A 105758-nucleotide genomic window follows, 5' to 3' on the forward strand; every position below is an offset into this window, starting at 1 on the left:
ACCTACTTCCACAAAAATGGTGGATATGCATCAAGGTCGCCTCTAATAAATCGAGCCAACAACAGGGCCTGGGCATGCGGAACAAGCCCCCAAGAAATTTTCTCCTTTAAAAATGGATGCGTAATATTTTCATCTTTTCTATCGTGCCACAATTTGAATATCTTCTTGCGTGCATCGTCAGTCATGAGTACTGCCCCACTTTCCTTTTTTAGAAAATCAGAAGCTTGTACTTGCTTTTTATTAATTAGTGATAAAACAAACCGATCTGCACAAACACTTCGAAGCTCTTCCATCATGTCGAGAGCTAATGACATTCGTCCAGGACGGTCTCGGTGTAAAAAACCAACATAGGCATCCAATCCAACCGTCTCTAAAGCCGCCCCGACATCGGTGGCTAACAAAGTATAAACCAATGATAACAGTGCGTTTACATTGTCCAGCGGTGGCCTTCGATTTCTTCCTTTAAAAAAGAAATCCTCTTTTTGTTGTAAAATCATATCATCCATTAAAGAAAAATAGGTACTTGCAGCATTCCCCTCTATACCCCTCAACACTTCCAAATTATCGATTGTCATTAGTTGTTTCATCGACTCTGTTAAGTGTGCAGAAGTATTTTTAAACTTTTCAACATTTATTCGTAATGCATGATCTCGTGTCATTCTTTCTAGGGTCCATTTCGAATTATAAAGCTTTCCAACAAGAAAATGTCTTGCAATCTCGGCGCTTTTTTTCTCATCATCAGAAATTCTATATTGGGTTTTCCGCAACACAACATTTCCGTTCGATGGCCCAATAACTCTTCCTCGAAGGCGACCGTTCGTTGTTAAAAATGTAATCGCTATATCCCGTTCTATACAAGCAGCCATTAAAGCCGGACTAGCTCCTTGACGTCCGAATGTACAAATACCTTCCAAGTTATGTAGAGGCACTCGACCAATCGATTCTTCATCTTTGATAATAGAGACATTTTCACCCTTCAAGGCCAGATAAGCATCTGGAATTGTGATGTATAGCGTAGTTAATAATTTTCTCATTCCACCATCATCCTCTTCATATAACTCGCGACAGATTCCTTTGTTAGCAACTCTGGTAAACAAATATGACGCAGTGAACAGCTCTTGCAATGCTTTCCCGTTTTCACACGAGGTGTATGACGTCTTTGATAATAGTCATGCATACGTTTTGCTGTTTCCCTCACTTTGTTTTTTAATTCTTCCGTGATTTCTACTTCGACCCGCCGACGAATCTCATGGTAAAAGAGGTCACCCCGTGGAACTGGGCAATATAACATATCTTCTAAACATATTGCTTGTGCCACCAGTTGCAAAATATCCGACTGATCCTTTTTTGGTTTTCCGCGCTTATACTCTACTGGAATTGGCAAATACGTACCTTTTTCATTTTGTAAAGGTACACCATTTTCATCTTGATGAAATTCTACTACATCACAAATACCAGTCAAACCTAAATTTGAAGAATGAACTGGCAATCCCCGTACATATAACACGTCTTTTCGTTTCTCCCTGATAAAAGGGTCATCTGCTTTCTCATGCAGATGACTCCCTTCTATTGTTAAAACATTTTCTTCCCATTCCTGTTCAATATGGATTAACGCCCATTGCCTTTCGCAGAATTGGAAATGTTGAATGCCTGACAGTAGCAGAAAATCTGATGCATCATAGCCCGTCATATTCTTTCACGGATAAGCCCTCAAGATTTTCTATTGTAATTGTATAATCATCTAACGAGTTTGGAAGTTTATTTTCATTATTCAATTCAATTTTAACTGAGCGATGTACTTTTGCTGAAGAGTATTGACCAAGCTTTGAATTATGCTCCCACCAAAATACTTTATTTACTTCCATACTGCCATCCGGTCTTGCTGATGAAGAATCATTGGCAAAGAGAGTAATCAATGCTTGCTTTAGTTTTTTAGCATCTTCTTTTGAAAAACCCGTTTTCTCCGCTAATTGAGGGTTGATACTGCCACAAAAGACATACACACCAAAGTCAACACGATGCTTCATCCCCATAGTATCGGATGTCTTTTTACTTGGGTCCTTTGTATTTGTAGTTGAGTTCACACTCTTCGTAATTTGCATACTGGTAATATCAACGGGATCTACGCTTGTTGCTGCGTGAATTGAAACGGGACCACGTACACCTACCGATACATCTTCCCCTTTAAATGCAAACACTTGCCCAAATGCTCTAACGTCATACCAAGCTTTACTCGCAGAAATCCCAACCAATTCTTCTTTATTCGGCTCTTTATTTTTCTTATCAAAATAAGGCGCGATAGCCTCATTTCCAAACACACGATCAGCAATACTACGATAACCATCTATACGATTTTCATCAGACTGAACCAAGATGGCTTCCCCTTCGTCTTGTAAGCGGTTACGAAGCTTCCTTTTAATAGCTACATCTGATACTTCTCCATACCCTTCATAATCTTGACGCGGACGGTTTCCATTTAGTGGATCACCGTTCGGATTTGCTTTATCGACAGTAAATATGACAGCGAAGTCAACTTTGTTATTAATTGGTACCATTTTCATTCTCCTCTTTCTGTTCTTGTTTTGTATATAAACTTCTGATTTGGCTGCTATAGCCTAGTAAAAACTGTGGACCTAGTGCATTGTTATTCATATCATTAAATTTAATATTATCTTCTATTTCCTGAAACAAATTAATATAGCGTTGACTAAATTTTGATGGTCGTATCTTATAGGGGTGAAGTTGTTTTTGAATTGTCATCCAGACACGTGCGGGATGTTGAGTAAAAGCATTGAAATAACGCATTGCATTTGTCGCTCTCGGATCATTTTTCCTCTTTAATTCATTGGTCTCAAACACTTCTGCTACACCTAACAAACGTCCAAATAAATAGTCACGAGATTGGTTTTCTAGATCTAATGCCATATCAATCTCCTCCTTTTCATATTGTTTTTTTATCAGCGCACAGGCGATGTTTAGTGTGCGTTGCCATTCCCCTGTCGGATTGGATAAATCTTTGTTAAAACCCATTGGATTTTTTACCCGGCTAAATATTGTCATGACAATATCTTTTGGAATTACCGCACGGTCAACAATGCAAGGTAGCAGGCGGGTATAGAGCTCTTTCTTCACTTTTTCATCTGCCCGTTCTCCGTAAACCGATTCAACAATATGATAGGTCGAAGGTGTTCCTACATAGCTCACCGTCTTCTTATTAACAGCATCATAATAACTTTGATGCCATTTACATGTATCATGCCAATGAGATAATCTGTCTAAAAAGAGCCGACTGTCCAACTCCTGGTAATAAACAATCGCCAATCTTCCTGTTGTTGCCGCATCAACAGCCATCACGATAATATGGTCAATACCTTCAATTTCAAAGTTATGTTTCTTTCCTTTAAACGCTTGTTGGACTTGTTCGGCGATCACAAGATTCGTATATTCTTTTTCATTCTCAACCATCCCTATTCCTGTCATTAAACCCATTGGGTCATTATATATATCCAACGTTCCTTTAAACGGTTGAACAACAGCAGGATTTTCAACACCGAACGTTATGAAATTTCGTGTGTCCGAACGATAACCTTGACGCTGAATGAGCCAACGCATTGCACTATGTGCTTTTTGTGAAATATCATAACCAATTTGTACGGCCTGGTTTGGTTTATCAAAACGACCACGATATGTAAATCCTGTATTGTCATTTGACGAAATTAGCTTTGACATATCGCCCGCATTTCTTAAACGTGAACCATGACGCTCTGTAAGAGGTATCGTTTGTCCAGTTACATAGCAAAGTCCAACTTCCGCTTCCTTATCCATTTTATTGGCGAGGTATTGCTGAAATGCCTTAAATAATTCCTTGTCTTCCCAGACGACAGGATCATTCGACGTTTCGCTTAAAATGGTGAAACGAACGAGTGCCTCACTGCTATCTCCGGTTACGACTTTATAAATCTCTGGTTTTTCAATTCCATACTTTTTATCATCTTGCTTCGTCCATTTTTCAACCAACTTGCCGTTTCCATCCACAAACAATATTTTTTCCGCGATGAGGTCCTCAATTACTGTGCCTTTTTTTACGTAGTTATAAATGTGCTCTACTTTCCGATGAGTAAATTCGCTCGTTGCCCACCCCTTCATTTGATCGATATATTGTGGAAAGTTGGCAGAACGCTTCTCCTCTCCGCCGTATTTTAAGTAGTCTCCCGCGACATAAAATAATTTATCGTGTAAGAAATAGGCAGCTACTTTGGAACCAGCACGGTTAGCAGAATCCAATGTTGCCGGTAAAATCGTTCGCGCTTCATCTTTTGATACTACCCTAGCTTTAAAGAAATTTCCTTCACGGTCTAATAGCACCTCAATTTGTGCACTTTGTGTAACATGGGATACTGGTAACAATGTAAAACGTTGACCTTCTCCACGTGATTCAAATTCACCAACTACATCGCTATTATTTTCATACACATCATACAATCGCTTCATCCAACTCATTTTTTCACCTCCACCGGAAATATTTCACTATACTCTTCTTCCACGGTTTTAAAGTTTTCACCAGCTATAAACACTTTTGGCTCTTTACTCTTAATTGGACGAACGAGTGTACAGTCCTCTGGACGAATAAATTGGATGATACCATTTTTCATGACAGGTGTTTTCCAAATTCTCGCTTCTAACTCATTTTCTCCAGTTTCATCTGGATAATTAAACCCGTGGAACATCGGCCCAAAGCCAATCTCTCCATATTCATCGTAAAAGCCTTCCCCACTGTTAAACTCACAAGCCTCAACATATCCCTGACATTCTCGACTTCCCAGATAAATATCACGTCGTCCTCCGCGGTTTACCGAACGCTTCGCAACATTATGGTGCTTGTGCTCGTTGCGGTCATATGCTAGATCCTCGCGATGCTCATTAAACTCGAAGTGAGCACGTACCTGATATGCTGGATTTCTCAAGTAAGTGTAATATGCCAATTCATTTGTAGAACTATGGTATTTCGTTGGACGCAAACCTTTCACTTCTGTTTGTATCGGGTTCATTATTCTAACCTCATCGATATACCAAATTAACGTTGGCTTCCAATACACCGATTCAACGATACCTTTTAGCGCTTGATAGGTTGGAATTTGATATGTGAACTTCTCTCCGCCAATTTTAGTAATTGGATCTGTAAAAAGACCATATTTAGCGTGAACAATAAATTCAATTTGATTTCTCACAATCTCTCACCTCCTTTAAAAAATTGAGTGATTTAACTTTCCTTCTCCTTCTACTTCCAAGCCATACTCCTTATGGTATCCTCCATCCCTTAAAGCGTATATGGAATCATTATAGAGCGATGTGATTAACCCTTCCGATGCCAAGTCTTGCAATGTATGGCGATATACATTCACACTATATTGCTGTGCTTTCTTCAAATATTCATTGAGCTTATCATAATCATGAATATCTTCATTTAAATTATTAATCAATTCTTTTCCTTCACCATATGGAACCAATATCGCTGTTGTTGGCGCCTCGATTACTTCGAAATGAGACTCTAGCGTCTTGTACATCGAACACATCAAAGTTTTGGGACTCTCTTTTGGAATTGCAACAACATATTTAGGACTACGATCTAACAATTCAATAAGCTCCACGTTAAGTTTCGAGTCTGTCATTTTAATCTTTCGGCCTGCCTTGTTTAAATAGAAATCAAAATACGTTTGGATTGCCGCTGGACTTAACAAATCCTTAGCTAGCTCACTACGACTAAGAATATCTTCTTCGGTCACTTCTTGCCCAAGTGCAATTTCCGGCAATTTTGATAGCGCTTCATCCTTGGCACGTATAATATAAACAATTCCCTTTTCTCTTTCGGCATTCCGATTGCATCGGCCAGCCGCCTGTGCAATCGAATCTAGTCCAGCAAGTGATCGAATGACGCATTCAAAACTGATGTCTACGCCGGCTTCAATCAATTGTGTACTTATACAAATCACTTTTTCTTTGGGCGATTTAAGCTTCTCTTTCACCATCTTTAATATATCCTTCCGATGCTGTGGACACATGGATGTGCTTAAATGATAAACTGAATAACCTTGTGTTTCCTTCAATTGCTGATATACATTTAACACTGCTTTTTTCGTGTTCAAAATAATGAGCAAAGACCGCTTCTCTTTTAGTTCATCAACTGCAAAACCGCTAATTTCCTCAGCTGTCCACCCTTCATCCTCTACCTTACTTTCGATATTTACCCGTTCAAACGCTTTCACAACATCTGGTAGATACTTCACCATTTCCGCATTTTTATCCATTAGAAGTGGATAAGACGTTTTTGTAAGCGATGGTTGCGTCGCCGTACAAAGGATGATGCTGCTCTTCCCAAAGTGATGTAAGAAATTCACCGCACTATTGAATAAAGGAATATGCTTAACCGGTACGGACTGGACCTCATCGAAAATCACAATCGCATTTGTGAGATTATGTAACCTTCGCGCCTTACGCGTACCTTTTGCATAAAATGTATCTAAAAATTGGACCATTGTCGTAAAAATAATTGGATGATCCCAGTTATCTCGGGCAAGCTGCATCTTTTTTTGAGCTGTTTGTCGATAATAATCAGACCCATCCTCACTTGCTGCATCATCGATCACATTTGAATGGTGTTCTAATACCAACTCTTCATTTTTAATAATCTTCCGGACCGCATCCGCATTTTGCTCTATTATCGTTGTGTATGGTACGACATAAATTATTCGGTCTTTCTTTTTCATTTGAGCATGCTTTAACGCATATCGTAAACTCGCATACGTTTTTCCCCCACCCGTTGGAATTGACAATTGATAAATCGATGAGGCTTCTCCCGCTAAGCGGTCACACTGTTCAGACATCTCAGCACGTAGTTTATTAATTGGCTTTGATGCATTCGGACCTGCCGCCCATTCTTCCAACTGATCTATCAAATGATCATAACTCTCTTTAAAAAAGGCTTGGTTTGATTGGTATAAATCTGTTGTATCCTCTTCATCAAATCTACGGGAATCTGTTCGGTCTGCATCAATAAGACAACTGAAAACATACTTCATTACTAAACTAAAAAAAATAAATTGGGAAGTCTTCTCTTTATTCTTCTCATTTGGGTAATTCTTCAAAAGTTGCTGTAAGCATAGGAAAAACGCTTTCATTTCTTCTAATGAAGCTTCAAAGAGCTTCTCTACTTTTTCTTTATTACCTGAGATACTAAAAAACTCTTTTTGTACTTCCCCGTAATAAGGCAGGTCTTCCCTACACACTCTTCTAAAAAAATCAGATTGACTTCCATCAGGCTGTATAAAGTTTTGTAGGCCGGAGTGATGGGATAAAATAACCATTCCTACAATTTCAACAACAAAGTTAGAAACTACATCGGGCTGAGTTTTTGGTACTTCAACATAATAAGTTTCGTATAAATATTTTGCTCCAGCAGTCGAATGATCGATTCTTTCTAATGACTCACCTGTCTCTTTTACCGCATTCTCAATATAAGTACTAAAGGCCTTCGTATTCTTACCCATATCATGTAAAAAACCGGAGAGTTCAGCCATCGACGAAAAACCTGCTTTTTCTCCAAATTTTTTCGCAAGTAATGAAACTGATATTAAATGATCTTGAACTTTTTGGATTTTAAAATCAGACTTTCTCATATGAGCAATCATAAGCACATCTCCTTTTTAGAGTGATCACAATACTATAGTACCAAATAGTTTCATTAAAAACATAATTTAGTCGAAATATTATAGATGATTTATTCTTCAATCTAATTGTCAATAACTGATACTGTACCAGGAATCCGAACAATTCAAATGGGGACTTTATCAATTTCCGATTGCAAAGCTACCTAAATTCGATTAACTTGAAAGGCCAAACGACCCTCAAAAACTGTCAGAACAAGTTCCCTCGTCATTTCAATCATTCCATAACCAACCAAGGATTCGACAGGAAACTTGTTACGGCGCTTTTCCATTTATTCATAAATCACTTCTGTTTTTTGGCGAAGATGCACATAGCCTTTTTTAGTATTGAGTTTTCTTCTTCAAGATTACGAATTCTTTTCTGTAGCCCTTGCACGGTTTTATCTTCAGGTGCTTTATGGCCGCTATCTATAAAGCTTCCATCATTCTGGTCTTCGTTGTATTTTTTCATCCAGTTATAAAGCGTTTGATTGCCAATATCCAACACTACCGCTATTTGAGCAACAGGCTTTCCAGTTACAATTACTAATTTGACTGCAAGCATTTTAAATTCTCCACCATACTTTTTCCCCATGATTCTACACTTCACTCAATTGACTTTTTTATTATGAACTCTTAAGCCAGCTAGCCTTATTTTATTATCATATTTCACTTCTAAGTTCTATTAAACTAATAACTTCATATTATCCATTGTAGTCTAAAAAGTCAATTCACTCGTCCAAACAAAAAAACAGACCCAATTACTTTAAAAGTAATTGGGCCTGTTCCCATCCACGTTAAATAGCACTTATTTTCAATCCACGCACCTAAACAAAGCGCGACAGAAAAATTATAGCATATTACATCACTTTAGACTAAGGCTATATAAATCGGGTTAAGCAGTTATTAACTCTTACACGGCATTAATTTCAGGGTACTAAGACTTTGATGATATAACATCACTCCATAACTTCCCGTTCCAATAAAAATAGCCATCTAAGTAAAAAGACCCAATAAGATTCCCCAACACATTTATAATTCCAACCGTTATCCCATAACCAACATCCGCCAAATACGCACCCGTCTAAATGGAATCCTTGCCGGGTTTATATATAAGGCACGCTAAAAGAAATAACAAGTCAGTATACATATAACACCTATTTGCTATAAAAAAGGAACAGTAGTAATTTTACTCTCACTACATAATATCCACTATTATACTAAAGTGGGGACCAATCAGAGAAAAAACCTTAAAAAGCACATAGCTTCCCCTTACCCCAAAATCAATTCCCTATACTTTTATTTCCATTTCAAACACCCCTTTACACCTTACCGGATCTATCGTAACGTACCATTTTTCTATCCCTAATTTGCGCTCGATAACTTCTTCATACGCTGCCATAATCTTTTTCCCTACTTTTACGCCTGTTTCATACACTTTATCTGTAAATGTTACACAAGGATTCTTTCCTTTCCAAGTCATACTCAGCGCATAACCTAGCACGGCTTCGTGTGTATCCAAAATAGCCCCGTTCCAATGTTGTTCCAGGCAACCCCAAACCCGCTCAATTGGGTTATATTTACTGTGATAAGGTGGATAATAAGCTAAAATGACTGTCACATGATAAGTTACCGAAAACTCGATAATTCTTTTCATACACTGCGTTCGCCGGCTACTATTTTCGGGTCCGTTATCTGCATTGATGATAAGCGTATCATGGGATTGATTCTTATTTTTAAGCCAATAAGCCTTTATACAATCAACCATAAAATCCGCCGTGGCTTTCGTTTTTGTAAATGTTAATTCAACATGACCCGTATTGACATCCAGTATTCCGAATGGAGTTACATAATCAGTCCCGAAATCATGATCGTTCGCTTTCACACAAAGCCGATTCTTCCCACCTCTTGAAAAGTTTCCAATCTTTACGCGGTCTTTCGTATCAATCGAGATGTGCATCACATTACTTTTTCCTTTATGTTCATCTTTGATATCATCAACGTTTAGAAAGATTACGTCCGTTTCATCTATCCTCTTTAAGGGTTTTGTTTTCATCACTTTCTTCAGCTGATAGCCAAGGTCATTTACGATTGTATTCAACGTTTGATTGGTTGGTAACTGATCGCACTGGTATCCCTTTTGTTCGATAAGCTGCTTTCGTATTTCTGTCACAGTTAGCCTTGTGAAAAGCCTTGTTGTTTTAAAATCTGGATCTGTTTGACTTTGGGAATCCACGATGGCTATTATATCCGTTGTTAAATTGGGGAGAAGTACTACTGTTTTTTTACGTCCTCTGGCACAAAAGGCATCCTCACAAGCGAATCCTGATTGTAATTCCTTTTGCCCTTTTCCAATGGTATCCCGACCAACATTAAATAATTTGGCAACCATGGACTGACCGCCGATACCATGAGCCTCAGCGATTTTAGCTAGCGTGATACGTTTTTCGGAGCCTTTCAGTTTAAGTATGCTTTCTATAAAAATATCTTTGTATTTACCTAAAATTGCGTGTATCATATAATCAGTACCCCTTGTTATGTTATTTTGTTTTGTTTGTCCTTAACAATTAAAACATAATCCAAGGGGTATTTCTGGTTTTTTCTCTAGAATTGACTAGTTATTTTTTTGCTTATGCCTAAAATAAGTGATAAGGTTTTTGGATGCTGCAAGACCCGGTTTTTCTCCAATAAGTGAGATTACCAAAGCGCAATCGACTAGGGAGGATACATAACCTTGTACCCATACCCAGATTATTTTAATGTACGCGAATTGCCTCATTCGGATTCCTTTTATAGTAGGCCCCTGTACAAGCGAGGCAAATAAGTCTGGATTGTTTTCTTCTATTCTTGTTTTCCCTTGTCACCATTTTCAACTGTGTGACCCACTTCAGTGAAAAATTCTTCGAAAGCTTTGTATCGCTAATTGTTGCTGTAAGTACAAGAAGCAAATTAGTTATAAAATGCAAGCGAAGAAAATACAGTTGCAAACGTATAATTGGGATTATCAGGTCCCTATTCTACGAAATCTAGTGTAAACGGATAACGATGACATGTACTTTTTCCCCATTTTCTCATTCTCGCTTTGTATACACCCCCATAGCCCCCTTCATAAACACCGCCAACCCCTCACCAAACTCATCAATACTCCTCGTAAACCGCTCATCCGCCACATACATTTCACCTAATCCTTTAAAAGCTTCCAACGAATAATTGCCTATCTTGTTCAAAAACACATACCATTCACCAATCGCTTCCTGTGCTTCATCCGATTCTGGTGATAGATGGCGTAGTTCTGCGAGTTTGAAATAAATACGATTCATTTCGTCCTGCATTCCCTCACCGAACCCCAACATTTTTTTATTGGACTGATTGACAGCTTTATCACCCCAGCGTTCTCTTGCTTCATTTTCATATGGATTCTTACTGAAGTCGAATCCTGTGAATTTCTCTTTGTTCGTCATTGTGTATTCCCCTTTTCCATGTTGGATTGTTTTTTCGATTGTGTTGATCATACTGTCCAGTTGCTTACGTTTTTCCAGTAACATAGTGCGCTGCATTTCGAACGCTTCCTGCCTGTTGAATGTTGGACTTGTGAGTAGTTCCTTTATTTTTGCTAAGGTGAATCCGAGTTCTCGGAAGAATAATATTTGCTGCAATGTCGCTAGGTTTTCATCAGAATAAATTCGGTATCCCGCTTCCGTCGAATCATCCGGTACGAGTAGACCGATTTCGTCATAATGATGCAGTGTGCGCACACTGACTCCCGTCAATTTGGATACTTCTTTCACTTTCATCGCTAAGGCCCCCTTCACTACTGACTATAAAGCATGACGTTGCGTTAGAGTCAACATGGAAAAGTAATTTTTTCGCGAAAAATAATGTGAAAGAAATGAGCCGGATTATTTGTGATTTAGGACGTCATCGTTGGCTTCCATAGTTATAGTTTAATTTGTATCGAATCGTGGTTGTCAGTGTCGTAATAACGAAGTTACAGGGGACCCCTCTAAAACGAACTGAATTGAAATAAGCTCAGAAATCAATGTGCTATAAATCGTGAAATATTCATGCTATGATAAGATACTTGACTTCGGAGGTGAAAAAGTTATGGACTCTCGTTTAACAACAAAAGAAAAATTACTGAATTTATTAAAAAAAGAGACCAAAATGACAGTGAATCAACTGGCTCAAGCTTTAAATGTCACAGAAATGGCCGTTAGAAAACATCTAAATATCCTCGAAAGAGATTCTTTTATCCATATCGTTGAAGTAAAACAACCTCTAGGTCGACCTGTGCAAGTTTTTTCATTAACACCGCAAGCCGATGTACTTTTCCCTAAAAGTTACGATAATCTTACTGTTGATTTTCTCAGTGACCTTCAGGCGATTCAAGGGAATGACATAATTCATCATCTATTTGAAAAGAGAAGTAAGCGACTAGCTAATAAATACTCTCCGTATATGAAAAATAAAATATCAAACGAAGAAATTGTTGAGACATTGAAAAATATTCAAATCGACAAAGGGTATATGGCCGATGTAATTAAAATAGATGACAATCAATTTGAATTAATTGAGCATAATTGCCCTATTTTTGAGGTAGCTAAAAATTTTAAACAAGCATGTAACTGCGAGACAAACATGTTTAAAGAAGTATTAAATACGAATAATGTACGGCGAACGAGTTGCAAAGCTGATGGAGAGGACCATTGCCATTTTCTTATCAATTTTAATGGGGATAGCCCATCCGTTTAAAAAAGGCCATCTATTTTGTGAAAGTACATGATAGCAGCCTTTTTTGCATTCAATCTAATTAGATGAATAGCTTCTTCAGGAAGATGTGAATGGGTATATTAAGTGCAACTCGGTTGACTTCAGATGATTACTTGTTCTATTATCATCATACACACTTGTTAAACTAAAAGGTTTACAAAGTATAAGAAGTGTATGAAACCTAGGGGGAAATTAAAATGAGTACATTTACGTTACCAGCACTAAATTATGGTTTCGATGCATTAGAACCAGTTATTAACCAACAAACAATGGAAATCCATTATGGAAAACATCATCAAACGTATGTGAATAATCTAAATGTCGCACTTGAAGGACATGGAGATTTAAACGGCAAAACTGTGGAAGAACTCCTTACAAATCTGGATGCTCTACCTGAGTCAATTAGAACGGCTGTTAGAAATAATGGAGGTGGTCATTTAAATCATTCGTTATTCTGGGAAGTGCTTACTTCTCCCTCGGAAAACAACCTACCAACGGGCAACTTAGCTACAGCGATTAACAATCGTTTTGGTAGTTTTGAAAAGTTCAAAGAAGAATTTACAAAGGCCGCAACAGGAAGATTCGGTTCCGGTTGGGCTTGGCTAGTCGTCAATAATGATAATAAAATTGATGTCACGAGTACGCCAAATCAAGACAATCCGATTATGGAAGGCACAATGCCTATCTTGGGGTTAGATGTCTGGGAACATGCTTATTACTTAGCTTATCAAAATAGAAGACCTGATTATATTTCAAACTTCTTTAAAATTATTAATTGGGATGCAGTTTCCAATAAATACGAACAAGCGATGAATAGATAATTGTTATCTACAAGATAAGATCCCTTTTAGGCTCTTATCTTGTTCACTAAAATGAAAGGAGGAAAAACATCATTGACGAAACGAGAAAACAAACAAAAGATGACCTTTACAATTTTAAGCGGTGATTCTACCGATGGGGATGGCGGATTTGGTATCGGTACGATTAGTCTTGATAATGTTACTCCTATCATCATAGACCCTGAAGAAAACGATATTTTTATAGACATGGATGCCTTGCATGGCAAAAGCAAGATAGAAAAAAAAGTCCGGTTCAAGCCTGATAAAGAACATGCTGGACCTAATCCCAAATGTTTTTGGATTGTATGGCTAACGCTTCGAAATGATAGTTTAGGACCTTATTATTCAGGCGCAGCAGCTTGCGAAGTATTAGTGTCGAGAGAAGACCGTCGAATTAAGTTGGGATACAAATCTTTGCCCGAACATGTAAATAATATGGATAAATCGCTTAAAAACCAATTCATTCTTTCTCATATGGATATGCAATCGTTGGGGTTATTAAGGGAATATTTAAAGGAATATGATGTGGGATACTGGCAGCGTTCAAGTGAAGATTTAAAAAATCAACTAGGGAAATCAATCTGATTACCAATTGGAGGTCCTGAAAATGGCTTTTGTTATAACTTCGCAGTGTATAACGGAACGGGCGGCGGACTGCGTAGAGGTTTGTCCAGTGGATTGTATTACATTAGGCGACGATCAATTTTTTATCGATCCAAATACATGCATCGATTGTGGTGCCTGTGAAGTTGTCTGTCCCGTTGAAGCAATCTATTTTGAAGAAGATGTACCCGAAGGTGAAGTGTCATCAATCTTTAAAGCAAAAAAATACTTTGGGATTGTTGAGTAGCCAGTAAATCCTTAATCATGGGTTGGTCATAACCAATCTTGCCATACAATGGTTAATAGAAGATGCTGGTTTGAAGAATGGATTGAAACAATTCAAAGTGTAAGATTTCAAAGCTGATTAGCCTAGTTGCTAAACAGTTTTCATGACTTTCCTTTACTAGTGATTATGAAGTAGGAAGTTACATTAGAGTTGACCAAGAAAATGTTTCTAACCACAAAAGATCAACTACTTAGCTGATTTTTCTTCATTATACTTCAACCATGAACACGTGAGGTGAACCATGACAAACCAAACAATCATCTGCAGAACTATAGGCGAGTACACTAATAACCTAACGAGAGGAAAATCATATCAAGTAATTGAGATAAATGGTGAGAAAGAATTGATTCGGATCATTTGCGATTTAGGACGCCATCGTTGGTTTCCCCAGTATTATTTTAATTTGGATGGAACCGGAGTTGTGAGTTTCATAAGTTGGACGTTTGATGATGAAGTTACAGTGGACCCCACTGTAACGAATTGGATTGAAATAAGCTTAGAAATGAGTGATGGTAGTAAGAGATGGTGCATGCTTTATACACCGGAACGATTGCTGAACGTGTTCAAACAACCGAACATTGACCCACCAGGGATGCACTTGAAACATATGATTATTGTTAGAAGTTACACGGTTGGGGATGTACAATGGACGCTCACTTCTCTTGAGCAGCAAGACGAGTTAATGAAGGCTACGTTGTCCTGTTAATCATTTACATCATTACGTTGCTCATTTCTTTCGGCTTATTTTCACGGATATCAGTCACTTTGGAGATTATATCCGTCACTTTTATAAACTTATCCCTGAATCAGGACCATTGACCCACACCTGAATAAAAACTACCCCCAATCCTTTTCCTAAGAACATAATTTCACAAAAAGAGTAGCAAGGAATCCATCTCCCTCCTACTCTTTTTCCCAATCAATACTTCCTCTGAAATTTATTTCGAATAACAATAGCGCTCGAGTTCAAAATCAGCAACGCCACAAGCAATACAATGATTGTTGCCGCCGCTAGATTTGCGTATTCTGCGACTAATGAAGAATCGAGTGTCCAATAATAAATTTGCATAGGCAAGACTGTGAATTTATCGAGTATACCGCCAGGAAAAGGCATGAGTAATGCGGGAATTCCGATGACTACTAACGGTGCTGTTTCCCCGATTGCACGTGATAGCGATAGAATTGCGCCTGTCATTATACCAGGAAGGGATACTGGCAGGATAACATTTTTAATGGTTTGCCATTTCGTTGCACCCATTCCGTAGGATGCTTCGCTTAAGTGTTGGGGAACTGCGCGAATAGCCTCTTGACTGGCCACTATGACAATCGGCAGAATAAGGAGAGACATCGTTAATCCGCCAGCTAAAATGACATTGCCGAAGTCCATCACCCTGACAAAAACGGTTAATCCCAGAATACCGTATACGATGGAAGGCACGCCTGCCAAGTTTGCGATATTCGTCTGAATGATCCCTTGTAGACGTCCTTTTTTCGCATATATTTCCAAGTAGATTGCTGTCCCCACACCGAAAAACATTGTAACAGGGGCCACAACGAGCATTAACCAAAACGTTCCCAAGATAGCTCCCATGATACCGGCTCGTTCAGGCTGCGTAGACAGTTTCCCAGTAATGAAATCTAGATCTATCCAAGCGATTCCCTGTGATACGACACGGTAAATTAAGATAGCTAGTACAACGAGACCAAATAGCGTAGCGAGCAGAAAAATATATTTAGATAAGCTGTTCTTGAATAGTCGGAAGTTCATTCGCCTCATAACTTTTGTTTGATTCACATGCTCCATTTTAATATTCCTCCCTAAATTTTCGAGAGACATATCTAGCAACTACATTCATGATGAGCGTGAAAACGAACAGCGTCATCGCAACCGCGTATAAGCTGTAATAGATTGTTGAACCTGCGGGGGCATCTCCACCCGTTACTTCAACAATATACGCAGTCATCGTCTGCATGGACTGCGTAATGTCGAATGAGAAGTTTTTTGTACTTCCGCTTGCGATGGTCACAATCATCGTTTCGCCGATTGCCCGGGAAATACCGAGTACGAATGATGCGATGATTCCTGACAAAGCAGCGGGAATGACGACCTTTTTTGTCACTTCCAGTTTCGTGGACCCAAGCGCGAAAGCCCCTTCCCGCATTGAATTCGGAACTGAACTCATCGCATCTTCAGACAGCGAGGCAATCATCGGGATAATCATGACACCCATCACGATTCCTGGACTTAGGATATTGGTAGCTTGTAGGCTGGGAATTACATCACGTAACAGCGGTGTGATGAACGTGAAGGCGAAAAATCCATAAACGATTGTCGGAATACCTGCGAGGATTTCCAATAACGGTTTCACAGTTTTTCTGACTTTATCAGAAGCGTATTCACTCAAATAGATTGCTGTCATTAAGCCGATTGGCGCCGCCACAAACATGGCGATAACAGATGACGTAACCGTGCCAATTACAAGCGGCAACACGCCAAATTGGGGATTTTGACTTAATGGTTTTAATACAGTTCCCGTGAAGAAATCTACAATCGGAACCCTTCTAAAAAACTCAATCGTTTCAGATAATAATGTATAGACGATTCCAACGGTTGTAAGAATCGATACACTAGCAATCAGAAAAAGAAATACAGGAATGCACTTTTCCACTATGTTTTTCAGACTAGACTTATTTCTTTTCTGATCAAGCAATTCCCTAACTTTCATAGTTTTATTTTTTGCTAGTTCACTATTTATGGACACGGTGTGGCGCACTCCTTCCAGCTCTTATAAGCACTAATAAGGTGGGAGCTTATTGAAAGCCCCCACCTTTTCAGGGTTTTATTTTTTAAGACCATTCAAGAATTCGATACTTTCATTAACTTCCGTTTCCGGAATCGGTGCGAAACCTGTTTCACCAGCGAACTTATTGATGTTGTTCATCACGTAAGTTGCGTAGTCCAGAACTTGCGGATTCTCTTTCGCTTTGTTGATATTCAAGTAAGTGAATACTGGTCGAGTGAAGTCAGCATAGGCACCGTCTTCCGCAATCGTATCGAGTGCTGGTTCAATTACCCCGTTTCCAAAATCAACGCCTACTGCTTGTAACTTATCTTCGTTATTGACAAAATAACCATAGCCGAAAAATGCGATTCCATTCTTATCTTCTGACACTAGATTAACGAGTGTTGAATAGTCTTGTTGAAGGTTCACATTGCTTACTAAATCTTGTTTATCAAGGATTTTTTCATAAAAGAATTCGTAAGTTCCGTGATTTTCATTTGGCCCCATCGGTTTGATTTCTTCAGCTGGCCAATCTGGATTGATGTCTGACCATTTTGTCACTCCACCATCTGCTTTGAAGATGCTGATTAGCTGTTCTGGCGTCATTTCACTGGCCCAATCATTGTCTTTATTAATAACGAAAGTCAGTCCATCCAACGCCACTTTCAATTCTTTCACTTCAATTCCATGTTTGTCTGCCTCTGCCGCCTCTTCGTCTTTGATTTGACGGGAAGCATCGTTAAAGTCTGTACCATTTTCCACTAGGAACTTCTTGAATCCTGCGCTCGTTCCTGCACGGCTCACTTCTACAGAAACATTCTCTTGTTCATTCAACATATATTCTTCCGCAAGTCGCGCCATTAGAGGATATACCGTACCCGATCCATCAATGACGACGCTGCCTTCTAATTTCTCTACTGTTTTGTCACTTTCATTGCTTTTTGTTTCTTCAGGGTTCGCTTTGTCTGCATCTTTTGATTCTGCTCCACACGCTGCTGCAAATACGGCTAGGGCAGCGATTACCATGAATAAAAGAAATTTATTGAGTTTCATTTGACGATTCCTCCCCATGATAGGTTCTTTTGTCTTTGCGAGAGATTTCCTCTCTCAACTACGACTATAAGGGACAAATGTAAAGCGGGTATGTGCAAATCGTAAAGGTTTTGTAAAAACCAATGTATCTATCATCGACATTGCAAAAAGTTTATTTTACGCATGAAAAAGCCATGCCCTTATTGCTCATGGCATGTCTTTTTTCGTATAGTGACCTATAGTTGGTTATTCCGATTCGGAAGTTAAGCGAATTACTTTGATCCGATGAGATAAGCATTGATGAAGTGAGGTCTTTGAATAATAAAACCACTTCTCATAATCCATCGCACCACCTGGGAAAATGGCGACAATCTGCAATTTGGCTTGTTAGCATAACTGACTGATCTCTTCTACCGTATAGCAACGGAAGGACTGAGTGACGACATCATCCGGATGATTCGAATCCCACCAGCTATCAAGCATCTGCTGGTTATCTTCATCATATCCGTACGCTCGAAAGTTAAATAAACCATCCCATAATCTCTCTCACAGTTCCAGCCTCCGTCAAATGGACACTTTCACCCGCCCATAGCGACATATACTCAGGTTTCCCTTGTTTCGCCGCCTCTGCACGGAGCTTTTTCGTCAAGTCATTCTGATACGGATAGGGTGCCATCGGTGCTGTTTTCATTTCATCCATGAAACGGTTTCGGATGCCACGTGCCGTTTTCCCTGAAAAAGCAGTCGTGAAAACGGTACTTCCTTCTTCGGCATTTAGGACTGCCTTTTTATAGAGGGAGTGTGCGCCGCTTTCATCCGTAGCGAGAAGTACAGTTCCAATTTGGACAGCTTCGGCACCCGCTTTAAGGGCCCCATCCATATGGGCTTTATTCGCAATGCCGCCCGCTGCTATAATCGGAAGTCGAACCGTTGCGCCCACATCAACGAGTAACTCATTCAGTGGGATGAATTTCAACTCCCCTAAAAACGATCCTCGATGACCGCCCGCTTCGCTTCCTTGCACAACAATCGCATCCATTCCCGCTTGTTCCACAAGAACTGCCTCTTCCACGGTTGTCGCCGTACCGATAAGGAATACACCATTGTCTTTCAGCAACCGCACCGCTTTGTCATCCGGAAGTCCAAATGTGAATGAACAAACTTTCACACCTTCTTCAATCACTACTTGAATTTGCTCATCAAATTCAGATTTCGACAAATCCACCTTCCAAAAAGGCATGCCAAATTTTTCACCAATTAGTTGAAGCCCCTCATAGGCTTCCCGCAATTGCTCCTGGTTCAGCTCACTATTTTCCGGAACAAACAAATTCACTGCAAACGGTTTATCCGTTAACCCTCTCACCTTGCGAATGAAATCTCTAGTCTCCTCTGCTGACAAATAGCCCGCACCAATCGATCCAAGCAAACCCACTTCCGCCGATGCCGCCACAAATTCAGGTGTTGTCACTCCTGCCATCGGCGCCTGAATCATTGGGTATTCCATCCCCAACTTCTTTATCCATGTCATTTCAATTCCCTCCCTTTAAGAGCGATTATTTTTTGCGATAATCATACACATCTTTCCGAACATCAAGCTCGATGCCATTGATGGTCACGGTATGGTCGCTTGTCCAGCTGATTTCTGCTTCCTGTTCCCTGTATTGCCAAAAAATATTTTTCTCTTTGTCGTTCTTCTTATGGTCGATTAATTCACCTCGAACTGCATTCGCCACCGTCGCATTGCCGTACGACACAGATGCCCGAACCGTATAATGTCCATCCGGCGATACCGCTTCTGTTATGAATTCACCCTCTGGCAGTCTGTACATACTAAAAAAGAAATAATCTAATGTCAGAATTAGAACGAGTACAATTCCTGCAAGTATACCAAATAGAATACCTGTTACTTTCAGCGCGTACTTCATCTACTCACTTCCATTCATGATGCCTTACATTTATGACCCACACCTCAGGATAATGTTTCCAAAAGGTCGCAACAATCAGATGAATAGGTTAGCAACGTCTACCTATCTGGAGCTAAACAAAAAAATAGACCCCTACAGGATCTATTTTTTCTTTACAGTATATCGCACACCCGTCCAACTTGTCCGTCTTCAAGACGTACTTTAATGCCATGCGGATGGAAGCTTGAGTTTGTCAATAAATCCTTGACGACCCCCTCCGTCTTAATGCCTGAACGCTGGTCTTTCTTTAGGATGACAGCCACTTTCGATCCCGGTTTTACATCTACGCGATTACGTCCGTCCATTCTTATTTCCCCTCCCTCTTTTGAAATTTGCTTTGAACGACATGTGCCGTTCCTGTATGAAGCTGTCCCTCTTCGCGATTCACTTCGCTGACATGGAAATGTTTCACAAAGTAGCCGTCAAAATGGCCAAGCAACTCCTTTGGATCAATGAGCATCGCTACCTCGCGCGGCCCACCCGTTCGGTATCGGGATTGCTCTTTCGTATAGAGTTCACTTATATAGAAGCCACCTGGTTTCAGCGCTTTTTTGATGCCCGTTAGGGTCCGATTTAGAATGTCTATGGGGAAATGGCCGAAAATGTGAATAATGGCATCCCACTGCTCTTCTTCCCATATGACATCCGCGAGATCATGGAGTTCAGTTTTTACGACAACGCCTTTTTCATCGGCTAGACGCTTTGTTTTGTCCAGCCCAGCTTGTGCGAAATCCCAAGCGGTCACTTCGTTGCCAAGTGATGCCAGGTAAACCGAGTTGCGTCCTTCTCCTTCCGCGATGCAAAGTACTTTACCTGTTGACAAATCTTGCGCCGCCTCCACGAGAAATCCGTTCGGCTCTTTTCCATATACATACTCTTCTGCTAAAAATCGTTCGTGCCAACTGTTCGTCATTCACCCATCAATCCCCTTCTTACTTGCTAATTTAATCTTATCATAGTGGTGCATAGAGGCGCTTAATCAGTCGCTCTATTGCTTTATCGGTCGCTTAGCCAGCACAATCAGTCACTTGTTTGCTTAATTGGTCGCTTCGCCAGCACAATCAGTCGCTTGATTTCTTAATTGGTCGCTTAACCAGCGCAATCAGTCGCTTGTTTACTTAATTGGTCGCTTCGCCAGCACAATCAGTCGCTTGATTTCTTAATTGGTCGCTTAACCAGCGCAATCAGTCGCTCCCCGCTCACCCACGATACATCACGTCTCCCGCAACGACCGTCATCACAACTTTTGCATCCAGCATTTCTTCATCCTCCACTTGGAATAAATCCTTATCGAGCACAGTAAAATCAGCATCAAATCCAACTGAAAGCTTGCCACGCACATCCGCTTTCCCAATTGTCGCAGCACTCCCAGTGGTAAATAGGCCAACTGCTTCGAAGCGGCTCAATTTTTCATGTGGCAAATAACCTTCATGTGTTTCACCCGGCTTACGTCTAGTTACCGCCGCATAGATGCCCAGTAGTGGGTCAACATCTTCAATCGGCGCATCCGATCCGCCGCCGCAAATGAATCCACGGTCGAGCAAACTCTTCCACGCATAAGCCCAATCCAATCGACCTGCCCCTAAACGGTCCATCACCCAAGGGAAATCCGATGACACAAAAACAGGTTGCAAATCAAGAATAACCGGCAACTTTTCCATCCGTTCAACGAGATCATCACGCAGTACATTGACATGGATAAGCCGATCCCGTTTCCCTTTTGGTACTGGATGTTTTTCGATTGCGTCGAGCGCCTTTTCAGCTGCCGCATCCCCAATAATATGGACCGCAATCGCTTCTCCATGTTTCCGTGCAAGTGCTACTAACGCATCAATTTCATCATCCGTATGGACTGCCATACCTGACGTTTCTGGTGTATCTGCGTACGGTTTACTCAATAATGCAGTCTTTCCACCAAGCGCCCCGTCGATAAAAAATTTCATCGCGCCCGGCTCAATCCATGGTTCATCATAAACAGCTTGGTCTTCCATCAATTGTTCGAATACAGGGGACCGCCGAAGTAAATGTGCACGAAATTTTTTCTCCCCACCGATGACATTTTTGAATGCCTGAAGCGGATTATAATAGTCCCCATAATAGCCAAGATCATCCGTCACTGCTCCTGTCAATCCAAGTGACAACAAATCATCAACCGACTTCTGCAACGCACGCGTCAACGATTCTTCTGTTGGTTCCGGAATCAAGGCTTTTACGATTTCCTGCGCACCTTCCAACAGAAAGCCCGTCGGTTCTCCATTTTCATCCCGCACAATGACACCATCTATCGGATCAGGTGTATCTTTCGTAATGCCCGCTAACGCTAGTGCCTTCGAATTCGCAAGCGCCGCATGTCTACATGTCCGTTTCAGCACCATTGGCGAGTCCGTCACCCTATCCAGTTCCTGGCGCGTAAGAATCTTTTTATCCGGGAAGTTGTTTTCATTCCACCCTTCTCCAATGAACCACTCGTCCTGCCCCAACCCTTTATGTGCCGCGAGCAACATGTCCATCATTTCATCAGCAGAAGATGCCTTCGATAAATCAAGGCTAAGCAATTTTTCACCGTGCCCAATCATATGCATATGACTGTCGATAAACCCTGGGTAAAGAATTGTCCCATGAAGATCAACCTCATCATCCGCCAGGCTTTTCAATTTTTCATAGGATCCCGCCGCTATTATTTTTCCATTCTCCGTAAGTAATGCTTCAACTTGGGCACCTTCCTGCACCATCGTATACAGTTTGCCGTTATACCAGACTGTCTTCATCCCAATTCCCCCTGTCTCTATCTATATTCTAAACTTTCGTGCAGGTATTGCTACAATTAATACCTTACACCTTTTTCATTTACAAAACCTTTACATCCCCTTCATACTCCCTCAACAATTCGTCAGTAGGATAAGAAGTATAGAGTTAGAAGTAGACCTGTAATCGATAGGAGGATATAAATGACTTTAACAATAGACCGTAAAGAAGACCTTCAATTCCGCGTGATGAAAAATGCCAACTGGAAAAAACCTGTCTATGAAACGAATGGATTGAACGTCTGGTACGGAACATCCCATGCATTAAAAAACATTGACCTTACCATTAATGACAAAGAGGTGACCGCTATCATCGGTCCTTCCGGCTGCGGAAAATCAACCTATCTAAAAACGTTAAATCGAATGGTCGAAATTGCAGGGGAAGTCACCATTTCCGGCCACATCACATTTATGGGCAATAATATTCTCGATAAAGCAATGCCCGTTGAACTGCTGCGTTCAAAAGTGGGCATGGTGTTCCAAAAACCGAATCCATTCCCGAAATCGATTTATGAGAATGTAGCATTCGGACCTAAAATCCACGGCATCCGTAACAAAGCAATGCTTGACACGATTGTCGAAGATAGCTTACGAAAAGCCGCTTTATGGGATGAAGTGAAAGATAGGCTTCATAAAAGTGCCTACGGGCTTTCTGGTGGTCAGCAACAGCGGTTATGCATTGCTCGTTGTCTCGCCATCGACCCGGAAGTAATTCTTATGGATGAACCAACATCTGCACTCGATCCAGCATCGACACATAAAGTTGAAGAACTAATCAGTTCCATCAAAAACGACGTCACCATTGCCATCGTCACACATAATATGCAACAAGCCGCCCGAATTTCAGACCGAACCGCCTTTTTCTTGAACGGAGAAATTGTCGAATGCAATCGGACTTCCATGTTGTTCGGCTCCCCCTCCGATCAACGGACAGACGATTACATCAACGGCCGCTTCGGTTAATCAAAAAAAGGTAATCTGCTAGTCAGTGTCTACCCCACTGTTTAGCAGATTACCTTTTTCATTTCTACATCCACACTATCAAAAAACAGAATCGGAAGGTGCCTTTCCTACAATCCATGTCTATTTTATAAAATCCTAGTCATCAACTGCTGGACGCGAAATAATATGTCTTTCAGCTGAAATGGTTTCATTATGTAGTCATCCGCTCCAAGCCATAGTGCCGCTTTAATATCGTAGTCTCCTGTACGAGCGGTCATCATGGATACTAAGACATTTTTTTCATCTTTTTCACGTTTCAAACGTTCTAGCACTTCTAGTCCATCCATTTTCGGCATGATTCCGTCTAGGAGGACGATATAATACTCTTCAGGGCAAAACCAGTTTGATTCAAGAAAAGAGGGTCCATCTGGAAAAGCATGTACGGTGATGTCAATATCCGGTAACGACCATTCCGATAGTGTCTCAAAAAGCATTGTACGAATCAGCATATCATCATCGACGATTATAAGGTGTAACTTTCGCCTCATTAAGGGCGTTTCTATATTATAGACAACAGTTCTGTCCCGTCCACTACGTTTAGCTTCATAAAGGGCCTGATCTGCGGAAGAAATTAGTTTCTCCACACCATCCTTATAGGATGCAATACCTACCGAAAATGTGACAGAGAACTGATAATCTCCCTGTTGAAAAACGACCGCGTTAAACCTTGTACGGACTCTGTCAATAAAGACTACAGATTCTTCCACTGTTGCTCCAGGCAATAAGAAAGCAAATTCTTCGCCCCCATATCTGAATGCATGGTCTGTTTCTCTTTTCTCCTCCATCATCACTTCGCCCAATTTTCTAAGCACATCATCTCCGGCCGGATGACCGTATAAATCGTTTATTTTCTTGAAATGATCAATATCTAACATGATGAGTGAAAAACCGTCCGACGATCTAGTGGATAGTTCCGCAAAGTAGTTCACCTTCTCATCAAAATACCGTCGATTCCCTACCCCAGTAAGACCATCCGTGACAACAGATTTCCCAATTATTTTCCTCATTTCATTGCGGTTAAATAGGTAAGAGATAAAAACTTCAGTATCAAGAGGTTTAGTTAGGAAATCCATGGCTCCTCTTTCATATGCCGTAATCTTGTTTACTCGCGATGCTTCGACACCTATAATCGCTACAATCACATGCCTAGCTCTAGCTGTTTCTGCTATTCTATCAAGAACTTCGAACCCCGTCATATCTGGTAAATATAAATCAATCAGCACAAAGTTAGGACGTAGCGAATAAAATTTTTCCGTGCCACGCTTGCCATTCAAAGCGATAATAACTTGCGCTCCCATTTTCTCCAGTAATTCTTTTATATAGGAAACGAACTCCAAATTATCGTCAATGATTAGCACCGTCGTCTCGTCATCTAAGTGGTTAATAGACATGTCCAAGGAGTCACTATCTTTCAATACATCCACATTTTCAATAATACGATGAATCCTACTTTTGAAATTATTAAGTGTATGTACTGGAATCCTATTCATGTTGTCGACTGACAACATGGCGAGCTGTGAGGAACAAAATTTAGCTAGTGAATCCATTCCAATCGTACCCGACATCCTTTTCAATGTATGTAGAAAACGATAAAGTTCACTTTCTGCTATAGACTCCCTATCCTGCCATTCCGAAAAAGCCATTTCAATTCGATCGAACAGCATCTTCTGATAGTTCCTTTGGTCCACTCCCATCTCCCCCTCCCCACTGTAAAATTACGTTACGTTGCAACCATTCTAGATATGTTGGATTTACTTTTTACACCTTTATTGATTCTACACATGCTTGTTTGACGCGTTTATTTCAACTATTCGAGTACAATGAATCGACAATCTTTCTTTCAATTTATATAGATATGAAAAATTTAGTGTGAATTAAAAGAGAGAGTATAATAAAACTGGAAACACCACTCATTAAGGCGTTTCCAGTCCATAACTCAATCCTTTATTCTGTCCCCATTTTCTCTCGTACAACATCAGCAATCCGTTCAACGTAACGTGCACAATCCTCTTGGTTTGGAGCTTCTACCATAACGCGGACAAGTGACTCTGTGCCTGACGGTCGGACAAGTACGCGACCATTGCTAGCCAATTCCTTTTCAACTTCTGCGATTACTTCCGCTACAGATGCATTTTCGGTCACTGCAGTCTTATCCGTCACACGGACATTGACAAGTTCCTGAGGATAGACTTTCATTTCTCCTGCCAGATCGGAAAGCTTCCGCCCTGTGAGTTTCATAATATTCACAAGCTGTAGTCCTGTTAAAAGGCCATCACCTGTTGTATTGTAATCCAGGAAGATAATATGCCCCGATTGCTCGCCACCCAGATTGTAATTGCCTTTCCTCATCTCTTCAACGACGTATCGGTCTCCAACTGCAGTCGGAATGCTTTTCATGCCGTGTTCCGATAGTGCTTTATAAAAACCTAGATTACTCATAATCGTGGATACGATAGTACCAGATTTCAAACGTCCTTCTGAGTGGAGATGTCTGCCGATGATGTACATAATCTGATCACCATCTACAACTTTTCCGTTTTCATCTACTGCGATGAGTCGATCGCCGTCCCCATCAAATGCTAACCCGATATGAGCGCCTTTTTCAATAACAAGTTTACTCAGTTCTTCAGGATGAGTGGAACCTACACCTTCATTGATATTCAAGCCATTTGGCGATGCTCCCATAGTCGATAGGTCCGCATCGAGATCAGCGAACACATGTGTTGCCGACGTCGAAGTTGCGCCATGTGCACAATCGAGTACAACATGAATGCCTGTAAACTCTTCGTCTACTGTCTGTTTTAAGTACTGGATATACTTTTGACCACCCTCAAAATATTCCGTAACAGAACCAACGGCCGCTCCAGTCGGGCGTGGTAACGTATCTTCCTTATCATTTAGCAGTTGCTCAATTTCCTCTTCCTGCTCATCTGTAAGTTTATAACCATCTCCACCAAAAAATTTGATGCCATTATCTTCGACAGGGTTGTGCGAAGCCGAAATCATCACGCCTGCTTGCGCATTCATAACCCGAGTTAAGTAAGCGACGGCTGGCGTACTGATAACCCCAAGCGTCATCACTTCAACTCCAGTCGATAAGAGACCTGCTATAAGGGCACTTTCAAGCATATGGCCTGAGATACGTGTATCCCGCCCAACGAGCACTTGCGACTTCCCTTGCGATTCTTTTGCTAACACATGGCCACCAATCCTACCTAGTTTAAAAGCAAGCTCTGGTGTCAATTCCTTATTTGCAACTCCACGGACACCATCGGTCCCAAAATACTTTGTCATTTCTATTCTCCCTTTCAATCCTGTACCTTCAGTCAAATCCTCAGGCAAGCTCAATTTGCATTGTCACTTCCCCAATCGAAAGCTTCCATTGGACACCTAGGGGGCCTTCTACTGATACAGGAAGAATTAGTTCTCCTTCATCAGTCACCCCTGACGCGTCGACGTATACAGTGATATCCGATTTCTCTAACATATCAATTATGTCCTGCTCGGCTGTGACAGTTAATACAACCAAACCATCTATCGGTTTACTGAACGAGCTCTTGAACTTTGCATCAAGTCCCTTTATCGTAACATTGACATCTTTAAATTCCTTCGTCGTAATTTTTTTCGCCTCAACTGGTTCAACTGGTTCAACTGGTTCAACTGGTTCATCTGGTTTAATCGCTCTAGCGTCAAGTTCTGTAACTGTTGCATCCACTTTAACTCTGAGTTTATCCAGGGACATCCTTGAAACTCCTTTAGGCCGCTTCAACTCGATATCCAACGTTTCTTGCCCATTTATTTTAGACACATCTACATCGACACTGAATTCCTTAATCTGATCTAATGCTTTACGTGACCCAGACAAGTTGATTATTTTCTCTTCAGTTGTAACAGCAGCGACAGTAACACCCTCGACGGGAACTCCCCGTGGTTTGAGAACGATTGGCACTTCTTTATTGTATTCAGCAATTTCAACTTGTACGTTTACCTGTTCAGGAACGATTGTCACATCCAGCTTGGTCAAATCCCGATCTAGCACACGAACTCTTGCTTGCTGTTCAAATGATTTATCAATCCCTTGTTCACCCGTTACAGAAGCCTTCACGAAACTGATTGAATCAATGACACTTTTCGCACCGGTCACTTCGATAGTCAACGGAACAACATCCATTTTTACAACATTGAAATCTGTAGCAAGCAACCGTTCATTCAATTCTGGATCTACTCGGAATGATTGCGTAATTTTTTCCTCTATGACGACATTAATGATTGCCGGTTCAATTCGCACTTGCAACTTATCAGATATGTTTTCATGTTGGATACGAACAGAATGCTGACCCAACGGTAAGCTACTCAAATCCACTCGTAGCGTGAAGTCTTTCAAAAGTTTCGTCGTCTGGACGAGGTTTGTTGGCCCATCGATTGTCATATTGACCGTTTCAGGTACTCCCGTCACAACAAGGTTCTCATTATCATAATACACCGTGACTGGAACATCATGGATGATGTCTAATGAATCTCCAATAGCTTTGCCATTTGTGTTTTCCTCTCCTGCTTTCACAGAGAAAAAAAGAACAATTGCCAGAAATAAGGCCGTGAAACGAAGAAACCATGGGCCATCCATCAGTTTATCCATTCTTTCTCCTCCTCCATTTCCAGATGGAGGTATTCGTCGGCCCGACTGTTGAACCAAACCAAACCCTACGCACTTTCGCTTCGAATTCCTCCATGTCTAGATTGCGATTAATATCGCCATCCACCGTAACACTTACCGCTCCGGTCTCTTCCGACACAATAATCGTAATCGCATCTGTCACTTCACTAATTCCAAGCGCTGCCCTATGCCGAGTACCAAGCTCTTTTGAAATGAAGGGACTCTCCGACAATGGTAAATAACACCCTGCCGCTGCAATTCTGTTCTTCTGGATAATGACCGCACCATCATGCAGCGGGGTATTCGGAATGAATATATTGATAAGAAGCTCAGATGTAATGTAGGAGTCCATTCCCGTACCGGTTTCAATATATTCACTAAGACCTGTTTCTTTCTCAATTGAAATAAGCGCACCAATCCGTCGCTTCGCCATATAACTAACCGATTTCGTGATCGCTTCCATGAGCCGATTCCTCTCTTCTTCTTCCTGCATCATCGTTCGCGCGAATAACCTTCCCCTACCTAGTTGTTCTAGTGCGCGTCGCAGTTCAGGTTGGAAAATGATAATGATAGCCAGGAATCCTACTGGGAGAACTTGGTCCATCATCCATCGGAGCGTATTTAGGCCGAATAGATCTGTTAGGATACGAGCAACGATAAGAACGAATATCCCTTTTAATAATTGAACTGCTTTTGTTCCTTTAATAATCGTAATAAGTTTATAAAAAACAAACCAGACAAGAAGCACATCCACTATATTCACAAGTGCTGCGACTGGACTAAAATCAATTAAATGTTCCCACTTGGGCATGTGCTTCGCCTACCTTCATACACAAATTCTTATGCATACAGTATATCATATCAGTATGCGACTATGCTCCTCGAAAGATAACAAAAAGCGACCAATGACCACTCATGGCGGTATACACCGATCGCTCTACAATCAATCTTCATCTTGTCCGTCTTCTTTTGAAGAAGAAAATATATCTTTGGCCGTATTTTTCATTTTATACCAAAGCCAGTCGAACAATTTGTCAATCTCCTCGCTTTCACCTGTCACTACTGCTGTTGAAGCCATGTATTTAGATCCGCGGATGACAGTTACATTTCCATCCACTTCCCCTTCAATCCGGAGTTCTCCATTTTCAACAACAATATCACCTTTCACTATTTCACCTTTTGGCACGAGTACCGTTTGGCCATCAATAATCAGATTTGGTTGTTTCGTCACTGAAAACTGCTGATCATTGCCATAGCTAGAAAAGAGCGTCGCGCTCATTAAAACGAAAAACATTGCTGCTGCAGCCAGAAACGGGTGACTACGTAGCCAGCGATGAGCACCTGCCCGAGATTTTTCTTTTGGAAGGCGTGCCATAACACCACCAACAAAACTCTCTGGGGCCTTTACTTGCGCAACACTTCCTAGTAATGTGATAGATTCACTTAAGCTATTCATGATTTCCTTACACTCCGTGCAGTTATCAAGATGTTCTTTTAACTCACGCTCTTCAGCACGACTTATCTCCCCGTCTAAATACGCGTGCATATAGTGAACAATTTGTTCCGGACACGTATTCATACTAATTCCCTCCTACATCTTACCCATTTGTTTCCGAAGTGCTTCCCGTCCACGATGGACTCGGGTTTTCACAGTTCCCAGTGGCAATTCTAAAATATCGCCGATTTCTTGTAACGGTAATTCCTCAATATACCGAAGAATAATGACAGTACGGTATCGATCCGGAAGTCTACCGATTTCATATTGTATCCGTTCCTGCAATTCCATTCTTTCGACTTCCTCTTCCGGTAACTCACCGGGTGCGGCAATTTGTGAGTACATGTTCAGACCTTCTGTACCCGGCACTTCCGCGTCGAGATAATAATCGGGTTTCTTTTTACGAATTCGATCGATACATAAGTTCGTCGCAATCCGAAACAGCCACGTTGAAAACTTCCGCTTTTGATCGAATGTATGGATATTGATATAGGCACGTACAAATGCTTCCTGAGCGATATCTTCTGCCTCTTGTGTGTTGCTAAGCATCCTGTAACACACTTGGTACAAGCGATGCTGAAATAAAGTTACAATTTCTTCGAATGCATCCTGGTTACCCTTCAATACTTCATTTATTCGTTTATTGACCAGATTATCCAATGAGTTTCATCCTCCGCTCTATGCGGCTGTCTCTTCTATACGTTCGTAGGTGTCGACAGGTTTCATTTTTTTCATTTATTTTATTTTACCAGAAAATGAGAAGCATTTCTCTTATTATCAACGAATGTGAATTGGCTATATAAGTTGAACGAAAGATCATCGGCCCATTTATACTTGAATAGTTGAAACAAACGCGTCAAACAAGCATATGTAGAATCAACAAAAGTGTAAAACTTAAATTCAACTTATATAGTTTCATAATCTATGTTTATTATCGTCACTTTAGATTTGAATATAAAAAAACCCATCTAAATAGTAGACAGGTAATTTGTTCATAGCAATTTATAGAAGTTTTTCACCGAATAATGAACCCATCAGTCTAACCGCGACATCCCCAGTCTTATTCTTCACATCAAGGGTCGGGTTTACTTCAACGAATTCAACTGACGTAATCATTCCGCAGTCTTCAAGCATTTCCATAGCAAGATGACTTTCCCTATAATTAATGCCACCAGGTACTGGCGTTCCAACTCCTGGCGCGTAGATTGGATCTAGTCCATCAAGATCGAGCGATAGATGAACGCCATCCACATCCCGTGAACGTAAATAAGCAATCACATTTTCTATTACAGTAGTCATACCATCCCGATCAATTTCATGCATTGTAAATACTTTAATTCCCTTTTCCTTGATCAATTCACGCTCCCCCGGATCGACAGAACGCGCTCCGATGATTACAACGTTTTCAGGCTTCACTTTCTGTCCATCTCGATATAAATTGACGAGACTTTCATGCCCAAGACCGATACTAACTGCTAGTGGCATTCCATGAATATTCCCGGATGGAGATGTCTCTGCGGTATTCAAATCTGCATGTGCATCGTACCAGATGACGCCAAGGTTTTTATATTTATCTGCAAGTCCTGCAAGCGTTCCAATTGCGATGCTATGGTCTCCACCTAGAACAAGTGGGAACCTACCTCTTTCCACAACTTCAGCAACTTTCTTTGCAAGGTCTGTATTCGCTTGAATGACTTCATCTAAATTCTTCAGGTTCGAATCGCCATGTTGCCCTCTCGACGACATATCTACTCGGATATCGCCCTCATCTATCACTTGATGACCGATTGCTTCAATCCTTTCTACTGCTCCCGCATAACGAATTGCACTTGGCCCCATATCCACGCCACGGCGACTTTGCCCGAGATCGAGCGGTACACCAATAATTGAAATGTTTAAATTGTCCATAGAATGCTGCCTCCCTTTACAATGCTTCTATTGTAAGTCTTCATAGGGGTTTGGCTCAACTCGACAACTATTCGAATATTTATTCATCATTCGCTAGTCCTCTTATAAAATACTTATAATCTGCAAGCCGCACTGGTTTATAATCGCTCACTATATTGCCACGGAATATTTCACTTTAAAATAGAAAAAATCCTTTTCATATTTTAGAAAAGGATTTAGTCGAAGTATTATAACTAACATGGATTGGTAAAGGTAAAACATAAAATGGCTGGGGTAGCTGGATTCGAACCAACGAGTAACGGAGTCAAAGTCCGTTGCCTTACCACTTGGCTATACCCCAAAGTTATTATATCAAGGTAATTTTAACGGGAATTGCGAATTACTATCCTAGTTTTAACGAATTTTGTGATTTAATACGCTTTGCGTAAATTTCCAAGTAATTTATTTTCATTACTATATATTGAATTTAAGGTAATCTATTTTCAATACTACGTATTGAATTAAGGTAATCTATTTTCAATACTACGTATTGAATTAAGGTAATCTATTTTCAATACTACGTATTGAAAAAGATTTATTGGTGACCCCTACGGGATTCGAACCCGTGATACCGCCGTGAAAGGGCGGTGTCTTAACCGCTTGACCAAGGGGCCTTGTTAGAATTTCGATAAGCAATACATTACTCTGCATTAGCTTTATTCAGCTGATTTAAATAAAAATAGCCATTAAGCTTAAAAATAATAATGGTGGTGGGGGACGGATTCGAACCGCCGAACCCGGAGGGAGCGGATTTACAGTCCGCCGCGTTTAGCCACTTCGCTACCCCACCATGTTAAAATAATGATAACCATTTTCTAAATGCTTCGCATGTCGAAAAATTTTTAATCAGCTATGCATCTCTTCATCAGCCACATTCGCTCAATCAGTTATGTACCTTAGTCGAAGTTCCGTTGCTTCCTCGACCTACTTTGTTTGCTTCCCCCCATTTCCAAAGGAGGTTGCATTAGTGATTTTCTGGAGCTTCCAACCGGATTCGAACCGGTGACCTCTTCCTTACCATGGAAGCACTCTACCTACTGAGCTATAGAAGCAGTATGGCTCCGCAGGTAGGACTCGAACCTACGACCGATCGGTTAACAGCCGATTGCTCTACCACTGAGCTACTGCGGAATAATAGTTATTTCTACGTCAATATCATTCATGACAAATTCCATTATAACAAGAATAAAATATTTTTCAACACATTTCAAAAATTTTGTTACCTGGCAACGACTTTTACATAATATCACATCGTCTGCATATCAGTCAATCCTCTTTCATAAAGTACAGTAGATAGGGTACGAGGAGGACATTAATTGCAAAAAAAACATTATATCATCGTCTTTATTTGCTGTGGGATCTTCTTACTCATTCCTCCGTTCCCCGGCCAAACGTCATTTATTTCCGTCTTCCGTGTGACTGAGGATCCGGCTGTGATTGTACGTGGTACAAGCGGATCGGCACTGACCGTCAATATTTCCTTTGGTGATGTCGAAGTGGAAGAATGGATAAACGAATTGAACATGCCTTATCCCCTTATTTTTGTGGACATGGATTGGGCAGAGCGCTTTCCGGATACGATAAAGCTTATTAATGAAAAGAATATTCCCGTCGGACTTCTTGGATATGAGGGAAAGGCCTATGAGCAAAATATGCCTTTATTCATGGACCAACTCAAGAGGTTCGAAAACTTATTTGGCATGAAACCGCTTTGGTTCCGTACAACGGATGAAGTATTCCCTCATTACTTGCAAATGATACTTTGGGATGCAGAAGTCAATGCACTTGGCTCTTCTGTCAGCTGGAAAGGGAGTGATCCACCACCCCTCAAGGAAGGTGAAATCATCTCTATCCCACAGCATCGTGGTAATCACATCGTCTTTGCCGAGTTAAAAAAACTGTATGATAGTCGAACATTTATAACCGTTGAAGATATGCTATTCGGAACAAAGGTGAAAACAAAAAAATTACCCAAGTAATCAAAAAACAGCACAGTCCGCCATCTCTGGCGGCTATGCTGTTTTTCTATTTTGCCTTCGAAGCTTTCAATGCTTTCTTACGTTGCTCCAACTTTTCCACATCTTCATCCGATTGCTTATTATACTTTGGAAGCAGTAAAATTTGGTAAGAATTCACTGCAAGAAGCGGGAATAATAGAATTGTCACCCATTCATCGATATTACCGGAACTTACCATCAACGCTGGCAACCATTCAAGCGTTGTAATGACAATCATGAAGAATAAAGCCGAAACAAGCGTATGCTTTTTCGTCCATTTGGCTTTTAAATAAGCTGTGAGGACGGAGACTATAATGAGCGACGCAAGCAATGTAAGGTAAAGCAAAGTCCGTCCAGTGTCATCTGACGTTAACCGGAATCTGAAGAAAATAAGGTCAAACAGGACAACGGTTATGATTAACAATTGGACCCAATTCCATAGAGTAAGCGTCTTGAAAAGATTCACACCAAACTGATGGACCGTTAAGTATGCGAAAAAACCCATTTGTGCCACAACACTCATTGTGAAGCCAAGAAAAACCATCCATAGTAGTGCAATTATAAACTGCCATACGTCACCATTCTCTAGGTATGGAGAGAAAAATTCCCAGCGAATAATCAATCCCATAACCGCTGTAACAATTCCTCCGATAAGTAGTGCATTCAAAAAAAATTTAACCCAATTTCGTATTGTCACAATCCTAATCCTCCGTTTTAGATTACTTCCAACAGTGTAACAACGTTTTAGTGAAAAATCTATTTCATTGGACGTTTAATGCATACTTTGCTCGATATTGTGAACAATAAATGAAAATACTGATGGAAGGGAATTTGATTCCATGAAAAAGAAATTCTTTCACTTACTGTTAATCTCCTTTCTTTTAACTGGATGCGGGTCACAGCAATCCGCACCAACATACGACGAAATGAAGAAAATGATGACCGATACACTACAGACGGAAGATGGAAAAAAGGCATTCCGTCAAATGCTAGCTGACCCCAGCTTTCGGGAATTACTCATTTTGGAAAAGCCCGAAGTAAAAAAATCGATTGAAGATACGCTATTATCCAAGGAAGGTGAAGCCTTTTGGAAGAAGACCTTCGATGACCCTAAGTTCACCGAAACAATCGCAAAAAGCATGAAGAAACAACAACAGGATGTAATGAAAGAGTTAATGAAGGATTCTTCATTCCAAAAAGAATTGGAGGACTTTTTCGGTCAACCCGATATGCACAAACAATTAGAAACGGTCATGCAGTCAGGGAACATGAAAAAACATCTTGAAAAAGTTGTAGAAGAAACCATCAATAGTCCTTTGCTACAAACAAAGTGGCAAAAACTTATTTTAACTGCCGGTGAACCGAAAGAGGCTACTGCGGGCGCAAAGAAAGAAAGTCAAAAGCCCCCGAAAGACAAGAATAGCGGAGGGGGCCAATAGCCTTCTCCGCTTTTCTTTATCAATCATTTCACTGTCTTTTTCACGATATTCTTTGCGATATCCATATATATTTGTCCGATCGGATGATCTACAGCATAGACAGACGGCGCAAAATCTTCCTCGTTCCAATCAGGTTGACCAAGTGGAATCTGTCCAAGTAATTCGGTTCGTAGTTCCTCAGCAAGCTTCACCCCGCCGCCTTGACCGAAAACAAATTCTCGTTCACCAGTCGCTTTCGATTCGAACCAAGACATGTTTTCAATAACGCCAAGTAACGCATGGTCCGTCTGTAATGCCATCGCCCCAGCACGAGCTGCAACAAAAGCAGCTGTCGGGTGTGGTGTTGTAACCACAATCTCTTTCGATGTAGGAATCATTTGATGGATATCAAGTGCGACATCACCAGTTCCCGGTGGTAAGTCAAGAAAAAGAAAATCGAGATCTCCCCACTCTACATCACGGAAAAACTGGTCTAACGCTTTTCCAAGCATTGGACCACGCCAAACGACAGGGGCATTATCTTCAACAAAGAAGCCCATTGAAATGACCTTTACACCCAAACGCTCAACCGGAATGATACGATCATTTCGGATTATCGGTAATTCCGTTACACCCATCATATCCGGCACACTAAAACCATAAATATCTGCATCAATTAGACCTACTTTTTTACCTAGACGCGCTAGTGCAACTGCCAAATTGACAGAAACTGTTGATTTACCGACACCGCCCTTACCAGATGCAATCGAAATAAATTCGACATCATTTAAAGGTGACAGAAGATCCTGTGCTTCAGACTCTGTCGCCTTTCCTCTGAATTGTTCAAGTGTTTCTTTCGACAACTCTTCAAAACGGATGCCAACAGACTCTGCGCCTGCCTGTTTCAATATTTCGACAACCTGTGTCTGAAGCGCCATCTGTTCCGCCGTATTAACTTTGGCGATTGCCACTTTCACGCTCACATGCTTTTTTTCTTCTTTAATCGAGACTTGAGTGATTCCACCCGTCTCTGCAAGCATTTTATGTAAAAATGGATCCTTCAACTGACCTACTAATTCACGTACTTTTTGCTCATTAATCAATGTAGACACTCCTTGGAGGTTTATTCATTCACCTCCAAGTATATCATAGTCCACACCCTTCAACGCTTGCAGGCACCTTCATTTTTCCTCCGCTTGATGAAAATCGATAATCCCCTCCAGAATCGCATCAGCAAGCTTATCTTGGTAGCTAGGATCAGTTAACAGGGCACGTTCCTCCGCATTGGATATAAAACCTGTTTCAACAAGAACAGCTGGCATCGGTACTTTCTTCAATAGATAAACGCCTTTAATCGCCATCGCCTCTCGCTCCGTATTTTTCAAGCTCCCCCGGAAAGACTCTTGTATTGCCTTTGCCAAAATTTCACCGTCAGGATGCCCCTCAGGATGATAAAACACTTGGGAGCCACGCCATCTCTGTTCCGGTATTGCGTTGACATGAACACTAATGAACATCTCCGGACTTTCATTGACCGCAATGCTTTCCCTTAATTTCAAGTCGGCAAGTTTTCGCTCGCGAGTCGTCAGAAACTTTTCCTCAGGGGCATGTTCCGCCAGAGCATCACCATCTTTCATCCGCGTCATGACAACAGTTGCCCCTTTCTTTTCGAGACGTTTCGCCAACTTGTGAGAAATACTTAGTGTAATATCACGTTCTACAACATCACCAAACGAAGCTCCTCCGTCGAGTCCTCCGTGACCAGGATCAATGACAATTTTAACTCCCCCCAGCACCTCAGGCATGAAAAAATTCCTTTCTGCTGCTTTCACACCATATAAGAAGACACCGAGCGAACAAACAAAAAGGATGCAGACCACTACCCAACGCTTCATATCGACACCGCCTTTTTACTTTACTATACGCAAGGAATAGGAGAGTTATGTCCCACATGAAATCGGAATAATAATCGAAAACGTCCCGGCGAAGCTAAACAACACTCACACACCTTCATCCCACTTCACAAATCAAAAAAGGAACCACCAAAGGTCCCTTTCTCGATCAATCATTCAGTTTCGCCTTCCCATTCAAGTATACCACCTACCATATTCGCAACGTCATATCCTTTCTCAGTTAGAAACGCCGTAGCGCGACCGCTACGGGCACCTGAGCGACAAATGAGTATATAGGACTTCGACACGTCAAGCTCACTTATTCGCGCCGGTATATCTCCAAGAGGGATATGGATTGCACCAGGAATCGTTCCTGCCGCTACTTCATCCGCCTCCCGCACATCAACCACGTGAAGTTGCTCACCTTTTTCTATTAAATTCTGTACTTCAATCGTTGTGATTTCCTTCATTACAAAATCCTCCTTACATTTTTCCTATTCTATAATTTAACACAAGAAAGCCCTCTTCCGATATGGAAAAGGGCTTTTCGAATCGTATACTTAACGTTTTGAGAACTGTGGTGCGCGACGTGCGCCTTTAAGTCCTGGTTTTTTACGTTCTTTCATTCTTGGGTCACGTGTAAGGAACCCAGCTGATTTAAGAGCCGGACGGAAATCAGGATCTACATGAAGTAGTGCACGTGCAACGCCGTGACGGATTGCGCCTGCTTGTCCTGTGAAACCTCCACCGTTAACGTTAACATGGATGTCGTAGCTTCCAAGAGTTTCTGTCGTAACGAGTGGTTGTTTAATAACTTCGCGAAGTGTTTCATATGGTACGTAGTCTTCTACGTCACGGTTGTTGATGACGATTGTGCCATCTCCAGGAACGAGACGTACACGAGCTACTGAACTTTTACGACGGCCAGTGCCGAGATATTGTACTTGTGCCAAAGGTGTTTCCTCCTCTAAAAATTATCCGCGAAGCTCGTATGCTTCCGGTTTTTGTGCTTCATGCGGATGTTCCGCACCAGCGTATACGTGAAGTTTCTTGAATGTTTGACGACCTAAAGGACCTTTTGGAAGCATTCCTTTGACTGCAAGCTCAAGCATTTTCGTTGGGAAATTTGTACGCATTTCAAGCGCTGTACGTTGCTTGATACCACCAGTATATCCCGAGTGGCGATAATAGATTTTGTCTTTCAATTTGTTACCTGTAAGTTCGATTTTCTCAGCGTTGATGATGATCACATGATCACCTGTGTCAACGTGTGGTGTGAATGTCGGTTTATGTTTGCCGCGCAGAAGTGATGCAACTTCAGTAGCAAGACGACCAAGCGTCTTCCCTTCAGCGTCGACAACAAACCATTCACGTTCTACTTCGTGACTTTTAGCCATGAATGTTGTACGCATGTTTGTATCCTCCTAAATTGAAATCAATCTATTCCGTTTTCTCTATCCCTAAACACAATTAACCTTCCGGGGCTTTTTTGTGGGGTTATTGAAATACCATTACCCATCTTATACTGAATCTCACAATAAGTCAAGCGGCCTTCGTAAAAACACCAGGAAAAGTTGCCTCAGTCATTATAGGTCACACTATCCAAGTACAAACCGTGTGACGGCGCAGTTTTACCCGCCTCTTTCCGATCGCATGATTCGAGTATGCGCTTGACGTCCGCAGGGGTGTTCCAACCTTTGCCAACTGCCAGCAGCGTGCCCGCAATGGTCCGGACCATATTATACAAGAATCCGTCTCCTTCGATTGTCATGATCAGTAAATCACCCTGTTCTTCAAGCGTCAGCTGCCTAATTGTCCGAACTTTATTGGACGTGGCGGTTTTGGATGAACAGAAACTTGTGAAATCATGTGTCCCTAAAAAATGGACAGTCGCTTCCTTCATTCTTTGCACATCCGGATGCCATTTACCAAGATGAACCGAATAATTACGCTCGAACGGACTATGAACTTCGCTATACGACCATTTATAGATATACGTTTTACCAGTAGCGGAATAACGCGCATGGAATTTTTCATCAATAAATTCTACTCCAACAATCCGGATGTCCATAGGCAATAAAACGTTCAATGCCGTTTGCCATCGATCTAAAGGTAATGTAAGTGGTGTATCGAAATGGATGACCTGTCCATTCGCATGAACCCCAGCATCCGTTCGTCCACTTGCGACCGAATGGATTTTCTTGTCCTTATGTATTTTCACGAGCGCTTTGTCAATCTCAGACTGCACTGTCCGCATGCTTGGTTGCGACTGATACCCCGCAAAATTCGTTCCATCATAAGCTACGACCGCTTTCACACGTGTCATTTGCATTTAGATCCACCTCCTATCCCCTCAGCAGCAAGAGAATGGCAACAAGGACAACGAACAACGCCATAACCATTGTATCGCGCCAGTGCCATTTCAACTGCCGATACCTCGTCCGCCCTTCGCCTCCGCGATAGCCACGGACTTCCATAGCGACTGCAAGGTCCTCAGCACGCTTAAAAGCACTAACGAACAGCGGAACAAGTAAAGGTATAACCGCACGGATCCGTTGCTTAATGGAGCCCGTACTAATGTCAGAACCCCTCGCCAATTGCGCCTTCACTATTTTATCTGTTTCATCCATCAATGTCGGGATAAATCGAAGGGAAATCGACATCATCAGCGCCAACTCATGAACCGGTAGTTTAAATCGTTTGAACGGACCCAGCAAATCCTCCATGCCATCCGTTATAGAAATTGGAGAAGTAGTCAATGTCAACACTGAAGTCATCAGGACAAGGACAAGAAAACGGATTGAAATGAATATCCCTTGCCTCAATCCCTCTTCATACACTTTGATAAATTTCCACTCAAACAGCAACACGCCTCCTTTCGTGAAAAAGAGGTGCATAAGCAAGGTGAAAATAATCAAGAAAAGGATTGGCTTTAGTCCATTGATTAGGAAATATAAGCGAATCCGCGAACTAAAAATCACCAGAAGTGTAAATCCTACTAATATCGCGTAAGTCATAGCAGTATTTGCAAGGAATACCGCAATAATGAAAAGGAAAACAAAAGATAACTTTGCACGAGGATCTAGCCTATGAACAAACGAATTACCCGGAATATAGCGACCAAATATCATCTTTTCTAACATTATCGGTCACCTACTTCTGTAGCAGCATGCGCAATCGCCTTCGCAAGCTGTTCTTCCGTCAATGCCAAACCTGGTAAAGCACGTCCAATCATCTTCTCAATATCACGTTGGAACTTTACTGAACGAGGCAGACCAAGTCTATAGGATGATAATTTCTCTTCATTCCCAAACACTTCCTCTGGTGTTCCAGACATGACCGAACTTCCATCATGCATCACAACAACATTATCCGCATAACGGGCAGCATCTTCCATACTATGTGTAACGAGGATAGTCGTCAGATTTTCTTCGATGTGGAGTTGGTGAAAAAGTTCCATAATCTCTTTCCGCCCACGCGGATCTAGACCTGCAGTTGGCTCGTCCAAAACAAGTACAGATGGTTTGAACGCAAGGACACCTGCTATGGCGACACGACGCATCTGGCCCCCAGACAAATCGAATGGTGACTTTAACGCGACATCCGCTGGCAACCCTAGCAATCCAATCAATTCATGCGCGCGCCTCCTTGACTCCTCTTCGGATACACCAAAGTTCATCGGACCGAACATAATGTCTTTTTCTACAGTTTCCTCGAAAAGTTGATGTTCAGGGAATTGAAAGACAATCCCAACATGTCGTCGAATAGCCTTCAACCCTTTTGTCTTCGTACCCGCAGAAATCTTTGCATCCCCAATTTGCACAACACCCTCTGAAGGCTTAAGTAGGCCGTTTAAATGCATAAGAAGTGTGGATTTACCTGAACCTGTATGACCAATGATTGCCGTATAAGAGCCGGAATGAATCGTCACATCCACAGCCTGTAATGCCCTTTTTTCAAAAGGAGTATCTTTTCCATACAAATAGCCTACTTGCTGAAGTGAGATGTCCATAACTCATTCACCAACTCTTCTTCCGTCATATGCTCACCTTCAAGCTCCATCCCAAACTTCCGCAACAATCCCGATACTCTCAAAGCGAATGGTAAATTCAATCCGATGGTCTTGAGTTCTACCCCACGTAAAAATATCTCTTTAGGTGTACCAACTGCCAACACCTGTCCTTTATTCATGACGATGATTCGATTCGCAAGTAATGCTTCTTCCAGGTCATGCGTAATCGAAATAACCGTTAGCCCTTTTTTACACCTTAAATTCTCGACCACACGAATAACTTCGTCACGCCCTTGGGGATCAAGCATAGAAGTCGCTTCATCCATTATTAGAAGCCTTGGATGAAGTGCCAAGGCCCCCGCTATCGCAACTCGTTGCTTCTGTCCGCCAGATAGATGATGTGGCTCATGATCAAGAAAGTCACTCATATTCACCTGAGCAAGTGAATCATAGACCCGATGTAGCATCTCTTCAAATGGAACTCCATTATTCTCCAATGCGAATGCAACATCATCCTGGACTGTCGAACCGACAAACTGGTTATCAGGATTTTGAAAAACGATCCCCATTTGAGATCGTTTTTCCCATAAATTATCTTCCGTCAGTTTTTCAATAAAGATATTGACATCGCCTTCATCAGGAAAAAGTAGTCCTATCATCAATTTCGCAAGGGTTGACTTACCTGAACCGTTATGACCAACAATCGCTATCCATTCACCATCGTGCAAAGTAAACGACACGCCATCGACAGCTCTCTTTGATTCCTCATCCCCGACACGATATGAATAACTCACATTATCCATCGAAAGAATTTCCTTCATCACCTATCACCTCCGGCTACATTAGCATTATGTATACTACTAAGGATCCCTTGCAAATTGACAAGGAATCCCGATTTTAAATAAAAAAAGCGCGCACCTCATTCGAAGAAATGCGCTGAAATCTATGACTGATACCGGATGCTCAATCCGGCACAGCGAATGAGGTACGTAGAGCTAGACCAGGCGATAAAGAAATACCGATGATCGTAACACTCTGCTTTTAAAGTTGTCGTATAAATCATAGTATAAAAAGGGTACGGCTAAGCGTATGCCAGACGCACCTCTCCTTTAAAGAATTAAACGAGTTCGATTACGACGACAGGTGCACCGTCACCGCGACGAGGTCCCATTTTCATAATGCGTGTATATCCACCTTGACGCTCTGTATAGCGTGGAGCTACATTATCAAAAAGTTTTTGAATAGCAAAGATTTTAGTCTCATTGCCTTCTTCGTCCGTTACCATAACAAGTTCACGACGGATAAATTGTGCAACTTGACGACGTGCATGCAAGTCTCCACGTTTACCAAGTGTAATCATTTTCTCGACAACAGAACGTAGTTCTTTTGCACGCGCTTCAGTTGTTTGAATACGCTCATGTACGATAAGGTCTGTCGCTAAGTCGCGAAGCATCGCTTTACGTTGTGAGCTTGTACGTCCAAGTTTTCTGTATCCCATAGAAGTTTACCTCCTTTAATCTATAAAATTGCTCAATCGTCAGTGCGTAACTCAAGGCTAAGCTCATCTAATTTCGCTTTTACTTCTTCAAGTGACTTACGTCCAAGATTTCGTACTTTCATCATTTCGTCCTCTGTTTTGCTAGCAAGTTCCAGGACTGTATTGATGCCTGCACGTTTTAGGCAGTTATAAGACCTAACAGAAAGATCAAGTTCCTCAATCGTCATCTCAAGAACTTTTTCTTTCTTGTCCTCTTCTTTTTCCACCATGATTTCTGCAGTTTGCGCTTCATCTGTCATTCCGACAAATATGTTCAGATGTTCCGTCAGGATTTTTGCCCCGAGAGAAACAGCTTCTTTAGGACCTATGCTGCCATCTGTCCAAATATCAAGTGTCAACTTATCAAAGTTCGTCATTTGACCAACCCGAGTATTCTCCACTTGGAAGTTAACCCGTGAAACCGGAGTGTAAATAGAATCGATCGGAATAACGCCAATTGCAAGATCATCACGTTTGTTCTGATCAGAAGGTGCATATCCTCGTCCACGTACAGCATACAAACGCATGCGTAAATGTCCGTTTTTACCAAGAGTCGCGATATGAAGTTTCGGATTCAACACTTCTACGTCACTATCATGTGTAATGTCCGCAGCTGTGATTGTACCCTCACCTTTCACATCTATCTCAATGACTTTCTCTTCATCCGAATAGATTTTAAGAGCTAGTTTCTTCACGTTCAAAATAATTGTCGCAACGTCTTCGACGACGCCTTCAATTGTTGAGAACTCATGAAGTACACCATCAATTTGTATAGATGTTACTGCAGCTCCAGGCAATGAGGAAAGAAGAATGCGACGTAAGGAATTACCTAAAGTATTTCCATAACCACGCTCAAGCGGTTCGATAATAAATTTACCAAACTTTAAATCTTCACTGATCATAACTGCTTCAATCTTTGGTTTCTCAATTTCGATCATATAATTACCCTCCTTCAAAACGTCAAATATATAGGCAGTTCCATATTGAAATCAATTTTCACAGACGAAAATTTGCAATCGCATAATTCATTATTGACATTAATTGTGATTCTCAATCAAATGGAGAACAAGCCATTATACACGACGACGTTTTGGCGGGCGGCATCCGTTATGCGGAACCGGTGTAACATCTCTGATTGCAGTAACCTCAAGACCAGTAGCCTGTAGTGAACGAATTGCTGCTTCACGTCCAGCACCTGGACCTTTAACAGTAACTTCCAATGTTTTCAAGCCATGCTCCATAGAAGTTTTTGCAGCTGCCTCAGCTGCCATTTGAGCAGCAAAAGGTGTTGATTTTTTAGAGCCTCTGAAGCCTAGTGCACCTGCACTTGACCAAGATAATGCGTTCCCTTGCATGTCAGTGATCGTTACGATTGTATTGTTGAACGTCGAACGGATATGTGCAATACCGGATTCAATATTCTTTTTTACACGACGTTTACGAGTTTGTTGTTTACGTGCCATGTTAAGAAGATACCTCCTTTACCTATTATTTTTTCTTGTTCGCAACTGTCCGTTTAGGACCCTTACGAGTACGCGCGTTGTTTTTCGTGTTTTGACCGCGAACAGGCAAACCACGACGGTGACGAATACCACGGAAGCTACCTATTTCCATCAAACGTTTGATGTTAAGAGAAGTTTCACGACGAAGGTCACCTTCAACTTTCAATCCGTCAATTTCTTCACGAATTTTATCAAGTTCAGCATCGGTTAAATCACGAACACGTGCTTCTTCAGATACTCCAGCTGCCGCCAATACTTTTTGAGCAGTTGTTTTTCCGATTCCAAAAATGTAAGTTAATGAAATTACAACGCGCTTATCGCGCGGAACGTCTACACCAGCAATACGTGCCATATAGATTGTGCACCTCCTTCTGAATTAGCCTTGTCTTTGTTTATGTTTTGGATTTTCACAAATTACCATTACTCGGCCGCGTCTGCGAATAATTTTACATTTTTCACAGATCGGTTTTACAGATGGCCTTACTTTCATCTTACCCAACCTCCTTCAATATTCCGGAGTGCAAAAGTTTATTTAAAACGGTATGTGATACGACCACGAGTCAAATCATAAGGCGAAAGTTCCATTGTCACTTTGTCGCCAGGTAGAATACGAATAAAGTGCATACGGATCTTGCCAGATACATGCGCAAGTATTGTATGACCGTTTTCCAACTCCACTTTGAACATCGCATTTGGCAACGTTTCAACTACGGTTCCTTCAACTTCAATTACATCGTCTTTCGCCATCAATCCTGTCTCCCTTCTATATCCAATAAAGGTTCTCACCATCGAGCAGCATCAGTCGCCTTTAAAGCTTCCTTCAACATATGTCCGGATTGCATGAGTGATGTTCGAAAGACGTCTGTCACATTCCGTTTCCCGCAAGCTAGTCTCCGACTTGTTGTTGTGGAAAATCGCATCAGAATGGACACGACCGTCCGGATTGCCGTGGATGAGTTCCTAGTAGCGTTATACAGTTCTTTCCACGAAGTCCATTATACCCGCCTAAGCGGAAAAATGCATTTAGTATGATTTAGAACTTTACACCCGTTTGAAACTCCGACCAGTTCTTATACCGGGCATCATATGCTTTTGCATCTCGTTAAAACAATCTTGCAATGCAGGACTTATTATCTGTGTTCGGAAAAAATTATTATTCGTTATTTTGTAGAATAACGTCTAACTCTTTGAAAACAACATCGATGTTCTGTTGCCCATTGATGTTTGATAGCGCACCCTTAACTTCGTAATATGCTAGAAGTGGTGCTGTTTGATTCATATTTACTTCCAGACGATTCGTAACAGTTTCCGGATTGTCATCCGCTCGTTGATAAAGTTCTCCGCCATCTTTATCACATTTGTCTTCAACCTTTGATGGGTTGAATTGAAGATGATAAGATGTACCGCATATTTTACATATTCGGCGGCCAGTTAGCCTTGCGATAAGCTCTTCCTTCTCAACTTGAATATTGAGTACACGCTCAATATTCCTTCCCATGTCAGACAATAGTTCATCAAGCGCTTCCGCTTGTGGTACTGTACGTGGGAAACCGTCAAGGAGAAAGCCTTTATCACAATCGGATTTGCTTAAACGTTCACGCACGATTCCGATTGTCACTTCATCAGGGACAAGAGCTCCCTGATCCATGAACGATTTTGCTTTGACTCCAAGTTCCGTGCCTTCTTGGATAGCAGCACGGAACATATCGCCTGTAGAAATATGAGGGATTTCGTATTTTTCGACAATTTTGTCCGCCTGTGTGCCTTTTCCAGCCCCAGGAAGACCCATTAATACGATGTTCATACGTATTGCCCTCCTTCATATTCACTTTATAAGGGAAGTTCCCCTCACAAAGTTTATTTCATAAACCCTTTGTAATGCCTTTTCACAAGTTGCGATTCTAGCTGTTTCATCGTTTCAAGGGCAACCCCGACCACGATGAGTAAGCTCGTTCCTCCGATTTGTGCAGCATCTGGAAGACTTGCAAAACTGATGAAAAATATTGGCATGACTGCAACGACAGCAAGGAATATCGAGCCGACAAATGTCAGTCTATACAAAGTGCTAGTAAGATAATTTTGCGTGTTTTGTCCTGGACGAATACCTGGAATATACGCGCCTTGTTTTTTCAAGTTGTCCGCCATGTTCTCCGGATTCACCTGAATGAATGCGTAGAAATAAGTGAACGCAATGATGAGTACTACATACAAGATCATACCTATGGGATTAGTTTGGTCGAAAATTGTTTGAATCCAATTCGTTACACTATTCGTCCCAAAAAGCGGAGCAATGTATTTTGGTGTCATAAAAAATGCTGAAGCAAAGATTACCGGGATAACCCCTGCAGCATTAAGTTTCAATGGTAAATGTGTCTGTTGACCAGAAGTAGTTTGACCACGTCCTGAGACACGTTTCGCATATTGGATCGGAATCTTTCGCAGTGCTTCTTGCACATAGATAACTCCGACAGTTATCGCAATAATCACAAGGAGTAAAAGAGCCATTATTGCCAGTCTAATAAACAATTCGCTGCCTGCACCTTGGATTTGAGTTGCGTAAAGTTGGTTGACTGCATTTGGGATCGCCGCGACAATTCCAGCGAAAATGATGATCGAAATACCATTTCCAACACCTTTTGCCGTAATCTGCTCACCGAGCCATAAGAGAAATGCAGTTCCTGCCGTCAATACGATCGCGATGACCACATATGTTGAAACACCTTCGCTAATTATCAGCTTACCATCATACATCCGGTTAAAACCGAAGGACATGGCAATAGCTTGAATAAACGCTAGGATTATTGTGAAATACCTTGTAAACTGTGCAAGCTTTCGTCTTCCGACTTCCCCTTGCTTCGCCCACTCCGTGAACTTTGGTACAACATCCATCTGCAATAATTGCACGATAATGGATGCAGTAATGTACGGCATTATCCCCATCGCCAAGATGGAGAAGTTGGCAAGAGCGCCTCCGCCAAAGACATTCATTAAACCGATTAAGTTATTATCAGATTGCTGTAAAGCAGTTGCATCAACGTTTGGAACTGGAATAAATGTTCCGAGTCGAAAAACGACGAGAATAACCAATGTATAAAATATTTTAGACCTTATATCCTTAACGCGCATAAAATTCGCGATTGTCTGAAACATTAAACCACCTCGGTCTGTCCGCCCGCTTTCTCGATAGCTTCTTTAGCCGAAGCAGAGAATTTGTGAGCTTTGACAGTGATCTTTTTCTCAAGAGTTCCATTACCAAGAATCTTAATTCCAGATTTTGCGTTGCTCACGATACCTGTTTCAATTAATAGTTCAGGTGATACTTCCGTGCCTTCATCAAAACGATTAAGTGTTTCAAGGTTCACAATTGCATAGTCTTTACGATTAATGTTCGTAAATCCACGTTTAGGTAAACGTTGGAATAATGGAATTTGTCCACCCTCAAAGCCTAGACGTACGCCTCCGCCTGAACGTGAATTTTGACCATTATGACCTCTACCTGAAGTTTTACCAGAACCTGAACCGGTTCCCCGTCCAACACGTTTGCGTTTTTTACGAGAACCTTCAGCTGGCTTCATATCGTGTAATTTCATCTCATTGGCACCTCCTTATTCAAAAAATCAAAATTATTGTTCCTTGACTGTAACTAGGTGGTCCACTTTATTAATCATGCCGCGAATTGCAACATTATCTTGGTGTTCGACCATTTGATTCAATTTACGTAATCCAAGTGCTTCAACTGTTTTGCGTTGTACCGGCTTTGCGCCGATTACACTTTTAGTAAGGGTAATTTCAAGTTTATTCGCCATTGTGATTCCCCCCTTAACCTAAGAGTTCTTCTACGGTTTTTCCACGCAATTTCGCAACATCTTCTGCGCGTTTCAATTGCTTCAATCCTTCGACTGTTGCACGAACCATGTTAATTGGCGTGCTTGAACCTAGGGATTTTGAAAGGATATCCGTGATGCCTGCAAGTTCAAGTACCGCACGGACAGGTCCTCCAGCGATAACTCCTGTACCAGGTGCTGCAGGTTTGATAAGAATTTGTCCTGCACCAAAGTGTCCAAGTACTTGGTGCGGAGTGGTTCCTTTGACCATTGGTACAACGATCAAATTTTTCTTCGCATCTTCGATGGCTTTACGAATCGCATCCGGAACTTCTTGTGCTTTACCAGTACCGAAACCGACACGTCCATTTTTGTCTCCGACAACGACGAGAGCAGTGAAACGGAAACGACGTCCGCCTTTCACAACTTTAGCAACGCGGTTAATCGTAACTACGCGTTCTTCGAATTCACTTTTATTCTGATCATTACGACGCATGAAATGTGTCCCTCCTTCTTAATTAAAATTCCAGACCGTTTTCACGTGCTGCGTCCGCAAGAGCTTTCACACGGCCGTGAAATAGGTAACCGCCACGGTCAAAAACAACCGCTTTAACGTCCTTTTCAACAGCTTTCTTTGCGATTAGCTCGCCAACTTTTGCCGCTGCTGCAGCATCTGCTTTTGATTCAGATCCGAACTCTTTGTCCATTGTAGAAGCACTTACAATCGTTACTGCGTTTACATCATCAATCAATTGTGCATAGATATGCTTGTTTGAACGGAAGACGTTTAGACGTGGACGTGCTGCAGTCCCGCTAATTTTTCTACGTACACGACCATGGCGCTTTTTGCGGACAACGTTCTTATCTTGTTTCGTAATCATCGTGGTCACTCCTTCCGGATGCCTTAAGCGGCATTATTTACCAGTTTTACCTTCTTTACGACGTACTTGTTCACCTTGATAGCGAATCCCTTTGCCTTTATACGGCTCTGGTGGACGTACTTGTCTAATGTTCGATGCAAGAGCGCCTACGCGTTCTTTATTGATACCGCGGACAATAATTTTCGTGTTCGCAGGAACTTCAACTTCAATTCCCTCTTCCGGTGTAAATTCAACCGGATGAGAATAACCTACGTTCAATACCAGTTTCTTACCTTGAAGTTGCGCACGGTAACCTACCCCAACAAGTTCAAGTGTACGTTCGAAACCTTGTGAAACGCCTGTCACCATATTATCGAGAAGTGAACGTGTCGTTCCGTGTATAGAACGATGTTGTTTGGATTCAGAAGGGCGGATCAATGTGATCACGTTGCCTTCTTGCTCGATTTTAATATCCGTGTTAAATGTGTTTGTAAGTTCGCCTTTTGGCCCTTTTACAGTGACGAAGTTATTATCAGATAATGTTACCGTCACGTTTGCAGGTACCTCAATCGGCTTTTTGCCAATACGGGACATTCAATTGCACCTCCATTCATTTGTTACGAATTACCAGACGTAAGCTACTACTTCTCCGCCTACTTGTTTTGCACGTGCTTCTTTGTCTGTAAGTACGCCATTTGATGTAGAAACGAGGGCGATACCAAGACCATTCAAAACTTTAGGAACTTCGCTTGTTTTAGCATAAACACGAAGACCTGGTTTTGAGATACGTTTAAGACCAGTAATAACACGTTCGTTATTTTGACCATATTTAAGGAAAATGCGGATGATACCTTGTTTGCTATCCTCAACATATTCAACATCGCGTACAAAACCTTCACGTTTCAAGATTTCTGCGATTTCTTTTTTCATGTTTGAAGCAGGTACTTCCAACTTTTCGTGACGAACCATATTGGCGTTACGAATGCGTGTAAGCATGTCTGCGATTGGATCACTCATTGTCATTACATTTACCTCCTTCCCAAATTTAGGGGTTTACCAGCTGGCTTTTTTGACGCCAGGAATTTGTCCCTTATATGCTAACTCGCGGAAACAAATACGGCAAAGCTTGAATTTACGGTATACAGAATGCGGACGACCACAACGCTCACAGCGTGTATATGCCTGCACTTGGAATTTTGGTGTACGCTTTTGTTTAGCGATCATTGATTTTTTAGCCACGTTTACGCCTCCCTCTTATTTACTTCTGGAACGGCATGCCGAACTGCGTTAATAACTCACGTGCTTCTTCATCGGAGTTTGCAGTCGTAACGATGACGATATCCATACCGCGTATTTTAGAAACTTTATCGTAGTCTATTTCAGGAAAAATAAGTTGCTCTTTTACGCCGAGCGTATAGTTTCCACGACCGTCGAATGCTTTCTTTGAAACACCACGGAAGTCACGTACACGAGGTAATGAAACCGAGATTAACTTATCAAGAAATTCATACATACGCTCACCGCGTAGTGTAACTTTCGTTCCGATAGGCATACCTTCACGTAGACGGAATCCCGCGATCGATTTCTTCGCTTTAGTGACGACTGGCTTTTGACCAGAAATGATTGTCAAGTCTTCCACTGCCGCATCAAGTGCCTTCGTGTTTTGAACAGCATCACCAACACCCATGTTAATGACGATTTTATCCACTTTTGGCACTTGCATTACTGATGTATATTCGAACTTGCTCATGAGAGCAGGCGTGACTTCGTTTTTAAATTTTTCTTTAAAACGGCTCATCTGTTGGACCTCCTTTCAATTGTTACTTATTTATCCAGTAGTTCACCGGATTTTTTAGCAACACGAACTTTTTTGCCATCTTCAATCTTGTATCCTACGCGAGTTGGCTCGCCTGTCTTAGGATCAATCATCATGACGTTTGATACATGGATAGCTGCCTCTAAGCTAATGATTCCACCTTGAGGATTTTCCTGATTAGGTTTCGTATGTTTCTTGACGATGTTAACACCTTCAACAAGCACACGATCTTTTTTAGGGAAAGCAGCTAGAATCACACCAGTTTTACCTTTATCTTTTCCTGTGATTATCTTAACTTTGTCACCTTTTTTTACATGCATTCTGTCGCACCTCCTTGATTGGCACTGTCATGTGAATTAAAGAACTTCTGGTGCGAGTGAAACGATTTTCATGAAGTTGCTGTCACGAAGCTCTCGAGCAACTGGTCCAAAAATACGTGTTCCACGTGGACTCTTATCGTCACGGATGATAACACATGCGTTTTCATCAAATGTAATATAAGAACCGTCTTTACGACGCATACCGCTTTTCGTACGAACGATAACAGCTTTCACTACTTCGCCCTTCTTAACAACGCCACCTGGTGTTGCTTTCTTCACTGTACAAACAACTACATCACCGATATTAGCAACCTTGCGGCCTGTACCGCCTAGTACTTTGATTGTAAGAACTTCACGAGCGCCTGAATTGTCGGCGACTTTCATACGACTTTCCTGTTGAATCATTGAGGCTACCTCCTCCCGGATATCTATCTCCGAACGTTATTAGATGATGACGGCTTTCTCGACGACTTCAAGTAGGCGGAAACGTTTTGTTGCTGATAATGGACGTGTTTCCATAATACGAACAACATCACCGATTTTCGCTTCATTCAATTCATCATGGGCCTTAAACTTTTTAGAGTACTTTACACGTTTACCGTATAAAGAGTGCTTCTTTTGTGTTTCTATCATTACAGTAACTGTTTTATCCATTTTGTCGGACACAACACGGCCTGTGTACACCTTGCGCTGATTACGCTCAGTCATGGCTGCAACCTCCTTCATCAGTTATTTGCACTGATTTCTCTTTGACGTATTACAGTTTTCATGCGCGCAATCGATTTACGTACTTCACGGATGCGTGCAGTGTTTTCTAATTGACCTGTCGCTAATTGGAAGCGAAGGTTGAAAAGCTCTTCTTTCAGTGATTTCACTTTTTGCTCAATCTCTGCAGTTGTCAAGTCACGGATTTCTTTAGCTTTCATTAGATTCACCACCAATTTCTTCACGTTTTACAAACTTACTTTTGATAGGAAGTTTGTGAGATGCGAGGCGAAGGGCTTCACGTGCAACCTCTTCCGACACACCTGCGATTTCAAACATAACTCTGCCAGGCTTAACAACTGCTACCCAGCCTTCTACAGCACCTTTACCGGAACCCATCCGTACTTCAAGAGGCTTTTTTGTATATGGTTTGTGTGGGAAAATGTTGATCCACACTTTGCCGCCACGTTTCATATAACGTGTCATTGCGATACGTGCAGATTCGATTTGACGGTTTGTAATCCAAGATGATTCAAGGGCCTGTAGACCGAATTCACCGAACTGAACTGTTGCTCCGCCTTTAGTAGCACCGCGCATTTTACCACGGAATACTCGACGATATTTAACGCGTTTAGGGATTAACATATTAGTTGCCTCCTTCCTCAGAGTTCTTCTTCTTCACTGGAAGGACTTCTCCACGGTAAATCCATACTTTAACGCCAAGCTTACCGAATGTGGTATCTGCTTCTGCGTGTGCATAATCAATATCTGCACGTAGTGTATGGAGAGGGACAGTACCTTCACTGTAATGTTCCGAACGAGCGATGTCTGCACCGCCAAGACGTCCTGAAACCTGTGTTTTGATTCCTTTTGCGCCAGAGCGAATCGTACGTTGAATTGCTTGCTTCTGTGCACGACGGTAAGAAACGCGGCTTTCAAGTTGACGCGCGATTGATTCTGCAACTAATTTCGCGTCAAGATCTGCACGTTTGATTTCGATAATGTTGATGTGAACCCGCTTGCCAGTGATGTCATTCAGTTGCTTCCGAAGTACTTCGACTTCAGTACCACCTTTACCGATCACCATACCTGGCTTCGCAGTGTGAATAGTAACGTTAACACGTTTTGCAGCGCGTTCGATTTCTACTTTAGAAACAGATGCTTCTACAAGACGTTTTTCGATGAATTCACGGATTTTTAGATCTTCGTGCAAGAGAGTCGCATAGTCTTTTTCTGCATACCATTTCGACTCCCAGTCACGGATGATACCGACCCGTAAACCGTTAGGATGTACTTTTTGACCCACGAATTATCCCTCCTTCTTTTCTGATACCACTACAGTGATGTGGCTTGTACGCTTGTTGATCGCACTCGCACGTCCCTGTGCACGTGGACGGAAACGTTTCATCGTCGGACCTTCGTCTACGAATACTTCGTTTACGATTAGATTCTCGATATCCATTTCGTAGTTATGTTCAGCATTTGCAATCGCTGAGTTCAAAACTTTTTCCACAACCGGAGATGCCGCTTTCGGCGTCAGGCGTAGAATCGCGACAGCTTCACCGATTTTCTTGCCTCGGATAAGATCAACGACCATACGGACTTTGCGAGGAGCAATACGGACTGTGCGGGCAGTAGCTTTTGCTTGTTGCATCAGATTAACCTCCTCTCAAATTAACGTCTTGTTTTCTTATCGTCGGCACCATGACCTCTGTACGTACGTGTCGGTGCAAATTCACCTAGTTTGTGTCCTACCATGTCTTCTGTTACGTAGACAGGTACGTGTTTACGTCCGTCGTAGACAGCAATTGTCATTCCGATGAATGACGGGAAAATTGTTGAACGGCGTGACCATGTCTTAATTACCATTTTCTTCTCAGAATCCTTTTGAGCTTCTACCTTTTTAATAAGGTGATCATCTACAAAAGGTCCTTTTTTCAAGCTGCGGCCCATGTTGGAACCTCCCTCCGTGTTAATACTACGGCCCAATCATTGAACCGCAGTGCACTCAGATTATTTTTTACGACGACGAACGATAAGTTTGTCGGATTTGTTGTTCTTCTTACGTGTTTTGTAACCAAGTGTTGGTTTACCCCAAGGAGTAACTGGAGATTTCATACCAATACCTGTACGTCCTTCACCACCACCATGTGGGTGATCGTTAGGGTTCATTACAGAACCACGTACTGTAGGGCGTTTACCCATCCAGCGTGAACGTCCTGCTTTACCAATGTTGATAAGTTCATGTTGTTCATTACCAACTTGACCAATTGTAGCACGGCAAGTTTCAAGAATCATGCGGACTTCTCCAGATTGAAGACGTACAAGAACGTACTTGCCTTCACGACCTAGTAATTGTGCAGATGTTCCTGCAGAACGTACAAGTTGGCCGCCTTTTCCTGGTTTCAATTCGATGTTGTGAATTGTTGTACCCATTGGAATATTTTCTAATGGTAGAGTGTTACCCACTTTAATATCTGCTTCTGGACCTGACATAATCGTCATTCCAACTTGCAAACTTTTCGGTGCGAGGATGTAACGCTTCTCCCCATCTACGTAATTAATTAGTGCGATGTTCGCTGAACGGTTTGGATCGTATTCGATCGTAGCAACGCGTCCTGGAATGTCATCTTTCCGGCGTTGGAAATCGATGACACGGTATTGGCGTTTATGACCTCCACCTTGGTGACGAACTGTAATCCTACCAGTGTTGTTACGGCCGCCTTTCCGCTTAAGCGGTGCAAGCAATGATTTTTCCGGCTTACTAGCTGTAATCTCGGCAAAATCAGATGTTGTCATGTTACGACGTCCGTTGGAGGTAGGTTTGTATTTCTTAATCGCCATTTGTGTTCCCTCCTTTGTGTAATTGACTAACTAAATTTGTTTTGATTATACTTCGAAAAGTTCGATGTCTTTTGAGTCAGCAGTCAATGTAACAATCGCTTTACGGCGTTTGTTTGTGTAGCCTGCATGTTTACCCATACGTTTGAACTTACCTTTGTAGTTCTGTACGTTGACTTTTTCGACTTTCACTCCGAAGACTTCTTCAATAGCTTGTTTAACATGCGTTTTGTTAGCGCGTGTGTCAACTTCGAAAGTATATTTCTTGAATTCCATTTGTTCAGAAGAACGCTCGGTAATGACCGGACGTTTTAAAATATCACGTGCTTCCATTAACCAAGCACCTCCTCTATTTTTTGAACTGCAGCTTTTGTCATGACCAATTTATCGTGACCGATAAGATCAAGAACATTGATGCCAGTTGCTGTAACTACGCTAATACCAGGTATGTTACGTGCGGACAATGCCACAGTTTCATCGAGGTCAGCAGTTACAATCAATGCTTTTTTGTTGATTGAAAGGTCTGAAAGAACTTTCATGAAATCTTTTGTTTTAGGCGCATCGAATGTAAGTCCTTCAAGAACGATTAAACTTTCTTCACGCACTTTCGTAGAAAGAGCTGAAAGAAGAGCCAATCTACGGACTTTTTTCGGAAGTTTGTAAGTATAGCTTCTTGGTGTTGGACCGAAGACTACACCACCTCCACGCCATTGTGGTGAACGGATTGACCCTTGACGAGCACGACCTGTTCCTTTTTGACGCCAAGGTTTACGTCCGCCACCTGCAACTTCTGAACGATTTTTGACTTTGTGATTACCTTGACGCAATGAAGCACGTTGTTGAACCAATGCTTCGAACAAGACAGCTTCATTTGGTACAATCCCGAAAATCGCATCGTTAAGTTCGATGTCGCCAACAGAAGTTCCTGTTTGGTTTAGTACGGATACTTTAGGCATTATTGTTTCCTCCTTCCTTTAGTGGTCAGTTCCCTTTGATAGCGCTTCTCACTTGAAGAAGTGATTTGCGAGATCCTGGAACGTTACCTTTTACAAGTAGCAAGTTGCGTTCTACGTCAACTCGTACAATTTCAAGGTTTTGTACTGTTACTGTTTTGCCACCCATACGTCCTGGCATTTTTTTACCTTTGAATACACGTTGTGCGTCCACCGAACCAATTGAACCTGGTGCGCGATGATGACGTGATCCGTGACTCATAGGTCCGCGTGAATATCCGTGACGCTTGATAACACCTTGGAACCCTTTACCTTTTGATGTACCTGTAATGTCGACAATATCGCCTTCAGCGAAAGTATCAACTTTGACTTCTTGACCAACTTCGTAGCCACTAACGTCTAATTCGCGGAATTCGCGAATGAAGCGCTTAGGTGCCGTATCAGCTTTTGCAACGTGCCCTTTTTCAGGTTTGTTAGCAAGCTTTTCGCGTTTATCTTCAAATCCGATTTGGATTGATTCATAGCCGTCCGTTTCTGTCGTCTTCTTTTGAAGAACAATATTTTGTCCAGCTTCAATCACAGTTACCGGGATAAGATCGCCGTTTTCAGCAAAAATTTGCGTCATCCCGACTTTTCTCCCTAAGATTCCTTTGGTCATTTGTCACACCTCCTGATTAATGTAAGTTTTATTCTCTATAGATTAAAGTTTGATTTCAATGTCTACGCCGGATGGTAAATCGAGTTTCATCAATGCATCAACAGTTTGTGGTGTTGGATTAACGATATCGATAAGACGTTTGTGTGTACGCATTTCGAACTGTTCGCGCGAATCTTTGTATTTATGTACCGCACGAAGAATCGTGTATACAGTTCTTTCAGTTGGAAGTGGTATCGGACCCGATACACTAGCACCCGAACGTTTTGCTGTTTCTACGATTTTTTCAGCTGACTGATCAAGAATTCTATGATCATATGCTTTTAAACGAATACGAATCTTTTGTTTTGCCATTATTTTCCCTCCCTCTCGCCTATTTTCTAGACATTCTCCACGGAAATTTCCCACACACATGCCATGGCAAAGCGGCCTGGTGTGTCGGCAACCTCCCGCTTCATAGCAGTCAAAGACCAACATTGAACATTATACATGATAAAAAAGAGTTCTGCAAGTCTTTTAGTGAAGTCTTTTTTCACGACTTTATTATTATAATTCTATTCATCATTTATTGCAACTCGCTATTAATTGTTGCAGTATTCAAGAAATAATAATTCGATTCCTATGCATCTGTGCGGGATTTTCTTCCCAAACAAAAAACCCGCCACAATGGACGGGTTTTTTAAAAAGCATTAAATTATTTAGTGATTGTTGCTACTACGCCAGCGCCTACAGTACGTCCACCCTCACGGATAGAGAACTTTGTACCTTCTTCAAGAGCGATTGGAGCAATTAGTTTTACTGTCATTTCGATGTTATCCCCAGGCATAACCATTTCTACGCCTTCTGGAAGTTCAATAACGCCAGTTACATCCGTTGTACGGAAGTAAAACTGTGGACGGTAGTTAGAGAAGAATGGAGTGTGACGTCCACCCTCTTCTTTTGATAGAACATAAACTTCAGAAGTAAATTCTGTATGAGGTATGATTGTACCTGGTTTAGCAAGAACTTGTCCACGTTGGATGTCTTCACGTGCTACACCACGAAGTAGTGCACCAATGTTATCGCCCGCTTCTGCATAATCAAGAAGTTTACGGAACATTTCTACACCTGTAACAGTTGTAGATTTTGGTTCTTCAATTATACCGATGATGTCAACAACATCTCCGACTTTAACTACTCCACGCTCAACGCGTCCAGTAGCAACTGTTCCACGACCCGTGATTGAGAAAACATCCTCAACTGGCATCATGAATGGTTTTTCTGTGTCACGTGGTGGTGTTGGGATATATTCATCAACAGCCTTCATAAGCTCCATGATTTTATCTTCCCATGCTTCTTCACCTTCAAGTGCTTTAAGAGCGGATCCTTTGATGACAGGAATATCGTCGCCAGGGAAGTCGTACTCCGAAAGAAGATCGCGAATTTCCATTTCAACTAGTTCAAGAAGCTCTTCATCATCAACCATGTCACATTTGTTCATGAAAACAACTAGATGAGGAACACCAACTTGACGTGAAAGAAGGATATGCTCGCGTGTTTGTGGCATTGGGCCGTCAGCTGCAGAAACAACTAGAATCCCGCCGTCCATTTGTGCTGCACCAGTAATCATGTTTTTTACATAGTCAGCGTGACCTGGGCAATCAACGTGTGCATAGTGACGTGTTTCAGTTTCGTACTCGACGTGAGACGTGTTGATTGTGATACCACGCTCTTTTTCTTCAGGTGCGTTATCAACGTCAGCGTAAGATGCTGCTGTTCCACCTAGTCTTTTTGCAAGAACTGTTGCGATTGCAGCAGTTAGTGTAGTTTTACCATGGTCAACGTGGCCGATTGTTCCAACGTTAGCATGTTGCTTGGAGCGGTCGAATTTTTCTTTTCCCATAATGGAAATCCTCCTTAAAATATCAAAGTTTTTTAGTTTATAGTGACAGATGTTGAAGAGGGCCCCCTTCAATCACCTATATCTTACAATTTTTTTACGTTAGAAACAAGGATGAATTACAGTTATTCACCTTTATTTTTCTTGATAATTTCTTCTGCAACAGATTTCGGCACTTCTTCATAGTGATCGAATGACATTGAGAAGACACCGCGTCCTTGTGTGTTAGAACGGAGTGAAGTTGCGTATCCAAACATCTGAGCAAGAGGAACCATAGAGCGAACAACTTGCGCGTTACCGCGCGCGTCCATTCCCTCAACGCGGCCGCGTCGGGAAGTGATGTCACCCATGATGTCTCCCATATACTCTTCAGGAATAATAACTTCTACTTTCATCATTGGCTCAAGTAGAACCGGGTTAACTTTTGATACAGCGTTTTTCAATGCCATTGATGCAGCAATTTTAAACGCCATCTCATTGGAGTCGACATCATGATAAGAACCGTCGAATAGACGCGCTTTAATGTCGATCAAAGGATAACCAGCAATTACACCATTATTAAGTGAATCACGGATACCCGCTTCTACTGCTGGAATGTATTCACGTGGAACTGATCCACCGACAACGTTGTTAATGAATTCGAATCCTTTTCCTTCTTCATTAGGAGAGAATTCGATCCAAACGTGACCAAACTGTCCACGTCCACCGGATTGACGCACAAACTTGCCTTCAACTTCCGCTGAAGCACGGAATGTTTCACGGTAAGATACTTGTGGTGCTCCGACGTTAGCTTCAACGTTGAATTCACGGCGCATACGGTCTACAAGAACATCAAGATGTAATTCACCCATACCAGCGATGATTACTTCTCCTGTTTCTTGGTCTGTATGTGCACGGAATGTCGGGTCTTCCTCTTGAAGCTTAGCAAGAGCCATACCCATCTTATCTTGGTCCGCTTTTGTTTTCGGTTCAACAGAAAGTGAAATTACTGGTTCCGGGAAGTCCATTGACTCAAGAACTATCAGTGAACCAGCCTCACAAAGTGTGTCACCAGTTCCTGTATCTTTAAGTCCGACCGCAGCAGCAATTTCCCCTGAATGTACTTCAGAAATTTCTTCACGAGAGTTCGCATGCATTTGTAGAATACGTCCTACGCGTTCACGCTTACCTTTTGAAGAGTTTTGTACGTATGATCCTGATTGAAGAACACCAGAATACACACGGAAGAATGTTAATTTACCTACATAAGGATCCGTCATAACTTTGAATGCAAGTGCCGAGAACGGCTCGCTGTCGTCAGAGTGACGCTCAATCTCCTCATCAGTATCAGGATCTGTCCCTTTCATAGCCGGGATATCAAGTGGTGATGGAAGGTAGTCGATAACAGCATCAAGAACAAGTTGTACACCTTTGTTCTTGAAAGCAGTTCCACATACAACCGGGTAGAATTCAACAGCCAATGTTGCATTACGAATAGCCTTTTTGATTTCTGCGTTTGTAATTTCTTCTTCATCTAAGAACTTATTCATAAGGGCTTCATCGAATTCAGCAACCGCTTCAATTAGCTTTTCACGGTATTCTTCAGCTTGCTCACGATATTCTTCTGGAATTTCTCTTATTTCAGCGTTTAAACCTGTATCATCTTCGTAGAAAACTGCATTCATTTCAACTAAATCAATAATAGCTGCAAAAGTATCTTCTGCGCCAATCGGTAATTGAATTGGATGTGCATTTGCTCCGAGACGCTCAACAAGTGTACCTACTGAATAAAGGAAATCCGCACCCGTTTTGTCCATTTTGTTAACGAACACTAGACGTGGAACGCCATAGTTTGTTGCTTGACGCCAAACCGTTTCTGTTTGTGGCTCAACGCCCGATTGAGCGTCAAGTACCGTTACAGCTCCATCAAGAACACGAAGTGAACGTTCAACTTCAACAGTGAAGTCTACGTGACCTGGAGTATCAATGATGTTGACACGGTGTTCTTTCCATTCAGCTGTTGTTGCAGCTGAAGTGATTGTAATCCCGCGTTCTTGCTCTTGTTCCATCCAGTCCATTTGAGATGCACCTTCGTGCGTTTCTCCGATTTTGTGGATTTTACCAGTGTAATAAAGAATCCGTTCAGTCGTTGTCGTTTTACCGGCATCGATGTGGGCCATGATTCCAATATTACGCGTATTCTCTAAGGAGAACTTTCTAGCCATTCTGTATATCTCCTTCCATTTCGGATTAGAGTCTTAGCGAATTGTTCAATCCTACCAGCGATAGTGAGCGAATGCTTTGTTGGCTTCAGCCATTTTATGCATTTCTTCGCGACGTTTCACAGATGCTCCAGTGTTGTTAGATGCATCAAGGATTTCATTCGCAAGACGTTCTTCCATTGTTTTCTCACCGCGTGTGCGTGAGTAGTTTACAAGGTAACGAAGTCCAAGAGTTGTACGACGATCTGGGCGTACTTCAACTGGAACTTGATAGTTTGCTCCACCTACACGACGTGCTTTAACTTCAAGTACTGGCATAACATTAGTAAGAGCAGCTTCAAATACTTCAACTGGATCCTTGCCAGAACGTTCTTTTACAAGTTCGAACGCACCATAGAGGATTTTTTGGGATGTACCTTTTTTGCCGTCAAGCATCATTTTATTGATGAGACGTGAGACGAGTTTCGAATTATAAATCGGATCCGGAAGTACGTCACGTTTTGCAACAGGGCCTTTACGTGGCATGTTGTTTTCCTCCTTTCGAGATTAAGTTTTTAAGCGGTCTGTGCTTAAATAACAGGTTTTTAGCATTAGTTTTTCTTAGCTTTAGGTTTTTTTGCTCCGTATTTTGAACGACTTTGCATACGGCCAGTAACACCAGCTGTATCAAGTGCTCCACGAACAACATGGTAACGCACACCAGGTAAATCTTTTACGCGTCCGCCGCGGATAAGAACGACACTATGCTCTTGAAGGTTGTGACCTTCACCAGGAATGTACGCATTGACTTCCATCGAGTTCGTCAAACGAACACGTGCATATTTACGTAGCGCCGAGTTTGGTTTCTTCGGTGTCATTGTTCCAACACGTGTACAAACACCCCGTTTTTGTGATGAATTCACGTTTGTCATTGACTTTTTGAAGCTGTTATAGCTTTTTCCGAGTGCTGGTGCTTTAGATCCTTCCACTTTAGGCTTACGTGGTTTACGGACCAATTGGTTAATTGTAGGCATCGGTTTGTCCTCCCTTCATACTTGTTTTGTAAGACCACACATCCAGGTGGTTCATTTTTGGGGTAAAAACAAAGTCTTTGTGTTTTTTCACACAAAAACCATTATCCAGTAATCGCAACCACGGTTGTACCGACTTGAATGCCACATGCATTTCCGAGTTTCTGCATCGAATCGACATGCGTCACTTGGGTACCACGAAGTTCGGCTTCCTCTAGTACTAGGGCAATAAGACGTTCTTCTGCATCTTGTGCGATAATAACTTCTGTTACTATCCCTGCACGTATCGCTTTCACTGTCTGCTTTGTACCGATGATCGTCTTCACTGCCTTCTCAACTTTTTCATAAGACATTTTCATATCCTCCAAAGTATAGACATTCAACTATCAACCTTTTGTATATTATCATCTGTCAAGAATTTTGTCAACAGATAAAGAAAAAAACGGGGAGATCCTTTTCGAGTCCCCCCGTAATTCAAACCGCTTATTCTGCTGGTACTTTTTTAGCTAAAGTTTTCTCGCTATCTTGTTCCATAACGATATGACGGTAACGTTGCATCCCCGTTCCAGCAGGTACAAGTTTCCCGATAATAACGTTTTCTTTCAGACCAAGCAATTCGTCGGTTTTCCCTTTAATAGCTGCATCCGTCAAGACACGTGTTGTCTCCTGGAAGGAAGCTGCTGACAAGAAGGATTCCGTTTCGAGTGATGCTTTCGTAATCCCTAGAATAACAGGGCGACAAGTTGCTGGAAGTTTTCCAACTTTAAGCACTTTTGCATTCGCATCTGAGAATTGGTGAATATCAAGCAGTGATCCCGGTAGCAGTTCCGTGTCACCCGCTTCGATGACACGCACTTTGCGAAGCATTTGGCGAACCATTACTTCAACGTGCTTGTCACCAATTTCAACACCCTGCATACGGTAAACTTTTTGAACTTCTTTCAGGAGATATTCCTGGACTGTGACAACGTCTTTTACGACAATAAGTTCTTTCGGATCGATAGAACCTTCTGTAATAACTTCGCCTCGGTCAATCTTATCACCGACTTCGACTTTTAGACGGGCGTTGTACGGAGCAAGGTATTTACGTGTTTCCACATCACCTTGAATTGTAATCTCTTTTTGACCTTCGCGAATTTCATCAATTTCAGTGATTTCACCATTAATTTCCGAAATAACCGCTTGACCTTTTGGAATACGTGCTTCGAAGATTTCTTGAATACGTGGTAGACCTTGGGTAATGTCACTCCCTGCAACTCCGCCGGTATGGAACGTACGCATCGTAAGCTGTGTACCCGGTTCACCAATAGACTGTGCAGCGATGATTCCAACCGCTTCACCGACTTCAACTGTTTCACCTGTCGCCAAGTTAATGCCGTAACATTTTTTACATACTCCGTGCTTCGTATTACATGTGAATGCAGATCTGATTGTCACCTTTTGGAGACCGGCATCAAGGATTTTGCGCGCAGCATCCGCTGTAATCAATCCATCTTTTTCAAGAATCACTTCACCTGTTTCAGGGTGATAAATCGTTTTCTTCGTATGACGACCTTCGATACGTTCATCTAGACCCTCGATAATTTCTGTACCTTCTGCAAGCGAACCAATTTCCAATCCGCGATCTGTACCACAGTCATCTTCACGAACGATAACATCCTGTGCTACGTCAACAAGTCGACGTGTCAAGTAACCAGAGTCGGCCGTCTTAAGTGCCGTATCCGCAAGACCTTTACGCGCACCGTGTGTGGAGATAAAGTACTCGAGTACCGTCAATCCTTCACGGAATGATGACTTGATTGGAAGCTCGATGATACGTCCAGCCGGGTTGGCCATCAATCCGCGCATACCCGCAAGTTGCGTGAAGTTTGATGCGTTACCCCGTGCGCCCGAGTCACTCATCATGTAAATCGGGTTCGAGTGATCTAGGGATTCCATTAGCTTGCCTTGGATAACATCCTTCGCATTACTCCAGTAGGAAATAACACGATCATATCGCTCTTCTTCCGTAATAAGACCACGACGGAATTGTTGCAATACCTTATCTACTTTATCCTGTGCTTCTTGTAAGATCTCACCTTTGTTATGAAGGACTACGATATCTGAAATCCCGATCGTAATACCCGCACGTGTTGAATATTTAAATCCTAGGTTCTTCATACGGTCAAGCATTCGTGACGTTTCTGTAATATGGAAACGTTTAAAGATTTCCGCGATGATATCTCCAAGAATTCCTTTTTTAAACGGCGATATAAGTTCAGAGCCTGCAACATGCTTTTTCACGTCAACAGTTCCTGAAACGAAATACTTGTCAGGCGTTTCAACTTGTAAATTGAACGCCGTCGGCTCGTTAATATATGGAAATGATTCTGGAAGGATTTCGTTAAATATTATTTTCCCAACTGTAGTCAGAAGTAATTTGCTATTCTGCTCATCAGTAAATGTCGGGTTGTTCAAAGAACCTGCCTGAATACCGACCCGTGAATGGAGATGGGCGTGACCATTGTGGTAAGCAATAAGTGCTTCATCCGCATCACGGAACACTGCTCCTTCTCCTGTCGCACCTTCACGTTCCATTGTAAGGTAATAGTTACCTAAAACCATATCCTGGGAAGGGGTTACAACCGGTTTTCCATCTTTCGGATTCAAGATGTTTTGTGCAGCAAGCATAAGAAGACGTGCTTCCGCTTGCGCTTCTGCTGACAGTGGAACGTGGACGGCCATCTGGTCACCATCGAAGTCAGCGTTATAGGCTGTACATACTAGTGGATGCAATGTGATTGCGCGTCCTTCTACAAGGATAGGTTCAAACGCCTGGATGCCTAAACGGTGAAGTGTCGGTGCTCGGTTCAAAAGGACCGGATGCTCCTTGATGACATCTTCAAGAACGTCCCATACTTCCGAATGAAGTCGTTCGATTTTACGTTTAGCGCTTTTAATATTATGTGCAAGGTTCCGTTCAACGAGTTCCTTCATCACAAATGGTTTAAACAATTCAATCGCCATTTCTTTCGGCAGACCACACTGATACATTTTCAAGTTAGGCCCTACAACGATAACAGATCGACCTGAGTAGTCTACCCGTTTTCCAAGTAAGTTTTGACGGAAACGGCCTTGCTTCCCTTTCAACATATGGGAAAGGGATTTCAACGGACGGTTTCCTGGTCCAGTAACCGGACGGCCACGACGGCCATTATCAACAAGTGCATCGACAGCTTCTTGTAACATACGCTTCTCGTTTTGGACGATAATGCCGGGTGCTCCAAGGTCAAGAAGACGTTTTAGCCTATTATTCCGGTTAATAACCCTCCGGTACAAATCATTCAAGTCGGAAGTCGCGAAACGTCCGCCATCAAGCTGTACCATCGGACGTAATTCTGGTGGGATAACCGGCAACACTTCAAGAACCATCCACTCAGGTTTATTACCCGAATTACGGAACGATTCGACAACTTCAAGACGACGAATCGCACGCGTACGACGTTGTCCCTGAACCGTTTTCAATTCTTCTTTCAGGAATTCGGTCTCTTTATCGAGATCGATTGCCATCAAAAGACGTTCGATTGCCTCTGCACCCATGAGCGCTTGAAACTTAGATCCATATTTTTCACGATAAATACGGTATTCTCTCTCAGAAAGCAATTGCTTTCTTTCAAGTGGCGTATCCGCGGGATCCACAACTACATAAGATGCGAAATAGATAATTTCCTCCAAAGCGCGTGGGGTCATATCAAGGATGAGACCCATTCGGCTTGGAATACCTTTGAAATACCAAATATGCGTCACTGGAGCAGCAAGCTCAATATGACCCATACGTTCGCGACGAACTTTTTGACGTGTTACTTCCACTCCACAGCGGTCACAAACGACGCCTTTATAACGCACACGTTTATACTTTCCGCAATGACATTCCCAGTCTTTAGTAGGGCCGAAAATACGTTCACAGAACAAACCGTCTTTTTCTGGTTTTAATGTACGGTAGTTGATTGTTTCAGGCTTCTTGACTTCACCATAGGACCATGAACGAATCTTATCCGGTGATGCTAGGCCGATTTTCATATACTCAAAATTGTTTACATCTAGCAAGGAGCCTACCTCCCTTTAGTCTTATCGCTGCAATTGCCTTTTCCGAGCAAGCGCACACTATAACTACATATAGATAGATGGAGGACCGTGCGACTTCCTCCATCTCCACTTAGCCAATCAAACATGCTTAACCTTCTTTTATAAGATTTAAAGCGTCTGTCGGTTGCATATCATCATCTTCATCAAGATCACGTAACTCGATTTCTTTAAAATCAATTGAAAGCATCTTCACGTCTAACCCAAGGCTTTGGAGTTCCTTAATAAGAACTTTAAACGATTCCGGAACACCCGGTTGAGGAACACTTTCGCCTTTAACAATCGATTCATACGTTTTCACACGCCCCACAACGTCATCTGATTTTACGGTCAGAATTTCCTGTAACGTGTAAGCTGCACCATACGCTTCAAGCGCCCACACTTCCATCTCTCCGAAACGCTGTCCACCGAATTGAGCTTTACCTCCAAGTGGTTGCTGCGTAACAAGTGAGTATGGTCCTGTCGAACGTGCATGTAGCTTATCGTCAACCATGTGGGCAAGTTTAATCAGGTACATGACACCCACGGATACACGGTTGTCGAACGCCTCACCTGAACGTCCATCATATAAAACCGTTTTTCCGTCGCGATTCATGCCCGACTCTTCCATTGTATCCCAAACGTCTTCTTCGTTGGCACCATCAAATACAGGAGAGGCCATATGGATTCCAAGATTTCTAGAAGCCATTCCAAGATGCATTTCAAGAACCTGTCCGATGTTCATACGCGATGGTACACCGAGCGGGTTAAGCATGACATCAATTGGTGTTCCGTCAGGTAAATATGGCATATCAGATTCAGGTAAAATACGAGAAATAACCCCTTTATTACCGTGTCGTCCAGCCATTTTATCTCCGACAGAAATTTTTCGTTTTTGAACGATGTATGCACGAACCAATTGGTTTACACCTGGTGGCAACTCATCGCCGTCTTCACGATTAAAGACTTTCACATCAAGAACGATACCGCCTGCGCCATGAGGTACACGGAGTGATGTATCACGAACCTCACGTGCTTTTTCACCGAAAATCGCATGTAGAAGTCGTTCTTCTGCAGTCAGTTCAGTTACACCCTTTGGAGTTACTTTACCGACAAGAATATCACCATCACGAACTTCCGCTCCAACACGGATAATTCCACGATCATCTAGATTGCGTAGCGCATCTTCACCGACGTTTGGAATATCTCGTGTAATTTCTTCAGGCCCAAGCTTTGTATCTCTCGCTTCAGATTCGTATTCTTCAATATGAACCGAGGTGTATACATCATCTTTCACAAGACGTTCACTCATGATGATGGCATCCTCATAATTGTAACCGTCCCACGTCATGAATGCCGTGAGTACGTTTCGACCAAGTGCAAGTTCTCCCTGTTCCATTGAAGGGCCATCCGCCAGAATATCAAGTGGCTTCACACGGTCTCCTACGTTAACAATTGGACGTTGGTTATAACAAGTTCCTTGGTTTGAACGGATGAAATTATTAAGACGGTAGATCGTTAGGTCGCCTTTTACTTCCTTCTCATCAACAGTTTCAATACGACGAACGCGGATTTCTCTCGCTTCAACATGCTCTATAATTCCGTCAAACTTAGCGAGTACTGCCGCTCCAGAGTCACGTGCTGAAACGTGTTCCATTCCCGTTCCGACAAACGGAGCCTCCGGATTAAGAAGTGGAACTGCTTGACGTTGCATGTTCGCTCCCATAAGGGCACGGTTCGAGTCATCATTCTCAAGGAAAGGAATACATGCTGTTGCCGCAGAAACGACTTGCTTAGGTGAAACATCCATATAGTCTATCTGATCACGTTTAAAGACGGTGTTGTCCCCTTGGAAACGACCGACTACTCCTTCATTAACGAAAGAACCATCTTCAGACAGAATTGCATTCGCTTGTGCGACGACGTAGTTATCTTCCACATCTGCTGTCAAATAATCAATTTGAGTAGTAACACGGCCAGATATAGGATCTACTTTTCGATAGGGTGTTTCGATAAATCCAAACTTGTTCACTTTCGCAAATGACGAGAGTGAATTGATAAGACCAATATTCGGTCCCTCTGGTGTTTCAATCGGACACATGCGGCCGTAATGGGAGTAGTGAACGTCACGCACTTCCATTCCTGCACGTTCTCGCGTCAATCCACCGGGCCCAAGCGCAGATAACCTACGTTTATGCGTAAGTTCAGCAAGCGGGTTTGTTTGGTCCATGAATTGAGAAAGTTGCGAACTACCGAAGAACTCTTTGATTGACGCAATAACTGGACGGATATTTATCAGCTGTTGCGGCACAATAGACTGTGTATCATTAATGGACATACGCTCTTTAACAACACGTTCCATCCGGGAAAGCCCGATACGGAACTGATTTTGCAGAAGCTCGCCTACTGAGCGAAGGCGCCGATTGCCAAGGTGATCGATATCATCAGTGTTTCCTACCCCGTGAAGAAGGTTAAAGAAGTAACTGATTGAGGCAACGATATCCGCTGGCGTCACATGCTTAATTGAATCATCTACATATGCGTTCGAAATTACGTTAATCACTTGTTTTTCTTCGCTTTTCGGTGAATATATTTTAATGCACTGAATTGTAATGCTTTCGTCTAGAACGCCACTTGCGTGTGTGATTTCTTGGAAACCGATTCCTTTTTCCAAATGCGGAAGAAGACGGTCTAGTGTACGACGATCGATAAGTTGGTCTTTCTCCAGGAGTATTTCGCCTGTTTCAGGGTCGACGAGTGTCTCGGCAACAGTTTGATTGAACAAACGGTTTTGTACATGGAGCTTTTTATTCATCTTATAGCGTCCAACATTCGCTAAATCATACCTTTTCGCATCGAAAAAGCGAGAGAACAAGAGATTCTTCGCACTATCAAGCGTAGGGGGTTCACCCGGACGAAGACGTTCATAAATTTCAAGTAACGCCTTTTCAGAGCCTTCTGTATTATCTTTTTCAAGTGAATTACGAAGATATTCGTTATCACCAATCAAATCAATGATTTCTTGGTCGGACGAGAATCCGAGTGCACGAAGGAGTACTGTAACCGGTAACTTCCGTGTACGGTCTATCCGAACATGCACGACATCTTTCGCATCTGTTTCATATTCGAGCCAAGCACCACGGTTTGGAATGACAGTTGCGCCAAAACCACGTTTTCCATTTTTGTCTGTCTTGTCGCTGTAGTACACACTTGGAGAACGGACTAGTTGAGAAACGATAACCCTCTCCGCGCCGTTAATGATAAACGTACCATTTTCCGTCATAAGTGGGAAATCACCCATGAAAACGTCCTGTTCCTTCACTTCTTCAGTCTCTTTGTTGTGTAGACGTACTTTCACACGCAATGGTGCTGCATACGTTACATCACGCTCTTTCGATTCATCTTCAGGGTATTTTGGATCCCCTAGTTGATAATCGATGAACTCCAACGCAAGGTTTCCAGTGAAATCTTGAATCGGAGAAATATCGCGGAACATTTCCCTTAAGCCCTCTTCTAAGAACCACTCGTAAGATGCCGTCTGAATTTCAATCAGATTCGGCAGATCGAGTACTTCGCTGATCCGTGCGAAACTTCTACGCTGACGGTGTTGACCATACTGTACTAAATGACCTGTCAACTCTTTCACCCCTCATAAAACAATAATAGTTCTTTGCGAAATCACAAAAATAGTGTATGATATCGAAAAAACAAAAAGAAAACGAGTTCCGGCAAGAGCTCATTTTCGGTTTGACAATCCTTTATACAACGTCAGTATACCTTTAGTTTCCATTATTCATGCAAAAGGGCATACGACCGCACTATAATAATTTATGCATTTTACAACATTACCACACTGTCTCTCTCACGTCAAGACTTTTTGGGCTCTCAATATATAATACCCCTTCTTCTTAACGACTATCTCAACGCTTCCGAAAAGTTCTGTCAAACGGTCCATCGTTGAAGGTGCCCCTTGTTTCTTCTGAATGACAACCCACAGTTCGCCACCCTCTTCAAGTTTCGAAAATGCTCCCTGATAAAAATTGAATACCGTCTCTTTTCCTGCACGGATTGGCGGATTCGTCAAAATTGCAGCAAACCTGTTCCCCGTGACATTAGATAATGCATCGCTTGAATAAACCGTCACATTCGTAATGCGATTTTGCTGTGCATTATGCGTCGCAAGTGTAAGCGCCCGTTCGTTCACATCAATCATATGAACGCTCCGTTCTGGAAAAGATGCGGCAATAGATAAACCAATCGGGCCATAGCCACAACCGATATCAAGAATAGCCCCTACCGATTCGGGTAAACTAAAGGCTTCAGCAAGAAGTTGAGAACCAAAATCCACTTCACCTTTACTGAATACACCAGCATCTGTTTTGAACCTCAGGGTAACCCCACGTAGTGTCGCAGACCATTCTTTCGGACTACTTTTCACCTTCGGATCTTTCGAGTAATAATGTTCAGACATGCAAGTCCTCCCCCCGTATATAAAACAAAGGTAATCTAAGGTTGTCATATAGACTCTAGACAAAAAAATGGAGAAAAGCCCGTCGATTTCTGACGAGCTTTTCTCCATTATTTGAAAATTACTTAACTTCGATTCCAGCGCCAACTTCTTCAAGTTTCGCTTTCATTTCTTCTGCTTCTTCTTTAGTTACGCCCTCTTTAATTGCTTTTGGTGCGTTATCAACAACTTCTTTAGCTTCTTTCAAGCCAAGACCTGTGATTTCACGAACAGCTTTGATAACTTTGATTTTTTGATCTCCTGCAGATGTAAGGATTACATCAAATTCAGTTTGTTCAGCAGCTGCTTCTCCAGCACCAGCGCCAGCCATTGCCATAGGTGCAGCAGCAGTTACGCCAAACTCGTCTTCGATTGCCTTTACAAGGTCGTTAAGTTCAAGAACTGTCATTTCTTTAATTGCTTCAAGGATTTGTTCTTTAGTCATTAGTAGTTCCTCCTAAAATAATTGTTTTTGTCGGGTCTTAGCCCGCATTTTTTCGCTCAAGCCGCTTTATTAAGCACCTTGTTCTTCTTTTTGCTCCGCAACAGCTTTTGTTGCAAGCGCGAAGTTGCGCATTGGAGCTTGTAGTACGCTGAGAAGCATAGAAAGTAGACCTTCGCGAGATGGAAGTTCTGCCAATGCTTTGACGTCTGCTTCTGTCGCAATCGTTCCTTCGATGACACCAGCTTTAATTTCAAGTTTGTCGTTTTTCTTTGCAAAATCGTTAAGGATTTTAGCAGGAGCAACAACATCTTCGTTTGAGAATGCAATTGCATTCGGTCCTGTTAGGTATTCATTCAACCCTTCAAGTCCGGCAGCTTCAGCAGCACGGCGTGACATTGAGTTTTTGTAAACTTTAAAGTCAATACCTGCTTCACGAAGCTGTTTACGAAGTTCTGTAACTTGGCCAACAGTTAAACCGCGGTAATCTACAACAACAACCGAAGCCGCTGATTTCAATTTATCCGAAATTTCACCGACAACCGCTTTTTTAGCTTCTAACACTTTGCTCATTTTGACACCTCCTAAAAAATTTGGGGTCATTTATACCGATACGAAAAAGCCCTCAGGTCTATATAAAATAGACTCGAGGGCAGAAAAGTCGTCATCTTTTAAATTTAAAAGAGCGTCTTGTCCTCGGCAGGAATTTTAAGCGGCAAGCCGCTCCTACTGTCTACGGTACAAATGGTGCTATTCACAACAGAAGTCATCATATCAGAAGACTTGCCGTCAGTCAATATTATCTTTTGATATCTACGCTTGAAGGATCAACTTTAACAGAAGGACCCATTGTAGTCGTCAAATTAACAGACTTCATATATGTGCCTTTTGCTGATGCAGGTTTCGCTTTTAGAACTGTTTCGAAAACAGTCGCGAAGTTCTCTGCAAGTTTGTCATTGTCGAATGAAACTTTTCCGATTGGCGCGTGGATGATTCCACCCTTTTCCGCACGGTATTCAACTTTACCTGCTTTAATTTCTTCAATAGCTTTCGCTACGTCAAATGTCACTGTACCTGTTTTAGGGTTCGGCATAAGTCCTTTTGGCCCAAGAACACGACCAATTTTACCTACTTCACCCATCATGTCAGGAGTAGCTACGATTACATCAAAATCAAACCAACCTTGTTGAATTTTCGCAATATATTCCGCATCCCCTGCAAAGTCTGCACCTGCAGCTTCTGCTTCTTTAAGTTTTTCGCCTTTAGCGAAAACAAGAACACGTTGTGTTTTACCAGTACCGTTTGGAAGTACTACTGCCCCACGGATTTGTTGATCATTTTTTTTCGTATCGATTCCTAGACGGAATGCGACTTCGACCGTTGCATCGAAATTGACTGTGCTAGTCTTTTTCGCGAGCTCGATTGCTTCTTTCATATCGTACGCTTTCATTGGTTCAACTAGCTTGCTAGCTTCTGCGAGCTTTTTACCTCTTTTAGCCATTATAAATTTCCTCCTCGTTTGTGGTTTTAACGGATTGAACCTCCCACGAATAAGGGTTGCGTGCTCCTGAGAACAAGCGCAACCCCCACTACAAAGAACTACTGCCTTACGAGATCAAAATCAATCTTCAATCGTGATTCCCATACTGCGGGCAGTACCTTCAACCATTGCCATCGCCGCTTCTACTGATGCTGCGTTTAGGTCTTCCATCTTTTGTTCTGCAATTTCGCGAACTTTATCACGCTTTACAGTAGCAACTTTCTTTTTATTCGGCTCACCTGAACCTTTTTGAAGATTAGCTGCAACCTTCAGCAATACTGCTGCCGGTGGAGTTTTTGTAATGAATGTGAATGAACGGTCCTCGAATACAGAAATCACAACAGGAATAATTAGACCTGCTTGATCCGCTGTACGCGCATTAAATTCTTTACAGAATCCCATGATGTTCACACCTGCTTGTCCTAACGCCGGTCCAACTGGCGGAGCCGGATTTGCTTTCCCAGCAGGAATTTGCAATTTAACAACTTTAATAACTTTTTTAGCCACGAGACACACCTCCTTAAGTCCGTGATGTGGTAATAGGGTTGCCCCTCCCACTCAATATGTGCCTGCCGGCTTACGCCGGTAGATTTGGTTGATACGTTCAAACTATTCGTTTGTAGTCTGACCTTTGAAATGATACCACTATTACACACTACACGCAAGTAGCAATCGATTATAATTTTTCGATTTGTTCGAAGTCGAGCTCCATTTTCGTTTCCCGGCCGAACATATCCACCGATACTTTAATTTTGCCTTTATCTTCATCAATTTCTTCTACTTTACCTTGGAAGTGCGCAAATGGCCCTTCAAGTACTTGAACCATCTCACCCAGCGCAAAGTCAACTTCCATCTTACGTTCTTTCACACCCATTTGTTTGAGAATGAATTCGACTTCCTCAGGTAGTAATGGGGTCGGTTTCGCCCCACCGCCTGACGAACCAATAAACCCAGTTACCCCAGGTGTATTCCGTACGACATACCACGAATCGTCTGTCATGATAATTTCCACAAGTACATAGCCCGGAAACGTCTTTTTCATAACTACACGTTTTTTACCTTCTTTGAAATCCGTTTCTTCCTCTTCCGGAATAATGACACGGAAAATCTTATCTTGCATACCCATCGTTTCTACACGTTTTTCTAGATTAGCTTTCACCTTATTCTCATAACCAGAGTACGTATGAACGACATACCAATTTTTCTCCATTTCCATAGTGACGAGGACTGTACGTCCGTCCCTCCTTTTTCGTACAAAATGAAAAAACCCGTTCAACCTGTCAGACGGGATATTTCTCAAGGTGATTATTCATATTACTTAATTAAAACGCAAGATACCATTCCATTACCCGCGAAATGCCAAGGTCGACAAGTCCGAAATATACCGCCATGAAAGCGACTGTAGAAAGAACGACAATTGTGTATCGTGTCAATTCTTTACGTTTCGGCCAGCTGACTTTCCTCATCTCTGATCCGACAGCTTTTAAAAATCCGATTAACTTGTTCATTCTATCGTAACCCTCCGAACATAAAAGTGATATTTACTATCAGACTGATGTTTTATGCCGTCTGCTTGTGCACTGTATGTGTATTACAATGACTGCAAAATTTCTTAAGTGACAAACGTTCCGTCGGCTTATTACTCCGTGCTGGCACGGAATAGTTTCGTGATCCACATGTATTACAACTTAAAATAATCTTTTTAGACATTTCCTCATCCTATACGACCTTATAGTCTTCATAAAGAGTACCATCTAAAATTCATGGTGTCAATACGATGAAAACTTGTTATAAACGTACCGCATCGACTTGCATATAACGCTCAAGTTTTCGTTTTATCCGCTGAAGTGCATTATCGACCGATTTTACTTGTCTGTTTAGTTCCTCCGAAATTTCCTGATAGGATTGTCCCTCCAAATAAAGTGCCAATACTTGTTTTTCAAGGCCACTCAATACTTTGTTCATCTCTTCTTCCATCTGGATGAAGTCTTCTTTGTGAATCATGAGGTCCTCAGGGTCGTCAAGAATCGGTCCTGCGATTACATCGAGCAGTGTACGATCGGATTCTTCGTCAAAAACTGGCTTATCTAGCGAGACTGATGTATTAAGCGGAATGTGTTTTTGTCTTGTCGCAGTTTTAATAGCCGTAATAATCTGCCGTGTGATGCAAAGTTCCGCAAATGCTTTGAATGAACTCAATCTGTCCGCTTTAAAATCGCGGATTGCCTTGTATAGACCCACCATTCCTTCTTGAATGATATCTTCCCGGTCCCCACCGATTAAAAAGTAAGATCTTGCTTTCAGTCGGACAAATGATTGGTACTTTGTAATAAGAAAATTAAGCGCATCCGTGTTCCCCCGGTGGATGATTGCAATGATTTCTCCATCAGATAGCACAGTGAAATCCGATATGTCGCCTTCAACGTATATTTTCTTCACCAACTGGATCACCCCGGTTCGTTATTGCTATTATTAACCTAGTATACCTTATGGAAATTTTTTACGTCAACTATTCATTTCATTCCACGTCGCCACTTTTCAAATATTTCCGCAACTTCATCAGTTAAAGGGATCTTCGAAGACGGTCGCTGCTCCTGAATATTCTTCACTTTAGCAGCGATCGACTTATCAATTTCATCCATCTCAATCTGAAGTTCCCGAGCTGATTTTCGAAGAGCACCCTGCGCAAAAATAACCCATTGCTCCGTTAAATCCGACGTCGCCACATGAATCTGCACTCGACGTCCACCTAGCTCTGAGACAAGCTTTTCGATTCGCTCATCTGCCGTTTCGTTTTTCCGAGTAAAGAAGATTTCAACATCGTGATGACGCTTTCTCTTTTCAATTCCCGGTACAAGGTGCGCATCGAAGACGATAATGACACGCCAACCTGTATGCGCTTTGTACTCAGCCATTTTTTCAATCAGACGGTCACGTGCATCGGCAAGTCGTTCTTTTTTCATTTGACGCAATTCTTCCCATGCACCGATGACGTTATAGCCATCGACAAGGAGGGTATCTGTTCTCATTTGCCAGACTTATGTGGTTGTCGTATGCGCAACACCTCGTACATAAGGAGCGAGGCCGCCACAGACGCATTTAAAGATGTAACATGCCCAACCATCGGCAAATGATAAAGGAAATCGCATTTCACTTTCAAAATACGCGACATTCCCTTCCCCTCGCTTCCGATAATGATCGCAAGCGGCAGTGTCACATCCATCAGTCGATAATCGGTGGATTCGGACGCATCAGTACCTGCAATCCAGACACCGCGTTTCTTCAATTCCTCCACCGTTTGCGAGAGATTGTTCACACGTACAACAGGGACATGTTCTATCGCGCCTGTCGATGCTTTTGCGACGACTCCCGTCAATCCAACAGCTCGTCGTTTCGGAATAATGACCCCGTGGACACCTGTTGCATCAGCTGTCCGTAGTATAGATCCCAGATTATGTGGGTCTTCAAGTTCATCGAGGATGATAAAAAATGGATCTTCCCCACGCTCCTTAGCAATAGCAAACAGATCTTCAAGTTCCGCGTACTTATAAGCAGCGACCGACGCGATAATCCCTTGATGATTCATATCAAGCATGCCATCCAGTTTCTGCTTGGGAACTGCCTGAACAATTACCCCCGCTTCTCTCGCAAGTGATAATATTTCCCCAATACTTTTCTTATTAAGCCCCTCGGCCATCCAGATCTTGTTTAATTCCCTACCGGAACGCAAAGCCTCAACGATAGGATTTTTTCCACCAATCAATTCAGATTCGATTTCGATTTCAACTTCTGTCATTGTGTTCCCTCCCCCTTCGGCATTTCGATGAACCTGATTGATTCACGAATTAATTCATTCACACGTTCCGTTCTCCCCAGCAAATACAGGTAACCAATTACTGCTTCGAATCCTGAACTATAATTATATGTCAATACATCAGTATTCTTAGGGACGGAACCGGATTTCGCATTGCGACCACGTCTCATGACCGCTTCTTCCTCCTCTGTTAGGAATCCAGATTGCTGCATCATTTTCACAATGGCCGCTTGCGCTTTCGCTGAAACGTAGCGTGTAGCTTCCCTGTGCAGAATATTTGGTTTTACACGGCCTGAGCGCAATAGATGCTCACGTATCGCCTGTTCATATACCGCATCTCCCATATAAGCAAGCGCAAGGGCTTTCACTTGCTTGACATCTATATCACGTAAAGTATACACCTAGTCAACCTCTTTTCCAGCGTGTGCCTTGCGCTGTATCTTCTAGGATGATGCCTTTTTCTTTCAATTCATCACGAATTTCATCTGAACGATTAAACGCACGATTTCGACGTGCTTCTAGGCGTTCCTCGATGAGCGCATCAACGGCGGCGTCCAATAAGCCGGTTACGTCATCGAATGGCAATCCAAGTACACCCATCAAGTCTCCGAATGTCTTAATGAAATAATCAAGTACATCAGATTGTGTATTCTTCTCTACTAGATAGACGTTTGCAAGCTTCGTAAGTTCGAATATAGCGGCTAGGGCATTGGCAGTGTTGAAGTCGTCGTCCATCGCTTGTTCAAATGCAGCTTTCTGTTCATCTACCTTATGAAGCCAACTATCTTTCTGACCTCCAAGATCTGCGGATGTAGCAAGTCTGTGCTTCAAGTTGTTGTACGCTGTACGAATGCGTTCCAATCCATTCGCTGCACTTTCAACAAGATTTTGGGAGAAATTGATTGGATGTCTGTAATGGACAGACATCACGAAGAAACGAAGCACTTTTGGATCAATCTGTTTTTGGATATCGTGAACAAGAACAAAGTTGCCAAGAGATTTTGACATTTTTTCATTGTCGATATTAATATAGCCATTATGCATCCAATAATTCGCAAATGTCTTGCCTGTCATTGCTTCAGATTGTGCGATTTCGTTTTCGTGGTGTGGAAATGTAAGATCTTGCCCACCCGCATGGATATCAATCGTATCACCAAGATGCTCTCTTGCCATGACCGAACATTCGATATGCCAACCCGGACGTCCCGCTCCCCACGGGCTTTCCCATGAGATTTCTCCTTCTTTAGCTGCTTTCCAAAGAGCGAAGTCGAGTGCATTTTCTTTTTTTATGCCCTCTTCGATTCGTGCTCCAATTTTCAGTTCATCCGTCGATTGGTGTGACAACTTACCATAGCCCTCGAAATTACGCGTGCGATAGTAGACATCCCCTTGCGATTCGTACGCAAAACCTTTATCAATTAATACGCTTACGAAATCGACGATGTCACCAATATGTTCCGTCACACGTGGATGGACATCAGCCTTGTTGCAACCAAGTGCACCAACATCTTCATGGAAGGCGTTTATGAAACGCTCGGTCAGCTCACCAACCTCTTCCCCAAGCTCATTGGCCGCCTTGATAATCTTGTCATCAACATCTGTGAAATTCGAGACATACGTCACGTCAAAACCACGATACTCAAGATAACGCCTTACTGTGTCAAAAGCAATGACAGGACGCGCATTCCCGATATGAATGTAGTTATAGACAGTCGGTCCGCAGACGTACATCTTTACTTTCCCTTCCTCCATTGGAATGAAAGGCTCCTTCTTTCGTGTAAGCGTATTATAAATCTGAATCGTCATTATGCTTCTCCTCTCCGTGCGTTTCCAATTTTTCAATACGGTTCTTTAGTCGTTGAATTTCATTTCCAAGCCGGTTGCATGTATCTGAGACCGGATCCGGGAGATCTTGGTGGTCATGCCTTCCTTTTACTTTCACGCCATTCCTGATGACGACAGTACCCGGAATTCCTACTACAGTTGAATCAGGTGGTACATCTTTCAATACAACAGATCCTGCGCCAACTTTACTACCTTCCCCGATTGTAATCGAGCCTAGCACTTTCGCACCCGTGGCGACGAGCACATTGTCATGCAAAGTTGGGTGCCGTTTGCCTTTTTCTTTCCCCGTACCTCCAAGTGTAACACCTTGATAGATAGTGACATCATTGCCGATTTCACATGTTTCTCCAATTACAATACCCATTCCGTGGTCAATGAAAAACCGTCGACCAATTTTTGCCCCTGGATGAATTTCAATACCCGTAAAAAACCGATTGATTTGCGATACGAGGCGTGCCAAGAACAATAGATTTTTATTATAAAATGCATGAGCTACTCGATGAGACCAAATTGCATGTAAGCCCGAATAAGTGAGTACAACTTCTATCGTGCTGCGTGCTGCAGGATCTTGTTCAAATATGCACTGGACATCTTCTTTCATTCTTCGAAACATCTTCCTTCCTCCTTTTCCCCATATAAAAATGCGCCTCTGCCAAAAATGACAGAGACGCATTGTATGCGCGGTTCCACTCCGCTTAGAAGGTTAAATATTACACCTTCCCGCTTGACGCCCATAACGCTGGCGATGCGTCCGGCCTACTTAAAAATTCGGCTCGGCACTCAAAGGGGCATTTCCACATTGCAGGGGCACGGATCATTTTCAGCCGATGATGATCCTCTCTAAAGAGCTTGCAATATGTACTTCTCCTTCTCAACGGTTTAGGCCTACAGGATGTAGGTTATGTAGCAGGGAGGGATTGAACTTCATCCCTCCCTGCTACAGGACGTGGCGTACTTAAGATTCTTTCCCATAGCTATTGTTTTTATTTTACATGTTCATTGACAAAAGTCAACGCCCTTTATTATTTTGCGTATTTCGCCACGCGCTCAACTGATTTCTCCTTACCAATTAAAGCAATTGCCGCCTGTAACTCAGGGCCATGCATCTGGCCTGTCGTAACAACGCGGATCGGCATGAACAAGTTTTTCCCTTTATGGCCCGTTGCTTTCTGAACCGCTTTAATCGCGTCTTTGATGGAAGCTGCATCGAATGTTTCTAATGTCTCCAATTGTTCTTTGAATGAAGCCATTACTTCTGGTACTTGTTCTCCAGCTAGCACAGCATGGGATTCTTCATCATATTCAATTGCATCCGTAAAGAATTGGGCAGATAACTCAACAATCTCCGCTCCATAACTAAGCTGATCCTGGTAAAGAGCGATTAAGTCATGAACCCACGCACTTTCCGACTCAGTCATCTCTTTATTGATAAGACCCGCTTTTTGAAGATGCGGCAGTGCGAAATCAATGACCTCATCGAGACTCATCTTTTTCACATATTGGTTATTCGTCCATGTCAATTTCTGTTTATCGAACATCGATGGCGATTTGGATAAACGGCTTACGTCGAATGATTTGACGAGTTCTTCATGTGTGAAGATTTCTTCTTCCCCACCTGGCGACCAGCCAAGAAGTGCGAAGAAATTGAACATCGCATCTGGTAAATAACCGAGGTCTTTATATTGTGAGATGAACTGGATAATCGATTCGTCCCGTTTTGAAAGCTTTTTCCGATCTTCATTGACAATAAGCGTCATATGACCGAATTTGGGATATTCCCAACTGAAGACATCGAAAATCATGAGTTGCTTCGGTGTATTCGTCAAATGTTCTTCCCCACGGAATACATGGGAAATCTTCATGGAGTGATCATCGATAACAACGGCAAAATTATAAGTAGGGATGCCATTCGCTTTGACAAGTACCCAGTCACCGATGTCTTTCGCTTCAAATGATACGGCGCCGCGAACAAGGTCTTCCACTTTATACGTAACGCCTTCTGGTACTCTCATGCGGATTGTATACGGCAGGCCCGTCGCCTCTTTTTCCGCAACATCTTCAGCCGTCAGATTACGGCAAGTTCCAACGTACATTGGCGCTGCAATCCCAGCTGCTTTTTGTTTTTCACGCTCAGCTTCAAGTTCTTCCGTTGAACAGAAACATTTATAGGCATGACCACTAGCTAGCATCTCTTCGGCGTATTTCGCATACATGTCTAAACGCTCTGTCTGACGATAAGGAGCGTATGGTCCACCGATATCAACTGACTCATCGTAATCGATACCTAACCATTTCAGATTATCAAGCTGTGATAATTCGCCGGCCTCGATATTCCGTTCTGTGTCTGTGTCCTCAATTCGTACGATGAATTTTCCGCCGTGGTTTCGAGCGTATAGATAATTGAAAAGCGCCGTCCGTGCTCCTCCGATATGTAAATGGCCAGTCGGACTTGGCGCATAGCGTACGCGTACTTCTGAAGTCATATAGATACATCTCCGTTCTGATTTGTTTACTGTGTCAGTTTACCACTGGATTGTATTGTTTGAAAGAGGTTAAGCCTTAACCAGTAAGATGGTCGCCATTGAAGCAATCCCCTCTTCCCGGCCAGTAAAGCCCAATTTCTCTGTCGTTGTCGCCTTAACATTCACTTGTGTCGCATCCGCTTTCAACAGTTCTGCCACACGCGCGCGGATTTCTTCAATGAAGGGGGCCATTTTCGGCTTTTGCGCAATAATTGTGCAGTCTATATTTCCAAGTTTAAAGCCTTTTTCTTCTACAAGCGCCCAAACTTTTTCCAATAAAATTGCAGAATCAGCATCCTTGAACGCGGCGTCCGTATCAGGAAAATGCAGACCAATATCCCCTTCACCAATTGCACCAAGCGCGGCATCGGTGACTGTATGTAGAAGTACGTCTGCATCGGAATGGCCTATCAACCCCTTTTCGTACGGAATCGTTACACCTCCGATAATAAGAGGACGCCCTTCCTCAAACTCGTGCACATCAAACCCTTGCCCAATTCGTATCATCCTAATGCTCCTATCGCCTTCTTCTTAGTAAAACCTCTCCAAAGACAAGATCTTCCTGTGTCGTAATCTTCACATTGTCATACGTACTTTCAACGATTCGTACCGGATGGCCAAGCCGTTCAACTAGCATCGATTCATCCGTACCTAGAAAGCCTTCCGCCTCCGCTTTGTCGGACGCCTTTTGCAACAAGTCAAATTGAAATGCTTGTGGCGTTTGGATAATCCATAACTTTTCTCGGTCCACTGTCCCCTCGACAATGCCTGCTTGGACGTATTTCATCGTATCTTTTGCCTTGACCCCAGCAATTGCTGCTCCGTGCTCCGCCGCCACTTCGACAAGTTCTCGGACAACTAGATGGTGGATGAAAGGTCTCGCCGCGTCATGGACGAGGACGATACCACTTGCTTCGTGCGCTTTGATACACATCTTAACACTATATTGTCGTTCCGTACCGCCATCGACCAAAGCCCTCACTTTTGTAATCGCAAACCGTTCAAGCATCGATTCAATCTGCACACGCTCTTCTGGTTTCACAGCGAGAATCATCCCCACACACGCTGGATCCTTTTCGAACATATCCAGTGTATGGATAAGGATCGGCTTCTCCTCAAGTTCCAAAAAAAGTTTATTGTAGCCGGCACCCATCCGCTTTCCGCTTCCAGCTGCCGGCATCATAACTGTATAATCCAAAATTATTCTTCCTCTTCTTTATAAGCGTTCATCATTCTCAGTTCGCTCTCGCAGATTTCCCATTTTTCGGTTTTGCAAAAATCATTCTTCCGGCAGATGTCTGTAATACACTCGTCACAACGACATCAATAGCATTCCCGATATGGAACTTTCCATCTTCTACAACAATCATCGTTCCATCGTCTAAATAAGCAACGCCTTGATTATGCTCTTTACCATCCTTAATGACAACGACGTACATATCTTCACCTGGGATAACAACTGGCTTCACTGCATTGGCAAGGTCGTTGATATTCAATACGAATACACCATGTAGATCTGCGACTTTGTTCAAATTAAAATCATTTGTAACAACGAGTCCCCCCATGCTTTTCGCAAGATGGACCAGCTTCATATCAACTTCCTGGACATCAGGAAAATCTTCATCTGTTATCAGGATATTTGGACCGACATCTGTTTGCATACGCTTTAGGACATCCAGCCCCCGCCTACCTTTTGTCCGCTTCAACGTATCCGCAGAGTCCGCTATATGTTGTAATTCCGTCAAGACGAACTGTGGCACAACAAGTATACCTTCGAGAAAACCAGTTGCTGAAATATCTGCAATTCGGCCATCAATGATGACACTTGTATCTAATATTTTGTAAAATCTATCATCCGTTTGGCTAGCAGAATCTTCTACTCCCTTCTTTTTTTGCCCCGTGCTTTTTGCGGAGTACACCGCGTTGATGAATTCTTCACGTTTTTTGAACCCAACTTGAAAACCAAGATAGCCAAGGAGAATCGACAGAAGAATCGGCAACACAGATACAATGGCAGCAATGCCAGGAATCTGGATACCACTTAAACCGTAACTGACAAGGAATGCCACACTTAACCCGACAATGAGACCGATTGTCCCAAACAGCAAATCGAAAATTGGTGCTTTCAGTAGACGCTCTTCCATCCATTTAATAAAATTGACAATCGGTTCAGTGAGAAAAAGGCTAAAAAGAAGAAGTATCACCGCCCCAAAAATCGCAGAGACGTAAGGATTATTAATCATCGGCTTATCAGTAAAAGAAAATAATGTGAATAAATGCGGTAAAAATAAAACACCGAGTGTCCCACCAGTGAGTAAAAATGAAACTTGAACGACCTTCTTCAACATACGAACCACCTCCTTTTAGTTGTGATTATACATGTTTCAACTGCAAACCATATTGATTAACGTAGATTAAACGTAACTTATTCCTACCTTATTAGGACTTTATAACATCTCATGAAGTTCCTTAAGCCAACACAAGATGCCCATAAGCAAGGCAGTCCTAACCCGCTCCTTAGTTTGAAAAAGCAATTTTCAAAGCATCACTTACTGTTTCTACACCTACAACCCGAATTCCTTCTGGATAATCCCATCCGCCAAGATTTGACGCCGGGACAATTGCACGTTCGAAACCAAGTTTCGCGGCTTCAATCACACGTTGTTCAATTCGCGAGACACGGCGTACTTCACCCGTTAGCCCCACTTCGCCGATGAAACAGTCAGACAACCCTACCGCAGTATCACGGTAGCTGGAGACAATGCTCATGAGTACAGCTAAATCGATAGCTGGCTCATCGAGCTTAACGCCACCTGCGACTTTAATATACGCATCCTGCGCTTGCAACAACATGCCCATCCGTTTCTCAAGCACAGCCATTAGAAGCGAGACACGATTTTGATCAAGCCCTGTCGCCATTCGCTTTGGATAGTTAAAACTCGATGGTGTGACAAGTGCTTGAATTTCAACAAGAATCGGACGTGTTCCTTCCATCGAAGCAACAACAGTCGAACCGGCCCCACCTTGAGATCTTTCCCGTAGAAAAAGCTCGGATGGATTGAGTACTTCTTTCAAGCCTGATTGCAACATTTCAAAAATAGCAATCTCGTTCGTTGAGCCAAATCTGTTTTTTACACTGCGTAATATCCGGTACGTATGATGTCGTTCCCCTTCAAAATAAAGAACAGTATCCACCATATGCTCAAGCAATCGCGGCCCAGCAATCTGTCCGTCCTTAGTTACATGACCGACAAGGAAGATTGCGATATTCTGCGTTTTTGCGATACGCATTAGTTCAGCTGTACACTCACGCACTTGCGTCACACTACCCGGTGCAGACGTCACTTCAGGATGATGGACTGTCTGTATAGAGTCAACGATGACAAATTTAGGCTTAACATCAGCAATCGTTTCATGGATTTGGCCCAGGTCTGTTTCAGCATAAATATATAGTTCGTCCGATGCGACGCCTAGTCTTTCCGCACGTAGTTTTGTTTGACGAATCGACTCCTCACCCGAAATATAGAGAACGCGTTGCCCTTTATTCGCAAGAAGTGAAGATACTTGAAGAAGGAGTGTTGACTTTCCGATTCCTGGGTCACCACCAATTAAAACAAGGGACCCCGGGACGATACCACCGCCCAGTACTCGGTTTAGCTCACCCATATCTGTACCAATCCTCGGCTCCTCCACTGTTTCAATGGCACTGATTGGCATCGCCTTCTGCCGGACATTATCCGTATGTTGGAATGCAGCTCGCGGACCTTTTCGGACGATTTCAACTTCCTCATCCATCGTGTTCCACTCTCCGCAACCTGGGCAACGCCCCATCCACTTAGGAGATTCGTAGCCACATGATTTACACATAAATTTCGTCTTTCTTTTTGCCATAGAGCCCTCCACGGGCGAAAAAGACAGTCCCCCTCCGTCGAAAAATTATCCAACGGAGCGACTATCTAATTCACATTTTATTTTTTTATTATTTCTTCTACTTCGGTTTCTTTGCTTGTTGTAACGGTGAATTCACCATCTTTCACATCGATAATTACAGTAACGCCTGTCAAAATAATCCCTTTCAGGATTTCTTCAGACAACCTGTCTTCGACATGTTTCTGAAGTGCACGGCGCAGTGGACGAGCACCGTATTCCGGATTATATCCTTCATCCACGATTTTCATCTTAGCTGCATCTGTTAATGTAAGGTCGATTTCTTGCTCTTTAAGCCGTTTTGCTAATTCATTCACCATAAGTGTAACAATTTCATTTAAATGTTCTTTTTCAAGTGAGTGGAACACAATCATTTCATCTACACGGTTCAAGAATTCTGGTCTAAACGCCTTTTTCAATTCCTCAAGCATCGACGATTTCATTGTTTCGTAATCGCGATCCGTATCTTGCAAATTGAAACCGACATAACGATTTTGTTTCAACGTTTGAGCCCCGACGTTTGATGTCATGATGATAACCGTATTCCGGAAATCTACCGTACGTCCTTTTGAATCCGTCAATCTTCCGTCTTCCAATACTTGAAGAAGTATATTAAATACATCTGGATGCGCTTTTTCTATTTCATCGAGAAGAACGACTGAATAGGGTTTACGACGTACTTTTTCCGTCAATTGCCCGCCTTCGTCATACCCTACATATCCTGGTGGGGATCCGACAAGTCGCGACGTCGAATGTTTTTCCATGTACTCGGACATATCGACGCGAATCATTGCATCTTCGTCTCCGAACATCACTTCCGCAAGTGCTCGCGCTAATTCCGTTTTCCCAACCCCTGTAGGACCAAGGAAAATAAATGAACCAATTGGACGTTTCGGATCTTTAAGACCTGCGCGCGCCCGACGTATTGCCCGGGAAATAGCCGTGACAGCTTCTCCTTGACCAATAACCCGTTCATGCAACATTTCTTCCATATTAAGCAGTTTTGCAGATTCTGTTTCAGCAATTTTAGATACAGGTATTCCTGTCCACATCGCCACGACTTCCGCAATATCATTGACCGTTACTTCGGACTCTGTTTGCCCCTGCTTTTCTTTCCATGCCGTTTTTGTTGTCTCAAGCTCCTCTTTCATCTTTTGTTCCTTGTCACGGAACGAGGCAGCTTTTTCGAATTCTTGACTCTGAACAGCAGCGTTTTTCTCGGAACGGATTGCTCCCAGTTTCGATTCGAGTTCTTTCAAATTCGGAGGAGTTGTGTATGAACGAAGTCGCACTTTCGACCCCGCTTCATCGATTAAGTCAATTGCTTTATCCGGAAGGAATCGATCAGAAATATACCGATCCGACATCTTCGCAGCTGCCACTATAGCTTCGTCAGTAATTTTCACACGATGATGCGCTTCATAACGGTCACGCAAACCTTGGATTATCTGGATTGTCTCATCAACAGTTGGCTCATCAACTTGAATCGGTTGGAACCTGCGTTCAAGTGCCGCATCTTTTTCAATGTATTTACGGTATTCGTCAAGCGTTGTTGCACCGATACATTGTAGTTCACCACGCGCAAGGGATGGCTTCAGGATGTTGGATGCATCGATTGCCCCTTCTGCTCCGCCTGCTCCGATTAACGTATGGAGTTCATCAATGAAAAGAATAATATTGCCCGCTTGACGGATCTCTTCCATTACTTTTTTCATGCGATCTTCAAATTCACCACGGTATTTCGTACCCGCGACGACCGTTCCCATATCGAGTGTCATGACTCGCTTGTCGCGAAGAATTTCCGGCACCTCATTGTTAACAACTTGTTGTGCGAGACCTTCAGCGATGGCTGTTTTACCAACACCAGGCTCTCCAATGAGGACTGGATTGTTTTTCGTCCGCCGTGCAAGCACTTCGATAACACGCGTGATTTCCTTGCTCCGTCCAATTACTGGATCCAAGGAGCCTTCGCGTGCGATTTCAGTCAAATCACGCGCTAAACTATCCAAAGTCGGAGTCGAGGCAGAAGCTGTGCCGCCTTGCCCCCCAACGGAACTGTCATTGCTACCTAGAAGCTGTAGTACTTGTTGACGGGCTTTGTTGAGGCTAACACCTGCGTTATTCAATACACGCGCTGCGACACCTTCACCTTCACGGATAAGCGCTAACAAGATATGCTCTGTACCGATATAAGAATGACCGAGTTTTCGTGACTCATCCACCGATAACTCAATCACCTTTTTGGCACGAGGCGTATAATGAACGATTGGACCGACTTCTTTTGTTCCCGCACCTACCAGCTTCTCGACACCTTGTTCAATTGTCTCAAAACTAACATCTATCGCTTCAAGCGCTTTTGCGGCGATACCTCCACCTTCACGTATAAGTCCCAGCAGGATATGCTCTGTACCAATTGACTCGTGTTTCATCCGAATCGCCTCTTCTTGGGCGAGTTGCAACACTTTTTGTGCACGCTGTGTAAATCGATTAAACATCATATTCAGTCCTCTCCCTCTATCTATATAATCAATTCCTGTAATGTGAAACTTGTTCAATACCTCGTTGGATTTCTCATTCTAAACATATGGAAAAGGTTACCTGTTCATATATATTCCACCAAAATGACAGGAACTCCTTTATTCAAAGAATTGACTTTGACCATCTTTGACTTAAGTATACTGAAAAGAAGGTTGACGTGCAAAATACATGCTCATTCCTCTGTTTCTTTTTCTGTTGAAGAAGATGCTGTCTCGACATCAAGTCGTTCACGGAACAGCTTTGCCCGGAAAATATCCCGCTCTTCCTCTGATAATTCTGTACCGGCAAATTGTTGCAAGAATCCTGGTTGCATGAAAATCATCAACTCATTTAAGATTGACATATCAATATCTTTGATGATCCCAAGGTCGATACCAAGGCGGACGTCTGATAGGCAACGTGCCGCCTCGCCTGATGGTAATAATCTGGCGTAGACAATCGTACCAAGCGACCGAAAAATTCGATTCTCAAGTACAATCCTGGACTTCGCAAGCAACACTTCACGCGATTTCCGTTCGTGGCCGATTAGACGGGCCGTAATATTCCCAAGATCGACGAGAATCTCTTTTTCCGTTTTACCGAGCGTTGTCTGATTTGACACTTGAAAAACATTACCTGATGCTTCACTTCCTTCACCATAACTTCCTCGGACAACCATACCGAGTCTTGAAATAGCGGGAATAATCCGATCGATTTGCTTTGTAATCGCAAGTGCTGGTAAATGCATCATGACCGATGCACGCATTCCGGTTCCTGTATTCGATGGGCAGCTTGTCAAATAACCAAAATCCTCATCGAATGCATAGGGAAGGCTTTTTTCAAGATAATCATCAACCAAATTGGCCTGTTTATAGGCCTCTTCGAACTGAAGACCCGGATAGATACATTGAATGCGAATATGGTCTTCCTCGTTTACCATAACGCTTACCATCTCATCTTCAGATAAGATGACTGCGCCATGACGATCCGGCTCCGTCAGTTGCGGACTAATTAGATGTTTTTCCACGAAGACTTGACGTTCAAGTACAGGCATGTCAGACATCTTTAGATAGGAATACCCGTTTTGACCTGAATCTAGTAGAACTCCTGAAACTGCACGATCGATTGCCATCGCCTCTTTTTCAGTGAAGACAATAGGAAAATGATAGCCTGTCAAGTTACGAGCCAGCCTGATGCGCGTCGACATAACAATGTCTGAATGTTCCCCGTGGGAAGCCATCCAGCCCGTCACTGCATTACGCATGAATTTTTCAATCGACATGACTCTCTTCACCTCCATGGGCAATGCTTTGCTTCAGTATATTCACTTCATCACGCAAAGCTGCCGCTTCCTCAAAACGTTCGGCTTCTACTGCATCTTTCATCTTTATGCGGATTTCTTCAATTTTCTTTTTGACTGCGTATAATTCATTGAACGACACAGGAATTTTTCCCACGTGAATAGAATGCCCATTGTGAAGCTTCCTTAAAACATGGGGTAGTTTATCGCGGAATGCTTCGTAACACGCAGCACAGCCAAACTTTCCAATATCAAGAAACTTTTGGAACGTCAACCCACATGATGGGCACTCAGGCCCTTGCAAGGGATTTTCCCGTGTTTGTTGTTGCGTAAAGAATGGATCGGCGCCACCGAACCAATGAGAAAGAAATTGCTGAATAGACAGCGGTTCCTGATTTAAGTCAAAATGAAATGTTTGCGTTTGAAAAGCGCATTTTTCACATAGATGACGTTCAGCAGTCTCACCCACACTTTCCTGTGTAATAATGACAGTAGCAGGCTGCTTGTTACAGTTTTCGCAATTCATCGTATGCCACCTCTTATCAATTGGATTGGATTTACTACATTTGCTCATAAATGAGCGTTAGCAGCATCGCTTGTAAAATACGCGCCCGAATTATATCTCGTTCCGGAAGCGGTTGATGGATCGTCGTTCGGTCGACTGCCGCAAGTATTAATTTTGATTCACGATCTGAAATAACTTCTTCTTCAATCAATCTGTAGACAACGTCCTCGGCCATTGTATAAGAAACCCCTTGTTGAATGCCTTCCAGAATATGTTCAATTAATTCTTTACATGAATTGGTTTGCACGCGAAATATACGGATGTAGCCTCCACCCCCACGTTTCGATTCAACTGCATAACCACGTTCTACTGTAAAGCGTGTCTTAATGACATAATTGATTTGAGACGGGACACATTGGAATTTTTCCGCGACTTCGTTCCGTTTGATTTCAATTGTGCCGTTCTGTTTCTTTTCAATTATCGCCTTCAAATAACCTTCTATTATGTCAGAAATGTTGCGCATACCCTCACCTCTTTCATACCAGGATAAGCCATTGACTTTGACTATCTTTGACTTAATTGTACATGACATTTTGCCCGTTCTGCAATCGATATGCACTATGCTCAATTAGTATCGGTCTAATTGAATGTTATTTAGTCATTTCAAGATAAGTAGAGACGATCTACTTCTGTCCCCATATATCAAGCAGTCCAAGTCTAGTCAGTTACGAAAACTTATAATTTCTTATCTCTTACAAAAACAGGGCCTAGGAAGATCCGCATCTCGTGTTCGTTAATTATGCAGGTGTCTACGCACCACACTATTGGTAATAAGTACTCCCACTTTTCACATGAGCTTAAATATTGGTTATTTAAGTGTTTTTTAAAAACCCTGAATTAACAGAATTCACAATCACTGTTGCGAGTTATCGTCTCTATAGGTATATTAGATTGGCAGGAAAGTAATCCATTCTTACAACTAAATAAAGGTAAAACCACTGAAAAGTGGTGACACAAAACTAAAGGGGCTAAGATGTATTGCTACATGATGCCAGCCAGTTGCCAACAAATCGAACTATTTTTAATTACATTTGGGCAACCTTGTCATTGGTTTGCCTTTTTTTGGTTAAAAGTGTATTAGAAGAAACATTAGGGGGACCAGCATGGAAAGAAGTAAGAAACAGAATTTATCGTTCAGTACGAAATTGACAGTTGTCATGGTAAGTATTTTATTGTTATTTGGATTGGTGACTATGGGTCTTTCATATTACATGGTGAAAGATAGTAATTTAAAGAGTATGAATCAATCGCTTCATGACACAGGGATGATTCTGTCACAAACAATTAATCAAGATATCTTAACATCGGTATTAAAACGACCGAGCGCTGATAATCCAGATGCACTTCAATTGACGAAAGAAATGGATATAATCAATGAACAATCACACGCAATTATCAATTTATACCTAATTACATTGGACGGGGACAGCATTCATGCACCTGTACTTTCATCAAGTATTTTGGATTCTGGTGTGGTATATAACCAGGATATGATTGGAATGGGCATTTCCCCAGACTACCTAGCAAGAATTAAAGAAGTGTTTGAAACGAAACAAGGAACTGCGACTGATATATATAACGATGAACATGGCAACTTTAAAACAGGATTATCCCCATTATTAGCCGATGACGGATCAATTCTTGCCGTTTATGCGATTGATTACGATGTATCGATGGTAACAGCAAAAGCGATGTCGGAAAGTATCTCGATCCTCGTGGTTACAGTTTTATTCTTAATTGGTTCTTCTATTGTGATTTTTTTATTATTAACGAAAAAGCTTACGCCAATACAGGAACTTTCTGAGCTGTCTAAAAAAGTAGCAGAAGGTGATCTGGAACTTGAGGCTTTGCCTATTAAATCAAATGATGAAATCGGCATTCTTACCAACAACTTCAACATAATGGTTGAGAACTTACGTTCAGTTATTAAGAGTGCAACAACCGTTTCTTCTCGTGTTTCAAATACAGCTCATGTTTTATCTGTCAATATGCAGAAAACGACGGATTCTACTAATCGCGTGGTTGCATCCATGCAGGAAATTGCCAGCGGTGCAGATTTACAAGCCGAAAAGGCAAATCAAAGCTCAAAAGTTATTGAAGAAATGAGTATTGGTATTCAGCGGATTGCGATGACGGCAAATCAGATTACAGAATTCTCGATAAGTGCCTCAGAAGAAGCGGAAAGAGGCAATGATTCTACCAATAAGTCTGTAGCACAGATGAATGCAATCAGTAAAGCAGTCCACCAATCGGCAACGCTAGTAAAATTGCTGGGTGATCGCTCAGGGAAAATTGAAGAAATTATCGGTATTATTACAGGGATTGCTACCCAAACGAATTTACTCGCACTAAATGCCGCCATTGAGGCTGCCCGTGCAGGAGAAGCAGGAAGTGGTTTTGCGGTAGTAGCGGACGAGGTTCGTAAGCTTGCTGAACAGTCTGAAAAGTCGGCAAGACAAATATCCACGCTTATTTCCCATATCCAGCATGATACACGTGAATCTGTAAAGGTACTCATTCACGCGGTAGAGGAAGCAGATAATGGATTATTAGTCATAAATGATTCAGAAAAATCCTTTGGCCAAATATTATCTTCGATCCATCAAGTTACTGTTCAGATTCAAGATTTGTCCGCAACAATTGAAGAGATGGCTGCTGGGTCTGAAGAAGTAACGGATTCTGTCAAACAAATGGAGGTATTTTCAAGAGATTCAAGAGATAATACGAGAGCGGTAGCAGAAGCTTCAGGTTTACATGTAAATGCCGTGAATCAAATTTCGGACGAAGCACAATTATTGAATGAGCTATCAGGTGAGTTATTGACAGTTGTAAATAAATTTAACGTGAAAGCCTAACATTCAAATATTCAATGAAAATGATTTGTTTCCATTGAATATTTATTCCTCAATAAAACAGGAGATGAAATGATTGTCCTTAAAAACAGAAGTAACTTCAGTTACACTACGTCATGAAAAAACAATAGAAACACTCATGTATGAAAATCTCCCACTACCTTTTGAGCGTATTCAACTATTAACGGATGAGGAAAAGATATTATATCAGGCATTAAATCAGACAAAGGCTCCTTATGAAACAGAGAAAACAATACCAGAAGTTTTTTACCAATCCGCAGCATTGTTTGCTGACAATATCGCTTTGTCTTCTGATGAAGGTCAGATGACTTATCGTCAACTAAATGAACGATCAAATCAAATTGCTCATATGTTGATTTCTAATGGAATGAAAAAAGGTGAGTATGTCGCGATTGTCATGGAGCGTAGCAAGGATACGGTCATAAGTGTACTAGGAATCCTCAAGGCGGGAGGCGTCTATGTACCAATCGATCCTAGCTATCCGAAAGAACGTTGCCGCTACTTATTGGATGATACAAATGCAATGTTCATATTGACAAAATATAAACATACTCATTTGCTTGCAGATTTGCTGAATAGCGATGACCATGCTCAAACAGTGTTTCAACTAGACCAAATAGACGAAGCGTTTTCGAAAGAGAATATGAACATGGATTTAAATCCTTCCGATATAGCGTATATTATTTATACTTCAGGCTCATCGGGAAAACCTAAAGGAACGCTGATTAGGCATAACTCTGTCATTAACTTAATTACGGATAATCAAAGAATCTATCAGTCAACTGAGCAAGATGTCTATTCTCAATTCATCTCGTATAGTTTCGATCCGTCTGTGACTGAAACGTTCACCGCTTTCTTTTCCGGCGCTAGGTTACATATGTTAACAAGCATCGAGCGATTATCAATTGAGGCGTTTGCCAATGCAATCAAACGGGAAAGAGTTACAGCTGCCACGGTGCCAAATGCTTTCTTTAATCAGCTTGCTATCCACCTTCCTGTAGATCAGCTTGATGGATTGACAACGCTTAGATACCTCTCTGTCGGCGGTGAAGCACTTATGTATTCCATGGTGAAAAAATGGCAAGAAAAGTTCGGAACGGGCACAGAAATTGTGAATGTGTATGGTCCGACAGAATGTACTGTCTTATCTTCGTATTACAAGGTGAAAGATTATGTAACAGAAAGTCAATCAAGTATTCCAATCGGGAAACCGATCGCAAATTATGAAATATATATTGTGAATAAGGATGATCAGCTTTGCCCAATAAATGTACCGGGAGAATTGTGTATTGCGGGTGCTGGATTAACTGCTGGTTATTTAAATCAGCCGGAACAAACGGCAGAAGCGTTTGTTCCTCATTTATTCTCAGTGACGCCTGGAAAGACGATGTACCGAACAGGCGATTTAGCCCGTTTATTGCCGAGCGGTGTGATTGAATTTGTCGGTCGTAAAGATTCGCAGGTAAAAGTAAGAGGGTTTCGGATTGAAATAGGGGAAATTGAAGCTGTGTTAAGTCACGCACCTGATGTTCTGGAAGCGGTGATTCTTGCAAAAAAGATGGAAGATAGCAATAACAGCTTATTTGCCTATTACACAGTGGGCAGAGATACCCAGGTAGAACAAGCGAAAATCAGAGAATATCTCGCCAGTAATCTCCCAGAATATATGGTGCCTGAACGCTTTATAGAAGTGGAAGAAATGCCATTGTCTCCAACAGGTAAAATTGATCGAAAACAATTAGCCTCTATTGATATTGGATTGTCTAAAACGACTCACTATGATGCTCCGGAAAATGAAATACAACAAGTGTTAGCTCACTCATGGAAAAAAACACTCGGGGTTGAGCGTGTTGGCATTCACGATAATTTCTTTCATATTGGCGGTCATTCATTAAAAGTACTTGAAATCCTTGTTCAAGTAAAAAAGCATTGGCCATTTTTAAAAATACAAGACTTTTTTCAGCATCAAACAATTGCAGAATTAGATATATGTATACGCAACCATAAACCGGAGAACCCAAAAACGACTAATCGAACAACTGATTTTGTACTTAAGAATTTAATGGAGCCGGGTGCTCTTCCTGTCATTCAACCAGTAAAGCCTTTACCGATGAATGCCGTTCTTTTAACTGGGGCTACAGGCTATTTAGGAAGTCATGTTTTATATGAACTTTTGATTCGAACAAATGCACATGTGTACTGTCTGATTAGGCAAAACTCTGATTCATCGATAGATGAAAAATTGATAGAGAGTATGCAATTTTATTTCGGAGAACATATTACTGAGATGATTAACGGGCGGGTAACTGCAGTTCAGGGTGATTTAAGTGGACCAGGACTTAATTTATCTCGTACCAATCGGAGCAAACTAACGGAGTATCTAGATGCAATTATTCATTGTGGTGCAGATGTTAGGCATTTTGGAGATGCTGATCATTTTCACAATGTAAACATCGAAGGAACTAGGCACTTACTTGAACTTGCCAAAAGTAAAGAAGGGATGCATTTTCACCATATCTCAACCATCGGCATCCCTGAGGAACTGGCCTCAAGTCAATGGGAGTATGACCAAGTCCATGGCGACTTTGATTATGATGTTACGCTAGAAAATGTCTATAACCAAAGTAAGCTCGAGGCTGAGAACATTGTAAGGAAAGCAGCCCAGGACCTCCCTGTTTCCATTTACCGGGTCGGTAATTTGACATGTCATTCCGAAACAGGCAAATTTCAGCGTAATATGGATGATAATGCTTTTTATCGGATGATTAAATCAATGCTTTGTTTAGGGAAAACACCGCAAGCAAATTGGCATATTGATTTTACGCCCATCAATTATGCAAGCGAGGCTCTTGTTGCATTAGCGTGCCAGCCAAAATCAAGTGGACATATATTTCATTTGTGTAACCCTGTACCACTGACGTATGCTGCTTTTATTGAAGAAGTGAAGGAACTCGGCTTTGAGTTGGAAACTGTAGAGGCGGATCAGTATGAAAACTGGTTGTTGAACGGAGACCATACAGAAGAAGCGCAGGAATTTTTATCATTAGCGATCGCCCAGCTTGAAGGGGATGGGGCGAGTGATTCAGCGTTTATATTCAATAGTAGTAAAACACAGGAGTTTCTAAAAGATACAGACGTCAAATGCGCAGAACCGAGCCCAACTTTTATCCGTACATTGATTGAATACGGAATGAAGACAGGGTATTTTCCGGAACCGAAGCTTGGGACAGTTAGATAATGGCAGGGGTTGTGATGTGTAAAAGTGGATTGCGCCTATTCGCACTTAAGATCGGGCAACAATTATCACAACTAGAATGGGATGCATTCATATTAAACCTTCCAGATGAGGATTGTATCAGGTTAATGAAGTATAAACATTGGAAAGATCGCCAGCGGCATTTGCTCGGAAACCTCGTTGTAAGATGGACGATTCGAAGATTTACGGATGAACAGCAGCCTGTCCAATTTGCTCGTAATAAGGCAGGGCGTCCCTATCTGATTGGAAGTGACAGTTGGAATGGGGATTTTAATCTTTCTCATTCCGGGGATTGGCTCGTTGTTGCGTTTGCTGAAAAGGGCTGTGTAGGCATTGATATTGAAAAGATTGGTGAGCTAAATGAAGAGGTCATGGCCTATATCATGTCACAAGCGGAAATAAAAATGATACATCAAAGGCCTGAAATAGATCGGAAATGTTTGTTTTATGAGCTGTGGACAAGGAAAGAGTCCATCTATAAAACGGGCCTCTTTCCAAATGCAACACCCAAATCGCTAGATACAGTCCAAGTAACAAACAAGTTCCAGAAAATCTATACGCATTCTTTTTATGTTGATCCAGAACATCCTGTTTCAATCAGTTGGAATGAGGGGATGCCTCCTGATGAATTGACAGTCTTGGATAGGTGCTTGCTCGTTTAGCAATAGGGTGGATTGTGCTATTTTTCAAATAGATAAAAAGCACATGCCGATTTGGACATGTGCTTTTTACTGTTTTCTATTCTATTGTGATATTTGTCAAGTCTTTCACTGGCAGGAACAGTTCCCCCGTTTCTAAATAGGTCATGGCCAATTTATCGCCTTCCTGTACATACACAGCAAGCGGCACAACTTCTGTTGAAACGATGTAGCTTCGCCCATCTTCGGCGAGAATTGAGACTAGTGTAAAGTCGCCCACGCGTTCTTTGAATACACGTTTGACAGTCACAGCCGCCTTCGCCTCTTCTGCACTCGAACTACCCTCAACTGTACTTCCGCCACGTTGCAATGCGGTTTTGTATAATTTCAGTGCATCATTCGGGGAGTTCCCGTATACCGATATTTCCGGATTCGCAGCGGATACAATGAAGTAATTTTGCAGGAATCCATTTGAATCGAGCACCGGTGTCAGCCAACTTGCTTCACCGTAGAAATTATAGAGTACCGGCATTTCTCCGGACCATTTCTTTTCGATGAATTTCTTTTCAATAATTTGAAGCGCCCCTTGCGAATCCATATAGGACTCTTCCAGATTGCCTGTGTAATACGTTGCTTCCCCTGTTCGACCATCCGTCAGTGCATAGCCGAGCATCGAGTCAACGCCTTCTTTCGGACTAGTGAAGTCAGTAAAGTAATACATATGTCCGTTTTCGTCGAAGATCGGACTGACATTCGATTCCGTTCCTTCATCGGATGGTAATTTCACATCTCTTTTCCCGACAACTGAATTCCAAAAACCGTGAATATAGTTACCGAAATAACTGTTTTGAAGGCTAACCGCTTCAGGAGAAACGGCTCCGTCGATGAATTCAGGCACATCCGCAAGTGCATATTTCTCCACTGCGCCTGTTTCTGGATTGACCATTACAATCCCTTTTACATCAAAACCGTTACGCGCGGTGATGAAGTTCCCGTATGACCGAATATAATGAGGTTTTCCCTCATCGTCGATTTCAAGTTGGACATCACCGTAGAAAATAAGGTTCGGCATTTCCATACGCATATGACGCTCCACTTGTTTATGGAAAAACGATGATGGCGTATAAGCCATTTCTGTCTTCACGAATTTGGGGTTATCCGACGAATCGGTTGCACTCATTGTGAAATAACCCGGTGTTGTTTTTCCGTTAAACCATTTGAAGAATCCAGAGAACTCAACCGGCGCGATATAAACGAATTTGCCGTCTACTTTTTGAATCTGTAAATTGCCAAGTTCGTAATAACTCGTATCTGGTACTTGTCCGAAAGCCTTCTTCATCTTATTGCGCACAAATTTCGGAGCTACACTTGCAGGTGTTTTTGTTTCATCAAACGCTTTGATTTCCACTTGCTGGTCCATTTCGACCACCTTGTATTTTTTGTTGGCGTTGAATAGCGGTGCACTAAGGACGTATGCCCCGATGATGAGTGCCCCCAGGAATAAAATCATCTTGACATTACGGTCTTTCCCTCCTGATACAAGCACGCCTAAAAGCGTAACAATAAGTAGGAGAACCCATAACGAAGTCCAGTTCCGGTCCATATTGGTTACATAATAAAATCCGAATATCATAATCGCGAACACGACTGCAGTAGTTGCTATCGCCGCCCATCGGTTAAACGACAATTTCGCTTCTTTATCCCCGGTTGTGAACGGGACAATAATCACACTGGCTACTAGCCCAACGATGATTGAAAAAATAATTAGGTTGATCATCCGAAACACTCTTTTCTGTTTTGAAGATTTTTTTGCTATCTTATTATACGGATATACCGTCAAATCGTTTCGTTTTTTTGAAAAATAAAAAATGGACTTCCCATTCTTGCTGGGTAGTCCCTTTTTTCATTCATACGGAAACGGGTTCTTTTTCTAAAGGTGCAAGGTCAATCTCGAAACCTAGATCTTCTAACATCTGACGGTCACGATCGGTTTCCTGGCCAGATGTCGTCAAATAATCTCCGATGAAAATCGAATTTGCGGGATATAAGCCGAACGGTTGGAGGCTACGCAAGTTCACTTCACGACCACCGGAAATCCTAATTTCCTTGGTCGGATTGATGAATCTGAACAAGCAAAGCACTTTCAAGCAATAACGCGGCGTCAATTCGTCCGTTCCGCCAAGCGGTGTCCCATCCACCGCATGCAGAAAGTTCACGGGAATCGAATCCGCATCCATCGCATAAAGACTTCTCGCCATTGCGACGACGTCTTCCATCGTTTCGCGCATCCCAATAATAACGCCCGAGCATGGTGAAATGCCTGCCTTTTTCGCAAGTTCAACCGTATTCACACGGTCATCGTATGTATGCGATGTCGTGATGCTTTCATGATGGGCAGCCGATGTGTTGATGTTGTGATTGTATCGATCGACGCCCGCTTCCTTCAATCGTTTCGCTTGGTCCGGCTTCAAAAGTCCAAGACAGGCACAAACAGTCATATGTTCATGCTTCGACTTGATGGCTTTTACAGAATCGATGACGATTTCGAGTTCACGATTCACAGGACCACGGCCACTTGCAACGATGCAATACGTTCCTGCATTCAACTCCACTGCCCGTTCTGCTCCTGCAACAATTTCTTCACGTTTCATCATAGAATACTTTTCGATTGGGGCTGTTGATATGATTGATTGTGCGCAGTACCCGCAATTTTCCGGACATAAACCCGATTTTGTGTTCATGATCATATTGAGTTTTACTTTATTTCCATAATAGTGTTTACGGATCGTGTACGACGCATGAAGTAATGGCAGTAAATCCTCATCAGGGCTGTCCAAAATGGAGAGCGCCTCGTCGTCCGTCAACGTATAGCCGGTCAGTACTTGTCCTGCCAAGTTGTCATACTTCGTCATATTTAGCGCCTCACTTTCAATACTTTATGCATTCGATGTCCAAAGATTCCCGCAAGTACGGCTAGGATGATGTCTTTTGGAAGTGGTGGTAACATCCAAATCCATGCAACTTTATAGCTGAATGCATCCGGAGCAGCTGCCCACATTTTATAAGCAAAGTACATCCAATTCGTACCAATCAAATAATTTGCTACCATCGCAACGAGTGCCGCAATAATATAACCATGTAACTTGCCATTTTTCTCTACAATTTTCCCGGCAATATATGCAGTTAAGATGAATGAAACGACAAATCCGAAATTCGGACTGATGATTGAGCCAAAACCACCGCTAAACTTTGCGAATACGGGCGCACCCACTAGCCCGATAAACATGTAAACGGTCATCGAAATTGCACCTAACCGGCTTCCTAGAAATAATCCCGCTAGAATCGCGAAAAACGTTTGTAGTGTAATCGGTACGCCACCAACGACCAGAAACGGTGCGAATGCTGTAATGTTTGCTCCAATCATCATGAGCGAGGCAAACATCGCGCTATAGACAAGACTTAATGGACTCATTCTACTTTTCGTTTTTACTATAGCTGTTGTCATGTCATGCCCTCCTGCTTTTACGTTATCTTCTTTAGATTAAAAGATAACCCATAATGTGTCAACCATTTTAAATTATTCGTTAACGTAAATTAAATAAGGAGTAAAAAAAGAGATCGATAGCATAATCGCCATCGATCTCTTTTTATTATTTTTTGCTTTCATTTTTCGGGAAAAGGAAAAATGAAATGATCCCACTCAAAATGACTGCACCAATCGTTATAAGGATACGAGATGTTTCTGGAACGTCTGAATAACTCTTCTCCAGTTTCATCCAACCGTATACACCAACGATGAGCATAACGGGAATTATTAATTTGAAAGCTCTCAATAAATTCACCCTTAAACTATACTTATGATAGTTTTATTCTACCATAAGTACGTTTTAGAACCTCGGTCTACGGCCTGGAGGTCCAAATCCAGGTCCGGATTGACCAAACTGCGGGCCGTATCCACCCATTTGCGGACCGAAACCTGGCTGCGCTGGAAGTGTTTGACCTGGTACATTCCGTGTCGTTTCCGTATAGAAATGGCGTGGTACAATCACCGTATTTTGACGATTCACGTTCACGATTGGATGAATAACAGGTACTTCACGAGGAATAAATTGGTCGTGACAACGATACTGCGTCGGGCAAACGATTGGCTGTATCATATTTGTTGGTTGCATCTGGTTCATCGGTTGCATTTGATTCATCGGTTGCATCATACTTCCATGACAATTTCCATGACATTGTCCATGATGTTGCATCATACTCTCACCTCCTCTTTCTAGTAAATGTGAAAAGGAGGTGGACAAACGGGCGAGCGACTATGGGTTGTGTATTAAGTGAAAGTCTTTTATAACTAAACCGTAGGCTACCAAAGTTAAGCGAATGATTCCCAATCTTATTTTAATCGCTTTTAGCAAATGAATTTCTTCTCATTCTAAGTGCATATTTTAACGTGCGAACCATGTTTACTATGTGAAATGAAAAAGTAACGATGAATGCTGCGAAAATGATTTTATTGAACAAACTCCAACTGCCAGTGCGATACATCGAGTAATTCAACGATAAAAAGAAGATGGCGACGGCTACCATTAACAAAAATATCCCCGTGGTCGACAATAACACTTTTTGAACTTGGGCTTTCCTCTCGGACGAATCATACGTGAATCGCGGTTTTCCTTCGTCTTCTTCATATTGTTTCATCCATAGTGAATATTTCATAATGGAATAAGGCGATGTGAATTTTAACTGCCAGCCAGCACTTTTATGCACGTCATAATAAGTTGGTGATGCTTTAAATTGAAAATCGTAAATAAACGAGGTACGTTTCGGTGCACCTTTTTCAAAAGTGAATCTCGTAACTGGTTTTCCAACACGGATAAGATGATTTCCCTCAGCGGCCATATCCGACAACCAGTTTTCAATTTGATCGGGTACATGCATCCAACCAAATTTCCATTTTACAAACGTCTTCCCTATTGGACTTAATTCATCAACTTCAGTGCTGAAAAACTTCCGTTCGAACGCACGTAGTTTCCGCGTTGCATGGATTGTAAGCCCAATGACAGTGATGCCTTGTAAAAAGTAAAGGATGGGTATAGACCAAAGGGGGCTTGATTTGACATTTCCTTCAGCAGGACCCAAAGAAAACATCACCATTAACATAATTAGCACTATTGATAATTGGAACCCGTAAAGAATTGAAATACCGGTAAGCACAGTGGAATGAAGTCGATTTCGCTTCAAGATGCCTTCGCGGGATGGATACGCATGAATTGCATCTGTCTCATTATTGATGAGTTGCCAGTTTCCCTCTGTCAATACCATTTCCCAACCAGACTCCTCCAGTTTTTGCGGCATTGTATGTTGATATTTATAGTAGACCCATTGATATTCGACTTCTGAACGAGCGCTTTCTTCGAATGAAAACATGCGTGTCAGCCGGTTCAAGCCCGTTACTCGTTTTCCTTCTGCTGCCATTTTCGATAGCCAACACTCCGTCTTCTCCACGTCATAACTCCAGAATGGTTTCCATCTTTTCATTGTCATTGAAATTCCCCCTCATGCTTCAACGCGTTGGTGTGCAACTCTTTTAGCCGTCCCATTTCATGCCGCATAAGCGCTTTCCCCGTATCCGTAATTTCATAGATTGTTTTCCGTTTCTCATCCGCATAGACGGTGATAATTCCATCACGTTGCATCTTCGTTAGCGTACCGTAAATCGTACCAGAGCCGAGTACAAGTCGCCCTTCTGTTAGTTCTTCAACGTGTTTAATGATGCCATAGCCATGACGTGGTTCTGTTAATGACAGCAAAATATAAAACGCCGTCTCCGTCATCGGGCTATAGGATTTAAGGACTTTCTCTATGTTCAATCGGAATCACATCCGTTCTTCATATCCACTATGTCGCATCTTGACTATATCGCAATGTGACATAGTTAGTCAATCCAGTTTTCAATTAAAAAAAGAGCGCCCGCTATGGACGACTCTGTAATGGGTATCTATAAAGGAGAAACCCCCCACTCTTTAGTAAGGGTTTGTTACTGGTAATATCGCGGCAGTTGTTCTTCATCGTAGCCTAGCGGTTCTTGACTGCTACTCTCCGGCTGGTCATAAATCGGACCCCCTTCGCCAATCATTTTCAATGCGGCGATGAAGTCTTTGTTTTGTCTACGTTCCATCTCAACTGGGTCAATAGGCAAGCGTTCCATAACAATCCTCCTCCTTACCATTTTTACCGTGGCAAAATGCAGTGGAAAACAGCAATCCTGAACGATGCAACATGTTTTTCTCACTACTAGTATACTATGTTTTCTGTCATTTGTACAGATTTGTGTCCCTTATCGTTTGATATTTTCCACGATAGGTTATACTAATGAAGAGACGTGCAAAATCCGATTATAGGAGGACGTGCTATGAAACGTATTGTTTTATTCGACGGCGAATGCAATTTCTGTAATTCGAGTGTACAATTCATCATTAAACGTGATCCAGTTGCTCATTTCCTTTTCGCTTCATTGCAAAGCGAGAAAGGGCAGGAGCTCACGAAGAAGTACAAGATTCCTGAAGATGTCGACAGCTTAGTCCTTATTGAAAACGGCAGAGCATATACAAAATCCTCTGCCGCGCTTCGTATAGCCAAAAAATTGGATGGACTATGGCATCTGTTGTTTCCATTCATACTCGTACCGCGTAAAATTCGCGATGCCGGTTATGATTATCTTGCTAAAAATAGATTTAAATGGTTTGGTAAGAAGGAAGTAGCTTGTATGTTGCCATCTCCTGATGAGAGAAAACGATTTATTTGATTCAAAAGTAAAGACCTTCCAGATTCTCCGGAAGATCTTTACTTTTATTCACACTTGTAATTGGCTGTTTTCATCCACTGTAAACGCGCGAGATCTTGTTAGGAAGCGCTTCCCTTCAACACCTTCAAGCGAAAACATACCGCCGCGTCCTTCGACGACGTCAATGATGAGCTGGGTGTGTTTCCAATAGTCGAACTGGTTTTTATGCATGTAGAACGGCGCTTCCCCGATAGTTCCGAGTAGAACGTCCTGATCACCTACAATCAAGTCTCCATCCGGATAACACATCGGCGAAGAGCCATCGCAACAACCACCAGACTGGTGAAACATGAGCGGGCCATGCTTGCCTTTTAGTAATTTAATGAGTTCAAGTGCAGCATTCGTTGCGATTACTCGTTCAACCATCTACACTCCCCCTCCTTTTTAAACTTCCTAATCAAAAGAATCCTAGTTTGTCTTCACTATAACTAACCAGCATATTTTTCGTCTGTTGGTAATGGCTCAACATCATTAGATGGTTTTCACGGCCGATACCTGACGCTTTATAACCGCCGAATGCAGAGTGTGCCGGATAAGCATGGTAACAGTTCGTCCAAACACGTCCTGCTTGGATACCGCGACCAAATCGATAAGCTGTATTCATATCACGTGTCCACACACCCGAACCTAGGCCATACAAAGTATCATTCGCAATTTCAAGTGCTTCTTCCTTCGTTTTAAACGTCGTAACGGAAAGAACAGGGCCAAAAATCTCTTCTTGGAAAATACGCATTTTATTGTTCCCTTTAAAGACAGTCGGTTGGACGTAGTAGCCACCTTCCAACTCACCCTCCAATTTGTTTTGCGCACCACCGGTTAAACATTCTGCGCCTTCCTGTTTCCCAATATCCAAGTACGACAGGATTTTCTCCATCTGTTCAGTAGAGGCTTGAGCACCCATCATAACCGTTGGATCCAGTGGGTTTCCGATTTTGATAGCCTTTACTCGCTCTAATGCCCGTTCCATGAATTTATCGTAAATGGATTCCTGAATCAATGCACGAGAAGGACATGTGCACACTTCACCCTGATTCAGCGCAAACATGACAAAACCTTCAATCGCTTTATCGAAAAATGCGTCGTCTTCATCCATGACATCCTCAAAGAAGATATTCGGCGATTTCCCGCCCAGTTCAAGCGTTACAGGAATTGCATTCTGAGAAGCATACTGCATGATAAGGCGCCCTGTCGTCGTTTCACCAGTGAATGCGATTTTTCCGATGCGGGAACTTGTTGCAAGCGGTTTTCCTGCTTCCAATCCGAAACCATTCACAACGTTCAATACGCCAGCTGGCAATAAATCCTCAATCAACTCAACAAGTACCATAATGGAAGTCGGTGTCTGTTCAGCCGGTTTCAACACGACACAGTTTCCAGCCGCAAGTGCCGGTGCAAGTTTCCAAACAGCCATTAGAAGAGGGAAATTCCACGGAATAATTTGCCCGACAACCCCAATTGGCTCGTGGAAATGGTACGCAACTGTATCGTTATCAATCTGGCTGACGCCACCCTCTTGCGCACGGATTGCCCCCGCGAAATAGCGGAAATGATCGATTGCGAGCGGCAAATCCGCGTTCAACGTTTCACGGATTGCCTTCCCATTCTCCCACGTTTCCGCAACTGCCAACATCTCGAGATTTTGTTCCATACGATCTGCAATTTTCAATAAAATATTTGAGCGTTCAGTAACGGACGATTTTCCCCACGCATCTTTTGCCGCATGGGCCGCATCAAGTGCTAATTCAATATCTTCTGCTGATGAGCGTGCCACCTCAGTAAAAGTTTTACCTGTCACTGGTGTCGGATTATCGAAATATTGACCATTAACCGGTGCTGTCCATTTCCCACCGATGAAATTCTCATAACGTTCCTTAAAATTCACTTTTGCGCCTTCTGTATTCGGAAATGCATAAACCAAACTTTCTACAGCTTGTACCATTGTCCATTCCTCCCGATTTGTCAGTTTCTTTGTGCATAGAAATTTCGCATGCAAGGATATAGTATGGCTCGGACTTCAAATGTATGCACAGGTGTATGCGCTTACATAATTATTGAACTAAAAACTGTCTTCAACTTTATTATTTCAGACTATGCTGAAAACTTCAACTTTATTTTTAAATAATTTTCTTACTCACCTACTTTTCATATTTTGTTTAACTTCATTCAGCAGAAATCCACCACTTCAATAAGTGGCAAGATGAATGCAAAATAGACATTCCATTCAGTGGGGATTCAAACCGCTGCTGAACAACAGATGTCATAGATTTTGAGAGGAGTTAATTGAGCCTGCTCAATTAACTTCGAAGCGTATTTTATTCTTCCGTAATAGTTTGTTCATATTTACCACGTAAGATGAAGTTAAATCATCTTACAAAGGAGTTTTACACTATGGAAAATTCAAAAGGTAAACGTTTTTTATCAACAGTTGGGGCAGGAGTTATCGGTTCAGTATTGACGTTGGCGCTCGTTACCAATACAGATTTATTGGCTGCAAATTCACAAGAAAAGTCACCTATCACAGAGAATACAGCATCCTATAAAGTGCAACAAACTTCAACAAAGCCAGCTACATCACTTCCTGATATGGTGGAGCAAGCATCCGGCGCAATTGTCGGTATCGTCAATTATAAAGAGGCGGGCAATCGTTTCATGCAGGACACACAAAGCGTAGTAAGCGGCTCAGGTTCAGGCGTTATCTATAAAATCGAGGGGAACAAAGCATTTATCGTAACTAATAATCATGTTATCGAGGATGCAAAAAAAATTGAAGTGGTTCTCCAAAGCGGTGAAAAAACAACAGCTGAACTTGTTGGGAAAGATGCGCTTAGTGATCTTGCGGTGCTGAAAATCGATGCAAAATATGCGGATACTGTCCTTGAATTTGACGATTCAGACAAGCTACGCGCTGGTGATCAGGTCGTAGCAATCGGCAACCCGCTCAGCATTGATTTCTCCGGAACCGTAACACAAGGAATTGTGAGTGCAGTCAATCGCTCTATCAATGTGAAGACATCTGCTGGCGAATGGAAGATGAACGTCATTCAAACGGACGCAGCCATCAACCCCGGAAATAGTGGAGGCGCACTACTTAATGCGGACGGTAAAGTGGTCGGTATCAACAGCCTAAAAATTTCAGAAAAAGGCGTTGAAGGACTCGGCTTCGCTATTCCGAGTAATGAAGTCCTGCCGCTCATCAAAGAAATGACAGATCACGGCCAAGTAGAACGGGCGTATATCGGCATTGGACTCGCAGATCTAGCGGAAGTTCCCTACATGTATGTTCAAGATCTTCCCAAATCCGTAACAGGTGGTGTCATGGTGACGACCGTTGACCCTTTATCCGCTGCTGGTAAAGCAGACTTGAAAGAACAAGACGTAGTTACTGCTATTAACGGAACTGACGTGAAGAATTCGATAGAGCTTCGCAAGTTCCTTTACACGAAACTTTCCGTTGGGGATAAAGCAACATTGACCGTTTACCGTGGAGCGGAAATGAAAACGATTGAAGTCACACTCACAAGCAATAAATCTACGAAAGAATAATGTTTGCAAGAGGGGCAGCTTCCGAAATCGGAAAAGCCCCTTTTTTTGAATAGAGATTTGGATGAGCGACTGTTTATGTTGTACAAGCGACTATTCTTTCATTCAACCGACCAATTCCACTGTACTAGCGACTATTCTTTCGTTCAACCGACCAATTCCACTGCACAAGCGACTATTCTTTCGTTCAACCGACCAATTCCACTATACAAGCGACTATTCTTTCATT

Annotated in this window: 117 protein-coding genes, 5 tRNA genes, 1 riboswitch and 2 other annotated features; of the genes, 13 read left to right on the top strand and 109 right to left on the bottom strand. The window is 42.2% G+C overall.

The features are described 5' to 3' along the window. Window positions 1-2: 2 nt before the first annotated feature. The 10 genes from cas1c to H4683_RS00635 all read right to left on the bottom strand — a co-directional run bounded on the left by cas1c (window position 3) and on the right by H4683_RS00635 (window position 11494). Window positions 3-1034, bottom strand: coding sequence for a type I-C CRISPR-associated endonuclease Cas1c (cas1c, locus tag H4683_RS00590; RefSeq protein WP_192596884.1), 1032 nt, complete (start codon window positions 1032-1034; stop codon window positions 3-5). Next, on the bottom strand, window positions 1031-1690 hold the full coding sequence (gene cas4, locus H4683_RS00595; RefSeq protein WP_192596885.1) for a CRISPR-associated protein Cas4: 660 nt from the start codon (window positions 1688-1690) through the stop codon (window positions 1031-1033). Before cas4 ends, cas1c begins: the two co-directional genes overlap by 4 nt. Continuing rightward, entirely contained in the window at window positions 1677-2555 is an 879-nt protein-coding gene (gene cas7c, locus H4683_RS00600) for a type I-C CRISPR-associated protein Cas7/Csd2 (RefSeq protein WP_192596886.1), read from the bottom strand. The genes cas4 and cas7c overlap by 14 nt, the downstream gene beginning before the upstream one ends. Further along, complete coding sequence (cas8c, locus tag H4683_RS00605; RefSeq protein WP_192596887.1) at window positions 2542-4500, bottom strand: type I-C CRISPR-associated protein Cas8c/Csd1; 1959 nt, start codon at window positions 4498-4500, stop codon at window positions 2542-2544. Before cas8c ends, cas7c begins: the two co-directional genes overlap by 14 nt. Then, window positions 4497-5228: a type I-C CRISPR-associated protein Cas5c gene (gene cas5c / locus H4683_RS00610; protein WP_192596888.1), complete on the bottom strand. Its 732-nt coding sequence runs from the start codon at window positions 5226-5228 to the stop codon at window positions 4497-4499. The genes cas8c and cas5c overlap by 4 nt, the downstream gene beginning before the upstream one ends. Window positions 5229-5243: 15 nt before the next feature. Beyond that, window positions 5244-7685, bottom strand: a complete 2442-nt coding sequence (gene cas3 / locus H4683_RS00615) for a CRISPR-associated helicase Cas3' (protein WP_192596889.1) — start codon at window positions 7683-7685, stop codon at window positions 5244-5246. A 319-nt stretch (window positions 7686-8004) separates the two neighbouring features. Beyond that, window positions 8005-8295, bottom strand: a complete 291-nt coding sequence (locus H4683_RS00620) for a transposase (protein WP_192596890.1) — start codon at window positions 8293-8295, stop codon at window positions 8005-8007. Window positions 8296-8991: 696 nt separating this feature from the next. Continuing rightward, window positions 8992-10218 (bottom strand): ISAzo13 family transposase, encoded by a 1227-nt coding sequence (locus H4683_RS00625; protein WP_192596891.1) that lies wholly within the window; start codon window positions 10216-10218, stop codon window positions 8992-8994. Between the two features lie 96 nt (window positions 10219-10314). Beyond that, complete coding sequence (locus H4683_RS22275; RefSeq protein WP_192597160.1) at window positions 10315-10545, bottom strand: ethanolamine ammonia-lyase light chain EutC; 231 nt, start codon at window positions 10543-10545, stop codon at window positions 10315-10317. Between the two features lie 226 nt (window positions 10546-10771). After that, on the bottom strand, window positions 10772-11494 hold the full coding sequence (locus tag H4683_RS00635; protein ID WP_192596892.1) for a MerR family transcriptional regulator: 723 nt from the start codon (window positions 11492-11494) through the stop codon (window positions 10772-10774). Between the two features lie 310 nt (window positions 11495-11804). Between H4683_RS00635 and H4683_RS00640 the strand changes: the two genes are divergently transcribed. From H4683_RS00640 to H4683_RS00660, 5 genes are all read left to right on the top strand, one after another. After that, window positions 11805-12452, top strand: a complete 648-nt coding sequence (locus H4683_RS00640; protein WP_192596893.1) for a helix-turn-helix transcriptional regulator — start codon at window positions 11805-11807, stop codon at window positions 12450-12452. Window positions 12453-12667: 215 nt separating this feature from the next. Further along, on the top strand, window positions 12668-13291 hold the full coding sequence (locus H4683_RS00645; protein WP_192596894.1) for a superoxide dismutase: 624 nt from the start codon (window positions 12668-12670) through the stop codon (window positions 13289-13291). Between the two features lie 72 nt (window positions 13292-13363). Further along, a complete protein-coding gene (locus H4683_RS00650; RefSeq protein WP_338062366.1) occupies window positions 13364-13894 on the top strand; it encodes a YwhD family protein in 531 nt (176 codons plus the stop codon). Between the two features lie 22 nt (window positions 13895-13916). Next, entirely contained in the window at window positions 13917-14159 is a 243-nt protein-coding gene (locus tag H4683_RS00655; protein ID WP_192596895.1) for an indolepyruvate ferredoxin oxidoreductase subunit alpha, read from the top strand. Window positions 14160-14439: 280 nt separating this feature from the next. Then, on the top strand, window positions 14440-14904 hold the full coding sequence (locus H4683_RS00660) for a hypothetical protein (RefSeq protein WP_192596896.1): 465 nt from the start codon (window positions 14440-14442) through the stop codon (window positions 14902-14904). Between the two features lie 213 nt (window positions 14905-15117). Here the strand turns inward: H4683_RS00660 and pstA are convergent, their stop codons facing one another. The 8 genes from pstA to H4683_RS00700 form a co-directional block, all read right to left on the bottom strand. Continuing rightward, window positions 15118-16002 (bottom strand): phosphate ABC transporter permease PstA, encoded by an 885-nt coding sequence (gene pstA / locus H4683_RS00665; protein ID WP_192596897.1) that lies wholly within the window; start codon window positions 16000-16002, stop codon window positions 15118-15120. Window position 16003: 1 nt separating this feature from the next. After that, window positions 16004-16924, bottom strand: a complete 921-nt coding sequence (pstC, locus tag H4683_RS00670; RefSeq protein WP_192597162.1) for a phosphate ABC transporter permease subunit PstC — start codon at window positions 16922-16924, stop codon at window positions 16004-16006. 114 nt (window positions 16925-17038) lie between these two features. Continuing rightward, window positions 17039-18034 carry a PstS family phosphate ABC transporter substrate-binding protein gene (locus tag H4683_RS00675; protein WP_192596898.1) on the bottom strand — a complete coding sequence of 332 codons (996 nt, stop codon included), beginning with the start codon at window positions 18032-18034 and terminating at the stop codon, window positions 17039-17041. Window positions 18035-18533: 499 nt separating this feature from the next. Continuing rightward, the gene (locus tag H4683_RS00680) at window positions 18534-19541 is read right to left on the bottom strand and encodes an NAD(P)H-dependent flavin oxidoreductase (RefSeq protein WP_192596899.1); all 1008 of its coding nucleotides are present in this window, start codon (window positions 19539-19541) and stop codon (window positions 18534-18536) included. Window positions 19542-19566: 25 nt separating this feature from the next. Next, window positions 19567-19938 (bottom strand): DUF5412 family protein, encoded by a 372-nt coding sequence (locus tag H4683_RS00685; RefSeq protein WP_192596900.1) that lies wholly within the window; start codon window positions 19936-19938, stop codon window positions 19567-19569. Window positions 19939-20090: 152 nt separating this feature from the next. Beyond that, window positions 20091-20282: a YwbE family protein gene (locus H4683_RS00690; RefSeq protein WP_192596901.1), complete on the bottom strand. Its 192-nt coding sequence runs from the start codon at window positions 20280-20282 to the stop codon at window positions 20091-20093. Window positions 20283-20284: 2 nt separating this feature from the next. Beyond that, on the bottom strand, window positions 20285-20890 hold the full coding sequence (locus H4683_RS00695; protein ID WP_192596902.1) for a class I SAM-dependent methyltransferase: 606 nt from the start codon (window positions 20888-20890) through the stop codon (window positions 20285-20287). 286 nt (window positions 20891-21176) lie between these two features. After that, complete coding sequence (locus H4683_RS00700; RefSeq protein ID WP_192596903.1) at window positions 21177-22745, bottom strand: amidohydrolase; 1569 nt, start codon at window positions 22743-22745, stop codon at window positions 21177-21179. A 180-nt stretch (window positions 22746-22925) separates the two neighbouring features. Between H4683_RS00700 and pstB the strand changes: the two genes are divergently transcribed. Next, entirely contained in the window at window positions 22926-23744 is an 819-nt protein-coding gene (gene pstB, locus H4683_RS00705) for a phosphate ABC transporter ATP-binding protein PstB (RefSeq protein ID WP_192596904.1), read from the top strand. Window positions 23745-23869: 125 nt separating this feature from the next. On the opposite strand, the gene H4683_RS00710 is transcribed toward pstB, so the two are convergent. The 12 genes from H4683_RS00710 to H4683_RS00765 form a co-directional block, all read right to left on the bottom strand. Next, on the bottom strand, window positions 23870-25471 hold the full coding sequence (locus H4683_RS00710) for a diguanylate cyclase (protein WP_192596905.1): 1602 nt from the start codon (window positions 25469-25471) through the stop codon (window positions 23870-23872). 256 nt (window positions 25472-25727) lie between these two features. Then, window positions 25728-27077, bottom strand: a complete 1350-nt coding sequence (gene glmM, locus H4683_RS00715) for a phosphoglucosamine mutase (protein WP_192596906.1) — start codon at window positions 27075-27077, stop codon at window positions 25728-25730. A gap of 40 nt (window positions 27078-27117) precedes the next feature. Then, window positions 27118-28419, bottom strand: a complete 1302-nt coding sequence (locus H4683_RS00720) for a CdaR family protein (RefSeq protein WP_192596907.1) — start codon at window positions 28417-28419, stop codon at window positions 27118-27120. Further along, a complete protein-coding gene (cdaA, locus tag H4683_RS00725; RefSeq protein WP_192596908.1) occupies window positions 28412-29248 on the bottom strand; it encodes a diadenylate cyclase CdaA in 837 nt (278 codons plus the stop codon). The genes H4683_RS00720 and cdaA overlap by 8 nt, the downstream gene beginning before the upstream one ends. A gap of 132 nt (window positions 29249-29380) precedes the next feature. Then, complete coding sequence (locus tag H4683_RS00730) at window positions 29381-30016, bottom strand: anti-sigma factor family protein (protein ID WP_192596909.1); 636 nt, start codon at window positions 30014-30016, stop codon at window positions 29381-29383. A gap of 12 nt (window positions 30017-30028) precedes the next feature. Further along, the gene (sigW, locus tag H4683_RS00735) at window positions 30029-30592 is read right to left on the bottom strand and encodes an RNA polymerase sigma factor SigW (RefSeq protein WP_192596910.1); all 564 of its coding nucleotides are present in this window, start codon (window positions 30590-30592) and stop codon (window positions 30029-30031) included. 342 nt (window positions 30593-30934) lie between these two features. Next, window positions 30935-31840, bottom strand: coding sequence for an arginase (rocF, locus tag H4683_RS00740; RefSeq protein WP_192596911.1), 906 nt, complete (start codon window positions 31838-31840; stop codon window positions 30935-30937). A gap of 265 nt (window positions 31841-32105) precedes the next feature. Then, window positions 32106-32180: transfer RNA gene (locus tag H4683_RS00745), tRNA-Gln, on the bottom strand. 238 nt (window positions 32181-32418) lie between these two features. Further along, window positions 32419-32493: transfer RNA gene (locus H4683_RS00750), tRNA-Glu, on the bottom strand. A gap of 91 nt (window positions 32494-32584) precedes the next feature. Further along, window positions 32585-32669 (bottom strand) — tRNA-Tyr (locus H4683_RS00755). A 186-nt stretch (window positions 32670-32855) separates the two neighbouring features. Further along, a tRNA-Thr gene (locus tag H4683_RS00760) sits at window positions 32856-32931 on the bottom strand. 4 nt (window positions 32932-32935) lie between these two features. Further along, a tRNA-Asn gene (locus H4683_RS00765) sits at window positions 32936-33010 on the bottom strand. 185 nt (window positions 33011-33195) lie between these two features. Between H4683_RS00765 and H4683_RS00770 the strand changes: the two genes are divergently transcribed. Next, window positions 33196-33858, top strand: a complete 663-nt coding sequence (locus H4683_RS00770; RefSeq protein WP_192596912.1) for a polysaccharide deacetylase family protein — start codon at window positions 33196-33198, stop codon at window positions 33856-33858. Window positions 33859-33904: 46 nt separating this feature from the next. Here H4683_RS00770 and H4683_RS00775 read toward each other — a convergent pair whose 3' ends face one another. Beyond that, on the bottom strand, window positions 33905-34573 hold the full coding sequence (locus H4683_RS00775) for a KinB-signaling pathway activation protein (RefSeq protein WP_192596913.1): 669 nt from the start codon (window positions 34571-34573) through the stop codon (window positions 33905-33907). A 142-nt stretch (window positions 34574-34715) separates the two neighbouring features. Between H4683_RS00775 and gerD the strand changes: the two genes are divergently transcribed. Beyond that, complete coding sequence (gerD, locus tag H4683_RS00780; protein WP_192596914.1) at window positions 34716-35315, top strand: spore germination lipoprotein GerD; 600 nt, start codon at window positions 34716-34718, stop codon at window positions 35313-35315. Between the two features lie 23 nt (window positions 35316-35338). Here gerD and H4683_RS00785 read toward each other — a convergent pair whose 3' ends face one another. From H4683_RS00785 to H4683_RS01120, 68 genes are all read right to left on the bottom strand, one after another. Next, window positions 35339-36397: an Mrp/NBP35 family ATP-binding protein gene (locus tag H4683_RS00785; RefSeq protein ID WP_192596915.1), complete on the bottom strand. Its 1059-nt coding sequence runs from the start codon at window positions 36395-36397 to the stop codon at window positions 35339-35341. Window positions 36398-36475: 78 nt separating this feature from the next. Further along, the gene (locus tag H4683_RS00790) at window positions 36476-37189 is read right to left on the bottom strand and encodes an N-acetylmuramoyl-L-alanine amidase (protein WP_192596916.1); all 714 of its coding nucleotides are present in this window, start codon (window positions 37187-37189) and stop codon (window positions 36476-36478) included. Window positions 37190-37359: 170 nt separating this feature from the next. After that, entirely contained in the window at window positions 37360-37656 is a 297-nt protein-coding gene (locus H4683_RS00795; protein WP_192596917.1) for a rhodanese-like domain-containing protein, read from the bottom strand. Between the two features lie 90 nt (window positions 37657-37746). Beyond that, on the bottom strand, window positions 37747-38139 hold the full coding sequence (gene rpsI, locus H4683_RS00800; protein ID WP_192596918.1) for a 30S ribosomal protein S9: 393 nt from the start codon (window positions 38137-38139) through the stop codon (window positions 37747-37749). Window positions 38140-38160: 21 nt separating this feature from the next. Next, complete coding sequence (rplM, locus tag H4683_RS00805; protein WP_192596919.1) at window positions 38161-38598, bottom strand: 50S ribosomal protein L13; 438 nt, start codon at window positions 38596-38598, stop codon at window positions 38161-38163. Between the two features lie 167 nt (window positions 38599-38765). Continuing rightward, complete coding sequence (gene truA / locus H4683_RS00810) at window positions 38766-39518, bottom strand: tRNA pseudouridine(38-40) synthase TruA (protein ID WP_338062369.1); 753 nt, start codon at window positions 39516-39518, stop codon at window positions 38766-38768. A gap of 13 nt (window positions 39519-39531) precedes the next feature. Then, window positions 39532-40329, bottom strand: coding sequence for an energy-coupling factor transporter transmembrane component T family protein (locus H4683_RS00815; protein ID WP_192596920.1), 798 nt, complete (start codon window positions 40327-40329; stop codon window positions 39532-39534). Further along, the gene (locus H4683_RS00820; RefSeq protein ID WP_192596921.1) at window positions 40329-41198 is read right to left on the bottom strand and encodes an energy-coupling factor ABC transporter ATP-binding protein; all 870 of its coding nucleotides are present in this window, start codon (window positions 41196-41198) and stop codon (window positions 40329-40331) included. Before H4683_RS00820 ends, H4683_RS00815 begins: the two co-directional genes overlap by 1 nt. Next, window positions 41174-42019: an energy-coupling factor ABC transporter ATP-binding protein gene (locus H4683_RS00825; protein ID WP_192596922.1), complete on the bottom strand. Its 846-nt coding sequence runs from the start codon at window positions 42017-42019 to the stop codon at window positions 41174-41176. The genes H4683_RS00820 and H4683_RS00825 overlap by 25 nt, the downstream gene beginning before the upstream one ends. Before the next feature lie 296 nt (window positions 42020-42315). After that, window positions 42316-42696 carry a 50S ribosomal protein L17 gene (rplQ, locus tag H4683_RS00830; protein WP_192596923.1) on the bottom strand — a complete coding sequence of 127 codons (381 nt, stop codon included), beginning with the start codon at window positions 42694-42696 and terminating at the stop codon, window positions 42316-42318. A 32-nt stretch (window positions 42697-42728) separates the two neighbouring features. Then, a complete protein-coding gene (locus tag H4683_RS00835; RefSeq protein WP_192596924.1) occupies window positions 42729-43673 on the bottom strand; it encodes a DNA-directed RNA polymerase subunit alpha in 945 nt (314 codons plus the stop codon). Between the two features lie 135 nt (window positions 43674-43808). After that, the gene (gene rpsK, locus H4683_RS00840) at window positions 43809-44198 is read right to left on the bottom strand and encodes a 30S ribosomal protein S11 (RefSeq protein WP_192596925.1); all 390 of its coding nucleotides are present in this window, start codon (window positions 44196-44198) and stop codon (window positions 43809-43811) included. A 25-nt stretch (window positions 44199-44223) separates the two neighbouring features. Then, window positions 44224-44589 (bottom strand): 30S ribosomal protein S13, encoded by a 366-nt coding sequence (gene rpsM / locus H4683_RS00845; RefSeq protein ID WP_192596926.1) that lies wholly within the window; start codon window positions 44587-44589, stop codon window positions 44224-44226. A 24-nt stretch (window positions 44590-44613) separates the two neighbouring features. Next, entirely contained in the window at window positions 44614-44727 is a 114-nt protein-coding gene (gene rpmJ, locus H4683_RS00850; protein WP_084212378.1) for a 50S ribosomal protein L36, read from the bottom strand. Window positions 44728-44765: 38 nt separating this feature from the next. Next, on the bottom strand, window positions 44766-44984 hold the full coding sequence (infA, locus tag H4683_RS00855; RefSeq protein ID WP_060203457.1) for a translation initiation factor IF-1: 219 nt from the start codon (window positions 44982-44984) through the stop codon (window positions 44766-44768). A gap of 406 nt (window positions 44985-45390) precedes the next feature. Continuing rightward, window positions 45391-46041, bottom strand: coding sequence for an adenylate kinase (locus H4683_RS00860; RefSeq protein ID WP_192596927.1), 651 nt, complete (start codon window positions 46039-46041; stop codon window positions 45391-45393). Window positions 46042-46094: 53 nt separating this feature from the next. After that, complete coding sequence (gene secY / locus H4683_RS00865) at window positions 46095-47387, bottom strand: preprotein translocase subunit SecY (protein WP_192596928.1); 1293 nt, start codon at window positions 47385-47387, stop codon at window positions 46095-46097. Then, entirely contained in the window at window positions 47387-47827 is a 441-nt protein-coding gene (gene rplO, locus H4683_RS00870) for a 50S ribosomal protein L15 (protein WP_192596929.1), read from the bottom strand. Before rplO ends, secY begins: the two co-directional genes overlap by 1 nt. A gap of 33 nt (window positions 47828-47860) precedes the next feature. Beyond that, a complete protein-coding gene (rpmD, locus tag H4683_RS00875; RefSeq protein WP_192596930.1) occupies window positions 47861-48043 on the bottom strand; it encodes a 50S ribosomal protein L30 in 183 nt (60 codons plus the stop codon). A gap of 13 nt (window positions 48044-48056) precedes the next feature. Next, on the bottom strand, window positions 48057-48557 hold the full coding sequence (rpsE, locus tag H4683_RS00880; protein ID WP_192596931.1) for a 30S ribosomal protein S5: 501 nt from the start codon (window positions 48555-48557) through the stop codon (window positions 48057-48059). A 22-nt stretch (window positions 48558-48579) separates the two neighbouring features. Continuing rightward, window positions 48580-48942 carry a 50S ribosomal protein L18 gene (gene rplR / locus H4683_RS00885; protein ID WP_192596932.1) on the bottom strand — a complete coding sequence of 121 codons (363 nt, stop codon included), beginning with the start codon at window positions 48940-48942 and terminating at the stop codon, window positions 48580-48582. Between the two features lie 33 nt (window positions 48943-48975). Beyond that, the gene (gene rplF, locus H4683_RS00890) at window positions 48976-49515 is read right to left on the bottom strand and encodes a 50S ribosomal protein L6 (protein WP_192596933.1); all 540 of its coding nucleotides are present in this window, start codon (window positions 49513-49515) and stop codon (window positions 48976-48978) included. A 30-nt stretch (window positions 49516-49545) separates the two neighbouring features. Continuing rightward, window positions 49546-49944 (bottom strand): 30S ribosomal protein S8, encoded by a 399-nt coding sequence (gene rpsH / locus H4683_RS00895; RefSeq protein ID WP_067204783.1) that lies wholly within the window; start codon window positions 49942-49944, stop codon window positions 49546-49548. 30 nt (window positions 49945-49974) lie between these two features. Then, window positions 49975-50160: a type Z 30S ribosomal protein S14 gene (locus H4683_RS00900; RefSeq protein ID WP_192596934.1), complete on the bottom strand. Its 186-nt coding sequence runs from the start codon at window positions 50158-50160 to the stop codon at window positions 49975-49977. 19 nt (window positions 50161-50179) lie between these two features. Then, the gene (gene rplE / locus H4683_RS00905; RefSeq protein WP_192596935.1) at window positions 50180-50719 is read right to left on the bottom strand and encodes a 50S ribosomal protein L5; all 540 of its coding nucleotides are present in this window, start codon (window positions 50717-50719) and stop codon (window positions 50180-50182) included. A 26-nt stretch (window positions 50720-50745) separates the two neighbouring features. Continuing rightward, entirely contained in the window at window positions 50746-51057 is a 312-nt protein-coding gene (gene rplX, locus H4683_RS00910; protein ID WP_192596936.1) for a 50S ribosomal protein L24, read from the bottom strand. Window positions 51058-51093: 36 nt separating this feature from the next. Beyond that, on the bottom strand, window positions 51094-51462 hold the full coding sequence (gene rplN / locus H4683_RS00915) for a 50S ribosomal protein L14 (protein WP_192596937.1): 369 nt from the start codon (window positions 51460-51462) through the stop codon (window positions 51094-51096). Window positions 51463-51501: 39 nt separating this feature from the next. Then, complete coding sequence (rpsQ, locus tag H4683_RS00920) at window positions 51502-51765, bottom strand: 30S ribosomal protein S17 (protein WP_192596938.1); 264 nt, start codon at window positions 51763-51765, stop codon at window positions 51502-51504. Window positions 51766-51782: 17 nt separating this feature from the next. Next, entirely contained in the window at window positions 51783-51983 is a 201-nt protein-coding gene (gene rpmC / locus H4683_RS00925) for a 50S ribosomal protein L29 (protein WP_009499049.1), read from the bottom strand. Next, window positions 51973-52407, bottom strand: coding sequence for a 50S ribosomal protein L16 (rplP, locus tag H4683_RS00930; protein ID WP_192596939.1), 435 nt, complete (start codon window positions 52405-52407; stop codon window positions 51973-51975). Before rplP ends, rpmC begins: the two co-directional genes overlap by 11 nt. 1 nt (window position 52408) lies before the next feature. Next, window positions 52409-53068: a 30S ribosomal protein S3 gene (gene rpsC, locus H4683_RS00935; protein ID WP_192596940.1), complete on the bottom strand. Its 660-nt coding sequence runs from the start codon at window positions 53066-53068 to the stop codon at window positions 52409-52411. 3 nt (window positions 53069-53071) lie between these two features. Then, on the bottom strand, window positions 53072-53416 hold the full coding sequence (gene rplV / locus H4683_RS00940; RefSeq protein WP_192596941.1) for a 50S ribosomal protein L22: 345 nt from the start codon (window positions 53414-53416) through the stop codon (window positions 53072-53074). Between the two features lie 20 nt (window positions 53417-53436). After that, window positions 53437-53715, bottom strand: a complete 279-nt coding sequence (rpsS, locus tag H4683_RS00945) for a 30S ribosomal protein S19 (RefSeq protein ID WP_192596942.1) — start codon at window positions 53713-53715, stop codon at window positions 53437-53439. A gap of 60 nt (window positions 53716-53775) precedes the next feature. Further along, window positions 53776-54606 (bottom strand): 50S ribosomal protein L2, encoded by an 831-nt coding sequence (gene rplB / locus H4683_RS00950; protein WP_192596943.1) that lies wholly within the window; start codon window positions 54604-54606, stop codon window positions 53776-53778. Between the two features lie 45 nt (window positions 54607-54651). Further along, on the bottom strand, window positions 54652-54936 hold the full coding sequence (gene rplW / locus H4683_RS00955) for a 50S ribosomal protein L23 (protein WP_192596944.1): 285 nt from the start codon (window positions 54934-54936) through the stop codon (window positions 54652-54654). Next, window positions 54936-55559, bottom strand: a complete 624-nt coding sequence (gene rplD / locus H4683_RS00960; RefSeq protein WP_192596945.1) for a 50S ribosomal protein L4 — start codon at window positions 55557-55559, stop codon at window positions 54936-54938. The genes rplW and rplD overlap by 1 nt, the downstream gene beginning before the upstream one ends. A 25-nt stretch (window positions 55560-55584) precedes the next feature. Then, a complete protein-coding gene (rplC, locus tag H4683_RS00965) occupies window positions 55585-56214 on the bottom strand; it encodes a 50S ribosomal protein L3 (protein ID WP_192596946.1) in 630 nt (209 codons plus the stop codon). A 42-nt stretch (window positions 56215-56256) separates the two neighbouring features. Further along, window positions 56257-56565, bottom strand: coding sequence for a 30S ribosomal protein S10 (gene rpsJ / locus H4683_RS00970; RefSeq protein ID WP_067204744.1), 309 nt, complete (start codon window positions 56563-56565; stop codon window positions 56257-56259). 340 nt (window positions 56566-56905) lie between these two features. Next, entirely contained in the window at window positions 56906-58093 is a 1188-nt protein-coding gene (tuf, locus tag H4683_RS00975; protein ID WP_192596947.1) for an elongation factor Tu, read from the bottom strand. A 122-nt stretch (window positions 58094-58215) separates the two neighbouring features. Beyond that, window positions 58216-60294 (bottom strand): elongation factor G, encoded by a 2079-nt coding sequence (gene fusA / locus H4683_RS00980; protein ID WP_192596948.1) that lies wholly within the window; start codon window positions 60292-60294, stop codon window positions 58216-58218. A gap of 51 nt (window positions 60295-60345) precedes the next feature. Then, window positions 60346-60816 carry a 30S ribosomal protein S7 gene (gene rpsG, locus H4683_RS00985; RefSeq protein ID WP_192596949.1) on the bottom strand — a complete coding sequence of 157 codons (471 nt, stop codon included), beginning with the start codon at window positions 60814-60816 and terminating at the stop codon, window positions 60346-60348. A gap of 65 nt (window positions 60817-60881) precedes the next feature. After that, the gene (gene rpsL, locus H4683_RS00990; RefSeq protein WP_192596950.1) at window positions 60882-61304 is read right to left on the bottom strand and encodes a 30S ribosomal protein S12; all 423 of its coding nucleotides are present in this window, start codon (window positions 61302-61304) and stop codon (window positions 60882-60884) included. A 101-nt stretch (window positions 61305-61405) separates the two neighbouring features. After that, window positions 61406-61654, bottom strand: coding sequence for a ribosomal L7Ae/L30e/S12e/Gadd45 family protein (locus H4683_RS00995; RefSeq protein ID WP_192596951.1), 249 nt, complete (start codon window positions 61652-61654; stop codon window positions 61406-61408). A gap of 130 nt (window positions 61655-61784) precedes the next feature. Then, window positions 61785-65387: a DNA-directed RNA polymerase subunit beta' gene (gene rpoC / locus H4683_RS01000; protein ID WP_192596952.1), complete on the bottom strand. Its 3603-nt coding sequence runs from the start codon at window positions 65385-65387 to the stop codon at window positions 61785-61787. Between the two features lie 127 nt (window positions 65388-65514). Further along, on the bottom strand, window positions 65515-69039 hold the full coding sequence (rpoB, locus tag H4683_RS01005) for a DNA-directed RNA polymerase subunit beta (RefSeq protein ID WP_192596953.1): 3525 nt from the start codon (window positions 69037-69039) through the stop codon (window positions 65515-65517). Window positions 69040-69264: 225 nt separating this feature from the next. After that, complete coding sequence (locus H4683_RS01010; RefSeq protein ID WP_192596954.1) at window positions 69265-69873, bottom strand: class I SAM-dependent methyltransferase; 609 nt, start codon at window positions 69871-69873, stop codon at window positions 69265-69267. 118 nt (window positions 69874-69991) lie between these two features. Then, on the bottom strand, window positions 69992-70354 hold the full coding sequence (rplL, locus tag H4683_RS01015; protein WP_192596955.1) for a 50S ribosomal protein L7/L12: 363 nt from the start codon (window positions 70352-70354) through the stop codon (window positions 69992-69994). Between the two features lie 69 nt (window positions 70355-70423). Further along, the gene (rplJ, locus tag H4683_RS01020; RefSeq protein ID WP_192596956.1) at window positions 70424-70924 is read right to left on the bottom strand and encodes a 50S ribosomal protein L10; all 501 of its coding nucleotides are present in this window, start codon (window positions 70922-70924) and stop codon (window positions 70424-70426) included. A gap of 34 nt (window positions 70925-70958) precedes the next feature. After that, window positions 70959-71108: a sequence feature (ribosomal protein L10 leader region), on the bottom strand. Window positions 71109-71150: 42 nt separating this feature from the next. After that, a complete protein-coding gene (rplA, locus tag H4683_RS01025) occupies window positions 71151-71852 on the bottom strand; it encodes a 50S ribosomal protein L1 (RefSeq protein WP_192596957.1) in 702 nt (233 codons plus the stop codon). Window positions 71853-71972: 120 nt separating this feature from the next. Continuing rightward, window positions 71973-72398, bottom strand: a complete 426-nt coding sequence (rplK, locus tag H4683_RS01030) for a 50S ribosomal protein L11 (protein WP_192596958.1) — start codon at window positions 72396-72398, stop codon at window positions 71973-71975. A 169-nt stretch (window positions 72399-72567) separates the two neighbouring features. Next, on the bottom strand, window positions 72568-73101 hold the full coding sequence (nusG, locus tag H4683_RS01035) for a transcription termination/antitermination protein NusG (RefSeq protein ID WP_192597164.1): 534 nt from the start codon (window positions 73099-73101) through the stop codon (window positions 72568-72570). A 112-nt stretch (window positions 73102-73213) separates the two neighbouring features. Next, on the bottom strand, window positions 73214-73399 hold the full coding sequence (secE, locus tag H4683_RS01040) for a preprotein translocase subunit SecE (RefSeq protein ID WP_192596959.1): 186 nt from the start codon (window positions 73397-73399) through the stop codon (window positions 73214-73216). 52 nt (window positions 73400-73451) lie between these two features. Continuing rightward, the gene (gene rpmG, locus H4683_RS01045; RefSeq protein WP_192596960.1) at window positions 73452-73601 is read right to left on the bottom strand and encodes a 50S ribosomal protein L33; all 150 of its coding nucleotides are present in this window, start codon (window positions 73599-73601) and stop codon (window positions 73452-73454) included. A gap of 78 nt (window positions 73602-73679) precedes the next feature. Continuing rightward, complete coding sequence (gene sigH, locus H4683_RS01050; RefSeq protein ID WP_420826531.1) at window positions 73680-74303, bottom strand: RNA polymerase sporulation sigma factor SigH; 624 nt, start codon at window positions 74301-74303, stop codon at window positions 73680-73682. 101 nt (window positions 74304-74404) lie between these two features. Further along, window positions 74405-74920, bottom strand: a complete 516-nt coding sequence (locus H4683_RS01055; protein ID WP_192596961.1) for an NYN domain-containing protein — start codon at window positions 74918-74920, stop codon at window positions 74405-74407. Then, window positions 74917-75687, bottom strand: coding sequence for a 23S rRNA (guanosine(2251)-2'-O)-methyltransferase RlmB (gene rlmB, locus H4683_RS01060; protein WP_192596962.1), 771 nt, complete (start codon window positions 75685-75687; stop codon window positions 74917-74919). Before rlmB ends, H4683_RS01055 begins: the two co-directional genes overlap by 4 nt. After that, complete coding sequence (locus H4683_RS01065) at window positions 75684-76049, bottom strand: Mini-ribonuclease 3 (RefSeq protein WP_192597166.1); 366 nt, start codon at window positions 76047-76049, stop codon at window positions 75684-75686. Before H4683_RS01065 ends, rlmB begins: the two co-directional genes overlap by 4 nt. A gap of 61 nt (window positions 76050-76110) precedes the next feature. Continuing rightward, window positions 76111-77511 carry a cysteine--tRNA ligase gene (cysS, locus tag H4683_RS01070; RefSeq protein WP_192596963.1) on the bottom strand — a complete coding sequence of 467 codons (1401 nt, stop codon included), beginning with the start codon at window positions 77509-77511 and terminating at the stop codon, window positions 76111-76113. Continuing rightward, a complete protein-coding gene (cysE, locus tag H4683_RS01075; RefSeq protein ID WP_192596964.1) occupies window positions 77492-78163 on the bottom strand; it encodes a serine O-acetyltransferase in 672 nt (223 codons plus the stop codon). Before cysE ends, cysS begins: the two co-directional genes overlap by 20 nt. Before the next feature lie 47 nt (window positions 78164-78210). After that, window positions 78211-78434, bottom strand: a binding site (T-box leader). Between the two features lie 138 nt (window positions 78435-78572). Continuing rightward, window positions 78573-80033 (bottom strand): glutamate--tRNA ligase, encoded by a 1461-nt coding sequence (gene gltX / locus H4683_RS01080; protein ID WP_192596965.1) that lies wholly within the window; start codon window positions 80031-80033, stop codon window positions 78573-78575. Window positions 80034-80102: 69 nt separating this feature from the next. After that, complete coding sequence (ispF, locus tag H4683_RS01085; protein ID WP_192596966.1) at window positions 80103-80579, bottom strand: 2-C-methyl-D-erythritol 2,4-cyclodiphosphate synthase; 477 nt, start codon at window positions 80577-80579, stop codon at window positions 80103-80105. A gap of 10 nt (window positions 80580-80589) precedes the next feature. Beyond that, a complete protein-coding gene (ispD, locus tag H4683_RS01090) occupies window positions 80590-81270 on the bottom strand; it encodes a 2-C-methyl-D-erythritol 4-phosphate cytidylyltransferase (protein ID WP_192596967.1) in 681 nt (226 codons plus the stop codon). A gap of 37 nt (window positions 81271-81307) precedes the next feature. Further along, window positions 81308-82420, bottom strand: a complete 1113-nt coding sequence (locus H4683_RS01095) for a PIN/TRAM domain-containing protein (protein WP_192596968.1) — start codon at window positions 82418-82420, stop codon at window positions 81308-81310. A gap of 169 nt (window positions 82421-82589) precedes the next feature. Beyond that, a complete protein-coding gene (gene radA, locus H4683_RS01100; RefSeq protein WP_192596969.1) occupies window positions 82590-83963 on the bottom strand; it encodes a DNA repair protein RadA in 1374 nt (457 codons plus the stop codon). Between the two features lie 77 nt (window positions 83964-84040). Further along, window positions 84041-86497: an ATP-dependent Clp protease ATP-binding subunit gene (locus H4683_RS01105; protein ID WP_225941801.1), complete on the bottom strand. Its 2457-nt coding sequence runs from the start codon at window positions 86495-86497 to the stop codon at window positions 84041-84043. A gap of 212 nt (window positions 86498-86709) precedes the next feature. Next, window positions 86710-87798, bottom strand: a complete 1089-nt coding sequence (locus tag H4683_RS01110) for a protein-arginine kinase McsB (RefSeq protein WP_192596970.1) — start codon at window positions 87796-87798, stop codon at window positions 86710-86712. Next, complete coding sequence (locus tag H4683_RS01115) at window positions 87788-88342, bottom strand: UvrB/UvrC motif-containing protein (protein ID WP_192596971.1); 555 nt, start codon at window positions 88340-88342, stop codon at window positions 87788-87790. Before H4683_RS01115 ends, H4683_RS01110 begins: the two co-directional genes overlap by 11 nt. Before the next feature lie 34 nt (window positions 88343-88376). Next, on the bottom strand, window positions 88377-88844 hold the full coding sequence (locus H4683_RS01120) for a CtsR family transcriptional regulator (RefSeq protein ID WP_192596972.1): 468 nt from the start codon (window positions 88842-88844) through the stop codon (window positions 88377-88379). 455 nt (window positions 88845-89299) lie between these two features. Then, window positions 89300-89388, top strand: a riboswitch (cyclic di-GMP riboswitch). 96 nt (window positions 89389-89484) lie between these two features. On the opposite strand from H4683_RS01120, the gene H4683_RS01125 reads away from it, so the two are divergent. The 3 genes from H4683_RS01125 (at window position 89485) to H4683_RS01135 (ending at window position 95172) form a co-directional block, all read left to right on the top strand. Next, on the top strand, window positions 89485-91236 hold the full coding sequence (locus tag H4683_RS01125; RefSeq protein WP_192596973.1) for a methyl-accepting chemotaxis protein: 1752 nt from the start codon (window positions 89485-89487) through the stop codon (window positions 91234-91236). A gap of 73 nt (window positions 91237-91309) precedes the next feature. Then, window positions 91310-94492, top strand: a complete 3183-nt coding sequence (locus H4683_RS01130; RefSeq protein ID WP_225941802.1) for a non-ribosomal peptide synthetase family protein — start codon at window positions 91310-91312, stop codon at window positions 94490-94492. Window positions 94493-94506: 14 nt separating this feature from the next. After that, window positions 94507-95172 (top strand): 4'-phosphopantetheinyl transferase family protein, encoded by a 666-nt coding sequence (locus H4683_RS01135; RefSeq protein WP_192596974.1) that lies wholly within the window; start codon window positions 94507-94509, stop codon window positions 95170-95172. A gap of 76 nt (window positions 95173-95248) precedes the next feature. Here H4683_RS01135 and H4683_RS01140 read toward each other — a convergent pair whose 3' ends face one another. The 8 genes from H4683_RS01140 to H4683_RS01175 form a co-directional block, all read right to left on the bottom strand. Continuing rightward, the gene (locus tag H4683_RS01140) at window positions 95249-96925 is read right to left on the bottom strand and encodes a hypothetical protein (protein WP_192596975.1); all 1677 of its coding nucleotides are present in this window, start codon (window positions 96923-96925) and stop codon (window positions 95249-95251) included. A gap of 130 nt (window positions 96926-97055) precedes the next feature. Next, complete coding sequence (gene bioB / locus H4683_RS01145; protein ID WP_192596976.1) at window positions 97056-98060, bottom strand: biotin synthase BioB; 1005 nt, start codon at window positions 98058-98060, stop codon at window positions 97056-97058. A 2-nt stretch (window positions 98061-98062) separates the two neighbouring features. Continuing rightward, complete coding sequence (locus tag H4683_RS01150; protein WP_192596977.1) at window positions 98063-98653, bottom strand: biotin transporter BioY; 591 nt, start codon at window positions 98651-98653, stop codon at window positions 98063-98065. A 145-nt stretch (window positions 98654-98798) separates the two neighbouring features. After that, a complete protein-coding gene (locus H4683_RS01155) occupies window positions 98799-98981 on the bottom strand; it encodes a histidine kinase (RefSeq protein ID WP_225941803.1) in 183 nt (60 codons plus the stop codon). A 54-nt stretch (window positions 98982-99035) separates the two neighbouring features. Then, window positions 99036-99404 (bottom strand): hypothetical protein, encoded by a 369-nt coding sequence (locus H4683_RS01160; RefSeq protein ID WP_192596978.1) that lies wholly within the window; start codon window positions 99402-99404, stop codon window positions 99036-99038. Between the two features lie 139 nt (window positions 99405-99543). Beyond that, a complete protein-coding gene (locus tag H4683_RS01165) occupies window positions 99544-100689 on the bottom strand; it encodes a DUF2812 domain-containing protein (RefSeq protein WP_192596979.1) in 1146 nt (381 codons plus the stop codon). Next, complete coding sequence (locus tag H4683_RS01170) at window positions 100686-101015, bottom strand: PadR family transcriptional regulator (RefSeq protein WP_192596980.1); 330 nt, start codon at window positions 101013-101015, stop codon at window positions 100686-100688. Before H4683_RS01170 ends, H4683_RS01165 begins: the two co-directional genes overlap by 4 nt. A gap of 167 nt (window positions 101016-101182) precedes the next feature. Next, window positions 101183-101353, bottom strand: coding sequence for a hypothetical protein (locus H4683_RS01175; protein WP_192596981.1), 171 nt, complete (start codon window positions 101351-101353; stop codon window positions 101183-101185). A 204-nt stretch (window positions 101354-101557) separates the two neighbouring features. Between H4683_RS01175 and H4683_RS01180 the strand changes: the two genes are divergently transcribed. Next, window positions 101558-101950 (top strand): thiol-disulfide oxidoreductase DCC family protein, encoded by a 393-nt coding sequence (locus H4683_RS01180; protein ID WP_192596982.1) that lies wholly within the window; start codon window positions 101558-101560, stop codon window positions 101948-101950. 48 nt (window positions 101951-101998) lie between these two features. Here the strand turns inward: H4683_RS01180 and H4683_RS01185 are convergent, their stop codons facing one another. Together H4683_RS01185 and adh are read right to left on the bottom strand one after the other, a co-directional pair. Then, entirely contained in the window at window positions 101999-102355 is a 357-nt protein-coding gene (locus tag H4683_RS01185; RefSeq protein WP_192596983.1) for a DUF779 domain-containing protein, read from the bottom strand. Window positions 102356-102386: 31 nt separating this feature from the next. Then, window positions 102387-103907 carry an aldehyde dehydrogenase gene (adh, locus tag H4683_RS01190; RefSeq protein WP_225941827.1) on the bottom strand — a complete coding sequence of 507 codons (1521 nt, stop codon included), beginning with the start codon at window positions 103905-103907 and terminating at the stop codon, window positions 102387-102389. Window positions 103908-104377: 470 nt separating this feature from the next. On the opposite strand from adh, the gene H4683_RS01195 reads away from it, so the two are divergent. Then, window positions 104378-105532 (top strand): S1C family serine protease, encoded by a 1155-nt coding sequence (locus tag H4683_RS01195; RefSeq protein ID WP_225941804.1) that lies wholly within the window; start codon window positions 104378-104380, stop codon window positions 105530-105532. Window positions 105533-105758: the final 226 nt, after the last annotated feature.

It is taken from the genome of Sporosarcina limicola (assembly GCF_014873855.1).
Taxonomy (GTDB): domain Bacteria; phylum Bacillota; class Bacilli; order Bacillales_A; family Planococcaceae; genus Sporosarcina; species Sporosarcina limicola.

Coding starts and splice junctions, on each gene's coding strand:
- cas1c (WP_192596884.1), bottom strand. CDS start 1,034: ATGAGAAAATTATTAACTACGCTATACATCACAATTCCAGATGCTTAT.
- cas4 (WP_192596885.1), bottom strand. CDS start 1,690: ATGACGGGCTATGATGCATCAGATTTTCTGCTACTGTCAGGCATTCAA.
- cas7c (WP_192596886.1), bottom strand. CDS start 2,555: ATGGTACCAATTAATAACAAAGTTGACTTCGCTGTCATATTTACTGTC.
- cas8c (WP_192596887.1), bottom strand. CDS start 4,500: ATGAGTTGGATGAAGCGATTGTATGATGTGTATGAAAATAATAGCGAT.
- cas3 (WP_192596889.1), bottom strand. CDS start 7,685: ATGATTGCTCATATGAGAAAGTCTGATTTTAAAATCCAAAAAGTTCAA.
- H4683_RS00620 (WP_192596890.1), bottom strand. CDS start 8,295: ATGGGGAAAAAGTATGGTGGAGAATTTAAAATGCTTGCAGTCAAATTA.
- H4683_RS00625 (WP_192596891.1), bottom strand. CDS start 10,218: ATGATACACGCAATTTTAGGTAAATACAAAGATATTTTTATAGAAAGC.
- H4683_RS00635 (WP_192596892.1), bottom strand. CDS start 11,494: ATGAAAGTGAAAGAAGTATCCAAATTGACGGGAGTCAGTGTGCGCACA.
- H4683_RS00640 (WP_192596893.1), top strand. CDS start 11,805: ATGGACTCTCGTTTAACAACAAAAGAAAAATTACTGAATTTATTAAAA.
- H4683_RS00645 (WP_192596894.1), top strand. CDS start 12,668: ATGAGTACATTTACGTTACCAGCACTAAATTATGGTTTCGATGCATTA.
- H4683_RS00655 (WP_192596895.1), top strand. CDS start 13,917: ATGGCTTTTGTTATAACTTCGCAGTGTATAACGGAACGGGCGGCGGAC.
- H4683_RS00660 (WP_192596896.1), top strand. CDS start 14,440: ATGACAAACCAAACAATCATCTGCAGAACTATAGGCGAGTACACTAAT.
- pstA (WP_192596897.1), bottom strand. CDS start 16,002: ATGGAGCATGTGAATCAAACAAAAGTTATGAGGCGAATGAACTTCCGA.
- pstC (WP_192597162.1), bottom strand. CDS start 16,924: ATGAAAGTTAGGGAATTGCTTGATCAGAAAAGAAATAAGTCTAGTCTG.
- H4683_RS00675 (WP_192596898.1), bottom strand. CDS start 18,034: ATGAAACTCAATAAATTTCTTTTATTCATGGTAATCGCTGCCCTAGCC.
- H4683_RS00680 (WP_192596899.1), bottom strand. CDS start 19,541: ATGACATGGATAAAGAAGTTGGGGATGGAATACCCAATGATTCAGGCG.
- H4683_RS00685 (WP_192596900.1), bottom strand. CDS start 19,938: ATGAAGTACGCGCTGAAAGTAACAGGTATTCTATTTGGTATACTTGCA.
- H4683_RS00690 (WP_192596901.1), bottom strand. CDS start 20,282: ATGGACGGACGTAATCGCGTAGATGTAAAACCGGGATCGAAAGTGGCT.
- H4683_RS00695 (WP_192596902.1), bottom strand. CDS start 20,890: ATGACGAACAGTTGGCACGAACGATTTTTAGCAGAAGAGTATGTATAT.
- H4683_RS00700 (WP_192596903.1), bottom strand. CDS start 22,745: ATGAAGACAGTCTGGTATAACGGCAAACTGTATACGATGGTGCAGGAA.
- pstB (WP_192596904.1), top strand. CDS start 22,926: ATGACTTTAACAATAGACCGTAAAGAAGACCTTCAATTCCGCGTGATG.
- glmM (WP_192596906.1), bottom strand. CDS start 27,077: ATGACAAAGTATTTTGGGACCGATGGTGTCCGTGGAGTTGCAAATAAG.
- H4683_RS00720 (WP_192596907.1), bottom strand. CDS start 28,419: ATGGATAAACTGATGGATGGCCCATGGTTTCTTCGTTTCACGGCCTTA.
- cdaA (WP_192596908.1), bottom strand. CDS start 29,248: ATGCCCAAGTGGGAACATTTAATTGATTTTAGTCCAGTCGCAGCACTT.
- H4683_RS00730 (WP_192596909.1), bottom strand. CDS start 30,016: ATGAATACGTGTCCGGAACAAATTGTTCACTATATGCACGCGTATTTA.
- rocF (WP_192596911.1), bottom strand. CDS start 31,840: ATGGACAATTTAAACATTTCAATTATTGGTGTACCGCTCGATCTCGGG.
- gerD (WP_192596914.1), top strand. CDS start 34,716: ATGAAAAAGAAATTCTTTCACTTACTGTTAATCTCCTTTCTTTTAACT.
- H4683_RS00790 (WP_192596916.1), bottom strand. CDS start 37,189: ATGAAGCGTTGGGTAGTGGTCTGCATCCTTTTTGTTTGTTCGCTCGGT.
- H4683_RS00795 (WP_192596917.1), bottom strand. CDS start 37,656: ATGAAGGAAATCACAACGATTGAAGTACAGAATTTAATAGAAAAAGGT.
- rplM (WP_192596919.1), bottom strand. CDS start 38,598: ATGCGTACAACATTCATGGCTAAAAGTCACGAAGTAGAACGTGAATGG.
- truA (WP_338062369.1), bottom strand. CDS start 39,518: ATGCAAATGACACGTGTGAAAGCGGTCGTAGCTTATGATGGAACGAAT.
- H4683_RS00815 (WP_192596920.1), bottom strand. CDS start 40,329: ATGTTAGAAAAGATGATATTTGGTCGCTATATTCCGGGTAATTCGTTT.
- H4683_RS00820 (WP_192596921.1), bottom strand. CDS start 41,198: ATGGACATCTCACTTCAGCAAGTAGGCTATTTGTATGGAAAAGATACT.
- H4683_RS00825 (WP_192596922.1), bottom strand. CDS start 42,019: ATGAAGGAAATTCTTTCGATGGATAATGTGAGTTATTCATATCGTGTC.
- rplQ (WP_192596923.1), bottom strand. CDS start 42,696: ATGGGATACAGAAAACTTGGACGTACAAGCTCACAACGTAAAGCGATG.
- H4683_RS00835 (WP_192596924.1), bottom strand. CDS start 43,673: ATGATCGAAATTGAGAAACCAAAGATTGAAGCAGTTATGATCAGTGAA.
- rpsK (WP_192596925.1), bottom strand. CDS start 44,198: ATGGCACGTAAACAACAAACTCGTAAACGTCGTGTAAAAAAGAATATT.
- rpsM (WP_192596926.1), bottom strand. CDS start 44,589: ATGGCACGTATTGCTGGTGTAGACGTTCCGCGCGATAAGCGCGTTGTA.
- rpmJ (WP_084212378.1), bottom strand. CDS start 44,727: ATGAAAGTAAGGCCATCTGTAAAACCGATCTGTGAAAAATGTAAAATT.
- infA (WP_060203457.1), bottom strand. CDS start 44,984: ATGGCGAAAGACGATGTAATTGAAGTTGAAGGAACCGTAGTTGAAACG.
- H4683_RS00860 (WP_192596927.1), bottom strand. CDS start 46,041: ATGAACATCGTATTAATGGGTCTTCCTGGGGCTGGAAAAGGCACACAG.
- secY (WP_192596928.1), bottom strand. CDS start 47,387: ATGTTTCAGACAATCGCGAATTTTATGCGCGTTAAGGATATAAGGTCT.
- rplO (WP_192596929.1), bottom strand. CDS start 47,827: ATGAAATTACACGATATGAAGCCAGCTGAAGGTTCTCGTAAAAAACGC.
- rpmD (WP_192596930.1), bottom strand. CDS start 48,043: ATGGCGAATAAACTTGAAATTACCCTTACTAAAAGTGTAATCGGCGCA.
- rpsE (WP_192596931.1), bottom strand. CDS start 48,557: ATGCGTCGTAATGATCAGAATAAAAGTGAATTCGAAGAACGCGTAGTT.
- rplR (WP_192596932.1), bottom strand. CDS start 48,942: ATGATTACGAAACAAGATAAGAACGTTGTCCGCAAAAAGCGCCATGGT.
- rplF (WP_192596933.1), bottom strand. CDS start 49,515: ATGTCCCGTATTGGCAAAAAGCCGATTGAGGTACCTGCAAACGTGACG.
- rpsH (WP_067204783.1), bottom strand. CDS start 49,944: ATGACAATGAGTGATCCAATCGCAGACATGCTTACACGCATTCGTAAC.
- rplE (WP_192596935.1), bottom strand. CDS start 50,719: ATGAGCCGTTTTAAAGAAAAATTTAAAAACGAAGTCACGCCTGCTCTC.
- rplX (WP_192596936.1), bottom strand. CDS start 51,057: ATGCATGTAAAAAAAGGTGACAAAGTTAAGATAATCACAGGAAAAGAT.
- rplN (WP_192596937.1), bottom strand. CDS start 51,462: ATGATTCAACAGGAAAGTCGTATGAAAGTCGCCGACAATTCAGGCGCT.
- rpsQ (WP_192596938.1), bottom strand. CDS start 51,765: ATGACTGAGCGTAATCAGCGCAAGGTGTACACAGGCCGTGTTGTGTCC.
- rpmC (WP_009499049.1), bottom strand. CDS start 51,983: ATGAAAGCTAAAGAAATCCGTGACTTGACAACTGCAGAGATTGAGCAA.
- rplP (WP_192596939.1), bottom strand. CDS start 52,407: ATGTTAATCCCTAAACGCGTTAAATATCGTCGAGTATTCCGTGGTAAA.
- rplV (WP_192596941.1), bottom strand. CDS start 53,416: ATGCAACAAGCAAAAGCTACTGCCCGCACAGTCCGTATTGCTCCTCGC.
- rpsS (WP_192596942.1), bottom strand. CDS start 53,715: ATGGGCCGCAGCTTGAAAAAAGGACCTTTTGTAGATGATCACCTTATT.
- rplB (WP_192596943.1), bottom strand. CDS start 54,606: ATGGCGATTAAGAAATACAAACCTACCTCCAACGGACGTCGTAACATG.
- rplW (WP_192596944.1), bottom strand. CDS start 54,936: ATGGAAGCACGTGATATTTTAAAACGTCCGGTCATTACCGAGCGTTCT.
- rplD (WP_192596945.1), bottom strand. CDS start 55,559: ATGCCTAAAGTATCCGTACTAAACCAAACAGGAACTTCTGTTGGCGAC.
- rplC (WP_192596946.1), bottom strand. CDS start 56,214: ATGACCAAAGGAATCTTAGGGAGAAAAGTCGGGATGACGCAAATTTTT.
- rpsJ (WP_067204744.1), bottom strand. CDS start 56,565: ATGGCAAAACAAAAGATTCGTATTCGTTTAAAAGCATATGATCATAGA.
- tuf (WP_192596947.1), bottom strand. CDS start 58,093: ATGGGAAAAGAAAAATTCGACCGCTCCAAGCAACATGCTAACGTTGGA.
- fusA (WP_192596948.1), bottom strand. CDS start 60,294: ATGGCTAGAAAGTTCTCCTTAGAGAATACGCGTAATATTGGAATCATG.
- rpsG (WP_192596949.1), bottom strand. CDS start 60,816: ATGCCACGTAAAGGCCCTGTTGCAAAACGTGACGTACTTCCGGATCCG.
- rpsL (WP_192596950.1), bottom strand. CDS start 61,304: ATGCCTACAATTAACCAATTGGTCCGTAAACCACGTAAGCCTAAAGTG.
- H4683_RS00995 (WP_192596951.1), bottom strand. CDS start 61,654: ATGTCTTATGAAAAAGTTGAGAAGGCAGTGAAGACGATCATCGGTACA.
- H4683_RS01010 (WP_192596954.1), bottom strand. CDS start 69,873: ATGTCTGAACATTATTACTCGAAAGATCCGAAGGTGAAAAGTAGTCCG.
- rplL (WP_192596955.1), bottom strand. CDS start 70,354: ATGACTAAAGAACAAATCCTTGAAGCAATTAAAGAAATGACAGTTCTT.
- rplJ (WP_192596956.1), bottom strand. CDS start 70,924: ATGAGCAAAGTGTTAGAAGCTAAAAAAGCGGTTGTCGGTGAAATTTCG.
- rplA (WP_192596957.1), bottom strand. CDS start 71,852: ATGGCTAAAAGAGGTAAAAAGCTCGCAGAAGCTAGCAAGCTAGTTGAA.
- nusG (WP_192597164.1), bottom strand. CDS start 73,101: ATGGAGAAAAATTGGTATGTCGTTCATACGTACTCTGGTTATGAGAAT.
- secE (WP_192596959.1), bottom strand. CDS start 73,399: ATGAACAAGTTAATCGGATTTTTAAAAGCTGTCGGATCAGAGATGAGG.
- rpmG (WP_192596960.1), bottom strand. CDS start 73,601: ATGTCTAAAAAGATTATTTTAAGTTGTAATACATGTGGATCACGAAAC.
- H4683_RS01055 (WP_192596961.1), bottom strand. CDS start 74,920: ATGAGAACAGATACCCTCCTTGTCGATGGCTATAACGTCATCGGTGCA.
- rlmB (WP_192596962.1), bottom strand. CDS start 75,687: ATGACAGAAGTTGAAATCGAAATCGAATCTGAATTGATTGGTGGAAAA.
- H4683_RS01065 (WP_192597166.1), bottom strand. CDS start 76,049: ATGGGAGATGCGGTATATGAACAGGCGATACGTGAGCATCTATTGCGC.
- cysS (WP_192596963.1), bottom strand. CDS start 77,511: ATGACGATTCAGATTTATAATACGCTTACACGAAAGAAGGAGCCTTTC.
- cysE (WP_192596964.1), bottom strand. CDS start 78,163: ATGTTTCGAAGAATGAAAGAAGATGTCCAGTGCATATTTGAACAAGAT.
- gltX (WP_192596965.1), bottom strand. CDS start 80,033: ATGACTTCAGAAGTACGCGTACGCTATGCGCCAAGTCCGACTGGCCAT.
- ispF (WP_192596966.1), bottom strand. CDS start 80,579: ATGATACGAATTGGGCAAGGGTTTGATGTGCACGAGTTTGAGGAAGGG.
- H4683_RS01095 (WP_192596968.1), bottom strand. CDS start 82,420: ATGTTGAAGAAGGTCGTTCAAGTTTCATTTTTACTCACTGGTGGGACA.
- radA (WP_192596969.1), bottom strand. CDS start 83,963: ATGGCAAAAAGAAAGACGAAATTTATGTGTAAATCATGTGGCTACGAA.
- H4683_RS01105 (WP_225941801.1), bottom strand. CDS start 86,497: ATGATGTTTAATCGATTTACACAGCGTGCACAAAAAGTGTTGCAACTC.
- H4683_RS01110 (WP_192596970.1), bottom strand. CDS start 87,798: ATGTCGATTGAAAAATTCATGCGTAATGCAGTGACGGGCTGGATGGCT.
- H4683_RS01115 (WP_192596971.1), bottom strand. CDS start 88,342: ATGAATTGCGAAAACTGTAACAAGCAGCCTGCTACTGTCATTATTACA.
- H4683_RS01120 (WP_192596972.1), bottom strand. CDS start 88,844: ATGCGCAACATTTCTGACATAATAGAAGGTTATTTGAAGGCGATAATT.
- H4683_RS01125 (WP_192596973.1), top strand. CDS start 89,485: ATGGAAAGAAGTAAGAAACAGAATTTATCGTTCAGTACGAAATTGACA.
- H4683_RS01135 (WP_192596974.1), top strand. CDS start 94,507: ATGTGTAAAAGTGGATTGCGCCTATTCGCACTTAAGATCGGGCAACAA.
- H4683_RS01140 (WP_192596975.1), bottom strand. CDS start 96,925: ATGATCAACCTAATTATTTTTTCAATCATCGTTGGGCTAGTAGCCAGT.
- bioB (WP_192596976.1), bottom strand. CDS start 98,060: ATGACGAAGTATGACAACTTGGCAGGACAAGTACTGACCGGCTATACG.
- H4683_RS01150 (WP_192596977.1), bottom strand. CDS start 98,653: ATGACAACAGCTATAGTAAAAACGAAAAGTAGAATGAGTCCATTAAGT.
- H4683_RS01160 (WP_192596978.1), bottom strand. CDS start 99,404: ATGATGCAACATCATGGACAATGTCATGGAAATTGTCATGGAAGTATG.
- H4683_RS01165 (WP_192596979.1), bottom strand. CDS start 100,689: ATGACAATGAAAAGATGGAAACCATTCTGGAGTTATGACGTGGAGAAG.
- H4683_RS01175 (WP_192596981.1), bottom strand. CDS start 101,353: ATGGAACGCTTGCCTATTGACCCAGTTGAGATGGAACGTAGACAAAAC.
- H4683_RS01180 (WP_192596982.1), top strand. CDS start 101,558: ATGAAACGTATTGTTTTATTCGACGGCGAATGCAATTTCTGTAATTCG.
- H4683_RS01185 (WP_192596983.1), bottom strand. CDS start 102,355: ATGGTTGAACGAGTAATCGCAACGAATGCTGCACTTGAACTCATTAAA.
- H4683_RS01195 (WP_225941804.1), top strand. CDS start 104,378: ATGGAAAATTCAAAAGGTAAACGTTTTTTATCAACAGTTGGGGCAGGA.